This is a genomic window from Botrimarina colliarenosi (genome assembly GCF_007859955.1).
Classification (GTDB): Bacteria; Planctomycetota; Planctomycetia; order Pirellulales; family Lacipirellulaceae; genus Botrimarina; species Botrimarina colliarenosi.
In genome coordinates, this window is sequence record NZ_SJPR01000001.1 from 1,799,025 (window position 1) to 1,914,367 (window position 115,343).

Here is a 115,343-nt window from a genome sequence, read left to right on the forward strand (position 1 = left end):
GGAGCATGGCGCGGCGCGGGTCCGGATGGTTTTCCACAACGACCGCGACGAGCCCCGCCAGGTCGAGCAATCGATGCCGCTCACTTCGGACGGGACGTGGCGCGAAGTCGATCTGGGCGACTTCCGGCCGATCGACGAAGACATCGACCGGGTCTATCTCCACTTCGACTACGAACGGGGCGACCGGGGAGACCTTGAGGCAGAGATCGCGATCGCCGACCTGCGCCTCTACCGGCTGCCGAGCATCCGAATCCAGACCGACAGCCGTTACAACGTCTACACGAATGTGAAGGACGTGAAGGTGACCTGCAGCCTGTCGGGCATCTTGGAGCAGAACCCCGAGGTCCGCTTCGAGCTGCTCGACGCCACCAACAAATCGATCGGCGACGGCGGATCGCTCCAAATCGACGGCGAGATCATCGCCGAGTCGCGGACGCTGGCGTCCGACATCGTCGATGGATTTGGCAGCGACAAGTCGAGCTACGAAGGCCACACAACCTGGCATCCGCCGATCCCCACGTGGGGCTTCTACCGCGTCAAGGTGGGCATGTACCGGGCCGACACCGACGTGCCGATCGGCGAAGCGCGGTCGATCACCCTGGCGGTCGTGCGCGAGAAACTGGAAGAGAGCGAGCAGGGTGAGTTCGGCTGGTCGCTACCGCTAGCCGACGAGCCGCTGCCGTTCAATGTCTTGCAAGAGCTGTTGCCGCTGGCCGGCGTGCGGATGCTGAAAATCCCCGTCTGGTTCGAGCCCGGCGACGAACAACGGGGCGAGGCCATCATGCGGTTCGCCGAGCAATTGGCGGCGCGCGGCATCGAGACGATCGGCATTCTCGAGGACCCGTCCTTGCGGGCCATCGACCCCCGCAGCCACGAAGAGCCGCCGCCGATCGAGGGACTGTTGTCGTCGGACCCGTCGTACTGGACGCCGCTTATCGACCACATCATCACGCGGCTGTCGCTGCGGATCCGCTGGTGGCAGCTAGGGCACGACAACGACACGAGCTTCGTCGGCTACGACCGACTTGTCGAACAGATCGGCGCGATCCGCAACCAGATCTTCCGTTTCGGCCAGGACATCCGGATGGGGATCGGTTGGCGCTGGGACCACGCCCGCACCTGGGACGGGCCCTACACCTGGGACTTCGAGCAGATGTCCGGGCGCGAGGCGATGAACGCCGAGGGGCTCGAAGCGGCGTTCCAGGCGGCGCCCCCTTCGCCGGCGCAACGGTGGGTCGTCGTCGCCCCGCCGGAAGTCAACAACACGATCCCCGAGGGCGCCAATCCCGACGACCCCAACGACCCCTTGCTGCGCGCCGCCATGGTCAACCGTCACCTCGAACGCGTCCGCGATTTCGTTAAGCAGATCTTGGTGGCCAAGATGAACGGCGCCAACGGCATTTTTGTCAGCAATCCCTTCTCGGGCTCGGCCAAAGTGGCGGACGGCCAGACGGGCGTCATGAACGCCGACGGCACGCCCGGCGAACTCCTGCTGCCGTGGCGGACCTGCGCCCGGCTCTTGGGGGGCGCCAAGTACCTCGGCTCGATCCGGTTGCCGAACGCCAGCTCCAATTGGCTCTTCCGCCGCCCCGACGGGCGGGTGGTCATGGTCCTCTGGAACCTTGAATCGGAAATCGAGCACGCCAACGACGCACCGATCGAAGAGACGCTCTACCTCGGTGACAGCATCCAGACGATCGACGTCTGGGGAACGGCCGCGAAGCCGGAGTTGCGCGAGGGGCGACACGTCATCCGCGTCGGTCAGATGCCCCGCTTCGTGCTCGGCCTCGACGAGGGGATCGCCCGCTGGCGGATGGAGATGGAGTTTGCGTCGAACGCCGTGCCGAGCGTTTTCGGCCTGCGGCAAGACAACGCCCTGTTGCTCCACAACACCTTCAAGCAAGGCATCGGCGGATCGGTCCGCATCTTTATCCCGGCCCGCGGCGTCGGGAACGAAGCGCTTTCGACCACCCCGTCCGCCGAGTGGGATGTCTCCATGGACGAGGCCCAATTCAACCTGGGGGCGGACGAGTCGACCCGGGCGACCATGGGCATCAAGCTCGAGGAAGCCACCTTCGGCCCCCAGGTCGTGCGCTGCGACTTCGAAATCACCGCCGACCGGGACTATCGATTCAGCGTGTGGCGCGAGCTGACCGTCGGGTTGGAGAACATTTCTCTCGAGGTCACCTCGTTCATCACGCCCGAGGGCGCGCTGGTGATCGAGCAGCGGATGAGCAACAGCTCGGGCGTCCCCGCCGACTTCAAGTGCACCCTCCAAGCCGACAACCGCCGGCCGAAACGGACGCAGGTCTTCCAACTCGACAAAGAGGTCGATAAGAAGCGCTTCACTTACCTCAACTCGGAGGCGCTGATCGGGACCGTCATGCGGCTGAAGATCGTCGAGGCGGACGGCGAGCGCTCGCTGATCCACCGCTTCCGCGTCGAGCCCAAGGTGCTCGACGATTCGGACGAAGCGGCCCTCGCCGGGGCGCTGTGACGGGGGACAGCTCGCGGATTAGCGTCGGCGGGCGTGTCGGCTACCATAACGGGTCGCCCTCGCACCCACGGTGACGCCCCTATGCCGACCATCGCCGACGCCTGTCGTTTGCTCGAAGCGATCGCTCCCCTCGCTCTCGCCGAGGAGTGGGACAACGTTGGCTTGCTGGTCGGCGACCCCACCGCGCCGCTCCGCCGCGTGCTGACGTGCCTGACGCTGACGCCCGACGTCGTCGACGAGGCGATCGCCGCCGGGGCGAGCCTCGTCGTCACCCACCACCCGCTGCCCTTCCGGGGGGTGAAGACCCTCACCACATCGACGATCGATGGCGGCTCGTTGTGGCGGCTCGCCGCAGCGGGGGTCGCCGTCTACAGCCCCCACACGGCCTACGACTCCGCCGCCGGGGGGGTCAACCAGCAGTGGGCTGACCGGCTCGGGCTCACCGAGACCCGGCCGCTGGCGCCCCCGCCCGCCGCGAACGGTGGCGGCCTTGAGAACGCCGGCGTTGGCCGCGTCGGCCGCTGGCCGGAAGCGGGCCGGTTGGACGCGCTCGTCGCCGCGGTGAAGCGCCTCACGAACCAAGACGCCCTCCGCGTCGTAATGAGTCGCGATGGCCGGTGCGAACGGGTCGCCATCGCCTGCGGCAGCGGCGGATCGCTGCTCGAGTTGGCGCTGGGGGCGGATTGCGACGTCTTTCTCACCGGCGAGATGAGTTTCCACGACTGCCTGCGTTGCCGTTCGCTCGGCGTCGGCGTGGTCCTCACGGGCCACTACGCTAGCGAGCGGTTCGCCGTCGAAACGCTCGCCAGGCGTCTCGCAGCCAGCCTCGACGGCGTCCCGGTGGCCGCGAGCGAGGCGGAAACCGACCCGTTAACGCCGATTTGAAGCGACTCCAACGCCTGAAACCGGCCGTTTCAGCAAAACTTTGGCGTCCACCGGGTGGCTGCCTAAACTGCTCTGACCTTCCGGCCTCCCGCTGGACGATCAAGAACCCGCCGACTCACCCCGCCCTCCCGCCCCCCTCTCGCTTGCCGAGGCCTGACGTGCGTCCCTGCCGAATGCTGACCGCCCTGCCGGTCTACAACGAACAGGCCCACCTCGAGCGGGTGCTCGACCAGGTCGTCTCGCAGGCCGACGACGTGCTGGTGGTTGACGACGGTTCGACCGACGACACCGCCAAACTGCTGGCGCAGCGCGACGACATCCGGGTGATCACGCACTACCCGAACCGCGGCTACGGCGCCGCGTTGCGGACCGCGTTCTGCTACGCCAAGACGCACGACTACGACGTGCTCGTGACGATCGACTGCGACGGACAGCACGAGCCCCAGCGGATCCGCGAACTGGCGGCCCGCTGCGCCGGCGACATCGACATCGTCTCGGGCAGCCGCTATCTGAGCGCTTCGGAGTCGGGCGGGCTCGCCGCGCCCGAAGACCGCAAGGCGATCAACCAAACGATCACCGGCGAGATCAACCAGCGTCTCGGCCTGTCGCTGACCGACGCCTTCTGCGGCTTCAAGGCGTACCGCGTCGCGGCCCTCTCGCCGCTGCAGCTCCGGGAAGACGGGTACGCGATGCCGCTCGAGCTGTGGGTGCAGGCCGCGCACCATGGGCTCAAGATCGAAGAGGCGGCGGTGCCGCTGATCTACCTCGACGAGAAGCGCTCCTTCGGCGGCGAACTCGACGACGCCGAGCGCCGCCTGCGGCACTATCGCGACGTGATCGACCGCGCCCTGGCGCGGGTGAACGTCCGGCATCCGGCCGCCGATGTCGATCCGTGCGCCGGCTTGGTGGCGTCGGGCGTCGCGGTCCCGACGGCAGGCTGATATGCCGGGGGCCGACATGCCGGCGAAAGCGACCTACGCCCGGTACCGCGCCCCGGCCGACAACAACGCTGCGCTGGTCGATCCCGACTGGCGCGTTCTGCTGGCCCGGCTCCGCGAACCGGCGACCCGTGCCGACCTGACGATCGGCGGCGTCCCCCTCGCCCGGCTGGCGAGCGAAGCGCGTCGCGATCTGCTGGCGGCGGCTCACGGCGACGCCGCTGGCCCACTCATTCTGTCCGGTCACCAGCCCGAGCTGTTCCACCCAGGCGTTTGGTTCAAGAACTTCGCGCTGGCGTCGCTAGCGGGGGCGTCGGGCGGTGTCGGCGTCCATCTGGTGATCGACACCGACCTCTGCCGGGCGACCTCGATCCGCGTCCCCACTGGCTCGATCGCCGCGCCGCGTTGGGAGGCGGTTCCCTACGACCGGCCCGGCGCGCCGATGGCTTACGAAGAACGCCGCGTGCTCGATCGGTCGGTCTTCGACTCGTTCGCGACGCGCGTCGCGTCCACGATCGAACCTTTTGTCGGTAGGCCGCTTGTCACGTCGGTCTGGCCGCACGCCCGCGCGGCGATCGACGCGGGGGGCCTCCTCGCCGACGGCCTCTCCGCGGCGCGCCACGCGGCCGAGCCGTCTTTCGATTGTCCGACGCTCGAACTTCCGTTCAGCACCGTCTGTGACAGCGCTGGTTTCCGCCGGCTCCTCGCCGAGATCCTCCTCCACGCGGACAAAGTCGCCGACGCCTACAACGGCGCGCTGGCCGAGTACCGCGCCGCTCACGGCCTGAAGAACGCCGCCCAGCCGCTGCCCGACTTGGCGACCGACGATGCGTGGCGAGAGGCTCCGCTATGGGTCTGGTCGATCGATCATCCGGCTCGGCGTCCGCTGTTCGTCCGACGCGACGGCGAGCGCGTCGAACTCTCCGACCACGCCGGCTGGGTCACGGCGGGACCGGCCGACGCCGATGGTGTGGTCGCTTGGCTCGGTGAGCTCCGCGGGCAAGGAATCAAGATCCGCAGCCGGGCACTGGTGACGACGCTTTACTGCCGGCTGGTGCTGGCGGACCTCTTCCTCCACGGCATCGGCGGCGCTAAGTACGACCAGGTGACCGACCGCTTCGCCGAGCGCTGGTTGGGCGTCCGGCCGCCGGCGCACGCGACTCTCTCCGCGACGCTCCGTCTACCGATCGAGCACGACTCGCCCACCGAGGCGGACCGACGCGCGGCGCTCCGCCGGCTGCGCGACCTGCGGTATCACCCGGAGAAATTCGCCCCCAACAGCGACGCGGCGGCGGTCAAGCAACGCTGGGTCGCCACGGCCAAGACGCCCGCCAACGCCGCCGAGCGCCACGAAGCCATCACACAGGCGAACGAAGCGATGGCCGCGTCGCTCACCGACGAACGAGTCGCCAGCGAAGAGCGCCTCAAGCAGATCGAGCACGGGCTAAGGGCCGCGGCGGTGCTCGACTCGCGCGAGCACTCGTTTTGTCTCTTCCCCGCCGACGACATTAAAGAGCGTCTACAAAGGCTCACTGCAATCGAATGACCGGGCTCGCCTCTTCACCCCGCTTCGTAGTTACACCAGCGGCGGTGCGCTGCGCGGAGCAGCAACGCGGCGATCACTCCGTAGACCAACGCTGCCGCGAGCAGTGGTCCGACGCCGTACGACTCGTGGAGCGACCACAGCCAAACGCCGAGGCCGATCATCGCCATCATGGGGACGTAGAGGATCGTCATTCTCGCCATCGCGTTGAATTTGCTAGCCAGCAAAGCGCTGAAAGAACAGAGCAGTAGGTTACAAGCCGCGACGTACGAAACCAACATGACGAGGTTGGCGGGCGTCACGTACTTCGGCAGGTAAACCGAGTAAAGGACGATCACGAAGGTCGCGAGACCAGCAGCGAAGAACAACGCGTCACGCAGCCATTCGGTCAACAACGTGCTGTAGTACCGGCCGCGCGTCACGGGTCGCAGCAGTTCGGTCTCGATGAGCGGCTTCTTCGGTTCGATCAGCGTCGACATGAGAATGGTTGGCATGAAGCAAGCCATTAAAGGTGCCTGCCTTATCATCTGCGGGTCGATCCACTCGGCCATACCCACCCACATGACGCCGAACATCGCGCAACCCAGCAGAGCTCGAGTTTCAGTCGATTGAGGGCCGTTTCCTAGCCGCATCAGCTCGACGAACCGGAGAGGTCGCGGACGGGCGAGAGTTCGGTCGATGCGCGGGTCCAGAAGCCACGCGATCCAATAGGGGTGTTTCTGAATCGCCCTGGCAGCGATCTTGCGTTGCTCGGCACGCTCGCTGCGGCTTGGCCGATGGAACGCCGCGCCGATTGGGGGGATCAGGTAGTCGGATCGTTCTTCGTGCATTGCATGGACGTGACGCAACCATCGTGCAAAGCCCCACCAGCCCGCAATCAGGATTGCCAAACGGAGTGGCCAGCCGTTGACCGCCGGGTCGAACCAGAACCGGGCCACGAGCGGCTCCGGGAGTGAAAACAGGATCGCTACCGCCGGCAGGGCGGCGAGGCGGTGGTGATGGGCCCAGTAGGTTAACGTCGCAATACTGATTGCCAGCGTCATCGCTCCGAGCGGCGATAAACCGTAGCCGACTGCGGTCACGAGGGGGACGACGCCAAGGACTAACAACGTCAACATCACTACCACAGCAAGGTGCGGCGTACGGTACGTCGGCATGACGCGCGCCGCCGGCGTGACGAACTGCGACTTGATGTGCAAACCGAGCAGGGCGGCAAAGACGATCGGCGCGACGCTTAACCAGATCGGCACGAGCACTATTTCTTCCGGGTCAAATGGCTCGTCATTGCGAGGAGCTACCACCAAGGTCAGCAGCAAGACGAGGCCGGCTATCCCAAGAAACCACCACCACATCGGCCGCGTTGTGTAGGTCGACCACGCCGCGGCTAAGCGACGTGGCAAGGGCGTCACGCTCGGGCTATTCATCGTGCATCTCCACAAAGATCTCTTCGAGGTTGAGATCGACTACCGCCACATCGACGTTGTTTTCTGCGGCGAGCCGCGCCGGCAGGTCGGGCGTGAAGTCGGTGACGGTCGCCTCGGCAAGCACGCCTTCCACCGTGGTGTGAATCGCCCCGGGGATGTCGATTCCCGTAGGCAGCGCGCCGTTGCGGCTGGTGAGGCGGATCCGTTTGACCCGCTCCTTCAGGGCGTCGGACTCCCCCTCGAACGCGATCGCGCCGTCTTTCAACAACGCCAGCCGGCTGGCGATCCGCTCGAGGTCGCTGGTGATGTGCGTGCTAAAGAGCACCGTCCGGGGACGGGCGGATTCCCCAACACGGCCGCCAGCGTCATCACCATCGCCGGTGATCTCGATCAAAATCCGCAGGAACTCGCGGCGGGCCGACGGGTCGAGGCTCGCCACCGGCTCGTCGAGCACCAGCAGCTCGGGCTCGTGACCGAGGGCGAGCACCAAGCCGAGCGTCTGTAGTTGGCCCACCGACAGCACCCCCGCCCGCTGCTCCAGCGGCAGGTTCCAGCGTCGGCAGAGGTCGTCGGCGAGCCGTTGGTTCCACGTCGGGTAGAACGCCCCCGTGTAGGCGATCACTTGGCGGACCCGCATCCACGGGTAGGTCACCACCTCCTGAGGCACGTAGCCGAGCCGCCCCTTCGCCGCCGCCGACAGACTCCAAGCGTCCTCGCCAAAGACGAACGCCTCGCCGGCGGTTGGCTTCAGCAAACCCAATAGGCACTTGATGAGCGTGCTCTTGCCCGAGCCGTTCTTGCCCAGCAGGCCGAGCACCGTCCCCGGTTCGACCGTGAGGTCGACCCCCTTCAGCACAGCGTCGCCGTCGAACGCCTTGATGAGCGATCGGGCTTCCAGCGGAGTGGTCATGGTCGGTAGCCCTTGAGAAGACGTTCCACTACTTGGCGGACTTGGTCCGCCGACAAACCAAGCTGCGCCGCCCGGGCGAGGGCCGGTTCGAGCAGCGCTTCGAGTTGCGTCTTACGCTGCGTGACGGAGCCTTCGCCCTCGGTGAGCCGCCGGACCCGCATGCCGCGTCCACGGACGCGCTCGACAAGGCCCTCCGCCTCAAGCTTTGAATAAGCTTTGCTGACGGTCATCGGGTTCACTTCGGCCGAACGGGCGACTTCACGCACGCTCGGCAGCAGATCGCCCGGCGCGAGCCGCCCGCCGGCGATCAACGCACCGGCCTGGTCGACGATCTGCTGATAGATCGGCACACCGGACTGCGGCTGGATGTCGAAGTGGCGGGGCGAACTCATGTGTATCACTACAGCAATACACCAGGGGCGTGTCAAGGCTTTTCTTGCTGTCGCTTTTCGGTGTGGGCCTTCTGAGAGGCTGCCCGAGGCTAGCGCCTGCGGCTCAAGTACGCCCCCTACATGAGCCGCAGGCGCTAGCCTCGGGCAGCGTCACGAGAGAGTTGGCCAACCGACCGGCGCGACGTCACTCGGCGTCGCGGGTGCGGACCTCGATCACCTCGGCGTCGATCACCTGGTCCGCGCGGCGCTCGGGCGGCGGATTGCCTGCCGACCAGGTGTAGACCGCCCCGCCCGGTCCGCTGCGCCGTTGCAGGTTGCGGCGGAACGCGGCGCGGAGCAGCGGCTTCAGCACGCTCCGCAGCGGCGGTATCAAGAGCGCGAACCCAAAGGCGTCGGTCAGCACACCCGGCGTGACGAGCAACGCGCCGGCGAGCAAGATCATCGCGCCATCGACCAACGCGTCGGCCGGGGCCTTGCCCGCCGACATCTCTTGGGTGATGCGCGACAACGTCGCCAGCCCTTGGCTCCGCGCCAGCGAGGCGCCGATGACGCCGGTGCTGAGCGCGATCAGCAGCGTCGGAAACCAGCCGATCGTCTGGAAGAGCGTCACCAGCAGGTAGATCTCCGCCATCGGCAGGAGGGTGAACAGCAGGAGCAGCGTTAGGAGCACGGCGGATCGACCCGGCAAATCGGGTTAGAAAAAGGTTGACGAAGACGGTGTATGCGCGTACACATACCTTAAGTGGACGGTAGGCATCATCCTCCGCGGAGGCTCTCCCATGCTATCGACTTCGGCGAACGAGGGTTCAACACCACGTGGCGACCTGCCGTCGGCGCCGGCGCCAGCATCGTCCTTCGCGGGGCGTGGATCGGCGTTCCGCCCCGCGAATCCCCACACGCCGGTCGATCGCGAGGCCGACTGGGAGCACGTCGCCCACGACGCCGAATTCTTGGCGTCGCAGGGACTCGTCGATCCGAGCAGTTCGCCCCAAGCGGCCGCCCGCCTGCGGACGACGGTCGAGACCGACGCGTCCCGCTCGATCGTCAATCACAACGACAGCCCGGACCTCCCCTTTCGTTGGAGCTTGAATCCCTACCGCGGGTGCGAGCACGGCTGCAGCTACTGCTACGCCCGGCCGACGCACGAGTTCCTGGGGCTCGACGCGGGGCTCGGGTTCGAGTCGCGGATCATCGCCAAGACCGACGCCCCCGAGCTGCTGCGGAAGTGGCTCGCCCGGCCGTCGTGGCGACCCGAGCCGATCGTCTTCTCCGGCGTGACCGATTGCTACCAGCCGGTCGAGCGGCGTTTGGAGATCACCCGCCGATGCCTCGCGGTGGCGGCCGAGTGCCGGCAGCCGGTCGGCCTGGTCACGAAGAACGCGTTGGTGACGCGTGACCTCGACTTGCTCGGCGAGCTCGCCAAACACCGGGCGGCCGTGGTGGCGGTGTCGCTGACGACGCTCGACGAGAAGCTGGCCCGGCGCATGGAGCCGCGCACCAGCACGCCCACCGCTCGGCTTGAGGCGATCGCCGAGCTTGCGGCCGCCGGCGTACCGACGCACGCGATGATCGCCCCCGTTATCCCGGGGCTCAACGACCACGAGATCCCCGACCTGCTCGCGGCGGCGCGCGACGCGGGCGTGCACTCCGCCAGCTACACGCTGCTGCGGCTCGCGGGGTCGGTGCGCGACGTCTTTGTCGAGTGGCTGCGCCGTTGTGAGCCGAACCGCGCCCCCAAAGTCGAGGCCCTGATTGGCGGCGTCCGCGGCGGGCGTTGGAACGATCCTCGGTTCGGCGCGCGGATGACCGGCGTCGGGGCCTACGCGGGCCAGATCTCGCGGACGTTCCGTGTCTTCGCCCACCGCGAAGGGCTGCAGCTGGCGCCGGAACCGCTCAGCGGCGAGGCTTTTCGACCGCCGGCCGCCGAGCGACAGCTCGCTCTCTTCTGAGACGCGCCCACCATCGAAGGCGAGCCTTCCTTTTTGGACCTTACGTCGCCTCTACATTGAGTAGACCGGCCGCTTTGAAACGTCGGGACTCGTAATACGAGGAAACGTTTTCGGCTCGGGGATACTTGCCGGCGCGAGCTGGATCGCCACCCGCTGGCAAACGCGGTTCTGCTCGGCGAGGGTCTGCACCGTCGCCGCTAGCGCCGACAGCGGCACGGCGGAGTCGACCCCCATCTTCTCAAAGACGCGTCGCCGGCGTTGTTCAATGGTCCGGACGCTTACCTTCAGATCCGAGGCGATCTGTTTGTTCAGGCGGCCACTGCAAACCGCTGTGAACACCTGCGCTTCTTCGGGCGAGAACGCGGCGATCCGCTCGTAGTACAACGCCTCGACGCGCCGCTGTCGGGCCCGTCGGAAGGCCTCGTCTCGCGCCATCTCGACGACTGTCTCGGCCGCCCGAGACAACTCTTCCGGAGCGACGGCGTCCCATGCGAGTTGACGCCAAAGGGACGCTTCGATCGCATTGCCGCCTATGACGACGATCGGCAGCTGGTGGAGCCACCGGCACGCCCAGTTCATCGACGCCGCATCGGTGAACCAGCGGATCGGGGAGATGATGAACGTCACGCTGTCGCTTCGCAACAGCGAGTCAGCTTCCGAAGGCTCCGACACCGTCTGCAAAAAAACGCCCTGCGACTCGGCGGCGGTTCGCCACACCGAATAGGACGTGTCGTTCGCGCCAACGAGGATGGCTCGGCACGCCCCGCCAAGCCGCTCGCACTGCTGATCGATCGAGTTATAGAACGCTTGCATTTCCACTCCCACACGGATTCAGCCGCTCCAACGGAGCAACAAGAAACGAGTGGGCAGCAGCAAGCGGTCGGGCTACGGCCGCGCCAAGAAACTCATGAGATGTGAATCCGCCAATACACCCGACCAACATTGCCCTGCCCGCAATGGCTGGTCTCGGTAACTTGCGACAATGGGCTCCGTGGGGCGATGGCGCCTTGCCGCATGACTTGGGTTCGGCTCCAAGCCACCCGAGCTATGATCAAAAATCTTGAATGAAATCGTTTTTCCTCCGGGTAACTTCTCATCTGTATTTGCAGGACAAGACGCACCGGAATGACTTGCTTGCGCAATAGCGACACCGTTCAGTTCACGACGCTCTCCGTACCTTGCTGACGCCCTTGCTGGCGCCCCTGCCGACTCGACCGCCGCTGAAGCCGTCGCTGTAATCGTCGCCGCCGTCAATCTCCACCGCCGCGGTAGGCGACTTAGCGCGTTCTGCGCCGTCAAAGTTTGACAGCCGTGAGGGGCAATCTATGGTTTCCCAGCCCAAACATTTCCGCGGCGGGGCTCGGGGGGGTCCTAGAATGCAGCGGACCGCCGCTTTCGATTCCGTCGCGTCCTGTCTCCCGCCCCGATTCATCCCCCTGTTGAACGGAAACGTCCCTATGTCGAGCCGGATGCTGATCGCCGCAACGCTGGCGCTCGCCTTCGGCGTCGCGGAGACAGCGACCGCCCCCTCGGCGTTGGCGGAACCGACTGCCGGCGCGCCTTTGGCTTCGCGGACGGAATTAGTCGGCTCGCTCCAAAGCCGAGTCGACGCCCTCGCGCAGCAGATCCACCTGCGTTACCGCCACCACCAGCCCTCGCTGAGCGAGCGGCGTGAGGCTGCCGAGAAGGTGCTGGCCGACTGGAATGACGTCGCCAGCCAGGTCACGGGGATCGCCGCGGTCCGGAACCACGACCTGATGACCGCCTGGCTCGGCGCGGCGCTGAGAGCCGTCATGCCGGGCGGGTCGGGGAACATCCCGGCTGCGCCCGCGTTCGAGCGGACCGCTCCTCTCGACCCAGGCGCCGAGATCGCGCTCCCCGCGGTGACCGACGAGGTGGTCCCGACGCTCGATCCCCAACAACCGGGCCCGAGCGGCCGCGTGCAGGTGCGTGATTCGGCCACGACGATAGAAAACCCCTATGTAACGAGCACTCCGGAACCAACGGTCACTCCGGACGCAACAGTGACGGTCGACTCGTCGCCGACGGGCTCGAGAAACCCTCTCCGCTCGCGGCCGGCGCCGACGGTCGAACGCCCCAAGTCGAGCCAATTTGTCGGCCCACGGGCGACTCAGCGGTCGTCCGCCAAGCCGGTGCTTCCCGCCGACAGCCCCGCTCCACAAGACGCGGCCGACGAGTCGTCCGCGGCGCGTGAGTCACGCAGTAAATGGTCGCGTCACCCGTCGGCGGCGCCGCTTGAGTGGCGAGACCCTTTCAGCGACGACCCGTCGGTGAGCCCGAACCCACTCCGCTCCGGCGCCAGCCGGCGAGCACTCCGGCCGGATTATCGAGAGGCCCCGTCGTCCCGTGTCGATCTGCGGCGGCTCGCCGCCGAGGTGCGGGGCTACAACGCCGCGGTGCAGGCGTTGCAAGCTGCGGTCATGGCCCTTGGCGAAGGCGACGCCGCGGCCCTGGGCGCGGCCAACTCGGAGCTCGACCGGCTTGATGAGCGGCGCCAATTCATCGAACTGTACCGCGACGGGCTTACGGCCAGCGAGCGGATGGCGATCCCCGATTCGGCCTCGCCGGAACTGGTCCGCGAGCTCGTCAAGCGGAAGGCGGAGTCCCTCAGCAGCCAATCGCCTCAGAGTCGTGCCGAGGGGCGCCGGACCGAACACCCGATGCCGAGCCGAGTGGCCGGAAACGGCTTCTGAATCGGCCGCCTCTCCGCCACGTAGCAAGAAACCAAGCCAAAAAAAAGAGCCGCCGGTGATCCGGCGGCTCTTTGTGTTGTGTACTGAGCTTGATTCGTTTCTGATCGGGCTTGGACACCTTGTTGGGACGCCCGTCGCCCAGCAACGCGGCGGGAACCAACCACGCCGGGCTAAACTACCAGGCGGGAAAGCCGCGACCCGGCAGGCGAACCGCCGGGGAAGCCGACAATCACTTGTCGTCTTCTTCCTTCTTGGTCTTCTTTTTCTTCTTGAGCTGCAGCTTACGGACCCGCACCTTCGGCAGGCCGAACGGCGAGCTCTCTTCGCCCCACTTCTCCATCTCACGGAGTCGCGTGATCCGCTCGACGCGGGTGAGAACGCTACGGCTGGCGGTAACGCCGGCCTTCACTTTGAGAGATTTGTCGATCGCCATGGCGTCACGCCGGGGAGAGGGGGCTAGCTGTGTCGCCGGGGCGGTCTCCTGGTGAGCCGCTTGGCGAGCCCCACAATTTAGGCGCTGGGGCCGGCCGGCACAACCCGCTTCTTTTCGGCAGAAACCGGGGCGGGGCTTTCACCGGAGGGCCAAATTGCCCCCCTCCGCGCCGATTCAACCCGGCGGCTCGGCGTACTCGCTCCGCAGCCTCTTGAGCCGCTTGACGAGGGTCTCCATGCTCCGCGGGCGGCCTTCCGGCTCGGGGGCGAGGCAGTCGCGAATAACCGCCTCGATCTCGGGGTGAATGTTCTGGATGAAGCCCGCTAGCGCGGGAATCGCGATCTGACCGTGCGACATCGCCGCTTGGCCGTCCGCCCCGCGAGGCCAGGGAAGCTCGAAGGCGAACATCTCGAACATCGACGCCCCGTAGGCGAAGATGTCGACCCGTTGGTCCGTCGATTTCCGCCGCGCAATCTCCGGCGCCATGTAGTTGGGGGTCCCGGTGCGGTTGCCGGGCTGCATGTATTCTTTCTCGGCCGGAACCGTGAGGCCGAAATCGATCAGCTTGAGAGACGACGCGTCCTTCGCACAGACAAAGTTTCGGGGACAGACGTCGCGGTGGATAAAGCCCGCTTTGTGCACCACGTCGAGCGCCTCGGCCGCTTGGCGCATGAGGGTCAGCCGGTTGCCGTCGAGGCGCTTGTCGCGTCCGATGATCAACGAGTTGAGCCCCGGCCCGTCGAGGAACTCCATGACGATGAACTGTTCCCCCTTGGTCGTCATGCCATGGCGGAACGTTTTGACGATCGTCGGGTGGTCGAAGCGGGCGGCGATCTCCCCTTCGCTCGGTTTTTTCAGGCCACGGAACCGCGCCTCGAGTTGCTCCGTCTTAACCTTATCGAGCACCTTGAGGCCGACGATCTCGCCCGTCTCGCGGTCGCGGGCCATGTGAAAGTCGGACATCGTGCCCGAAACCGCCTCACGGAGGATCTCGTAGCGGCTGGTGACATCCACCTTGCCGCCATCGAGAATCGATCGAAAGAACGAGCCGAGTCCGGGCATCGACGCAGGCCGCTGGTTGGATGGAGTGAAGACAATCGCCGCCCGACGGCCCCGCCGGACCGTACCACTATAGCTGCGAATGCCGATTCCAACCTGCAAACCGAAAGGCGCCTCTCGGATGGGCCCTCCCCCCGCCTCGATCCAATGCCCCAACGCGGGCCAATGCCCCAACGCGGGCCGACCCAGCCCCGGACGCCCTAGCGCTGGCGGCGGCCGCGCCGGCCGCCCTGTCGCTCGATCCTTGGTCGCCCTGCTGCTAGCGACCCTCGGCGCCACGGCCGCTTGGGCCGGCGGGGGGCCGGAGAACGTCCTGCTGGTGGTCAACGCCAACAGCGCCGGCTCGAAGGAGGTTGCGAACCACTACGTCCGCCTGCGCAACCTGCCGGCGTCGAACGTCCTCGCCCTCGATTACACCGGCAGCCGCGAGTCAATCTCGGGCTGGTCGTTCCGCGAAGAGATTCTCGGCCCGCTCCTCAAGGCAATCGAAGAGCGCAAGCTCGGGATGCAGATCGACGTCATCGCCTACTCGACCGACCTGCCCTGGCGGATCACCCTGCAGGAAGACTACCCGGAAGACGTCAAACTTCCGTCGCAGCTGAGACCCTACGCCTCGATCAACGGGGCGACCTACCTCTACGGCTTTGTGCTGGCGAAGAGCCCCGGCTTGGTGAGCTTCGACTCGAATTGGTACTTCGCGACGCCGCCCGGACAACCCCGATCGCTCAACCTGCGGCAATGCAAAACGCTCGGGAATCTTCCTTCCCGCGAGTTCCGCAGCCGCTACGCCTGGAACGACAAGGGCGGGCGGGCCCCGAACCTCGAATCGGGGCGGCGCTACCTGCTCTCGACCGTGCTCGGCGTCACCACGGGGCGCGGCAACACCGTGGAAGAAGTCATCGCTTCGCTCGAGCGGGCCGTCGAAGCCGAGGCGTCGCCCCCCGACGGCGTCTTCTATTACTTGAAGAACAACGATGTTCGCTCGACGACCCGGCACGGCTGCTTCGATGAAGCAGTCGCCGCGTTGAAGCGTCTCGGCGCGCAGGCCAAGGTGCAGACCGGCACGCTGCCCGACGGGGCCCAGGACGTGGCTAGCCTCACCCTCGGCAGGGCGGACCTGCCGCTCGACAAGGCCGCCATGACGATCCAACCCGGCGCCATCTGCGAGCACCTCACCAGCGCCGGCGGGGTTCTCTTCGACATCGATTTCCAGACACCAATCAGCGCGCTGATCCGCGCCGGCGCCACGGCTTCGAGCGGCGCGGTCCATGAGCCCTACGCGATCCAGGCCAAGTTCCCCACGGCCGCCCTGCAGCTGCACTACCGCCGCGGGTGCTCGCTCGTCGAGGCGTTTTATCAGTCGGTCGCGTCGCCGTACCAGCTGCTGATCCTGGGCGACCCGCTCTGCCAGCCCTGGGCGAAGCGTCCCACCCTCGACATCGAAGGGTGGCCGGAGCAACCGGACGACGACCTGCTGAAGCCGGGCGTGACGAGCACCTTTGGCTTTGCCGAGTTGGGACTCACGCCGCCAGCGCCGGTGGGCACGCCCCCTGCCGAAGCTCCTTCCGAAGCCCCGGTTAGTACCGATCCGGAGGCGGGCGACGTCGCGCTGCGGATCAAGCCCCGGATCACGCCCAACGGCGCCGCGGGCGTCGCCTTCTGGGAACTGTTCGTCGACGGGCGGCTGAGGATGCGGCTCCCTTCGGGAACGGAGGCTTCGTTCACGAGCGAACAACTCGGCCCCGGTTGGCACGACTTGCGCTGCGTCGCGGGCAACCCCGACGCGATCGGCGCCCACCGCCAGCAGCTGGGCGAGATCGAGCTGCCGCTCGCGGAGAGCGACGACGACGACGCGCCCTCGGTGGTCCTCAAGATCGACGCCGCGACGACCCCGCTGGACGGCAAGGTCGCCGTTTCGGCCAAGTCACGCGGCGCCGAGCGGATCGTCATCCGACACAATCACCGCGAGGTGGGGGCGATCGACGGGGCGACGGGCGGCGCGCTGATCCCGGCTGAGATGCTGGGGCGCGGGCCGGTCCGGCTCCAGGCGATCGCCGAGCCAAGCGGCGCGGCGTCGTCGATCGTGTGGACCCGGGTTGAGTAGGCGCCGCCTGCGTAATCCCCCCAGCCCTCCCGATCGGCGCCCCGTGTTCGGTCGGTCGACGAAAGTCCCTAACTGGTAGGCGTTTGCGGCTTGGCTCCTTCGTTGACAGCCCCCCCGGGCCCGGTACCATGAACGGTTTCCCGGGTGTTCCGTGGCTTGCCACGGAACGCGCCGACACGTCGCCGCGTCTCAGTAGGCCCGGCGTTGTGCTGGACTCGTCACGGAACTAGCCGGCGCCCGCCGCGCGTGTCCCGTTCGCTCCCCCGCAGGAACCCCCAGGCAGGGTCTCCCCCATGCAGCGTTATCGCGTCAATCTCCCGGTCCTCATCGGGATCGTCGTCGGCTCTATCGCCCTCATCGGCGGGTCGTACGGCCTCTACAAGTTCCAGAAATCCCGGAACGCCAGTCGGCTGCTGGACCGCGCCGAGGTGGCGCTCGCCGACGGGGACCTGCATAAAAGCACCGACCTGCTGGGCAGCTATCTGATGATCCGCCCCGGGGACGAGGAGGTGATGTCCAAGCTCTCCCTCCAACTCGCCGACATCGCCGAGGACCCCAAGGCGGTGCCTAGCGACTTCTGGAAAGCGGCCGGCTTCATGGAAGCCACGGTCCGTGAGTTTCCTGAGCGCGACGACCTGCGGCGCCGTCTGGTGGAGCTCTATCGCTCTAAGCGACAGCTGAAGCCCGCCCTGGACCACGTCTCGCAGCTGCTCAATCGCACGCCAAACGATCCCGAACTCGAGGCGATGCGCTCGGAGTGCTACTTCGCAGCCGCCGACGCCAAAGCGGTTCCCCACGCGTTGAAACTGGTCGGCTACGACCAGACGACCGAAGAGTTCGATGAGTCGAAGGCCATCACGCCGCACAACGCGAGCGTCTACAGCCGCTTGGCGTACAACCTCAAGACAGAAAAGCTGGAAGACGAGCTGGCCCAAGCGGTCATCGACCGGATGATCGAGGTGAACCCGGAGAGTGGGGAGGCTTACCTCGCGAAGGGGCAGTGGCTGGAGTTGCAGGAGAAGCGCGACGAAGCCATCGAAGCGATCCGCAAGGCGTTGGAACTCGCCCCCGAAGAGCCGAGCATCGTGATCGCCAACGCGCGCCTGGCGATGCGGGACAAGGAATTCGACCAAGCGAAGTCGCTGATCGAAGCGTCGATCGAGGATCACCCCACGGAGATTGGCCTCTACCAGACGCTCTCCGAAATCGAGATCGGCAGCGGGGATTACGCGGCCGCCCTCGCGGCTTGTGACAGGGGCATCGCGGCGGCGCCAATCACGCAGTCGCAGGGTCTGCTGGTCCAGAAGGCGCGCCTGCAGTTGCAGCAGAACGCCCTCGACGACGCCCGCGAATCGATCGCCGTGATGCGGGAAGGCGAGATGATCCACTCCGCCTACCCCGACTACTTCGAGGCCCGCCTGATGATGGAGGACCAGAAGTGGCTTGAGGCGGCGACCGTCTTCGAGAAATACCAGCAGTACTTTGCCGGCAATCCGTCGATGGCGCTCGAGCTCAACGTGATGCTCGGGCTCTGCCGTGAGAAACTCGGCCAAGACGAGCTCGCGCTCGAGGCGTTCAACCAAGCCCTCTTATCCGACCGGGGCAACGTGATGGCCGACCAGGGCCGGCTCCGCACGATGCAGAAGATCGGCCGCGTCGGCAATTCGAACGAGGGCGTCTCGATCTACGCCGCCCTCGCTGAAGAGCTTGCCAAGCCCGAGTCGAAGCAAAACTGGAAGGCGTTCGACAAGGTGTGCGAGGAGTACATCGACCGGATGAAGCTCGGCAAGGGCATGCTGCTGGTGCTGAAGGGCGAGGTCCAAATGCGCCGCGGCAACTACGACGAAGCCCGCAAGCTCTTGGTGCAAGCCTACAAGGAAGAGCCGGACAATCTCGGGGTGCGTCGCGCGGCGGTGAAGCTCTTCGCCGCGGACCCCGAACAGGGCCCCGCGAAGGCCCTCGGCCTGCTCGACGGAGTCGTCAAGAAGTTCGGCGACTTGCCGATCCTCCGACTCGAGCGCGCCGACCTGCTGTCGGTCATCAATGACGAGAACCTCACCGAGCAGCTCTTCGCGCTCACCGAGGGGACCGAGGACTGGGAGACCCCTCAGAAGATCCAGCTCTGGAAAGGCCTCGCCGACAAGTTCGGCCGGCTCCGCGACGAGGAGTCCCGCGCCGAGTGCCTCCGCAAGGTGGTCGAGCTCTCACCGGGCGACCTGCCCACGCTGCTCGAGACATTCTCGGTGGCGCTCGCGTCGAACGACGTGGCCGGCGCCAAGGAGGCCCAGGACGCCGTTCTCGAAGTCGTCGGCTCCAAAGAAGACCCGACCTGGCTCTACATGGAAGCGAACCGACTGCTCGCCAATTGGCGCGCCGCCGGCGGCAAGGGCGACGGCGCGAAAGAGGCGGTCGAACTGGTCAACCAAGCCATCTCGCAACGCAGCGAGTGGCATGAGCTCTACAACTTGAAGGCCGACATCGCGGCGGCTCAAGGCGACTACAAGAGCGCCCTGGATAGCTACGACCGGGCGGCCAAGCTGGGCCGGCAAGACGGGCGATCCCTGTTCCAGTACATCAAGATCTTGCGTGCTCGCGGCCGCGCCGCCGACGCGCTGGAACAGATGGAGAAGATCAACCGCGAGAGCCGCGTCCGACTGCTCGGCGCGGACTACGCCGAGTCGCTGCTGCAAGTGGGCCGCGAGGCGGAGGCGGTGGAGGCCGCCAAGCTGTTCGCCGCCGAGGCGCCCAACAACGCCAGCATCCAGCTCTGGTTCGGCCGTTTCCTGACGCAGGCGTCGACCCTCAGCCCCGAGAAGTCGGAGCGCCGCAAGGACCTCCTCACCGAGGCGGGAGCGGCCTTCCTCAAGACAACCGAGTTGGCGCCCACCTCGGGCGACGGCTGGATGGCGCTCGTCGGCTACTACGCCGCGACCGGCGACGGCGTCAAAGCCGACGACACCGTCCGCCGCGCGCACCTCGCGCTCACCGAAGACCAGAACCTGCTGCTGTTCGCCCGCTGCTACGAACTCGTCGGGCGGGCGATCGACGCCGAGGGGCTTTATCGCTTGGCGCTCGAGGGGGCGGAAGACGCCGACCGGGCGCGGGTTTCGCGGCTGCTGGCTCAGTTCTACTTAGGGCCCGCGTACCGGCGGGACGACGCGGTCGACAAGGCGACCCCCCTCGTCAACGGGATCCTGAAGGACGCCGCCGAGGAGACCATCTCGCCGAATGACCAGAACGCGCAGTGGGCGCGGAGCACGGCCGCCCGCCTGCTAGCGCGGAGCGGCGCCTACCAAGACCTCCGCAACGCCGAGAAGTTGATCGCCTCGAACTCGGACGACGGCGCGCTGCCGGTCGACGACCGCCTGCTGATGGCCGAGATTTTGGCGCCCCGGCCCGAACCGGTGTCGCGATTGAAGGCGGCCAACCTCCTGGAAGAGGTCGGCAAGAACAGCCGGCTCTCGATGAAGTCGGAACTGGACCTCGCACGGCTCTACTTCGCGCTCGATCAGTGGCAGAAGTGCCGCGAGCAGATGCTCGACATCATTGGCCGTAACCCGGACAACCCCCAGGTGCGGTTGGCTTACCTCGAGATGCTGCTGCAACGCGGCGGGCAGAAAGAGATTGATCTAGCGGTGCGGCAGGTGCAGCGCCTGAACGAGATCGCCCCCAACGAGCTCGGGACGCGAGAGATGCTGGCGCGGGTCGCCTTCGAGAAGGGCAAGAAGCGTGAGGCCACCAAGGCCCTGCTCTCGATGCTCCCCTCCGACGCCAGCAAGATCACCGCCGAACAGCTGCCGCTCGTCAACCGCATCGCGATGCGGATGGTGCAGTTCGAGGACATCGAGACGGCGCGGAAGCTGTTCGAACTCTCTGCGAAGTTGGGAGGCGTCAACGACAAGTTCCGGTACGCCCAGTTTGTCGGCGAACGGATCGACGCCGAACAGGGCTTCAAGACACTGGAAGAACTGCGTGATGACATCCCGACCTCGCAGCTGGTGCAGGGAGGCCTCGCCATCCTCCGAGCCCTCGAGGCCAAGGACGCCGAGATCCCCGCCGCTCGGTTCGAGCGGGTCAAGGGCTGGCTCGACCGCGGGCTCCGCGAGGACCCGGACCTGATCGCGCTGCGGCTCCAGCAGGCCGAGCTTTTTGACGTCCAACGGAAAGACGACGAGGCCGCCGACGCGTACCGCAAGCTGCTGGAGCGGAAGGACCTGAAGGGCGCCAGCCGGGCCGTGGTGCTCAACAACCTCGCCTATCTGTTAGCGCTCGGCCAGAGCGGCGGATCGGCGATCAGCGAAGCCGACGGCTACGTCGCCGAGGCCGTCGATCTGCTCGGTCCGGGGACCGAAATCCTCGACACCCGGGCCGTGATCGCCATCGCCGACAAGCGTTACAAAGACGCGATCGAGGACCTGAAACTCGCGGTGATCGACAACCCGACCGCGTCCAAGTACTTCCACTTGGCGACCGCCTACTCGATGGCGGGCGACGTGGAAGGGGCGAACGACGCCTGGCAGGAAGCTCTCGATCGGGGCCTCACCCGCGAGTCGGTCAGCCGCCTCGAAAAGGAGCAGTTCGACCGCACCCAGCAGCGGATCGAGACCGGCAAGCTCACCAGCACCGCCGGTTGAGCCCCTCCGCGGGACGGCGATTTGTTGGAAGCGGCCCCGCCGTTTATCCTAAAGGCTTGCCATCGGGCCGGACGGACCGGCCCCAACGCGATGGCTCGAAGTGGAAAAGCGGCAGCAGGATTTCATGATGCGGCGACCCCTGTCCCGATTTGCCCGGACTTTGACGGCCCTCGCGGCGGCTTGCCCGGGCGTTGCGCTGGCGGTTTCGACCGACGGCCCCGCGACGGTAGCCGACGCGATCCAACCGTTGTCAGCCGAGACCGCCGAAGCCCCCGCGCCGAAGCGATTCGATCCCGGCGCGATGCCCGAGGCGGAAGGCCCCGGCACGCCGTTGGGCTACCGCTACGCCGAGCTGTCGTCGGCCGAATCCGGCGCGCTCCGCCGCCAATTCAAGCTGCCGCTCGACGCGTTGTCGGGCGCCAAGTCGCCCCGCGACCTAGCGAAGCGCGCGGTCGTCGCGCCGCTCCCCGACCCCAATCGCCCGCTGCTAGCGGTCGCCCCGACTGGGGCCTCGAGTTCGGACCCGTTCGCTGACGCCAAGCTCACCTCCTTCCGCGACGACCCGCTGAAGGCGTTGGGCGAAATGCTCGGCGCGGTTGAGGGCGAAGGCGTCGCGGCCGCCGAGACCGCTTCGGACGACCCGTTCGGCGGCGACGCCCTCGCGACTCCGGCCGCCGCGCCGGCGGCGACGCCCGCGGCAGAGGTCGATGAGGCGTCGGACGATCCGTTCGGCTCCGACGACGATCCCTTCGGCGGATTCTAACCGCGGCCCTTCGGCGGATTCTGACCGCGGCGTTTCAGTGGATTCTGAACAGGGTCTCTCAGGGGAGTCCACCGCAGGCCCCCCCCGGCGGACTTCTTCATCGCGAGGGTTGGATTACGCCGATTCTGCCGGCGCCGGGGCCTCCTCGACCCGATCGGGACGATCCGTCGGTCGCTGCCGAAATAGTCCCGACGGGCCTAGGATGCTATCCTCCCTCTAGGCCGGGCCGGCGTGGTCCGCTGTAAAAAACTGTGGACTGCGAACCGGGACGATCCATGACAGCTGCCAGGCGGAATAGCGCGACGATGCGCGCCCTCGCGTGCGGACTCCTGCTTGCAGCCCTCACGGTGGGGTGCGACGACTCGCAGGAGGATAAGACGCCGCCCCCGCCGCCGCCGACGCCTGAGGAACGCTTCGCGATGATCGTCGGCGCGTTGGAGGAGCAATTAGAGGATTCCTCCTTCGGCACGGCCGAAGCCATCGCCGACTACAACTCCCCTCCCGGAACGCCGATCACCGACGCAACGGTCAAGGTCGAGCACGAGCTGACGCCCCCCGAAGGGGACGACGGCGTCTACCGCGCGCAGCTCTGCATCATCACGGATGCGACCGTCACGATCACGCTGCCGACGCCGAGCCAAGAAGAGAAGGACGCCGCCAAAGACCAGCGGGCCGACGCCAACCATAGCAACCCCGACATCGCGGGCATGCCGTCGATCGACGCCCTCAAGGTCCCGTCGATCGAGGGCCTCAATGGCCGGGTAGGCTCCTCGTCGGTTCACGAGATCGACCCGGGCGTCACGCAAAGGTGCTTCGACCTGGAGTTCCGCGACAACCGCTGGGTGCTGCTCACCGAGCTCGACCGCGAGAACGAGCCCTTCAACGCGTTGGCGATTGAGTACGCGCTGAAGAAGCAGTGAGGGAGCTGGGGGTCAGTCGTCAGTGGCGATGTCTTTCGTGTTTGCTGTCGGACGACTAGGTCGTACTGGCATTCCCGTGGCGACTCCGGCGCCCGATCTCTCTCCCCTTGATGGGGAGGGGTGCGGAACCCGGGCGCCCGACGCGCCCCCACCCCCACTTATCCGGGGAAGAAGTAGCCTCCCCACCAAGGGGGAGGGGGATTAAGCGATTTCATCGCCATGGGCCGTCGCCATGGGAATGTAAACACGACTGAACTACGGATCTCTGCCTGCCCATCTCGTCAGGACGGCGACCCGTTATTCAGCGTCTCGAGCGTCCCCTTGCGGAAGGCCTCGGCCATGGCGCGGGGGACCTCGGCCTCGGCGGCGACGACCTGACCGCGCCGCAGGGCGACCTGGGCCTTCATCTCTTGCTCGCGAGCGATCGCGTCGGCGCGGCGCTTCTCGGCCATCGCCTGGGCCTTGCGGGTGTCGGCCTCGGCCTGGTCGGCCTGGAGCCGGGCGCCGATGTTCTCGCCGATGTCGATGTCGGCGATGTCGATCGAGACGATCTCAAACGCGGTGTGGGCGTCGAGGCCGCGCTCGAGCACCGCCTTGCTGATCCGGTCGGGGTTCTCCATCACGGCGAACTGGTCGTTCGACGAACCGATCGCCGTGATGATCCCCTCGCCGACGCGGGCGATGATCGTGTCCTCCGTGGCGCCGCCGATCAGCTGCTTGAGGTTCGTCCGGACGGTGACCCGCGCGCGGACCTTCACCTCGACGCCGTTCTTGGCGACCGCGCTGAGGGTGCTCCTCGGCGACTTCTCCGGGTCGGGGCAGTCGATCACCTTCGGGTAGACGCTCGTCTTCACGGCGTCGAGGACGTCGCGCCCGGCGAGGTCGATCGCGGCGGCGCGGTCGAAGTCGAGGTCGATGTCGGCCCGGTGGGCGGCGATGATTGCGCTGATGACGCGGGGCACGTTGCCGCCGGCCAGGTAGTGCGCCTCGAGCCGTTTGGTTGTGATGCCGGTCGTGGGGTCTTGCCCCACGCCCGCCTGCATCGCCTGGATCCGCGCGTCGACAATCGTCTTGGCGTTGACCTGGCGGAGGCTCATGAAGACGAGGTCGAACGGGTTCATCGGCACGTTCGACATGAACGCCTGCAGCCAGATCCGCCCGTAGGTGAGGACGAAAAACGCCATCAGCAGGACGACGGCGATGATGAACAGGCCGAGCAGCACGGCGACAAAGCCGTTGTTGGCGATCCCGGCGGCGAGCGGCAGAGAAGCGGCGTTTAGCGTAATCATCGAGCGACGGCTCCGGTCGGGGCGTTCAGCAACGGTGTGATTCTAACCGATTGGGGGCGGTTGTGCGGGCGCTCTCCGCTTACTTCGTGCGTGGCTCAAAAGGCTTCGTGCGCGGAGCCGGTCCCCACCCCCGAACAATCCAGCGACGCTAATCCAGCGGGGTTGGGCCGGGGAACTTTACCCGCCCGGGCCGGTCCTGGTAGTTCGCCAGCTCGCCGGCGATCTGGGCCGCCGCCCGGGCGCCGGCCGTGTCGGGGTCCGGGTCGGCCAGCTCGGGGGGCGCTTCGGGGCCTGCGTCCCGCTGCAGGTGCAGGGTCTGCGTCGGGAAGGCGAACGCCACGCCGACCGACTCCGCCAGCCGCAGGATGTCCGCCAGCAGACGGTGACGTTCGCGCAACTCGGTCGGCCAGTCCGGGACGTCGAAGAAGACGACCAGCAGCACATCGAGTGAGCTGGGGCCGAAGTCATTGAAGTAGGCCGCGTAGAAGTCTTTCCGCGTGTGGGGGTGGCGGCGGATCAGCTCACGGATCCCTTCGCAGAAGGCCTCGATCCGTTCGGGGGACGTGCCGTACTCCAGCCCGAGCTTGGAGAGGTAACGTCGGTACTTGCGGCGTCCCCAGTTGTCGACGCTCGACGAGGCCAGCTTGCTGTTGGGGAGCGTCACCTCCGAGTCGAGCGGCGTTCGGATCCGCGTGCTGCGGAACCCGAGGGACTCGACGGAGCCCTCCACGGTGTCGATCTTCACATAGTCGCCGACCTCGAAAGGCCGGTCGAAGAGCAGCGTGATCGATCCGACGAAGTTCGACAGCGTCTCCTGGCTCGCCAGGGCGATCGCGATGCCGCCGATCCCGAGGCCGCCGATCAGCGTCGCCGGGAGCTTGTCGTTGAACACCGCCACCGTGGCGACGACACCGGCGAGCCCAATGAGGATTTTGGCGGTTGAGGTCGCCAGCGGGATAAAGAGGTCGTCAAACCGGCGATTGCTCCGCTTGGCGCGGCGGGCGAAGTAGCCCGCCACCAGTTCGATCACCCGGAACAGCGCCAGCACCGCGGCGATGATCGTGACGATCACCAACACCGTGAGCAAAATGCTGGTGACGTCGGACGGGAGCTCGATCATCCGCGCCCCGAGGGCCCAGACCGCCGCATGCACCAGCCGCCCCACCGGGCGCCAGACCTTGACGGTGGAATCGTTGACGTCGTCGACGTCGGGGTCGATGCGGTGCAGCACCCGGTCACCGATCGTCGTCAGCACGGTGCGCGTCAGTAGCTCTGCAATGCGACCCAGCGGCAGGAGCAACAGCAGCAACAGCCACTGATAGCTCGGGAGCAAGAAGTGGGTCGTCCGCCAGCTCTGGGGGAACTGCTGCCGCAGCCAGTGGCCGGTGGTCGCCGTCGGTTCGCCGACGGCTTCCGCTTCACCCGGCGGGGCGGTCGCGGCGCGGCGGTCGGCGAGCTCCTCGATCTGCGGCTCGAGCTGCTCGTAGAGCGTGTCGATCTGGGCGACCGTCTCGGCGCTGAATCGCCAATGCTTCTGCTCGTCGCGGGCGATCGTGATCGCCTGGGCTTCGGGCTTGGGGTACTTGAGCCACTCCGACAGCGGCCACGGTTCGGGGTAATCGGGGTCGTCGGGCGCCTTACTGAAATCGAGCTCGGTCGAGGGCGATTCCCAAAAGGCGAGGTCCTCGCCATCTCCCTTGTTGGGGGGATCGCCGAGCACCGGGGCCAAGCGGTAGAGCTTGTAGGCGAGGTCGGCGCCCCGGCTCCCCGCGGCCACAGCGCTGAGGCCCGACAGGTTGAGCAGCTTGGCGGCGTCCGATTTTTCATCGGCACGCATCCGGGTGACGAACGTCTCGAGCACCTCCCGCGGGCTCCGCATCTCGGCGGGGACCTCGGGCGGGGGCGTTTCGGCCTCGGTCTTGGCGGGGTCGGCGGCGGGGGCGGCCGTCAGGTCGGCCCGCGCGGGGGCGAACGAGATCAGCACGAACGCCGCCAGCAAAGGGAGCGGCAAGAGGCAGCGGCACGGCGGAAAGGGTCGAAACATGGGGCTTCTGGCGGGCGTGACGGGGCGGCAAGCGGGGGCCGCGGCGAGTTTGCTGGCTTTTTTTGTGCAGTTCGGCGATACTTTATCGTGCCCGCCGGCAAGCGATCGGCAAAGGGCGGCGTCGCCCCACGGGGTTCCACAAGGGGCCCCGGTCGCGACGCAGTAGGGGCACACTCCTCCGCAAAAAGGGGCCCTCGGAACAGGGGTCGAGACGATTATGAAGACGCCATTTTCTCGGGGGACGGCCCGCCGTCGCCTCACTCCGCTCGGCTCGGCCCCCGCGACGGGCTTCACCCTCGTCGAACTGCTGGTCGTGATCACGATCATCGGCATGCTGATGGCGCTGCTGATCCCCGCGGTCGGCGCGGTGCGCGCAAACGCCCGCAAGGCGCAGTGCCTCAACAACATGAAGCAGACCGGCACGGCGATCGTCAACTACGCCGGCTCGAAGCAGCGGTATCCGGGCTACGTCCAGCCAATGCAGCGGAATGACAAGTCGTACCTGACGGTCGACGTCGGGGCGATCACGAACTCGCGGCTCAGCAATGCGAACGGCATCGCCCAGGCGTCACAGCCGCTGGCTTCGCTAATCAGCTGGGCGGCCGTCATCCAGCCGCAGATGGGCCGCAACGACCTCTACGACACGTTTGTCGATGGAAGCATCGTGGGGACCGGGAACGCCCGCGCCCAGATCCGCCCGCAAGAGATCCTCATCTGCCCGTCCGACACCGACCTGTCGTCGCTCCCCGACGCGGCGGGGCTGTCGTACGTGGTGAACTCGGGCGCGTGGGATTACAGCGGCACGTCCTCCCCCTCGCAGTTCCTGGGCCGTGACCCCTCGACCGGCAAGGCGGTCCCGAACCAGGGCGACACCAAAGAGAACGGCCTTTGCCATAACCAGACGCTCGGCAGCGTCCGCGTCCGCGACGGCAAGATCGACGACGGCGCCGACTACACCGTCATGCTCGCGGAAAACATCCACAAGGACACCGACGTCCCGAACTACACCTGGGTCGGCGTCGGCGGCGATCCGACGACCAACTCGCTCCACCTCGCCGAGCAAGTCTTCGGCATGGTGTGGGTGGTGAACACCGAGCCGGTCACGAGCTTCGTCCAGGCGCCGTTCAGCCGTGAGGACCTGCGGCTCGACGACCCGTCGCTGGGAACTCCGATCGTTGGCTATCCCTCCGAGAGCCCGTTCTACGCCCGCCCGTCGAGCGGTCACGCCGGCGGCGGCATCAACATCATTATGGCGAGCGGCTCCGGTCGATCGATCGATCCGGACATCGACTACGTCGTCTGGCAGCAGTTGATGACCACCAAGGGGAGCAAGTGCGTCGATCCGGTCGATCACACGATCACGACGGGAGCCATCAACGACTTCCGCACCGCGGCGCCGCTTTCGTCGACTGATTTCTGATTCTGAACGCCTGGTGAGGGTTCACCCGCGGCTAGCGCCGACGGCTCAAAAACGCATCACGGGCTTGAGCCGTCGGCGCTAGCCGCGGGTGGCGCCACCAACGGCGACGCCTCCAAGCCGCTCCCCCCCAACGAGACGCTTCTCAACTTGGCCAAGAACAAAAAGACGCCGGCCAAGGGGGACAACCCCAACGAGAAGACGATCGCCACCAACCGCAAGGCGCGGTTCGAGTACGAGGTGCTCGACCACCTCGAGTGTGGCGTCGTCCTCGTGGGGAGCGAGGTGAAAAGCCTCCGCGACGGCAAGATGTCGCTCGACGAGTCCTACGCCCGCATGGACAAGGGCGAGGTCTGGCTCGTCGGCTGCAACATCGAAGAGTACCGCAACGCCACGCACGTCCAGCACGAGCCCAAACGGCGTCGCAAGCTGTTGATGCACCGCCGCGAGATCAAGAAGTTCGCCGCCCGCGCGTATGAGAAGAACCTCACGCTGGTGCCGCTAAAGATGTACTTCAAAGGGGGCCGGGCCAAGCTGCTACTAGGCCTCTGCCGCGGCAAGAAGACGTACGACAAGCGCGAGTCGATGAAGCAGAAGACCGCCAAGCGCGACATGGACCGCGCCCTCCGCGGCCGCTGAGTCGCTCTCTCGATTTATCCGTGAGAGGGACCTCTAAGGTGCTGACTGTGGGAGGGGTCTCCAGACCCCGATGACGCGCTCGTTACCGTTGCGGCTGGCGAACCGCAATCGGGGTCGGGAGACCCCTCCCACAACAATCACCCTTCCTTTCCCACAACAATCGCCCTTCCTTGACGGGATTTACAGGATCAACGGGATGAAAAACAAATCCTGTGAATCCTGTTGATCCCGTCTACTGTGGGAGGGGTCTCCCGACCCCGATGACGCGCTCGTTACCGTTGCGGCTGGCGATCCGTAATCGGGGTCGGGAGACCCCTCCCACAACACTGGCCACGCCATCGGCGTCGCAATCTCTCCCAGAAAAATGGGGCGTTTACTCGGCTTCCGCCGCCGCTTCCGCCAGCTGTTGCTCGGCCGCGGAGAGCTCGGGGTTCGGAGTGGCGTCGCCCGGCTCGACGCCCAGCAGCCACTTCACGCCGCCGATGAGCGACTCCTGGTACGTCGGGTTGGTCCAGACGTCTTCGCGGTGCCCCAGGCTCATGTGCACGACGCGGCCCTTGCCGTAGTCCTTGACCCACAGGATGGGGACGTGCCGCGGCTTCTTGAGCCCGGTCCGCTCCATGTCGAGCGACATCAGCACCCGCACCTTTTCGGGCTGCCAGTTCTTGAACTGGTAGATCTCTTCCTTTAGAGCGATCCGCGTCCCGGCGGGTCCCCACGGCTTCACGGCCGGGTGGTCGTCGGCGTGGGTCTTGAGGACGACGTCGGTGTCGGCGGTCCACGGGTGGCCGTCGAAGGTGCCGCCGATCATGTCCCAGTACGGCTCGTAGTCGGCGTAGGTGTCGGCCCCGGCGTGGACGCCGAGGAAGCCGTGCCCCTGCTCCGCCAGCCAGGTATTGAGGAACCACTCGCGCGTCGCGACGGGGATCGGCAGTTCGCCCGTCGTGAAGAAGGCGACCACGTCGTAGTTCTTGAGCAACTCGGGCGTGAAATCGGCTTCGACGTCCTGCGTGCAGTCGACGCGGAACGCCCCGCTGCGGAGGCCCAGTTCCTGCATTACCTGTTCGCTGTGCGACAGCTCGTGCGGCTGGCGGGTTACGGTCGAGTGCTTGAAGCCGGCGCTCTGGGTGACGAACAGCATCCGCTTGGGCGAGTCGTTGGCTGAGACGGCGACGCCGAGCGGCTTGATCCGCAGGTTGCGGTACCAGACGCGCGAGCCGTGGTCCTGTAGCGCAATATGGCCCGAGGTGAGCGTCGCGAACTTCTTCCAGGCGGCGAACTTGCTGCCGGCGACCCGTTCGTTCCACTCGTCCGAGCCGATCGTGGCCGAGACGACCTTCTGGCCGTTGATCCAGTGCTCGACGGCGCCGTCACGCAAGACGATGCGGCCGGTGTTCCACTCGCCGGCCGGCTTCGACGCGTCGAGCGGCGCCGGGTAGAGGTCGTACAGCGCCGCCGGCCCGACCTTCGGCGTCACGCCCGAGTACTTGGGGTCGAGCACCTGGTACTCGGGACCGGTCTCGTAGGTGTTGGGCTCGGACTCGCCGGCCCGGTAGATGACGCCGCTGTTGCCCCCCGGGGCGATTTTGAACTCGAACTCCAACTCGAAGTCGGCGTACTTCTGGCGGGTGACGAGATCGCCCCCGGAGCCATCGAGCGTCAACACACCGTCGGTGAGACTCCAGGACGCAGGGGGCGTATCGCTCTGGTAGCCGCGCCAGAGGGTCGCCAAGTCGTCGCCGCCGGTGAGATCGGTCCAGCCGCCATCGGCGAAGGCGGTGGGGCCAAGCGCGATGAACGTGGCTGCGCAAAACAGTGCGAAGACTGCGCTTAATTTCCGACAGGGAGGAAGCGTCATGGCGGCGTTCACGTCAGAATGGAAAATGGAGAGGCATCGGCGGGGTCAGTATGACCTTGCCGCTGGGTCGGCGACAACTCGGGCCGCCCCCCTAGCTACGGAACAGGACGTGATGCGCTACGAGAAAGTTTTGACTTTGGCCTTGGCTTCCATGGGCCTGCTTGTCGGCGCCCGCGCCGAGGCGGGTCTCTTGGGGGTCGACGTCTCCAAGTGGCAGGGCTATGTCAATTGGAACGCCATGGAGAGCAGCGGGGTCGATTTCGCCTTCGCCCGGGCGACCAGGGGCAACGATTACGACGACGAGTACTTCGTTCGAAACATGAACGGCGCGCGGGCGGCCGGGATCCCGATCGGGCCCTACCACTACAGCCAACCCGCCACCTCGATGAACGCCTACTCGGACCCGGTGAAGCAGGACGCCATCAACGAGGCTAACGACTTCGTCGACGCCATCCAGCCGTTCTATGAGCAGTATCCGGGCTCCTATCTCCGGCCCGTGCTCGATGTCGAAGAACTCCCCACCAGCGCCGAGGTCGATACCGTCTCCGAACAGAAAACCTACCTGTCGGCTTGGGTCAAGGATTTCAATAGCGTCGTGCAGGAGCGGCTCGGGCTCGATGTGATCATCTATTGCAACAGCAACTACGCGAGGAACTACCTGACGTCGGACTTGTCGTCGTTCGACCTCTGGATCGCACGCTGGACCTACACGACTTCGAGCAGGCCGACCGCCGCCAACCTCGGCATCTGGGACAGCTGGGATTTCTGGCAGTTCAGCGACAGCGAGACGATCGGCGGCGAGTCGCCGGTCGACGGTGACTATTTCGACGGCACCGTCGATGACCTGCAAGCGTTCATCGTCGGGGCGGGTCCCCTTGAGGGGGACTACAACAACGATGGCTTCGTCGACGCCGCCGACTACACCATGTGGCGTGATTCGTACCTGGCGTTCGGCGACTGGCCCGCCGACGGCAACGGCAACAGCGTCGTCGAGCAGGGCGACTACGATCTGTGGTCCGCCAACTACGGCGAGGCGGCCCCCCCCTCGGCGACGGCTGTCCCCGAGCCGGTCTGCGTGTTGCTGCTGGCGGTTGGCCTCGCGTCGCTAGCCTCGCCACATCGTCAGGTCTCCGGCCACCATCGTTAGGTCTCCGACCACCAAGTCGCTTCGGAATATCCCCACCTCTACTGGAATAGGGAAGCATGCGCTGCTGGGCTTTTTTCTTCGTTGGCCTCGTCTCGGCCACGCTGATGGCGCCGGCGGCGTCGGCCGATTTGCTCGGCATCGACGTCTCGAAGTGGCAGGCTTCGGTCAATTGGAATGCGATGGCCAATGCGGGCGTCGACTTCGGATTCGCACGGGCGACTATCGGGACCAACGATAACGACGAGTACTTCGCGCAGAACATGAACGGCGCCCGAGCGGCCGGGATCCCAATTGGGCCCTACCACTACGCCCACCCCGAATCGTTCATGAACCCGCTCTCCGCCCCGGTGAAGCAGGACGCTGTCAACGAGGCGAATGACTTCGTCGATCGGATCAAGCCGTACTACGACAACTACCCGGGAAGCTATCTGCGGCCCGTCCTGGATGTCGAGGAGCTGCCGTCCAACACCGAAGTCAACACGACGGCGGAACAACGGACCTATCTCTCCGCCTGGATCAAGGACTTCAACAACGTGGTCCAAGACCGGCTGGGGGTCGATGTCATCCTCTACAGCAACGGCTACTACGCCAGCACGTTCTACACGCCCGACCTCGCGGCGTTCGACCTCTGGTTCGCCAAGCCGACCGGCAGCCCGAACTCGTCCCCCCCGACTTCCAGCAATATGGGCATCTGGAACGACTGGGTTTTCTGGCAGTACAGCTGGACGGGCAACGTCGGCGGGGAGAACCCCCTCGACCTCAACACTTTCCGCGGCACGGAGGCCGACCTCAACGCCTACCTAGTCGGCTACGAAGAGCCGGTGACCGGCGACTACAACGGCGACGGGGTCGTCAACGCGGCCGACTACACGGTGTGGCGGGACACCTACCTGGCTTTCGGCGCCTGGCCGGCCGATGGCAACAGCAACGGCGTCGTCGACCTGGGCGACTACGACCTGTGGGCCGCCGACTACGGCAAGCAGGTCGCCACGGCCGTCGGCGTGCCCGAGCCGCTCTCCCTTATGCTACTGACGGTGGGACTCGCCACCGCGGCGTCGCACCGCCGCTAGGCAGCACGCGGCGACGATCGCGGCGCCAGCCGGTTCGGGGACCGCGACGCTCATCGTCGTGGCGCCGTAGTTCGCCGCCCAGAGGTCGTAGTCCTCGGGCCCGACCGTGCCGTTACCGTCGCCATCGGCGGCGGTCTCGGTGGTCGACCCCTCGTTGTCACGCCAGACCGTGTAGTCGGCCGCGTTGACGACCCCGTCGCCGTTGTAGTCGCCATCGAGCGGGTCGCCCGTCGCGAACACGCTCAGCAGAACCTCATTGGCCGTGTAGTCGATCGCCCAGTCGAGCCCCGCCGGGAGTGTCGGCAGCGGCGCGCTGACGCCGGAGAACTCGCCGCCGACGCCCCCCCCGGCCAGCAGAATCGCGAACACGTCACCGTCGCTCGGCACGAAGCCGTCCGTCAGCGTGACGCCATACTGGCCGTCGAGCAGAGCGGCGCCAGTGACGATGAGCGAATCGACCGTGTTGACGCCGCCGATCGTAATCTCGAAAGCGCCCTCGGAGGTCTGCTCGTAGATTTCAAGGAAGGCGGCGCCATCAACGTGCAGCGTCCCCGCGTTGACGACCGGTACACTGACCGCGGCGCCGGTCTCGAGGGTCGTCACTCCGCCCGCGAGCAGCGTGACCGAGCCGTTCCCACCGAACTCGGCGCCCTGCCGGATGGCGACCACGCCGCCGAGGGCGAGCTGGGCGTCCTCGTCAGCGAGGTGCACCTCGGCGCTCGGGAAGAAAGTGGCGTCGCCGAGGATCTGCCCCTCGCCGGCGACGTTCACGGTCCCGCGGACGATGGTTTCGCCGTCGAAGAACGTCGCGCCGCTTTGGATGCCCGACGTGGCGAGCGTCGCGGGGGCGCCCGGCGCGCCGTTTAGGTTGAGCGTCGCCGGCCCTCCCAACGTCCAGCCAAAGCGGAAGTCGGCCTGGTGATTGGCGCCGATCGTCGCCTCGCCGCCGAAGTTGTCCGCCAGGCGGACGTCGATTCGCAGGTCGCCATCAAGGGCTTCCAGGCGCCCCGTTTCAGTCGAGCCATCGAGATCGAAGCTCGTTCCGGGCCCGCCCATGACGAGAGGTGAGGCGCCATTAGCTCGCACGAGGCCGTTGTTGACGAAGCCGACCGCGTCGACAAGCCCGGCGCCCTGGATAGTCCCGTCGTTGATCGCTTCGCCCGCGAAGGAAAGCACCGAACCGCTAGCGAGCGTGATGGGTCCCGTGAGTGGCGCCGATTTCACACCGATCGAAAGCGTCGTGTTCGCTTCGAGCTCAATGGCGCCGGTCCCGCCGTCACCCGTTAGGTTGACCACCGCGCCGGGATCGGTCGATTCGATCAGGAACGTAAAGACCTCCTCAACCGGGGCGCCCGCGGGCCGCGCGACGCGGAGTGTGCCGTTGTTGTTGAGCTGGGTCGCTTCGTTCCCCTCCAGGTCGTCATCGAAGCGGAAAACGCCGCCCCCCGTCGCTACGAGGGTCGTCCCTGCATCGAGCGTGACCACGCCGATGCTTCCCGTTCCCGGCGTGGCGGTGGCGAGCCGCGCGAGGGCGTTCTCTAACTCCAGAGTCGCGCCGGCGATGAGCGTGACGGAGGCCGCGTCGAGCGACGGCGCCAACTCCGGCGTTTCGAACCGGCGGAGGATTAGGCCCGACCCTTCGCCACTCGCCAGCACCCCCTCGCTGAGGATGAGCCGACCGGACCCGGTGTCGACCACCGCCCCCGCGGTGAGCTCGACGCCGGCGGCGGTCGTCTCGTCGGCGAGCGTGACCGTCGCCCCGACCCCTTCGGGCAGGTCGCCGATGGCGGCCGACTGATTGGCGGCGGGCAGGGCGTCGTCGGTCCAATTGTCGGCGTCTTGCCAGCTACCGCTGCCGGCCCCGCCGTCCCATGACACATCCGCGGCGGGCGCATGATTGGTGGCGAGGACCCCGACGAAAAAGAAAATCGCCTGAAGAATACGCATCGGACCGGCCGCCGTGATGACAAGGTTGTGAAACAAGTAGGAGAAGTGAAATTACCGCCTCGGTCCGATTAGGTCAAAGAAAAGAGCCGCTCGGCGGGCGGTCGTGCTGTCGAATACTTGCGTGAGGAGGGGACGCGACAACTACGCCCCCGCTGAATCGGGAATCGGTTCCTGGACGTGACCCGCCACGAAGCGGCGCCGCCCGATTCGCCTTGTGATTGCCGCGACGGGTATAGTACAGGCGGCCGTCATCGTCGCCTAAAACCCGGAGGGCGTTCCGTGCCCGACTCGCTTCGAACCATTCGCTGGATAGCAGTATTGCTTTCATCGCTGGCCGCCAACCCGTCGCCGACCGTGGCGCAACCCTTTGGGCTACCGAATCTTAACTTTGAAGCTGCCGTCGAAGTGGCCGTCGACGAACCAATGCAAAAACTGCTAGGCCGCATGCATGATGCGTGTAACGACGCCAAGACCCTCTCGGCTGACTTGGTGTACACGGTCAGTTCGGTGAAGCGTCAGCAGCTGGTGACGGCGAACGTGAAGCTGATGAAGCCGAACTTCGCCAAAGTCGAATACACCTACATCGCCGAGCCGGCGTTCCCGAGCTTGCTCGGTTGCGATGGGGACCGCGTCTGCTTGTTCACGCCGAGCAGTTTTCGAGCCGACCGGACCTTCGAGCCCGGCCCCTTCGATCCGTTGCTTGGAGCGCAGCAAGCGAGCGCTCTGGCGAAAGGGGGCGGGAGTTTTTCGTTCGCGCCCGCCGACGGCGAAGCCAGCAACGTGCGTCTCTGGGACGCGGCGCCACTCCAGGCGTTCTTCAACCCCGACTGGGCGGCTCGGCAGCTCTACGCGAGCGACTTCTCAGAATTCAATCTCGAGAGTCCCCAAACGATCGACGGCGTACGGTACGACGTGCTCTACCACCGCTTCCAGCAAGGCAATATCGCGGGGGGCGCCAGCTCGAACTTCAATCAACGACTCTACGTGGCGCCCGACGGCCTGATCCATCAGTACGTCCTGGAGTTCCAATCGGCCGACGCCAAAGGCGTCCAGGTGGCGCGACTTAAGAACGTGGAAACAAACGAGCCGATGGACGCGGAGGACTTCCGTCTGATAATTGACCAATCGGAAGATGTCGAGATCCCCGCGGAAGAGCCGGCGGACGAAGAAAAGTAAGGCGCCGACTCTCCACTTGAACGAGAAAAAGCCCCGGCCTTACGACCGGGGCTTTCTCATTTATCGCGAATTAACTGGGCCGGGGCTCAATCGATTTCTGGGCCGAGGGCTCAGTCGACTTCCTTTTCCTTGATCCAGCTCATCATCTTGCGGAGCTTTTTGCCGACCTCTTCGACGCCGTGCAGCCGCTCGCGGCGACGCGTCGCCTTGAAGCTCGGGGCGCCCGCCTTGTTCTCGAGCATCCAGTCGCGGGCGAAGCGGCCCGACTGGATGTCGTCGAGCACGCGCTTCATCTCGGCCTTGGTCTCGGCGGTGATGATCCGCGGGCCGGTCTTGTAGTCGCCGTACTCGGCCGTGTTGCTCACGCTGTAGCGCATGTAGCTGAGGCCGCCCTGGTAGAAGAGGTCGACGATCAGCTTCACCTCGTGCATGCACTCGAAGTAAGCCATCTCGGGCTGGTAGCCCGCCTCGACGAGGGTCTCGAAGCCGGCCTTGATCAGCTCGCTGAGGCCGCCGCAGAGGACGGCTTGCTCGCCGAACAGGTCGGTCTCGGTCTCTTCAGCAAACGTGGTGCGGATGACGCCGCCACGGGTGCCGCCGACGCCCTTGGCGTAGGCCATGCCGACCTTGAAGACGTCGGACGACTCGTCCGACATCTCGTCATCGGCGCCGGTCGTGCCCGCCTTGCGGGTGGCGATCAGGCAGGGGACGCCGCCGCCCGCCTCGAACTCGCTGCGGACCAGGTGGCCCGGGCCCTTGGGGGCGACGAGCAGCAGGTCGGTCCCCTTCGGCGGCTCGATCAGGCCGAAGTGGATGTTGAAGCCGTGCGAACACATCAGCACGGCGCCCTTCTTCAGGTTCGGGGCGATGTCGGCCTTGTAGACGTCGGCCTGGATCTCGTCCGGCAGCAACAGGTTGACGACATCGGCCTGCTTGGCGGCTTCGGCGGCCGAGACCGGCTCGAAGCCGTGCTCCTTGGCCAGGTCGTAGTTGGCGCCGCCGGGACGCTGGCCGACCACCACGTTAACGCCGCTGTCGCGGAGGTTCTGGGCGTGGGCGTGGCCCTGCGAGCCGTAGCCGATGATGGCGACCGTCTTACCCTTGAGGGCGGCGAGGTCGGCGTCGGCGTCGTAGTAGATTTTGGCGGCCATGAGGTGGCGTTTTGCTGCGGACGCCGCAACGAAGGCGGGGCGTCCTAGTGTTCAGAAGTGGGAAGTGGGAAGTCGGAAGTTGGAGAGGGGATTCGAGAACTTTCCCACTTCCGACTTCCCACTTCCGCCTTGGTGCTAGTTAGGCGTCACCGTCGGACCCGGGTTCGCCAACGATCGGCCTGTTCACGCTGCGGATCATCGCGATGCGGCCGGTGCGGCAGAGCTCGATGATGCCGAAGGGGCGCATCATGTCGATGAAGGCTTCGATCTTCTTCTCCTGGCCGGAGAGCTCGATCATCATCTCGTCGGGAGAGACGTCGACGATGCGACCGCGGAAGATGCGGCTCAGCTCGCGGATCTCGGGGCGGTCCGCCTTATCGGCCTGGACCTTGATGAGCATCAGGTCGCGTTCGACGTGGTCCTTGCTGCTGACATCGTCGACGCGGACCACCGTAACGATCTTTTCGAGCTGCTTGCGGACCTGCTCGAGGATGTTGTCGTCGCCGACCACGACGAAGGTCATCCGGGAGAGCTCGGGCGACTCGGTCTCGCCGACGGCGAGGCTGTGGATGTTGTAGGCCCGCGACGCCAGCATGCCGGCGACGTGCGCGAGCACACCGGGAACGTTCTGGACGAGAGCCGAGAGGACGTGACGCATTCGCCTGGCGGGGGTCGCTGAAGGGGGGCGGGGAGTCGCTCGGAGGCGCCGTGACGGCAGCCGCCGTCGGGCGACGCCGAGCCACGAATCGTAATCGGGGGGAGGGGCTATCGCAACCAGCCGCCCCCCTGCCGCATTGACCCGGGGGGGCCGGGCCGGTACGCTGGCCAGACTCGCGACCCTCGAACGGCCCGAAGGGTTCGCGCAGGTCCCCCTCAAGGGGCCTCACGCATCCGGCCGAAACGACCCAACGCAGGCCCGCGACGGCGTCCCGAAGACGTCCGCCCCGGCTCAGCGGGCAAAACCCGACCCTCAACAAGGTCGTCGCCCGCTGAGGACCCGCCCGTGTGCCCCCTGGAGAGAAATCCGTGTCGCTAGTTAACGAGTTGGTGGAAGCAGGCGTTCACTTCGGTCACCGCGCCAGCCGGTGGAACCCGAAAATGCGGCCGTATATTTACGCCCGCCGCAACCTGATCCACATCATCGACGTCCGCGAGACCATCCGTGGTCTGCTGCGGGCCAAGAAGTACCTGGCCGACGTCTCGGGCCGGGGAAGCCTCATCCTGTTTGTCGGCACCAAGCGCCAGGCGTCCGAGTCGATCGCCCGCGAGGCGGCCCGTTGCGGCATGCCGTGGGTCTCGGAGCGTTGGCTCGGCGGCACGCTGACCAACTTCCGCACGATCCGCGACCGGCTCGGCCGGCTCGAGGAGCTCGAAGCGATCCGCAACAGCGAAGCGATCCACTCGTACTCCAAGAAGATGCAGTCCACGCTCACCCGTGAGTACCGCAAGATCTACCGCAACCTCAACGGCATGCGGACGATGACGCGGCTGCCGGAGTGCTTGGTGGTCGTCGACCCCAAGAAAGAGAAGAACGCCGTCAAGGAAGCCCGCGCCTTGGGCATCGCTGTGGTGTCGCTGATCGACACCGACTGCGACCCCGACACGGTCGACCTGCCGATCCCCGGCAACGACGACAGCATGCGCTCGATCGAGGTGATCACCCGTCTGATCGCCGACGCGGTCGCCGCCGGCAAGTCGCAGGCCGCGATCCAGCAGCAGATGACCAACGAGGGCGCCGCCAAGCAGGCCGCCCAGAAGGCCGAGGCCGCCGCGATTGAAGCCAAGGCCGCGGCCGACGAGCCCGCCACGGCGAGCTGAAGGCCGAGTGAATTGCGGATTGTCGAGTCGGGATAGCGGATTCCTACTTAGGGACCGTCCCCCCACTCGCAATCCGCTATCCCAAATCCGCAATAGCTTTGCCGCATCGCATCCGTTGCCGAGCGCGGCACAACCCACCAAGAGACCCATGGCCGAAATCACAGCCGCGATGGTGAAGGAGCTGCGCGACGAGACGCAGCTCCCGATGATGGACTGCAAGAAGGCGCTCGCCGAGGCGGGCGGCGACAAGGAAGCCGCGAAGCAAGCCCTCCGTGAGAAGGGCATCAAGCTCATGGGCGCCCGCGCCGACCGGGCGACCGAGGAAGGCCGCGTCGCGGTGTTCTCGGGCGTCGATCAGCCGGCCGGCGCCATCATTGAGCTCCAGGTCGAGTCGGCGCCCGTCGCCGGCAACGAAGAGGTCATCGCCCTGGCGAACGACCTCGCGAAGCAGCTCGCCCTCGGACCCGGCGCCAAGACGCCCGACGAACTGTGGGACCAGACCTCCCCCAGCCAATCTGGCAAGACGCTCCGCGCCATCAAGGACGATCTTGAGAACCGCATCCGCGAGGTCTTCAAGCTGGCCCGCATCGAGCGGATCGAAGGCCCGACCGGCGGCTACGTCCACTTCGACGGCAAGACCGGCGTCCTGCTGGCGGTCACCGGCGGCAACGACGGCCTCGCCAAGGACGTCAGCATGCACGTCGCCGCGATGCAGCCCTCGGCCACGACGATCGACGACCTCGACCCGGTGGAGGTCTCCAAGGAGCGCGACATCCTGATCGAGGCCGCCAAGCAAGAGGGCAAGCCCGAGAACATCATCGAAAAGATGGTCGAAGGCCGCATGCGGAACTTCTACGCCGAGAAGGTCCTCGCCGAGCAGCCCTTCGTGAAGGACGACAAGCAGACCGTCGGCAAGGTCGCCAAGGCGGGCGGCATGGAACTCCGCGGCTTCTCGCTGTGGAAGGTCGGCCAGACCAGCGGCGCCACCGCCGCCTAATCGGCGCGGTGAATAGCGAACGACTCGAACGCCCCGGAGCAGCCGCTCCGGGGCGTTTTCTCATTTCTGTAGGAGGCGTCTCCGACGCCGATTTCGGCATCTAAACCGATGCGGCCGTGAGCACGTCATCGGCGTCGGCGACGCCTCCTACATCAGCGGACATCATCGGCGGCTTGGCGGCGCCTTTCTGAGCGGGCTAGACTTCTAGCATCCCGCCGCCCCTCGGATCGCCCCGATATGCCTAGCTCTTCGTCGACGTCGCCCTACAGCCGGATCATCCTCAAGCTATCGGGCGAGAGCTTTGCGCCCACCGGCGAGCGGGGCATCAGCATGCCCGAGGTCGTGCACATCGCGAAGCAGACGGTCCGGGCCGCCCAGCAGGGGGTCGAGATCGGCATCGTCATCGGCGGCGGCAACATCCTCCGCGGCGCCCAATTCACCGCCGGCGCCAGCAGCATCCAAGAGGCCACCGGCCACTACATGGGGATGCTCGCCACTGTGATCAACGGCCTCGCCCTGCAAGACGCGCTCGAGTCGCTCGGCGCCCAGACGCGGCTGATGAGCGCCATCAAGATGGACGGCGTCGCCGAGCCCTTCATCCGCCGCCGGGCGAAGCGCCACCTCGAGAAGGGCCGCATCGTGATCTTCGCGGCCGGCACCGGGGCGCCGTTCGTCACCACCGACACCGCCGCCGCGCAGAAGGCCCTCGAGCTCGAGTGCGACATCCTCATGAAGGCGACCCGCGTCGATGGCGTCTACAACGACGACCCCGAGAAGAACCCCCACGCGGTGCTGTACGACCACCTCACCTACAACCAGGTGCGCGAAAAGAACCTCCGGGTGATGGACTCCACCGCGATCGCCCACTGCATGGAGCACAACCTGCCGATCCTGGTCTTTAATTACCGCAACGATGGCAACATCGAGCGCGCCGTCCGCGGCGAGACAATTGGCACCCGCGTCACCAGCGCCGCGCCGGCGCCTGCGTAGTGGTGAGGTTAGGAAAGGAGATAAGGGGATGTTGGTGATAGGGGGGATCGTGGCCGCCGCGGGCAATGCCTCTCGTAGGAAATCTGGTCTGCAATTCGAGTCGGTCTCGATCTGACAATTTTTGATTTGTTGATGGAACCATCCCGAGTTGCTCGGCCCCGTTAGAAAGCCATCCCCATTATCCCCCCACATCCCCCTATCTCCTTTTCTAAAGCCGACCGCGAGCTAAGGCCCCCTCAGCCCCTAGCCCCTAATCCCTAGCCCCTTTCCGAAGCCATGTCCGTTGAAGAGATCTTGCTCGACGCCGAAGAGCGCATGGACAAAGCCGTTGACAAGCTCAAGGGCGACCTTACCGGCATCCGCACCGGCCGCGCCAACCCCGGCATGGTCGACTCGCTGCGGGTCGACGCCTACGGGTCGCCGACGCCGCTCAAGCAGCTCGGCAGCGTCAGCGCGCCCGAGCCACAGCAGCTGGTGATCCGGCCGTTCGACCCGTCGGTCATCAAGGACATCGAGAAGGCGATCATCGCGTCGGACCTCGGCCTCGCGCCGCAGTCGGACGGCAAGGTCGTGCGGCTCAACATCCCGGCCCTGTCGGGCGACGTCCGCAAGAAGATGGTCGCCCGCACGAAGGACCTCACCGAAGAGACCAAGGTCGCGATCCGCAACGTCCGCCGCGACGCGAACAAGAGTCTCGACCAAATGGAGAAGGACAAGGAGCTCAGCGAGGACGAGCTGAAGACCTACAAAAACGACGTCCAGGAGCTGACCGACAAGCACGAGAAAGCCGCCGACGAGCTGGCGAAGTCAAAGACGGCTGAGGTGATGGAGCAGTAAGATCATCGAACCAAACCAGCACGCCTGAGCCGTGGGCGCCAGCCCTCGGTGGGAACTAGGTACCCGCTTCACTCCGAGGGCTAGCGCCCACGGCTCAGGCGTAAACTGTTGGCCAGCGTGTACTAACGCAAATTAATAGCGAAAGGATTGCTCGTGGGTGAGCTGACTTGGCACGAAGCGATCCAGCACGTGCTCGCCGAGAATGGCGAGCCGATGCACTACCAAGATATAACGGATCGCATTATCGATCTCGACTTGCGTAGCAATTACGGCGCTACGCCAAGACGAACGGTAAACTCCCACCTGAGCATGGCCATAAAGCGAGACCCGGCCACCTCGCCTTACGAAAAAGTTTCGAAAGCAACCTTTGCACTCCGTACCTTACCCTCTCCCTCAACAAGTCTTGAGCAGCCATCCAGTCGGCTTTCAATCGATGGAGAAGTAGATAGCGGCGTCGAAGATACGGATCTCGAGGAGGTCGGCCTCATCCAAGCCTTCGGCATGTACTGGCAACGCGACGCGGTTCATTGGCGGAATAATCCGCCGATCCTCGGGCGGCAGCAGATCGGCGCCGAGACGGTCGATTTCTCCAAGCAGCTCGGCGTTTACCTCCTGCACGACGGCCGCGAAGTGACCTATGTCGGTCGCTCGATCGACCGGCCGATGGGACAGCGGCTGTACGAGCACACCAAGGACCGACTCCAAGCCCGTTGGAATCGTTTTTCGTGGTTCGGCCTGCTCCGCGTTACGGAAGACGGTCAACTGCTGGAGACGCAAGCGACGCTTTCGATTGAACTCGTTGCCGTGACGCTCGAAGCGGTGCTGATCGAAGGCCTCGAGCCGCGGCAAAACCGCCGTCGTGGGGATGGCTTCAACGCCACGGAATACCTCCAAGCCGAGGACCCCGAGATTCAACGACGGCAAACCCACCAACTCCTTGATTCACTGAAATCGAAGCTCTAGGTCGTGTCGATCCAATTCCATCGTGGCCACATCCCGTCAGGATCGCGTCGGCCTTTCGGGAGTCGGCTGCTTGCCAAACCCCTCGACGGCGATGTTACGCAATGCCCTGCTAACGGTTGCCCTGTTGATGATCGCCGCGCCGGCGCTAGCCGGGCAGGTCTATGTCCTTGAGCTGGAAGGGGGCGAGCCCCGTCAGCTGACGACCGACGAGGGCCTCGATTGCGGGTCGCCGGTTTGGTCGCGTGACGGCAAGCGGATCGCCTTTGACGCGTGGCCCGCCGATCAGCAGCTCACCGAGTCGGCTGTTCACGTCATCTCGGCCGAAGGGGGCCCCGTCACGCGGCTCGGGCCTGGGGCGGTGGCGAGCTGGTCGCCCGATGACTCGCTTCTCTTGTGCCACAGCTTTGTCCCCGACCAATGGATCGTGGTGATGGCGGCCGACGGTTCGGGCGCCGAGGTTCTGCTAGAGAACGCGTTCAGCCCGCGGTGGCTGTCGGACGGAGATTCGTTCGCCGCCATGATGATGTCCGGCCTGGTGCGATTCGACCTCGCGACCGGCGAGACCACGTTGCTCGCCAAAATCCCTTGGTCTCAACCCGGCTTTAGTTACTCGGCGACCACCGACCGGTTTCTCGTTGTCGAACGCCGGAACTGGACGCTCTCGGTCGTTGAGCGGCAAGGGGACTCGGATCGTTGGGGAGTCCGCCGACGGTGGCCCAAGACCCCCGTTGCTGCCGCTGGGTGGCTGGGCCGCCAAGCCGGGCGTATCGGCCAGACGAGTTGGGCGCCCGATGGTAAACGCGCCGTGGTCGCAATCGGCGAGGTCGACAGCGACTGCAGTCTCTTCCTGATCGACGCGGACACCCAAGAAGCGCCGAAGCCTGTGCCGGGCGTTCCCGAGGACTGGATCAGCTGCAACCCCAACTGGTCTCCCGACGGCAAGCGGATCGCGTTTGTGCGACTCATGCCCAAACGACAGCGTCTCAACGACAGGAGCAAGCCGTGAGGCGTTGGCTGTTGCCGCGGTTCCGTCTCCGCTCGCTGCTGGTGCTGACGGCTGTCATCAGTGTCGTGCTCGCCGGCTGGGAAGCGCTGGTCCGCCCCTATCGCGATCAGGCTGCGGCGGTGGCCCAACTACGGAAGGAGGGCGCGACCGTCGGGCTCGAGCGGGCCACGCTGTCGGGTTGGCGGCGGGACGTGGTGCGTTGGGTTGTCGGCCCCGAAGCGCTCGTCGAGGCGATCTCGGTTGAACTGTGCGACGTCGCTCTTCCCGAGGATTTCTCCGAACGGATTTCGTCGCTGCCGTTCTTGGTGGACGTGAAGCTCGACCGCACCGACCTCGACGACAGCGACGCGAAAGCGCTCGCAAAAAAGTCTCGCCTAAGACGGCTGTCGATTCGCTACACGCGGGTGACCGACGCAGGTATCGCCGGCTCGGTGTCTCAGCTACCGGCGCTGGAGGAGCTTCGGCTGACGGGGCTGAGTGGCGTTACCGACGCGGGGCTCGCCACGATCGCGGAGCTGCCCGCCTTGCGGGAGGTCTACCTCCGCTGGACCGGCGCCACGACCGACGGGATTGAGGCGTTCCGAGCAAGCGTCCCCGGTCGGGTGGTGCACACCCAGCTGGGCGGCTAGCGGTGCCGGCGCCGCGTCGCGGATTTCTCTTCTCCTGTTTGGCGGGTCCTGTTAATCTCCCGGCCCCGCAAACCCGCGGCCCGCGCCCAACGAGCGCCGGCGCCGCAACCCTTCCAGTCAGGACGACGGAGAAACGCTATGGCCCGCAAGGACGCGGCTCGCCCGAACGCTCGCAAAACCCCGACGCCTCAACCCGCCCAGCGCCGCTGGGCGCTCGCCGTGGCGGTGGCCATCGTGATTGGCGCCAGCCTGTTGGCGCGTGGCGTCATGGGCCCCGGCGCCGCCGAGGCCCGCTCGCCCCGCGCCGAAGCGACCCAAGCCAGCCATCAGGCGCCCACCGTGGCCGCCAACCTGCCCGCCGGCGGCCCGCCCCACGACGTGATGGCGATCGTTAACGGCAAGGACATCAGCCGCCAGGCGCTCGTCCAGGCGTGCGTCGAACGGCACGGCGAAGACGTGCTGGAGAGCCTCGTCAACAAGCGTCTGATCGAGCACCACTGCCACAAACGGGGCGTCTCGGTCACGACGGCCGAGGTCGACGCCGAGGTCGAGCGGATGGCCAAGCGATTCAAGCTGGGCCGCGAGCAGTGGCTCGAGCTCTTGCAGAACCAGCGCGGCGTCGACGAGGCCGAGTACAAGCGCGACATCCTCTGGCCGACGCTGGCGCTGCGGAAGCTCGCCGCCGACCAGGTGCAGCCCACCGACAAGGAATTGAAGGAGGCTTACGAGACGCAGTTTGGCCCGGCGGTCCGCGTCCGGCTGATCGTCGTCACCGACGCCGAGGTCGCCGCCAAGGTCCAGCGCGAGGCGGCCGCCCGCCCGGCCGAATTCGCCCGACTGGCGATGGCCCACTCGCAAGACATCAACTCCGCGAGCATCGGCGGCTTGATCCAGCCGATCCGCCCGCACGCCGGCGACCCGGTGGTCGAGCGCGCCGCGTTCACCCTCGAGCCGGGCCAGGTCTCGTCCGTCATCAAGGCGGGTGAGCAGTTCGTCATTCTCAAGTGCGAAGGCCGCTTGGACCCCCGTCCGGTCCCGATGGCCGACGTGAAGGCCGAGCTGACCGAGACCATCGTCGAGCAAAAACTCCGCGGCGTCGCGAACGATTTGTTCGCCAAGCTGCAGAGCGCGGCGGTCATTCAGAACGTCTACAACGACCCCAAGCTGCGCGACACCATGCCGGGCGTCGTCGCCACGGTGAACGGCGACGCCGTCACGATGGCCGACCTCGGCCGCGAGTGCCTGGTCCGTCACGGCGAAGAGGTCCTTGAGGTCGAGATCTCGCACCTCTTGCTCCGTCAGGCGCTCGAAGGGTCGCAAGTGACCGTTTCGCAGAGCGACCTCGAGAACGAGATGCGCCACGCCGCCGAGTTGGCGGGAGTCGTCGAAGCCAATGGGCAGGTCGACCTGAACCGCTGGGTGAAGATGGCGACCAAGGAACAGGACCTCAGCTATGAGCAGTACGTCCGCGACTCGGTCTGGCCGTCGGCCGCGCTGAAGAAGCTGACCAGCGGCCGGGTCGAGGTGACCACCGAGGACCTGGAGAAAGGCTTCGAGGCCAACTACGGCGAGAAGGTCCGCTGCCGGGCGATCGTCCTGGGCAACCTCCGCCGCGCCCAAGAGGTCTGGGACAAGTCACGCTCGAACCCGACGATGGAGTTCTTCGGCGACCTGGCCGAGGAGTACTCGATCGAGCCCTCCAGCCGCACCCTTCGCGGCGAGGTCCCGCCGGTCCGCAAGTACAGCGGCCAGCCCCAGCTCGAAGAGGCGGCGTTCGCCCTGGCGGACGGCCAACTCTCGGGCATCGTGCAGGTGGCCGACAAGTTCCTGATCCTCAAGTGCGAAGGCCGCGAGCCGGCGATGAACGTCACGATGGACGTCGTCCGCACCGAGCTGGAGAAGGACATCTACGAGAAGAAGCTCCGCCTGACGATGAGCGAGGAGTTCGAGCGTGTCCGCACCGCGGCGCGGATCGACAACTACCTCGCCGGCACGAGCCAGGCGCCCGCCAAGCGGTCGGGCGTCAAGCAGGCCGGGCGGGTGCAGGACAGCAAGGTCCAACCGACCTCGGCGACCCGCTGAGCCAGCATCGCGGCGTCAACCTAATGCAGAGGCCCGTCCGGACCGGGGTGGTCGGGCGGGCCTTTTGCGTTTGTGCGATCTTGCACGGCAAGATGCCAGGTGCGATCAGTCATTGGCACGTTGCGGCATGCGGAGAATCAGACTTCTAAGGGTGAAGCCGACCCAACTCCGACAGCTCCGCCCATGGCCGAGGTGAGCCGAGCCGACGCAAGTTGCGACCGCGGCGAAGCGGCTGAAGGTGGCCCACCCGCTGGCGCGAAGGCTAGGTCGTATTGAGATTTCCCTGGCGACGGAGTCGCGATAGGAACGTCAACACGACCTGATCGAAAAAAACAGCCGGTGGCTACGACAGCCAGTCGTGTACGACCCGGCCGTGGACGTCGGTGAGTCGGAAGTCACGGCCCTGGAACTTGTAAGTCAGGCGGGTGTGATCGACGCCCAGCAGGTGCATGATCGTCGCGTTGAGATCGTGCACCTCGGTCGGCTTCTCGGTGATGTTGTAGGAGAACTCGTCGGTCGCGCCGTAGGTTTGGCCGCCGCGAATTCCGCCGCCCGCCATCCAGAGACTGAAACAACGGGGGTGATGGTCGCGACCGTAGTTCGTTTCGGATAACTCGCCCTGGCAGTACACCGTCCGACCGAACTCTCCGCCCCAAACGATCAACGTGTCGTCCAACAAGCCGCGTTGCTTGAGGTCCAGCACCAACGCGGCGGAGGCCTGGTCGGTGTCCTTGCACTGTTTGCCCATGTGATCGGGCAGGTCGTTGTGTTGGTCCCAGCCCATGTGATAGAGCTGGATGAATCGCACGTCGCGTTCCGCCATCCTTCGCGCGAGGAGGCAGTTGCGGGCGTAGGTGCCCGGTCTGTGGACATCGGGGCCGTAGAGGTCGAGTACGTGCTCCGGCTCATCGGAGATGTCGGTCATGTCCGGGACCGACGTCTGCATCCGGAAGGCCATCTCATACTGCGAGACACGTGTCAGGATCTCTGGGTCACCGGCCTGTTGGTGCTTGACCCGGTTGAGCTGGCCCAGGTCATCTAACAGTTCGCGTCGCTCTGGCCGGCTGCAGCCGGCCGGGTTCGCCAGGTAGAGAACCGGGTCGGCGCCCGAGCGGAACTTCACGCCTTGGTGGGCGGAAGGCAAGAAGCCGCTCCCCCACAGCCGGTCGTACAGCGGCTGGCCCGCCGAGCGGCCGGTGCCTCGGGAGACCAACACCATGTACGACGGCAGGTCGTTGTTCAGGCTTCCCAGGCCGTACGCGACCCAAGCGCCCATACTCGGGCGGCCGGCGATCTGGGAACCGGTCTGGCAGAAGGTGATCGCCGGGTCGTGGTTGATCGCCTCGGTTTTCATCGACCGCACGATCAGCAATTCGTCCGCGACGCCGGCGGTGTGGGGGAACAATTCGCTGATCTCGGCTCCGCTGTCGCCGTGCCTGCCGAACTTGAAGACCGATGGCGCCATCGGGAAGCTGGCCTGACCGCTGGTCATGCCGGTCAGTCGCTGCCCATCGCGGACCGACTCAGGCAGCTCCTCGCCGGCCCTCTCCGCCAGCGCCGGCTTGTAGTCAAAACTCTCAAACTGCGACGGCGCTCCGGACTGGAATAGGTAGATCACACGCTTCGCGCGCGGCGGGTGATGCGGCAGCCCGGCCGGCGACGCCGAGGCCCGCGCCGACCCGGCTATCGACGCCAGCGCGGCCGACCCCAGCCCACCGATCGCGTTCTGGAGGAAGTGCCGGCGGTTCCAGCCCTGGGCTGCGCTGAGAGGCGTCTCGTGTGGCATCGAGGTCACTCCACCGTGATGGTTTCGTCGAGGTTCAGCAACAGGCTGCCGAGCGACATGTACGCGGCCAGTTCCGTCGGCGGCAGAGACGTCTCGGTCGGAGCCGCGCCGATCGCAAGTCTTTGCGTAGCCGCTGCGGGGTCGGCCTCGGCCCGCTGGCGGTACTTATCGAGAGCGGTGGTGAGGAGTTGGATCTCCTCTGCCGAAGGCGCCCGTGAGGTGGCCAAGCGGAATCCAAAGTGAAGCCGCGACGTGTCGGCGTCGCCGCCCTCACGGAGCATCCGTTCGCCCAGCTTGCGGGCCGCCTCGACGTAAGTAACGTCGTTGAGCAACGCCAGCGCCTGCAACGGCGTGTTGGTCGTCGAACGTTTGACAGTGCAGATCTCGAAGCTGGGCGCGTCGAAGGTCGCCATGGTCGGGTGGGGGACCGTCCGCTTGCGGTAGGTGTAGAGTGATCGGCGATAAAGGTCTTCGCCCACCGACGCCGGGTAAGCCCCCTGGCTGGCGCCGCCCGCCAGCTCTTCCCAGAGGCCCTCGGGCTGGTACGGGAAGACCGATGGACCGCCGATCCGCGGACTCAGGAGGTTGCTGACGGCCAGCGCGTTGTCGCGGACGAACTCGGCCGGCAGACGGCGACGCGGACCGCGGGCGAGCAATCGGTTCTCCGGGTCGTTGGCGTACGCTTCGGGGGCCGCCGCCGAAGCCTGCCGGTAAGTCTCGCTCGTGAGGATTAGCCGGATCACGTGCTGAAGGTCCCAGCCGGAGTCCATGAATTCCACCGCCAGCCAGTCCAAGAGGTCGGGGTGCGTCGGCGTATCACTCTGGACCCCAAAGTTCTCCTCGGACTTAACGATTCCGATCCCGAAGAAGCGGCCCCACATCCGGTTCACGATCACCCGCGCCGTGAGCGGGTTGTCACGCGAAACGATCCACTCGGCCAACGCCAGACGGTCACGCCGACGGGTCGGCAGCGAGTGAAGGAAGCGAGGCGTTGCCGGTGACACCGGCTGGTCCTTGTCGGGCTTGTCGTACTCGCCCCGCTTGAGGACGAAGGTAGGCCGTGGTTCCGGCAGTTCCTGCATCACCATGCAGGTCGGCACGCCGTCGCGGAAGGCTTGCATCTCACGCCGCGCGGCCTCGAGCTCCTGGTTCGCCGCGGCGTAGTGGCACGCCGGTCCATCTGGCGCGAGCGCCACGTACTGGGCCAATTGCTCCGGACCGACGCCGCCTCTGGAAGTATCAGGGCGGCCCGAGACCTGGCCGCCGGCGTACGGTGAGGTCAGCAGGTCGCGTGAAATCCGGGCACGGATTTCTTCGTCGGACAAAGCGCGATGGAAGATCCGCAAACGGGCCACGCTCCCCTGGAAGCCTCCGCCGCTCGATCGGCGTCCGACGCGAAAAGGCTGATCGGTTTGCAGAGATCCAGTCAGGCAGTCCTTGTCGATATCGAACTCCTGCTTGTCCAATCCAAAGCAGATCGTCACGCCGGCCGCCTTGCCTGACCCGTCGTACGAGACCGTGACAGGGGTCCATCGCCCGGCGGGCAGGGACTCCTTGGTGACGACTTTCACGGCGTCGTCGGGCCACCGCCCGATCAAGTGAACCATGAGCTTGCCGTCCTCTCCGAAGAGCCAATCGATCCCTCGGTAGTCGTTGGCGTCGTGCATCTTCGAGAGGACCGCCCCCCCGCCGCGGCGCTGGACCCACGCCAGGACGGTCATCGGCCGGTCGCGCTCGGGCTCGAAAAGGCCCTCGTATTCCAACCACTGCGAGCCGTCGAACGACGCGGTCGCGCCGAGGAACGAGTCATCGAGCTTCGGCGGCTTGCTCTGGGGGCCGGGCTCGACCACCCACTCGCCGTTCGCGACCCCCGCGTAAGTATCGCGATCGAGCCGCACCGCTGAGACCGCGGGCGGCGTCTCGGGGGGCGTGGTGTTCGCGTACCAGGCGGCCGCGTCGGACTCGACCTGGGAACGCATCTCCTCCAGTCGGCCGGAGAGATCGTCGATCCATGCGTCCAAGCGTTTGAACTCGGTCCGTTCGGATTCGCTAGGGCACTCAATCGAGGGGCCGACATTGCCACGGGTTTCGTTGTAGACCCCCATTTCATCGACGCTGCTGAAGAAGGCGAAGAACTCAAAGAACTCCTTCTGCGTGATGGGGTCGAACTTATGGTCGTGGCACCGGGCGCAGCCCATCGTGAGGCCGAGGAAAACGGCGGACGTGGTCTCGACCCGGTCCACGACGTTCTCGACCAGCCACTCTTCCGGGATCGATCCCGCCTCGGTGACGGTCCGGTTGTTGCGATTGAAGGCAGTCGCCAGCCGCTGTTCGTGGGTCGGGTCCGGCAGCAGGTCGCCGGCCAGCTGCTCGATCGCAAACTGGTCGAAGCGTTGGTTGGCGTTGAACGCGTCGATTACCCAATCACGCCAAGGCCACATCGTCCGCTTAAAATCGTTCTGGTAGCCGTTGGTGTCTGCATAGCGGGCGCCGTCGAGCCAAGCGACCGCCATCCGCTCGCCGTAGCGGGGCGAGGCGAGCAGGCGATCGATCACCCGGTTCCACGCGCCGGGGGCGTCATCGGCGAGGAACGCGTCGAGCTCTTCTAGCGTCGGCGGCAGGCCATGAAGGTCAAGCGTGACCCGGCGGAGGAGGTTCTCCTTGGACGCCCGTGGGGCCGGCGTAAGGCCCGCTCGGGCCAAGCGGTGGCGGACGAAAGCATCGATCGCGTTCATGCCCGCCTCGGCCGGCGGGGTCACCTTCACGGGCCGTGCGAAGGCCCAGTGGGGCGACCAGTCGGCGCCGGCCTCGGCCCAAGCACGGATCGTTTCACGCTCGGCGTCGCTGAATGGCTTGTGCGCTTCCGGCGGGGGCATGACCTCGTATGGGTCGTCCGACAGGATCCGCCGCCACGCCTCGCTGGCCTGGAGATCGCCGCCGGCGAACGCGTCGCGGACGCCCTCCTCGGTGTCCAGCCGCAGCTCCGTCGGCCGGATCGCCTCGTCCGGCCCGTGGCAGTGGAAGCACTTGTTCGACAGGATCGGCTGGACTTTGTGGGCAAAGTCACGGACCGAGTCGGCGGCAGCCGCTTCCACCGCGATGGCGATAAACGCAAGCCGTACCACGGAGCGAATCCCTTCGCCTAGACGACTCCCGCTACGAGGCGTCCTCGTCAAACCGGTATGCAGACGTTTCATCGATCGCTGAAACTCGATAAGCAGGAGGATGGACACGGAGTGGATAATCCGAATTCAACGGCCAAAGCGATACTGGTCGGCAATTCAGCCGTCAATTGCTGCCGAATCCCTTGATCGCCAGCATAACGTCCCAGCCATCCGGCACATAATCCGCACCAGGATAACCCGCGTCATCCTGGCGTGTGGCACTGAAGAGCGGTGCTTGTCACTATCCTTACGCAGCACGGCGTGCCGAAGACCCGCGGCGGTTGCACCCACTTCGCTGAGTTAGAGCTCCGGCTAAGTCACGACGGTCGACATTGCCTCGGCGAGATCCGCGAGGGCGATGCGAACCGATACGCTCATCCGAACGATTGTCGGGGGGTGCAGCACAAGAGGCAGTCGGCCCGCTTGACCTCTTGTTGCTTTGATGCTTGGCTCGACCCGCACTGGGCTAGGAGCCGTAAGCGTCAGCGCCCGGAGCTGATGCGGGTACACGGCGCCACTCCGGGCGCTGACGCTTACGGCTCCCAATCACTTGCGTTGGTCGCTCTATACATCAGACGACGCGACTCAGCGGATCTCGCTCTGGGGACCGAGGTCCCCCTCCACCTGCCGGCGACGGGCGCGGCCTTGCATCTCGATCGCGATGTCGCGTTGGTCGGTCGTCAGCAAACGGTGGTCGAGCGCGGCGAGCGTGTCGATCGCCAGTTGGGGCTGGTCCACTTTCTTGACCGCGACCTGGGCGAGCGTCAGCCGGAGGTTGTTGACGCGTTGCTGGAGCTGCTCGACAAGGTCCACCAGGAGGGGCGTCGCCTCGGTGTAGCGCTTCTCAGCGCGGAGGTAGTCGACGATCGGCTGCAGCCGCGGCGGGTCGAGCCGCCAGCCCTCGCCGACGGCGGTCATCTGGCGGTGCAGCGTCAGAGCCGGGTCGATGGCGCCCAGTTCGAGGTAGCGATCCAGCTGCCGCCGCGCCTCGGTGATCCGCCGACGGCGGCCCTCGGCAAGCGATTCGGCCGGTGGGGACGGGGAGCCGTTCGCGGCGGCCGGAGGGCCGGCTGCGGCCGGTGGGGGCGGGGTCGGATCGTTCACGGTTATCGGTCGCGTGCTGGAACAGGAAGATTCGGGGCGTAGGAGCCGCGCCGCACGGTTCACCAGCCTCCATCGTCTAATTCGACCACACCCTCCGCTTGCATTGCACGGGCACGGGCCAAAATCCGCCGGGCGGCCGCCCGCTGCTTGTCCGTGAGGGCCTTGGCGTTGACGGCGGAGAGCAATTCGAGGGCCCGGCCGGGTCGGTCGAGCTTCGCCACACAGACGTGGGCCAGCTTAACGCGGAGCCCGTCCGCCGCCTGTGGCGCCAAGTCGATCAGGTCGGCTAGGAGCGGGGCGACGTCGCTCCAGCGCTCTTCGGCCTGGAGGCCGTTGACCAATTGCTGCAACACCGTGGTCTCTAGCTGTAAGCCTCCCCCCACGCCACGCATCTTGCCGTAGAGCGTTGCCGCGGCGCCCGGATTGCCGGCCTGGAGATAGGCGGTGACCTGCTCCGCAGCGCCGGTGAGCGTTTGCGCTTCGCGCTCGGCGAGCCGCGTCGCCTGCCGGGTTTCGGCCTGGAGATTGGCGGCGGGCTTCTTCTTAGGCTTCTTATTGCCGCAGTAGCGGGTGAAGAGGTCCCAGCCCTCGCAGTCGACCACCTTGCGTTTGAGCAGCAGGATGCCGATCGGGGCCCCAATCGCGGCCCCAAGCAGGTGGAGCACCCCGCTGGTGAGCCCGAGGCCGAAGACGCCGCCCCAGACAATCGCCAGGGCTAGGTCGAGGGCGACATACAAAACGGCGACGACGAGGATCGGGATCTCGACCGTCATCGGCGTAAAGGCGAGCCAGATAAAGAAGCTGATCGAGTTCTCCGGCGCCCAAATCGCGGCCATCGCCATCAGACCGTAAATGGCCGACGAGGCGCCGAGCGAGCCGCCATCGCTGACGCCGAGCATCAGGACCTGTTCGACCGCTGACTCGCCGGTGGCGATCGCCAGATAGACCGCCAAAAACCGGGCCGGGCCGAGCTTGCCTTCGACCACGAGCCCGAAAACCCACAGGAAAATCATGTTCCCCAGCAGGTGCCCGAAGCCGGCGTGGAGGAACGGCGAGAGGATCCACTCCTCGGGGTGCAGGCCCTGGCCGTACTGCAGGACCCAGGGGGAGCCGGTCAGGGGGTCCATCGGCAGGACGCCACTCCCCACGCCGACCAGCGCCAGCGTGTTGACAACGATCAGGCCGACCGTCGCCACGGGCCAGTGGTAGACGGGGGCGTCGGTCGCGTAGGGGAGGAACAAGACGGGCTCCCAAGGGTTTTTGGCCTTCGGCCAGGCTCGCCGCCGGCTGGGCTCAGCCCCGGCCGCCCGACCGAGTATATTCTGGGAAGCCGCCCGCCGCGCGAACCGCCCCGGGCCGGCCCGACTCCCTTTCGGGAAGCTCCCTTTTTTCTCCCCCTCGCCCGCCGCTCCGCGATGCCCAGCGACGATACCAACAACCCGCCGTTCGAGATCCGTGTCGCCGACCGGGTGACCCGGCTGCCGCCGTACCTGTTCGGCCGCATCAACAAGATGATCTACGACAAGCGCGTCGGCGGCGACGACGTGATCGAGCTCGGGATGGGCAACCCGAGCGACCCGCCTGAGAAGGAAGTGATCGAGAAGCTGGTCGAGGCCGCCCGCGACGAGCGTAACCACCGCTACAGCAAGAACATCGGCATCGCCAACCTGCGCCGCGAGGTCGCCAGCAAGTACTTCAAGCGGTTCGGCGTCCGGCTCGACCCCGATGACGAGGTGATCACCTGCTTGGGGTCCAAAGAGGGCTTTAGCCACATGTGCCTGGCCATGATGGGCCCCGGCGACACGGCCCTCGTGCCAACGCCCTACTTCCCGGTGCACGTGTACGCGGTGGCCCTCGCCAGCGGCAACGTGATCCAGCTGCCGGTGACCGACTCCGACAAGTTCCTCGCCGCGATCGCCCACACCTGCGAGACGCTCTACCCGCGGCCCAAGCTGTTGCTGCTCTGCTACCCGCACAACCCGTCGAGCGTGACGGTTGAGCAGCCGTTCTTCGACGAGGTGGTGAAGCTCGCCAAGAAATACAACCTGATGGTGATCAGCGACTTCGCCTACGCGGATGTCGCCTACGACGGCTACAAGCCGCCGAGCTTCCTGGCGTCGCCCGGCGCCATCGACGTGGGGGTCGAGTTCACCACCATGTCGAAGGGCTACAACATGGCGGGCTGGCGGGTTGGGTTCTGCGCCGGCAACCGCGAGATGATCAACGCCCTGGCGACCATCAAGGGCTACTACGACTACGGCATGTTCCAGGCGATCCAGATCGCCGCGATCGTCGCGCTCCGCGACACGCAGGCGGCGGTCGAGAAGCAGTCGCTCATCTACCAAGGCCGGCGCGACGCGCTGTGTGACGGCCTCGTGCGGCTCGGCTGGGCCGACGCGCGGCCCAAAGCGGGCATGTTCGTCTGGCAGCCGATCCCCGAGCCGTGGCGGAGCCGGATGAGCACGATGGACTTCGCCATGCTGCTCTTGGACAAGGGGAACGTCGCGGTGAGCCCCGGCAGCGGCTTCGGCCCGGCCGGCGAAGGCTACCTACGGATGAGCCTCGTCGAGAACGAGGAACGCCTCCGCCAAGCGGTCCGCCAGATCAAGGCGTGTCTCAAAGAGGCCGAGGCGGAGTATAGTGGAAAACAGCCGGAGACGGCCGCAGCGACTTGACTCCCAGGCGTCGCGCCGTCGCCTGGCTGCCCGAAGATCACACCCCAGGAAACCCGCATGGCCCGCATTGTTGAGGTAAAGCCCGTCGGCGGGACTCGGCTCGGGCTGCGTTTTGCGGATGGTGTTGTTGGCGAAGTCGATCTTCACCGGCTCGTCGGGAAAGGGGTCTTCGCTCCGATGGCGGACCCGTCACGATTCGCCGAAGTTAAGATTGGTGAAGACGGCGAGCTCCGTTGGGACGACACGATCGACCTCTGCCCCGACGCGCTCTATATGGAAGTCACCGGCAAGTCGATGCAAGAAGCATTCGCCGACACCGCTTCGAAAAACGCCGATGCCTGTCATTAGCCGCTTCTACGGCATCGCCGTGAAGATGTACTACAACGACCACGCGCCACCGCACTTTCACGCGACCTATTCAGGCAATGAGGCGGTGATCGAAATCGAAACCTCCGCGTTACTCCGAGGAGGCTTACCGAACCGTGCGTTAGACCTCATTGTTGAATGGGTCGAATTACACCGGGACGAGCTTCGCGCGAACTGGGACCGGGCGCGTCACGCCGAGTCGCTCGATGCAATTGACCCGCTGCCGTAACGGAGAGGCGATGCTCGAACCCATTTCCCTCGAACGGATGGTCCGCGCCGTGGAAAAAGTCCGGGACCGGCTCAAGCGGGCCGTCGCCGCCCTCGAAGCGGCGGGGGTCCCCTACGCCGTCGCCGGCGGCAACGCGGTCGCGGCATGGGTTTCGCGCGTCGATGAGGCGGCGGTCCGGAATACGCAGGACGTCGATATCCTCTTGCGGCGTGAGGACCTCGACGCCGCCAAGGCGGCGCTCGGCGCTGCGGGGTTCGTCTATCGGCACGTCAAAAGCATCGACATGTTCCTCGACGGCCCCGACGCCAAGGCTCGCGACGCCGTCCATGTCGTCTTCGCGGGCGAGCCCGTGAAAGCGGACAGCGTCGCCCCGTCACCCCGCGTTGACGAACACGACGCGACGGGCGATTTCCGAGTCGTCGGCCTCGAGCCGCTCGTGCGGATGAAGCTCACATCGTATCGGCGCAAGGACCAAGTTCACTTGCTCGACATGATTGAGGTTGGACTCATCGACGCGACCTGGCCCGGGCGATTCGAGCACCCGCTTGGCGAGCGCCTGCAATCGCTGTTGGACGACCCGGAGGGCTAAGCTCAGCGTCACCGGCAAGCCGACGGTGACGTGGCGGCAAGCCGATGGTGATGTGGCCGGCTACTTTGTCGGTTCGAGCCAGATCACGAATCCCGGCGCGGCCGCATTGGGATCGAAGTTCGGGATGTCGACATAGCGATCGTACGCTTTCCCCGTCGGGTTTGGCGGGACCGACGCGACGCGCCAACGCTGCAAGACAACGCGCTCGCCGGCGGGTAGAGAGTGATCGCTGTCCACGGTATGGCGTCCCCTGCTGACCCCTTCGTCAGGCAGTTCTAATGGCCAGCGATTCGAGAGGTTCCGCTCTTGAAACAACGACGGCCAAGGGTCCGACCCAAAAAAATGGCTGCACTCGGCGTGGCGAGTTGACGAAGCCTGCCAGTCTTCCACAACGACCGTCACCCCCCAACGGCCCGAATCGTCCCTCGCCGTATCGTACTGGTAGATCAGCTGGATTCGGCTGTCGCCGGGCTCGATTTTCTCACTGAAGATCGGTGTCGGCAGCCCCTTGCCCCGGGCGGGGATGACGCCGTCGGCAAAGTTCAGCAAGTAGGCGGACCCCTCAGGGACCCACACCCGCCACGCCCAGTAGCGGTTTTGCATCGCGGACGTTACGTCCGGGCGGACTTGGTCGGCATACAAGCGGGCCGAGTCGGTCACGGTGAACTCGCCCGCTTCGTCGCGTAGACGACGGTTCTCAAGGTGCGCTTGGCTCATCTCACGTCGGAATCTCTCGGCACGCCGGTGCGTATCCCAGAGGCCGAAACCCATCGCGACACACGTCGTGATAAGCAACAAGCTCAACAAGGTGATGCGGAATCGGCGTAGCCGAGCGAGAGGGGCCATCCGCCGAGTATAGCGACAACCGTTTGTCCCAAAGGCCGTCGTGATAAAACTTACCGTAGATGCCTCGTCAAGAATTCCGCAACCAGCTCCTTCCGCTCCGGCGTGTAGAACGCGTCGCCGCCGTGACCGGCGCCGGGGAGGACCACCAACTCAGCGTCGCGGCCCGCGTCGTGGTACGCCGCGAGCATCCGCTGCGATTGGTCGAGCAGGACGGTTCGGTCGTCCTCGCCGTGCAGCATCAGCAGGGGCGGGGCTTCGCCGGTGATATGGAAGGCGGGGCTCGCGCGGCGGGCGAGCTCGGGGTTCTCCTTCACCGCGGCGCCGAGCATCAGCCGCACCGAGCCCTTCGGGTGGTCGGTCTTGCCAGGTTGGTTTTCGGATCGCTGCAGGAAGTCGGACGCGCCGAAGTAGTCGACGACCGCTTGGACGGCCGAGCTCTCCTTCGGACAGTCGCCGACCTCGCCCTCGTAATCGGCGTTGTTCGAGGTGACCCCCATCATCAGCACCAGATAACCGCCCGCCGATGAACCGACGGCGCCGATCCGGGTGGCGTCGTACCCGTAGTCGTCGGCGTGCGCCCGCAGCCACCGAACCGCCGCCTTGCAGTCGTGGACCTGAGCGGGGAACGTCGCGATGTCCGACAGCCGGTAGCCGATGCTCGCCACAGCGAAGCCCTCATCGACGAGCCACTTCACCGCGCAGTTCTTGTAGCTTCCGACCTGCCAGCTCCCGCCGTGGACGAAGACCACCAGTGGCGGAGGCTCGACCGAGTCGGGAAGAAACAGGTTGAGCTTCAGGTCGTGTGAGTCGACGGTCGCGAAGGTGACGTCGCGGAGCGGCGCCTCGGCCGACAGTTCGCGCGGCTGAAGGGAAACCAAGGAAAAGCACAGAAGTAAGGCGGCGTTTTTCATGGACTCTATCGTAAGCCGCCCTTCCCCGCGAAAAGCGGCCGACCCGCGTCGGAGCGTCACGGGTTCGCGCAAAGCCGCGAGCCACTCGCCCAACCATCGCCGTCCGGCGACGTTCGCACAATTAGGCTCGGCTACACCTCCGCATTGGCACGGTGGTTGCACTCTCTCAAAGACAGAACCGCCCCGACGTCAAGCTCTGTCGGCGTCGCGCCTCACCAGGAGGGCATCGGGGTGGCGGAATGGAAAGGTTGCTCGCAATCGGTCGGCAGGTTAAGGATCCTGCCGTTGCTTGGAACCCCTTACCAACCAGCCACAAACCCTCGCACCGCCAAGGAAGGTCCCATGATCCAACTGCCCATCGTCGTCGCCTTCGTCTCGCTCGCCGCCTACGTCCTGCTTGGTAACTTTGTCACCGGTCGGTTGTAAGATTTGCCGCTCAGCGCAGCGTCACCCCCAAGCGGTCCGGCTCCTCCAAGCCGGGCCGCTTTTTTTATTGGGTCCACCGCCCAGCAATCGACGACGCGCCTTTCCACAATCGGCGCGGATTCGCTCACGAACACGCGACTCGATTCAAGGCGGTGTTGACGCCCGCGGAGTCGAAGTCGGTAGCCGGCAGCGCGCCTCAGCTCGCCAGGCTCATGCCTGACGGCGGCGCCCACTTCGTCTCGGCGAAGGCCTGCTCGACCGTCGCGGCGTCGATCCGAGTCGCTTGCGCGCCGGCCCCCGCCAAGAGGGCGAAGTCGGCCAGCCGCGCGACGTGCCGCGGCACGCCACGCGTTAGCTCGTGCAACTGCTCGAGCGCCCGCTCGGTGAAGATCGGCTCGTAGCGGCCGGCGTCCACCAGGGCCGTCTGCACGTACCCCACGGTGTCGTTCGCTGACCAGCGCGGTAGATCGATCCGCAGGTCGATCAGGTGGAGCAGCGACGGGTTGAGCCGCTCGAGCGACTCGGCGCCGGTCGCTAGCAGAATCGTCCATCTGGCGGCGGGGTCGGCTTCGAGCCGCGCGAGCCGCACCAGCTGCTGCTGCGAGTCGGGCCCGAGCTCTTCGGCGTCGTCGACCGCTAGCAGCGTCGCGAGCCCCTGCCAGCGGTTCTCGGCCAGGGCGTCCTCGACCCGGCGCCACAGCCGCATCTGGCAGTCGGCCGAGTCGGGCGAGGCGTCGAGCCCCTCCGCAACGCGGAACAACAGCTCGCGGGCCGTGAGGCCCACGGCGTCGAGCAGGACGGTCTGAACCGCGGCCCGCCGCTGCTCGGCGACAATCGCCGCCAGGGCCGTCGTCTTACCCCAACCCCGGCCCCCCACCAGCACGCCGACGCGGCGCTGCTGGCTGACGAGGTAGTCGGCCCGAGCGGTCGCCTCGGCGAGCGGACGCGTCGGGTACGGCTCGCGGCCGTCGGCGCTCGCCCCATGACCGAACGCGATCGTGGCGAAGGGCGACCGGTCGAGGCCCCAGTGCTGAAGGTACATACGCTTGGAGGGGGCGACGGACGACGACGGGCGGTGCGTCGGCGCCGCCTCACTGTCATAATCGGCGAGACCCGCCGCCCGCCTTAGCCCGTCCCCGGGTGAGCGGATGCTGGCGCCGCTTGCAGCCCTTCATCTCACCGCCATGTCACGCCGGTACTTCTGCCCCCACCCGATCGAATTCACGGCCGAATCGCCGTGCGTCGTGTCTCTTGAGGGCCCCGAGTCGCACCACCTCTCGACCGTCATGCGGGTAGGTGCGGGCGACCGGCTGACGCTGTTCGACGGTTCGGGCGCCGAGTTCGACGCCGAGGTCCTCGAGATCCAACGCCGCGGACCGGCGCGTCTGCTTGTCCGCACCCGAGATGAGGTCAGCCGCGAACCGCCGGTCACGCTAACGCTGGGCGTCGCATTGCCGAAGGGGGACCGCCAGAAGGTGCTTGTCGATATGCTCACACAGATCGGCGTGGCGAAGCTCGTCCCGCTCGTGACCGAGCACAGCGTCGCGGCGCCAAAAGCGTCGGGCATCGACAAGCTGCGGCGCGCCGTCATCGAGGCGTCCAAGCAGTGCGGCCGCAACCGCTTGATGACGATCGACGAGCCGGCGCCGCTGGCGAAGTTCTTCGGCGCCGTCCAGGCCGACTGCAAGGTGATCGCTCACCCGGGCGACGAAGAGCCATCGCGGGCGCCGGCGTCCGGTTCGGTCGCCATCGCCATCGGCCCCGAAGGGGGTTTTAGCGACGAAGAAGTCGCGGCCGCGACGGCCGCCGGCTGGGGGACGCTCCGCTTGGGGAAAAGTATTCTGCGGATCGAAACCGCCGCCATTGCGGCCGCGGCGGCGTATGCCGTTTCGACCTGATCAGGCGAAGAGACGCGAGACCCCTAACCTGCCAAAAGAAATGCTGTGCCGGGTGCATTCGGCTGAGCGTTGTTAGATGAACAGCAGCTGACCCACGTGTTGGCGTTCGTGGTCGAGCAGCCAGCGCTTCGCGTCGAGCCCGCCGGCGTAGCCGCCTAGCGCGCCGCCGGTGCGGATGACGCGATGGCACGGCACGATGATCGCGATCGGGTTGGCGCCGTTGGCGGTCCCGACGGCGCGGGTCGCTTTGGGATCGCCCAGGGCGTTCGCAATGGCGGCGTAGGATCGGGTCTCGCCGCAGGGGATTTGCTGCAACTCTCGCCAGACTCGCAGCTGGAACGGCGTCCCCTCGGGGGCGACCGGCGTTTCGAAATCGGTTAGCTCGCCGGCGAAGTAGGCCGCTAGTTCCGCCTCGATCTGGGAGAGGACTTTGCCCGCGCACGCCGCGGTCGCTTCGGGCGTGGCGCCGAACTGCAACGACTTCAGCGCCGACTCATCCGCGACGGCCGTCATCGGGCCGAGCGGCGTCGCGATTACGATGGTTCGGTGCGGGGTCATTCGGCAATCTCACGGATCTGGATATTCCGCCAGCGGATCTGCTTGCCGGCGTTGCCCGCGTCGGGGATGGCGTGCACCTGCAGAGCAATAAAACCGCTCGGCGTCACGCTGTCGTGGAAGTGGGCGACCGGAACGCCATTGATGCTGGTGCTGATGTGGTCGCCATGCGCCTCGACGCGGTAATGGTTCCAATCGTCGACCTTGAACGCCCCGCGCGCCTTGGCGCGGGCGTCGCCCTCGAGGTTGTAGAGCCAGCCGCGCCGCGCTTCGTCATAGACACCGCCCGACCAGGCGCGGTCCGAGGGGTCGATCTCGACCTGGTAGCCGTGGACGCGTCCGGCGGGGATTTTGTAGGTCTGCTCTTTACCGTTCCAGTTGAGGGTGACCGACTTCGCTTCGTCGAAGCACTGGCTGCGGAACTGCACGCCCGAGTTGAGCGACGGGTCGACCTTGACGTCGAACTCGAGCACGAAGTCGTCGTAGTCGCGGTCGGTGCAAAGGAACGAGTTGGGCGTCTTCGCGACGCTCGTGCCGATGATCTGCGCGCCGCCGTCGGCGTCGGCGTCGACCTCGTAAGTCGCCTCGCCGCCCCGCTGGACCCAACCGTCGAGATTCTTGCCGTTGAATAGCGGCGTGAAGTCGTCATCGGCGACCGAAACGGCGGCGGCGGCGCAGAACAATAGCGAGAGAACGAGACGGATCGGGGTCATGGTGTAGGCGCGGGAAAAGACTTCGGGACCAAGCAAGCCGGGCGGCAGTATAACCCACGAACTGTCGGTTTGGGCCCCTCTGACGACGGGGGCGCGTTGGGTGTCGTTGGTATTCCCGTAGCGCTGCCCGAGGCTAGCGCCAACGGCTCAAGTTGGTGATCGTTCGCGACCATTGAGCCGTCGGCGCTAGCCTCGGGCGGCGCCACGAAAGACGCAAGCCGTCCGAGAACGGTCCGCACAGCGGGCCCTACAGCTTCCAGATTAGCAGCGCCGAGTAGTTCAGGTTGTGCGGTGACACGCCCTGGGGGTCGGCGTCGTAGCGGTCGGTCGCCGAAATTTTGAGGCTCATGTTCGAGGGCTGATTGAGCTCGAACTCCATGCCGACATCCGCCAGCACACGGTACTGATTGAAGTTCTCCCACTCGGGGAACCAGTCCGCCTTGGCGTAGAACTTCTGGTTGCCGCCGATTTGGAGCTCGTAGTTGAAGCCGAACTGCGCCTCGGGGACCCACTCACTGTCGGGGCCGCCGAATTCGCGCGAGCCACCCGTACCGATGCTGGTCGTGAGCTTGGTCCATTCTTCGTCGATCCACTCGTAGCCGAAACCGGCGTTGGCGTTCACGTTGACGTCGAACGCCTGGAACTCGTCGTAGAAGGTCTGGTTCATCACGAAGATGGTCCAGGGCGAGTCGCCAAACAGCCAGTCGTAACGGACGTCGAGCAAAGCGTTGCTCTGCACCTCGATCCCGTTGGACTGGTTCTTGTTGTAGTAGAGCGAGCTGCTGAGCTTGTAATCGTCCGCCTTGCGTTTCATGAAGCCGCCGGCGCGGAAGCTGAGCGATTCGCTCGTTCCACTGGCGCCGTTGAGGCCGAACTCGATGCCCGAGTCCCACGGCGCGGGGCCGAGCCAGTAGGCCGGTTGGTACCAGGCGTAGGTCGGCTCGATCGGCGGGCCGAGCGCGGCGCCGATCTCTGGGAGCGGGGCCGCCAGTTCCTCGGCCGTGTCGTCCGACACCGGGCCTTCGGCGACCGTCCCTGCGGTCACCGTAGTGTCGGTGGCGGATTCCGGCGTCACCTCTTCGGGAGGGCTACTGGCCTCCGGCGTCTCGGCGGCCGGCTTCGGATTCGGCGGCAAGAGCTCGCCGTAGCTTGTCGGAATCGGCGCGCGTGTGGGGACCGGGGTGATCAGCTGTGGCGCGGACGACTGGGCGGACGACGGGGCCGCAGCCATCGACGCGGTCACCGACGCAAGCAGCGCCAGCAGGACGACGCGGACTAAGTTTTGAACAACCTGATGCATTGCGAGCCTAGTAGCGGGCGGACCGGTAGCCGGTGTCCGAGGCGACGTTTAGCGGGTCGCCTGGGAGCGTGGCAAGGCGGATCGCCGCCGCTAGCTAGAGCTGGATGCCCAGCAATCGCGAGATATCGAGCGTGAAGACGAACAGCATCAGGCCCAAGAGCAGGATCAATCCGACCGACTGCAGGGCGATCATGACGTTCTCTTTCGGCGGCCGGCCGGTGATCCCCTCGTAGAGGAGGAAGACCATGTGCCCGCCGTCGAGCACCGGGATCGGCAGGAAGTTGAGCACCGCTAGGTTTGCGCTGAGCATCACCAGCGACATCAGGAGGGCGCCGATCCCCTCGAAGGCGGCCTCGCCGGCGACCTGGGCGATCGTGATCGGACCGCCGAGGGCCGTCACCGAAACCTGCCCGCCGATCTTCTGCAAGAACCGCACCACACTCGTCAGAGCGTTGCCGGTCTCTTGGAAGGCGAGCTGCGTGCGCTCGCCGAGCGACTTGGCGACGTGCAGCCGCTTCAACGGCGACAGGACGAGGCCGCGGTCGCCGTCGGAGTAGGCGTCGCTGACGCTCACCGGCTTGAGCTTCACGGTGTGGGTCGGCGTCTTGCCGTCCGGGGTCGAGGCGCCAGGCTGCGGGCGCTCGACGGTCAACTCGACCTCCAGCGAAGGCGGCGGGTTCTGCAAGCCGAGCAGCAACGCGGGCCAGTTGTCTTGCGACTCGCCCAGGGGGATGGTGTTGTCGCCCGGCTTACCCTTCGAGTCGGTCCAGCTCATTCTCGCCTCGACGAGGCGATCACCCGGCCGGAGATCGACCGCCGCCGCCGGGCTGCCGCCGACGATCGCAGCGATATCACTCTGCAGTTCGCAGGCCACGCCGAGCGAGTCAATCGTCAGCGGAGCGTTCTCCGTCACGGCGAGCGACTGCCAAGTCACGACGCGCGGCGCGACGTCGATTTCGAGCGTTTCATCGCCCCGCTCGACGGTGAGCGTCACGTCCTCGCCGCCCGTAGCGTTCGATTCAAGGCGTTCGTCGAGCGTCACGGGGTCGAGGGCGGGCTCCCCCTCGGGGGCGGCGCCAATCGCTGCGCCGTCGATCGCAATGAGTCGATCGCCGACCTTGAGGCCGGCCGCCTCGGCGGGCGAACCGGTTTCGATCCCTACGATGGGTCCGAGCGTGGGGACAATCCCGAGCCGTTCCATCGGGTCGGCCGGCAGCGTCACCTCGACGCGCTCGCCCCCTTCCAGCGGGCCGAAGGGGTCGGTCGCTGGCGCCTCGCCGCCGCGCAGGACGGTGAGCTGGAGCGGCTCGTCACGTTTGGTCACCAGCGCCGCGGCGAGTCCGTCGTACGACTCCACCGCCTGACCGTCGATGGCGACAATCTGGTCACCGGTCTGAAAACCTTTGTCGCCTAGCGACGCGGCCGGCGAGTTCGGCGCCACGGCCTCTTTGAGCGAAAGTCGCAGGCGGTTCATCATCAGCACGCCGACCTGCGGCGCCGGCCCCGACACCTCGGGGCGGAGCGTGATCGTTTCGGTCGTCCCGTCGGCCCGTAAGACGTCGCAATCGAGGCCCTTCTGGAGGTCGCCGAGAATCACTGACTCGCGCAGCTGCTTGTAGGTCGGGTCCTTGATGTCATTAATCCGCACGAGGCGGTCGCCCGTCTTCAGGCCGGCCTTCCAGGCGGGGCTGCCGGCGATGGTGGCGCCAACCGTCGCCGGCTGCTCGGGAACCCCAAAGCCATACGCAAACCACGCCATGATGAACGCGAAGATGACGTTCATGATGACGCCGGCGGAGATGATCGCCATGCGCTGCGGCACGCTCTTGGCGAGGTAGCTCCGCTTGTGGATCCAAACGGTGCTGCCGTCGGGCGCGGTGATCGGCTTAGCGTCGGGCGACCCTTCGAGGGCCTTGGAGGCCTCGATCTCTTCGGCGATCGCGCCCGCGTTGTCCTCTTGGCCAAACATCTTCACGTAGCCCCCCAGCGGCAGGACGCCAACGCCGTAGTACGTCTCGCCCCACTGCCGACCGATCTTGAGGCCGCCGATGTCGAAGCCGATCATGAACTTGTCGCACCGCACGCCGCACGCCTTGGCGACGAGGAAGTGCCCCAGCTCGTGAACAAAGATCACGAAGCCGAGCCCGGCGGCGACTTGAAGAATAGCGACGAGGGTTTGCATAGGTAGGGATTAGGGACGGGGGATGGGGGACGAGGGGATACGTTGCAAGCGACGGCGACGATTCCCTCGTCCCCCGTCCCTAATCCCCCGTCCCTTCTTAAGCACACACCCAGCTGTGGATTTCTTCTCGCGCCCAGAGGTCGAGTTCTTCGAGCCGCTCGAGCGTTGGGTTGGCGTCAAAGTCGTGGGCTTCAAGAATGCTGCGGCAGGCGGGGACGATCTCGGTGAAGTGGAGGTCGCCTTCGAGGAACGACTGGACCGCCGCCTCGTTGGCCGCGTTGAGCACCGCGCCGCTGGTGCCCCCCTGCTCGGCGCACTCGAAGCCGAGCGAAAGCGCTGGGAAGCGGTCGAAGTCGGCCGGCTCGAACCGCAGCTCGTGGTTCCGCGTCCAGTCGAGGCGTTCGGCGGGGCCGGGCAACCGCCGAGGATACTCCAGCGCGTGCTGGATCGGCAGTTTCATGTCGGGCGGTCCCAGTTGGGCGACCACCGACCCGTCGACGAACTCGACCATCGAGTGGATCACCGATTGGGGGTGGATCATCACCTTGATCCGGTCGGGCGGGATGTCGAACAGCCAGCGGGCTTCGATCACCTCCAGCGCCTTATTCATCATCGTCGCGGAGTCGATCGTGATCTTCGGGCCCATCTCCCAGGTGGGGTGGGCCAGCGCCTCGTCGACGGTGACCTGGGCCAGCTGCTCGCGCGCCCAGGTGCGGAAAGGCCCGCCGCTGGCCGTGAGGACGATCCGCTCGACCTCGTCGCGGCGCCCGCAGGCGAGCGACTGGAACACGGCGCTGTGCTCGCTATCGACCGGCAGCAGGCGCTCGGGGGCGGCGGGGTTCTTCTTCCGCTGGTCGTCGAGCAGCTTGCGGACAATCGGACCGGCCGTGACGAGCGTCTCTTTGTTGGCCAAGGCGACCGTCTTGCCCGTCTTGAGGGCGGCGAGCGTGCTGCGGACGCCGGCGGAGCCGACGATCGCTGCTAGCACCACGTCCACGTCGTCGCAGCCGGCGGCTTGCTCCAGCGCTTTGCGGCCGACTAGCAACTCGGTCTCCTTCGGCAGCCCCTTCCACGATTGCTCGGCGGCGGTCTGCTCGTCAGAGGCGACCAGGTAGCGGGGCTTCAACTCCCGGGCCTGCTCGATGAGCAGATCGAGCCGCGAGTGGGCCGACAGAACGGTCGCCCGCAACCGGCCCTTGCTCGCGCGGATCACCTCGATGGTGTTGCGCCCGATGCTGCCGGTGGACCCGAGCACCGCGATCCTTCGCGACGTGTCGGCTACGGCCGGGGCGGGTTTCACGCGTTTAGCCATGACGGGCGCCGGAGGGGTGGGAACAGGAGGGGGCGGGGGCTCGCGACGCGTTTTTTCGGCCGGAACGATCCGGCCTGGCGCCGGGCTTGGCGCCTGGCAGGGGTTCCGATTGTGGGGGCCAGCCCCGAAAGTCTGGGTTACGCAGGCGCTCTCCCTACTGGTTCGAGGCGAGGAGAGGCCGTTTGCTTGCGCCCGGGCGCCCCGCGCTTCGCTAATATGTTGGTAGGCTTGCCTTTGCAGCGAGTCCGGCGATTCTATCGGCGACCGCTATCATGCGACAAGGCGAGCCGCCGGGCCGAACTTTCTTTCGCTCCGTTACGTTTGCTCAATAGAGCGCCCGAGCCCCCCAACCCCGCACCCGTTGCAGCCGTTATGGAAAAACAGCCCAACCCCTCCAATAGCGACAAACGGGGCGGCGACGGGAAGAAACCGGGTTCGCAACCGGTCAGCTTCGTCTGGTACCTGCTGGCGGTCTTTGTGCTGCTGATGCTCGGCGTCACGCTGTTTGGCAGCTCGACGACCGTCACGCTCCCGTGGAGCGAGTTTGTCCGCCTCGCCGAAGCCTCCTACCGCCCCCCCGCAGCGGGCGACGCAACGGCCGACGACGCGACCCCCGCCAAGCCGGCGGGCCCCGGCTCGATCGTCTATGTCGATCGCACCCTCGACCCCGAGCGGATGGTCCGGCTCTCCAACCTCGGCAAGTTGGTCGTCGGCTACGACGGCGTCAGCGGCCGGGTCACGCGGCAGGTCTTCCCCGCCGGCGCGACCGTTCCGGCCACCACGACCACGGGCGACGACGCCACCGGCGACGCTCCCGCCGAGACGGCTGAGAACGACGTGCGGTTCCGGGTGAATTGGAACCCGAACCTTCCCCGCGTCGGCGAACTGCTCGAATCGAACGGCCTCACTTACACCGCTGCGCAGCCCGACAGCCCGCTGCTCGCGTGGCTGCCGACGCTGCTGATGATGGCCCTCTTGGTCGGGCTGATGGTTTACATGCTCCGCCGGCTCGGCGGCGCCGGCTCGCCGATGGCCTTCGGCCGCAGCCGCGGCAAGCTCTACGCCCAAGAAGACCTGGAGGTCACCTTCGACGACGTCGCCGGCATCGACGAAGCGGTCGAAGAGCTCCGCGAGGTGGTCGACTTCCTCAAGAACCCCGAGCGCTACCAGCGCCTCGGCGGCCGCATCCCGAAGGGCGTCCTGCTGGTCGGCCCCCCGGGAACGGGCAAGACGCTGCTCTCCAAGGCCGTGGCCGGCGAGGCGGGCGTGCCGTTCTTCTCGCTGAGCGGCTCGGACTTCGTCGAAATGTTTGTCGGCGTCGGCGCCGCGCGCGTCCGCGACATGTTCCAACAAGCGGAGCAGCGCGCCCCGTGTATCGTCTTCATCGACGAGCTCGACGCGCTCGGCAAGACCCGCGGCAACGGCCAGATGGGGAGCCACGACGAACGCGAGCAGACGCTCAACGCCCTGCTGGTGGAGATGGACGGCTTCGGCTCCAACAGCGGCATCATCATCATGGGCGCCACCAACCGCCCCGAGACGCTCGACCCCGCCCTGCTCCGCCCCGGCCGCTTCGACCGCAATGTGCTGGTCGATCGCCCCGACGTCGCCGGTCGCAAGCAGATCCTTGAGGTCCACTTGGCGAACGTCAAAGTCTCGGACGAGGTCGATGTCGACGCGATCGCCGCGATCACCAGTGGGTTTGTCGGCGCCGACCTTGCGAACACCGTCAACGAAGCCGCCCTGCTCGCCGCCCGCAACGGCAAGGAAATGGTCGGCAAAGAAGAGTTCTACGAAGCGGTCGAGCGCGCCTCGATCGGCCTCGAGAAGAAGAGCCGCATCATGCTCGACGAGGAGAAGCACCGCCTCGCCGTCCACGAAGGGGGCCACGCCCTGGTCGCCTACTCGCTGCCGAACACCGACCCCGTCCACAAGGTCTCGATCATCCCCCGCGGGCTCTCGGCCCTCGGCTACATGCAGCAGCGCCCCGAGGCGGACCGCTACATGGTCACCAAGACCCAACTCGAAAGCCAACTGCAGGTGATGCTCGCCGGCACGCTCGCCGAGGAGTTGATCTTCGACGACGTCGGCACCGGCGCCAGCAACGACCTCGACCGCGCCACCGAAGTCGCCCGCAGCATGGTGATGGACTACGGCATGAGCCGCTTGGGACGCGTCACGTACCGCGAACGGACGACCGGCTTCCTCGGCCACGACGCCGGCTACTCGAAGCACCACAGCGAGCAGACCGCGCGAGAGATCGACCAGGAAGTGAAGCGGATTATCGACGAGGGGCTGGAGCAGACGCGACGCATCCTCGCCACGCGGCGGCCTGCGCTCGAAGCGATCACCGCCGAGCTGCTCGAGAAAGAAGTGATCGACGCCGAGAAACTCGGGGCGATCATAGAACAGGCGAGCCCCGGCCCGAAGATCGTCCCCGGCACCGGCAACGAGCGGAAAGCGGCGACCCCGCCCACCAAGCCGGCGACCGACGACGAAGCCGCCGAGGGTTGAGCCCTCTCCCTCGATCTTCTTCTCGCCACGGAACGTGTTTAGCACGACCCGGGGCGGTCGCCCGCGAACATCTGGCCGCCGTCACCACGCCCCTGGCCGCTCTTCACCGTTGAGTCGCCGATAAGGACAAGCTTGCGCGGCGCGGCGTCGGCTCCATTCGACGTCATGGTGAGGAGGAAGGCAAGCAGCGTCATCACGACGCGGAACATGGAGGGCCCTCATGATCGAATGAAACAACAAACCCCGCGGCGTCGCGAGGGACGCCGCGGGGTTAGTCTAGTCTCAGAGTCGCCGCGTATCAGAACGCCGGACTGTTCGTTTCACCGGCCGCACGGCTAGCCATCGCGCGAAGCAAGTCCGACTCGACATCCTTTTGAACAAACTGCGCCGAACCATCGCACATGCCGAGGTGCGTCCCGCCGGGATGGTTGCTGCCGAGGCTGGCGTCGGTGCCGGGAGTGAGGGGACGCTTGTCGACGGGATCGACGAGTGCTCTCTCCTCAATCCCGTAGCGAACGTTTTTGGCGTTCTCGATGTACCCGTAAGCAGAATTAGGATCGGAGAGACCCCCCAAAGTCGTGCTCCCTACCATCCAACTCTCGAAGGGCGGCGGCGTCAGGTTCTCATCGGGCGATTGGCGAACATCGACATTCGCCCAAGACAATTCGCCGTACATAATGGTCTTACTCGACCCGTCGGTGATGTCGCCGAAATCAATCTTGCTGCGTGGGTAGATGGCACCATTGCGAGCCGTTCCACCTGATTGCCCGTCACCATGCGAGGAACTTGGCGCCGAGTCGATGCAGCCAATGTCTTTTGCCATGTAGGTCGCGTAGGGGTCTGTTGTCCACGCCCCGCCGCCGCCTCGCCCTCCACCGCCTTGCGTGCATTTCGCCGGCCTAGCGCCCATGTTGCCAACGTAGTGTGGCGTCAGCTCGGCGACTCGAATATCTCCGCGGGACCCACCTGACAGGCCAAAGTCGCGGCCGTTGATCGCGGTCAGTTGAGGAACACCACTTGGGCATCGTAAGAATGGGAGAGGAAGTTCGAGAAGCGCGGTTTGCTCACGCCAGTGCTTGTCTTGATCAACCAAGTCGATGAGGTTTTGTTCTTCCATGTAGGGAAGAAGTTTGGCGTGACTGCTCAAGTGACTGGGAACATCGCCGTGGGAGGGCAAGGTTCCTTGAGCGCTCAAATAGTTGTGGGCTGCCAACACCAGTTGCCTGAGTTGGTTATTGCACTGGGTCCTGCGGGCCGCTTCGCGGGCCGCCTGCACGGCAGGCAGCAGCAGGGCCACCAGGATGCCGATGATGGCGATCACCACGAGCAATTCGACCAACGTAAACGCGGGGCGACTTCGCGGCGATTGAACAGCAATCGGCACGTTACGGCGAACCTCGTCGCATTCCATCGAAGACTCTCCGGCAGAAGAACAGACGCAAGCGATCCTGGCGGGGCGCTGCCGTGCTTGCTGATTAGCGTGGGGATAAGGCGAAGGCGGGTTTAGGCCACAATCGCGAATCCTCATACTACCACGTCGCCCGGTTATTCCGGAAAGCCGTGACCGCCTCGGGCGGTCGGATTGCGGCAATTGGGGCCTCCGTTGCGTTCAATCGCCCCCTCGGACTATGGCTTGCGGATAAGATGGAGGTGCCCTGGGCTGGGGCCGTCTCTCCGGAGGGGGGGACCGGCCTCCTCGGGAGCTCGTCATCACGCCGCCACATGGTCTCGCGGATCGCTGTCTAGCGCCGTTTTTTGGGTGTCCGCCGGACGCACTTCGACCATCGAGGCCGGCTCTTTCGGAACACGAAATTAGGCGCTGCATGGACAGGTCAGGATCACGGCGTGGGCGCCCGCGCCACCTCAAGGTCGAGACGCTCGAATCTCGCCAGTTGCTAGCGGTCACGGCCGTGGTTGCCGAGGCCGACACGTACACCCTCGCCGGGGTCGGCGCGGGGTCCGCCCCTGTTCTCGACGCCCTCGACGTCAACGGCCCAGGCGACCGCGCCGTGTACGTCCGCTTCGACCTTTCGACGGTCGACCTTGCCGGCGCAACTTCCGCGTCGTTCAGCCTGTTCAAGACCGGCGGGACCCGCAACGACACCATCATCACTGAACGGTTCGATGTTTACGGCTTGCTTCCGCTGGCCGGCAACACGCCGCAGAACTGGAACGAAGCGACCCTGGCCGAAGGGGGTCTCGGCGCCGAGTACACCAACACCGGGGGCGACGGCCCCGACGTCACGCGGCTGTTCAACCTCAACGCCGAAGACGGAGCTGCGGTCACCGAGTCGGTGAACAATGTGAACGACACGCCGCAGTCGGTCAGCGGCCCCGACCTGCTCGCCTTCTTGCAGGCGCGGAAAGCGGACGGCGGGCTGGCGACGTTCGTCACCTATGTCGACGCCGGCGCCTTCCGCGGCTGGGGGTACTCGTCGCGCGAGGCGGCCGATCCCGCACTGCGGCCGGTGCTCGAGATCGACGGCGGCGTCACCGTCGACCCGGTCGACCCCTACCCCGAGAACCCCGTCGTCTTGCCGCGACAGGTCGAGAAGCTCAACCGCGGCGTGGTGGCCGTGCGGCCGACATCGAACTCCGCTTACATCGGCTGGCGTCTGCTGGGCGACGACCCCGCGGATGTCGCGTTCAACGTCTACCGCTCCGGGCGGGGCGGAGCGATCAAACTGAACGCGGAGCCGCTCACCCAGACAACCGACTTCGTCGACACGGGCGCGTCGACGGGGGTCACGTCGGTCTACTACGTCCGCGCCGTCGTCGACGGGGTTGAGCAGGAGCCGAGCGAGTCCTACACGCTCGACGCCTCCACGCCGGTGCAGCAGCACCTCGACATCCCGCTAGTGATCCCCCCGGGCGGCGTGACGCCCACCGGCGAGTCGTACACCTACAGCGCGAATGACGCCACCGTCGGCGACCTCGACGGCGATGGCCAGTACGAGGTGATCCTCAAGTGGGACCCCTCGAACTCAAAAGACAACTCGCAGTCGGGCTACACGGGCAACGTCTACATCGACGCCTACACGCTTGAGGGCGAACTGCTCTGGCGGATCGACTTGGGACAGAACATCCGCGCCGGCGCCCACTACACGCAGATGCTCGTCTACGACTTCGACGGCGACGGCCGTTCCGAGGTTGTCTTGAAGACGGCGCCGGGGACGGTGGACGGCCAGGGCTCCGACGTCCTCTTGCCCGGTGACGACTCGGAAGCCGACTACCGCAATTCCAGCGGCTACATCCTCACGGGCCCCGAGTACTTGACCGTCTTCGACGGATTGACCGGCGCCAATCTGCAAACGATCCCGTTCCCGATTGAGCGGATCAGCGCCTCGACGTGGGGCGACTCGTACGGCAACCGTGTCGACCGCTACCTGTCGGCAGTCGCCTACCTCGACGGCTCGCGTCCCAGCATCGTCTGGGCGCGGGGTTACTACGGCCCACAGAACGGGTTCAACGCCCGCAACGAGGTCGTGGCGCTCGATTGGAGCGATGGCCAACTCAACGAGCGATGGCTGTTCCAGGCCGCGACGAACGGGGCCAATCCCGAGTACATCGCGCAGGGCTCCAACGCGTTGGTGGTGGCCGATGTCGACGGCGACGGACGCGACGAGATCATCCACGGCGCGTCGGCGCTCGACGACGACGGGACCGGCCTCTACTCCACCGGCCTGGGTCACGGCGACGCGATCCATGTCTCGGACCTCGACCCCTCCAACCCGGGTCTGGAGGTGTTCATGACCCACGAGTCGCCGGGCGCTTACGAGAGCGGAGGCCGCGACGCCGGCGGCGAGTTGCGTGACGCGCAGACTGGCGAGTTGCTCTTCCAGATCCCTTCGAACAACGACGTCGGACGCGGCGTCGCCGCCGACATCGACCCCAACCACGTCGGCTACGAGTTTTGGGCGACAACCAACGAGGGGACGCGGTACATCTACAACGTCTCAGGGGAAGCGTTGTACGAGACCCCGGGCAACATGATGTACAATTTCGCCGTCTGGTGGGACGCCGATCTATCGCGCGAGTTGCTCGACGGCACGACGATTTCTGACTGGAACAACCCGGGCCGCTCGAATCTCGTGTCGTCTGGCAACGGCGGCATCAACAGCACGGCCGGCCTCTCGGGGAACAACGGCTCGAAGAACACCCCTGCGCTGACCGCCGACCTGTTCGGCGACTGGCGCGAAGAGGTCATCTGGCGCCGCAGCGACAACACCGCGCTGGAGATTTGGACGACGACGATCGGGTCGACCTCGCGGCTGCCGACGCTGATGCACGATACCCAGTACCGCTCGGCGATCGCTGGTGAGAACGTCGCCTACAACCAGCCGCCCCACCCGAGTTACTGGATCGGCGAGGGCATGGCCGACGCGCCGCGGCCGCCGCTCTACTTCGGCGGTGAACTGGAAGGCGACTACAACCTCGACGGCGTCGTCAACGCCGCCGACTACACCGTCTGGCGCGACTCGCTCGGCAGCGAGATGAACCTCGTCGCCGACGGCAACCACAACGGCGTTGTCGACGCCGCCGACCACGCCGTCTGGGCCGCAAACTACGGCGCCACCACAACGGCCCCTTCGACCTTCGCTCCGACCGCGTCGGTGGCGTTGGCCAAGGCGTCGCCTGGCGCCTCCAAAGAGGTCCAACCGGCGTTTTCGCCGGCATTCGCGCTGGCGACCGCACAACCTGCCGACAACGTCGCGTCGTCGGACGCCGCGGGCGTCGAACCGATCGCCTCCTCAGTGGACCAACAGCTGCTGCTCTATCGCGCTGAAACACCGCTGACAGACGCCGACGACCAGGACGCGTGGGAAGAGGCCGAGCGTGTCGAGAGTCCGAATGACGAGGCGTTTGCCCAGCTCGACGAGCAAGCGGATTGGAACCGCCTCGGGAGACTTCTGTGACTAAGCGTCCGTTCTCCCTACGCCACGGCCGGCTCCGATTCGAGACGCTCGAAGACCGTCGTGTCTTGAGCACCACCACGCTCTTTCCCGAAGCCGACACCTACACACGGGCCGGGGTCGGCGCCGGTTCGGCGACGGTGCTCGACGTGCTCGACAACAACGGGGGGGCGGGCGACCAGACGGCGTACATCCGGTTCGACCTCGCTGGCTTATCCCTCGACACCCTCACCAGCGCTGCCTTCGTCCTCCACAAGACGGACGGCACACGGAACGACACGATCATTACCGAACGGTTTGACGTGTATGGGTTGCTCCCCCTAGCGGGCAACACGCCGCAGGACTGGAACGAGAACACCCTGGCCGAGGGGAATGTCGGCGCCGAGTACACGGACGTTGGCGGCGACGGGCTCGACACGTCGCGGCTGTGGAACCTCGACCAGGAGAGCGGCGCCGATGTCTTCGAGTCCGTACTCAACGCCAACGGCGGCGCGCAAGAAGTGACCGGGAGCGACCTCGTCGCGTTCCTCCAATCACGCGCGGGCGACGACGGGCTGGCGACGTTCGTCACACAGGTTGACGCCGGCGCGGTGCGGGGCTGGGACTACGGTTCGCGCGAGAGCGCCGACCCGGCCTTGCGACCGCAACTCGTACTCGAGTTCGAGAGCGAGCCTGTCCCCGACCCCTACCCGGAGAACCCGGTCGTCTTCCCCCGACAGGTCGAGAAACTCGACCGCGGATTGATCGCGATGCGACGGTCGGCCTCGGAGGTCTACCTGGGCTGGCGACTGCTCGGCGACGATCCGGCCGACGTCGCTTTCAATGTGTATCGAAGCAACGGACGTGGCGGGTCGACGGTCCAACTCAACACAACACCCCTCACACAAACCACTGACTTTGTCGACTCGACCGCCGACCTCGGCGTGGCGAATCTCTACTCGGTGCGTCCCGTGATTGACGGCGTCGAACAAGCCGTGACCGAGACCTACCTCCTGCCGGCGAACGCCGAGATCGAACAGCACTTGACGATCCCGCTGCAGATCCCCGCGCCGGTAACAACGTCCGACGGCGTCACGCACTACTACTCGGCGAACGACGCGTCCGTCGGCGACCTCGATGGCGACGGCGACTACGAGGTCATCCTCAAGTGGGCCGCGGACCCGGCTGATCTCTACGAGCTGTCGGCCAACATGTACGTCGATGCGTACGACATGGACGGCACGCTGCTGTGGCGGATCGACGTTGGTCCGAACCTCAAGACGATCGCCAGCTCGCTACAGTTCATCGTCTACGACTTCGACGGCGACGGCCGCGCCGAGGTGGCGATGAACACGTCGGACGGGACCGTCTCGGGGACCGGCCAGGTGATTGGCGACCCCAACGCCGACTGGCGCGACGCCGAGGGATGGATCAAGACCGGTCCCGAGTATCTAACCCTCTTCGACGGCCTGACTGGCGGCATCCTCGTCAATACGCCGCTCGAGCCCGACCGCGGCAATGTCGCCGATTGGGGGGACAGCTACGGCCATCGTTCGACGACGCACAAGTACACAATCGCTTATATCGATGGGCGGCATCCCAGCCTGATAACGGGCCGCGGCATCTACCACGGCCAAGCCGCGATCGGACGCTCGAAGACCGAGCTCGTCGCGTGGAACTGGCGTGATGGCCAACTCACCGAAGAGTGGAAGTTCACCGCGACCGAAGGGACGGGCCGAGACGTCAATCCCGCGTACGTCGGCCAAGGCAACCAGGCCATCAGTGTCGCCGACGTCGATGGCGACGGCTACGATGAAGTCGTCTGGGGCGCGATGGTGATCGATCAAGACGGCACAGGGCTCTACTCGACCGGCCGAGGCCACGGCGACGCCCTGCATGTCGCCGATATGGACCCCGATAACCCGGGGCTCGAGATTTTCGAGCCGCACGAGAACCCGGCCGAGTACGGCGCCGCCGGCGGCGACTACCGCGACGCACAGAACGGCCAACTTTTAACGGCGATCCCCGCCACGAACGACGTCGGGCGCGGCGTCGCGTTCGACATCGACCCCAATTACCCCGGCTTCGAGTTCTGGGCGACGACGAACGACCCCGACGGGGGCCAGCGGATGATTTACAATGTCCAGGCCGGGCCGATCTACGCCACGCCCGCCAACATGCAGTACAACTTTGGCGTCTGGTGGGACGCCGACCCGCTCCGCGAGTTGCTCGACGGCACGACAATCTCGAAGTGGCGCTACGAATGGGCGACACCGGGCCGACAAAACCTCGTGTCGTTTAGCAACTCAGGGATCAACAGCACCGCGGGTCTGTCGAGCAACAACGGAACCAAGGCGACCCCCGCCCTGTCGGCCGACCTCTTTGGGGATTGGCGTGAAGAGGTCATCTGGCGCCGCAGCGATAACTCAGCACTGGAGATCTGGTCGACGACGATCCCCTCTTCGATGCAAGTGCCGACGTTAATGCACGACTCGCAGTATCGGCAGCAGGTCGCATCGCAAAACGTCTACTACAACCAGCCGCCGCATCCGAGCTACTTCCTCGGCGCCGGCATGAGCGCCCCACCGACGCCGCCCCTCTTCTTCGGCGGCGAGCTGAAGGGGGACTACAACCGCGATGGAGCCGTCAACGCGGCCGACTACAGCGTCTGGCGCGACTCGCTCGGTAGCGAGATGAACCTCGCCGCCGACGGCAACCACAACGGCGTGGTCGACGCCGCCGACCACGCCGTCTGGGCGGCGAACTACGGCGCGACGTCACCGCCGAGCGTCGCGTTGGTTACGTCACTATCGAATACGAGCGACTTGACTCCGGTTGAGCCCGCCGCCCAGGAGCCGCAGGGCCTCCCGTCAATCGCGTTCGCTCAGAACTTGAGTTCAATCGAAGCGACTTCGCTGCAGCGGACGAGGTCCTATCGCCCGAGCGTCCGGCAGGCCGACTCGACCGACACGCGCCACGCCGCTCTGCTACTCTACGCTTCGGCCTCCACGACGGCCCCGGCCGACGACATCGAGCTCTCGACGTTACCGCGTCGTGACGCATCGCCAATCGAAGCGGCGACACGAGACGCCGCCTTCGAGGGGCTCGGCCGGCTCCCCCTGTAACGAGCCCCTTCGAGAGAATTTCTATTGACCTCAGTACTCGCCACGTCCGCGAGGGCGATCTGCCTCGCCCTGCTCGCGGCGACTTGCACGGCGGAGACCGTCGAATGGCCCGAGCCGACGCAGACGTCGCGTCCGTGGACGCGTTGGTGGTGGCACGGCTCCGCGGTTGACGAAGCGAACCTGACGCGTCTGCTCGAAGCTTACCACGACGCCGGACTCGGCGGCGTCGAGATCACCTGCATCTACGGTGTGCAGGGGGAACCCCACCCGAACCGGCGCTACCGTTCGGCCGAGTGGCGCGACGCGATCCGCTTCGCCACGCAAGAAGCGAAACGCCTCGGGATGGGAGTCGACCTGCCGGCCGGGTCGGGCTGGCGGATGGGCGACCCCGAGCTGCCGATGTCGCTCGCGAATAGCCGGCTGGTGCTCCATCACGAGGACGTCGTTGGTCCGACCGAGCACACGATCGAGTTCGACCGACGCGAGACGCCCCTGGCGGTGACGGCTCAGTCGACAGACGGCGAGTCGCTCGACCTGACCAAGCAACTCGACGGCCATCGTGTCGTCTGGCAGGCGCCGGCCGGAAGCTGGCGAATCGATACGGCGGCCTATCGCTGGGCGGGCGACCGGGTGAAACGCCCCGGCCCGGGCGGCGAGGGGCTCAACATCAATCCGTTCTGGAAGGAATCGGTCAGCGACTTTCTAACGCGCTTCGGCGAATCGTTTGATGGGATCGAAGGAGTCCGCGCGCAGTTCCACGACTCGTTCGAGTACGACGGCGACTGGCAGCCCGAGTTCTTCGACGAGTTCGCCCAGCGGCGCGGCTACCGGCTCGAAGAGCATCTCGCCGAACTCGCGGGCGATGGCGACGCGGACCAGGTCGGCCGGATCAAAGCCGATTATCGACAGACGCTCGACGATTTGGTGCGAGAGCACCTCATCGGCACGTGGAACGACTGGTCGCACGACCGCGGAATGCTGACACGGAACCAGTCGCACGGCTCGCCGGCGAATTGGCTCGACCTGTACGCGGCGGTCGATATCCCCGAGATCGAGAGCTTCGGCCGGCTCGTCGGCGGGGACGCCGACCTGCTGGTGCTCAAGTTCGCTTCGTCGGCGGCGAACGTGGCCGGCAAGCGCCTCGTCTCGTCGGAGACCGCGACATGGCTCGACGAGCACTTCAATGTGACGCTTGCCCAGATCAAGCTGATCGTCGATCGGCAGGTGCTCGCCGGTGTGAACCACGTCGTCTATCACGGCACGGCCTACTCTCCGGCCGACGCGGCGTGGCCCGGTTGGTTGTTCTACGCGTCGACGCAGCTCAATCCCCAGAACCCGATCTGGCGCGACTTCCCGGCGCTGAACCAGTACGTCACGCGCGTGCAGTCGGTGCTACAAGCGTCGCGGCCCGACAGCGACGTGCTTCTCTACTGGCCTTTGGCCGACTTCCGGCACGACCCGGAGGGGCTTCGCCAAAGCCTACGGGTTCATAACAGCCACGACTGGTTCACCGATCAGCCGATGGGCGCCGCCGCCCGGCAGATGCGCGACCGGGGCGTCACCTTCGACTATGTCTCGGATCGCCTCCTCGCGTCGTGCGTCGTCGGCGAGAGCGGGACCCTCCGGGCGCCCGGCGGCGACTACCAAGCGATTGTCGTACCGCGGGCGGAACGCGTGCCCCTCGAGACGATCGAGAAACTCGCCGAGTTTGCCGAGGCGGGAGGCCAAGTCGTCTTCTGGGGCGGGCTGCCCACGAGCTTGCCGGGCCTGCAGGGCGCCGCCGACCAAGACAGTTGGCGCGACCTCCGCAGCCGCTTCGACACCGCGTCGCAGAAGCTGACGGCGAAGGCGCACCGGGGGGACGATCTCGACGCCCTGCTCTCGCAAGCCGGTGTTCGTCGCGAGCCTTGGTCCATTGAGAACGGCATCGGGTTCGTCCGCCGCCAACACGAAGACGGCGTCGTCTACTTCTTGTGTAACGAGCAAGACGAACCGCTCGACGACTGGATCACTACTGAAGTAATGGCCGGGGGCGCCGTCTTCATGGACCCAGAGACGGGGCGGATTGGCTCGGCCCGATCCCGACCAGCGAAAGAAGGACGCCGCTCGGTACGGGTGCAGCTCGCGCCAAAGGAGTCGGTGCTGCTCGTCATGACCACCGGCGCCGCCGATGCGCCGAGCTGGCGCTACGCCGACCCAGCGAGCGAACCGACTCCCCTCCACGGTTGGTCGGTGACGTTCGTCGAAGGCGGACCGACGAAGCCCGCCTCCTACACCTCTGAGGCGCCCCGGCCTTGGACCGAATCGGACGACCCGGCTGCCGAGTCGTTTGCTGGCACGGCGCTCTACGCGTGCGAGTTCGACGCCCCCGCCGCGTCCGAACGCTGGCGTCTCGACCTGGGTGAAGTGCTCGGCAGCGCCGCAGTTCGCCTGAATGACGTGGAGATCGCCACCCTGATTGGGCCGACCTTCGCGATTGAGCTCGAGGGTTTGAAGCCGACCGGCAACCGCCTTGAAGTCGAGGTGACGGGCGTCGCCGCCAACCGTCTGCGTGACCTCGACCGCCGGGGCGTGGAATGGCGGATCTTCGAAGACATCAACATCGTCGGAATCGACTACCGCCCACTCGACGCGGCGGCTTGGCCGGTTCGTCCCATGGGACTGCGAGGCCCCGTCACGATCACGCCGCTGGGAGAGACGCCATGAAGGCCGACGCGCTATTACGACGGTTCGCTGCTGCTTTACTCGCCATCGCGTTCGCAAGCGGCGATGGCTTGGCGGAAGAGCCGCGGATGAATGTCCTCTTCCTCATCTCGGACGACTTACGGAACGAGCTGGGCTGCTACGGCAGCGACCTAGCGAAGACGCCCCACCTCGACGCGCTGGCCACCCGTAGCGTCCGCTTCGACAGGGCCTACTGCCAGTTCCCGCTCTGCAATCCATCGCGCAGTTCGATGCTGACCGGGCGTCGCCCAACCACCGTCGGGGTGCTCGGCAATCGCACTTGGTTCGGGGTCTCGTGCCCCGAGGCGGTGAGCCTCCCACGCCACTTCAAAGAGCAAGGCTACCAAACGCTCCGGGCAGGCAAGATCTTTCATGGGGGGATCGACGACGTCGAAGCCTGGACGGCGGGCGCCCAGCAGCGGTACTTCGGCGAAGGCGCCACGGCGCGGCCCCCGGTGCACCGAGAGCGTGGCCCCGACAACCGCTTGCTCAGCAAGACCGAATTGTCCGACCGGTGGATCGTCCTCCCGAACGACGGCGAAGGAAGCGGCGACGAGCGGATCGCGAGTCGCGCCATCGAGTACCTCCGGCAAGCGGATCCGGATGAGCCCTTCTTTCTCGCCTGTGGCTTTCACAAACCGCACAGTCCACTCGAGGCGCCGCAGCGGTTCTACGACCTATTTGACGCCGACTCGATCCCATTGCCGCCCGACTACGCACCGCGTCCCACCGTTCCGGAAGGATTCCCGGCGGGATCAATCCGTCCATCGAACGCCGACTTGTTCGTCGGGCGCGACTCGACGCCGCAAACAGCCCGCGAAATGATCCGCGCCTACCTCGCGTCGACCGCTTGGATGGACCACAACTCGGGCCGAGTACTCGACGAGTTGGAACGCCTCGGCCTCGACGATCGGACGATCGTTGTCTTCTGGGGAGACCACGGCTATCAGCTCGGCGAGAAGGGCAAGTGGTCGAAGGCCGGGTCGCTGTGGGAGCAGGGGGTCCGTGTACCCCTCTTCATCCGGGACCCGCGAGTCGCCGGCAACGGGCAGACGTGCCCGCGTGTCGTCGAGACGCTCGACCTGTATCCGACGCTCTGCGAACTGTGCGGCCTGCCGACGCCCGAGGGACTCGAAGGCCGTAGTCTGGCGACCTTTCTGAAAGACCCCGAGACACCCTCCGACCGCCCCGCCTACGCGGTCTGGAGCGAGGATGGCGAGCATGTCACCGGTGTCGCGATCCGGACCGAACGGTGGCGGTACGCCGAGTTCTTTGGGCGTGGCGCAGGACCGATGCTCACCGATCCGAAAACCGACCCTGCGGAAATGGTCAACCTAGCCAACGACCCTCGCTACGCCGAAACGGTCGAGCGATTGTCGAAACTCGCCAATGATTACGCCAAGGGCTGGACGCCTGAAAGCTCTGCGTCCGCCCAATAGCCGAACTCTAGCTACCGAGTCGTTATGCGCACGTTGCTTTTCTTGCTTACGCTGAGCGCGGTCGCCCTTCCGGTGTCGGCGCAGCGGCAGATGGAGAACCTGTCGCGTGGCGTCGTTGCGATCCCGAACCCCGGCGGCGGCGTGTTCGTCGGCTGGCGATTGTTCGGGACCGACCCCGAGGGGATCGCCTTCAACGTCTATCGCTCGGCCGACGACGGCCCGGCGGTGAAGGTCAATGACGAACCGCTCACCGGCGCCACGAGTCTGGTCGACGCCAAAGCGGATGTCACCGCCTCGCTGAGTTACCAAATCCGCCCCGTGGTCGAAGCGGGGGAAGTGGCCCCGGGCCAGGCGGTCCGTGCGTGGGAAGGGGACTACCTCGAGATCCCGATCGAGACCATTGAGGGTTACCGGCCGGGCGACACCTCGGTTGCCGACCTCGATGGCGACGGCGAACTCGAGATCGTGCTCCACCAGGTCTCTCGCCCCCGCGACAACGGCTCCGCGGGCGTCACCGGCGAGCCGATCCTCGACGCCTACAAGCTCAACGGCGCGCACCTGTGGCGGATCAACCTCGGCAAGAACATCCGTGAGGGGGAGCATTACACCCAGTTCATGGTCTACGACCTCGACGGTGACGGCCGCGCCGAAGTCGCTTGCAAGACGGCCGACGGGACGGTGGACGGCGTCGGCGAGGTGATTGGCGATGCCGACAAGGACTGGCGAACGCTCCAAGAGGGGTCGCCTCGCGACGGCCGCATTCTCAATGGCCCCGAGTACTTCACCATCTTCGCGGGCGACACCGGCGCCGCGCTCAAGACGATCGACTACGTCCCCGGACGCGGGGCGATCGACGGCTGGGGCGGGATCGGCGGCAACGCGGGCAACGACTCATACGGCAATCGCTGCGACCGCTTCCTAGCGTGCGTCGCTTACCTCGACGGCGAGCGACCGAGCGTCGTGATGTGCCGCGGCGTCTACGGCCGGATCGTCATGGCGGCGTGGGACTGGCGCGACGGCGAGCTGTCGCAGCGCTGGGTCTTCGACTCTGGGTCGAGCAGGCCTCCCTACTCGGACGCCTCGCCCTACTCGGGCATGGGGGGGCATTCCCTTTCGGTCGGCGACGTTGATTCTGATGGACGTGACGAGATCGTCTATCAGGCGATGGTCGTCGACGACGACGGCAAGGGGCTCTACTCGACCGGCCTGCGTCACGGCGACGTGATGCACCTGACCGACATGTACCCCGATCGCCCCGGCATGGAGGTCTTCACCGTCCAGGAGAACGAAGACGACGCCGAGTTGTTCCAGACCCCGGGGGCCGCAATGCGCGACGCCCGCACCGGCGAAATCCTCTGGAGCCATAGCCCGACGGTCGATGTCCCTTCCGGGATGGCGGCCGACATCGATCCGACCCACCGCGGCTACGAGGCATGGGGCGGCCCCGGGGGCCTCCGCAATTCGCACGGCGAATCGATGGGCCCCGCGCCCCGGGAGAACGCCTGGTGCATCTGGTGGGACGGCGACCCGCTCCGCGAGCTGGTCTCGCCCGGCGTCGACTGGGGGCGCTGGTACCGGTGGCGACTGGCGCAGGCGAGCCCCGGCGGCGAACCGACCGCCCGCAAAGAAGCCGACGGCGCGATCGAGCGGGCGCTTGGCTCGCGCGAAGACCGCGACGAGCGCGACACGCAACGGCGCCGGCCCGATTCGCAGCGTTCGCGGATGCCGCGTCGCCCCACGCCGACACGCGTCGTCAAATGGGACTGGGTCGGCAAGAAGTCCGATACGGTCTTCGAGTGCGACGCGATGGGCGTCAGCCGCGGCCCGGCACTGGTCGGCGACCTGCTCGGCGACTGGCGTGAAGAGATGGTGCTCGTGGCCCCGGACGGGAAGTCGCTGCGGCTCTACACGACAACGATTGAGACCGAGGTCCGTCTCCCCACCTTGCTCCACGACCCGCAGTACCGCTTGGGGCTGGCGTGGCAGAACGTCGTCTACAACAAACCGTGCCACCCGAGTTTCTACTTGGGCGACGGCATGAGCGCCCCGACGCGTCCCAAAATACGACTAGTGGGCGCCGGCGAAGCCATCGCGATCGAGTAGCCCGCCCCGCCAGGCGGGCGATTGGTCGCCAGGCGAGTTTGATTAATCAGCAAGACGGAATTACCTCGTGACACGCTGCCTGACCCTTCTACTATTCGGCTGCCTGAGCGCAGCGGTCACCGACGCGGCGGAATGGTACGTCTCGCCGACGGGGAGCGACTCGAATCCGGGCACGCTGACGGAGCCCTTCGGATCGATCAGCCGCGGCCAGCAAGTCGCGTCGGCTGGCGATACCGTCTGGCTCCGCGGCGGCGAGTACGCCTACAGCGGGACGACCGGCAGCCAGTACGCCGTGCTGTTCAACAAGAGCGGCGCCTCCGGCGCGCCGATCCGCTATTGGGCCTACCAAGACGAGACGCCCGTCTTCGACTTCTTCGACTACCAGCCGCTCGAGCGCATCCGCGGGTTCAGTGTCCAGGCCGACTGGCTACACTTCCGGGGGCTCGAGCTGCGCGGCGTTCAGCAGACCATCACCAACGTCAACGAATCGTGGGGCATCCGTGTCGAGAACCGCGCCGACAACAATGTCTTCGAGCGACTCGATCTGCACCATAACGAGGGGCCCGGCCTCTTCATCGTCGATGGCGGCAACAACTTGGTCCTGAACTCGGACTCGCACGACAACTACGACCCCGACCGAGGAGGCGAAAACGCCGACGGGTTTGGCAGCCACAGCAACGACCCCGGCAATCGCTTCGTCGGCAACCGCGCGTGGAACAACAGCGACGACGGGTTCGACTTCATCAATTCGGACGCGGCTGTTACGGTCGAGAACTCGTGGGCATGGGCCAACGGCTACATCCCCGGGACGACAACCGCCGCCGGCAATGGCGCCGGTTTCAAGGCGGGCGGCTACGGCCTGAACTCGGGCACGTTCCCGGACCCCGGGAGCGTGCCCCGCAACGCGGTCATCGGCAACCTCGCGTTCGACAATCGGGTGCAAGGGTTCTACGCGAATCACCACCCGGGAGGCATCGATTGGATCAACAACACTTCTATCGGCAACGCCCGCGGCTTTGACCTCCTCAACGACGTCGACCCCTCGATCTGGCCGGCCGATCACTACCTCCGTAACAACCTCGCCTACGGCAACAACTCCGACCTGGCGAACGCGAATCAATCGCTGATCGACGACGAGTTCAACAGCTGGAACCTGCGGGGCGCCAGTGGTCGCGACTTCGCCAGTCTCAGCCGCGATGGCGTGGCGGGGCCGCGGATGCCGGACGGCGGCCTCCCCCGGATCGACTTCGCGCGGCTCGCCTTGGGCAGCTCGCTGATCGACGGCGGCGTAGATGTCGGACTTCCGTTCCAGGGGGGAGCCCCCGACCTCGGCGCGTTTGAAGTCAGCCTGCCAGGCGATTACAACAGCGATGGCGTCGTCGACGCGGCCGACTACACGGTTTGGCGTGACTACTTCGGGTCGCCCGCCGGGTCGCTGCCCAACGACGTCGATGGCGGGGTCATCGGCGCGGCTCAGTACGCGACCTGGGTCGCTAACTACGGCGTTGGCGGCGCGGTGGCGAACTCCGTCCCCGAGCCGGCGACCAGTATCCTTATCTCACTTGTCCCCCTGACGATGATCGCCCTGCTCCGCGATTAGACGATCTCGGTCTCGACCCCTCGGAATACCATCATGCGGCGTAACTGTCTGCTGGCGTTGGCTTGTGCTTTGGCGGCGCTCCCTTTGTCGGCGCACGCCGGTGAAGCGACCGCAACGCTTCACGGCGATCGCGATGGCGGCGTGATCAGCCGGCACCTCTACGGGCATTTCGCCGAGCACCTGGGACGCTGCATCTACGACGGCATTTGGGTTGGCGAGGAGAGCGACATCCCCAACACGAGCGGCGTTCGGAACGATGTCATCGAGGCGCTCAAGGCGATCCAGATCCCGAATCTCCGCTGGCCCGGCGGCTGCTACGCCGATGACTACCATTGGCGCGACGGCGTCGGCCCGCGCGACGAGCGGCCCGTGCGCGTCAATATCCACTGGGGCCAGGTTCTCGACACCAACGCCTTCGGGACGCACGAGTTCCTGAACCTTTGCGAGCTGCTCGGCGCCGAGCCTTACCTAGCCGGCAACGTCGGCAGCGGCACGCCCCAAGAGCTACGCGACTGGGTCGAGTACATCACCTACGACGGCGACAGCGAGCTCGCCGAACTCCGCCGCGAGCACGGCCGCGAAGAGCCCTGGAAGCTCAAGTACCTCGGCGTCGGCAACGAGAACTGGGGCTGCGGCGGCGAGATGCGGCCCGAGTACTACGCCGATCTCTTCCGCCGCTACGCCACGTTCTGCCGCGACCTCAGCGGCAACCGGTTGGTACGGGTCGCGTGTGGCCCCAATGGCGGAGACCGCAAGTGGAACGCCGCGGTGCTTTCGAGGGCGTCGCGGCAGATGCAGGCCTATTCGCTGCACCAGTACACGCTCGCCGCCCCCTGGAACGACAAGCTCCCCGCCACCGGGTTCGACGAAGCGAAGTGGTTTAGCATCCTTCATGACTCGCGCAATATCGAGAACGCGATCCAAGTCGCCGAGGAAGAGATGGACAAAGTCGATCCCAACAAACGGATCGGGCTGTTCGTCGACGAATGGGGGACCTGGTACCGCGAAGAACCCAACACGCCGGGCTACGGCCTCTATCAGCAGAATTCGCTCCGCGACGCCCTGGTCGCCGGGATCTCGCTGCACCTGTTCCACGAGCACAACGACCGTGTCCGGATGGCCAACATCGCCCAAGTCGTGAACGTGCTGCAGGCGATGATCCTCACCGAGGGGCCCGACATGGTCCTGACGCCGACCTACCACGTCTTCGAGATGTTCAAAGTCCACCACGACGCCACCCGCTTGCCGGTGGACCTCAAGGGGCCTGATTACGAGTTCGACGGCAAGAAGACGCCGGCACTGAGCGTCTCGGCCTCGCGCGACGGGGACGGTGCGGTCCACGTCTCGATCGTCAACACCCACGCCCACGACGCGATGACGATCACGTGCGGCCTGGAGGGGGTTTCGTCCTCGGCGGTTGCGGGACGCGTGCTGACGGCTTCCGAGTTGGACGCCCACAACACGTTCGCCAAGCCCCACAACCTCGAGCCAGAGGACTTCGACGGCGCCAAGGTCGAGGACGGCGAGTTGACGGTTGAGGTCCCGCCCCGTTCGGTCGTTGTGCTCAGCCTGACGGAGTGACTTTGACTAACGACGGCGACTAACGACGGCGTCCAGGTCGGGTCACAACGATCGCTAAAGTCGCCAGCATGCACGCGGCGGTCGGCTCCGGCACGGCGACGTTGGCGACCGACGCGTTGCTGGCGGGCACGGTGGCGCCGAAGTTCGTCCGCCACAGATCGTACTGGGCCGCGCCGATCACGCCGCCAGCGGTGTCGTTGGCTAACGTCCCTGCCGGGGCGCCTTCGCTGTCACGCCACACGGTGTAGTCCGCTGCGTCGACGACGCCGTCGTTCGTGAAGTCGCCCGGCAGGTTGCTGACCGCCATCAGGACGACCTCGTTCGGGGCGCCATCGACCAGGGCGAACTTGGCTCCGTCCGGCCCGCCCAACGAGAGATTGTTTTCCAGTTCCCCGGCGGTGAGCACCGTGAAGGTCTCGTTCCAGGCGGGCGAGTAGCCCGGTTCGAGGGTGATCTCGAGAACGCCATCCAGCGAAGCGGCGCCCGAGACAGCAAGCAAGTCGTGGGCCCCGTCGCCCAGGTCGAGTCGCAACGCGGCGCCGGCGTCCAAGCTGAAGTCTCCCTCGACCGACAGCGTCTCTCCCATGAGCATCGCGACATCGTTCAGCGGGTTGCTCAGGTCGACGCCCGACGCGTAGTTCAAGTCGTCGATCTGCACCGCGTTGTCTTCGCTCGACGCGCCCGCCAGCGCGAGCACCTCTCGCAACGCCCCCGTCGTTCCGTTTCTGAAACTCAAGGGAGACGTATTGATGCGGTTGGCGGCCGTGGCGTCGGCGCCATCGGAAGTGAGATAAAGGTCATAAACATCGTTCGCCTGGTCGACCACCATCCAAACGTTGTGCCAAGCGTTGGCCGCCAACCGGTTGGAAGATGTTGCGATGAACCCGTCGCCGTCGCGGGCTTCGAGCGCGAAGCCGCGGGCGCTAACCCCCGCCGACAGTCTGACTTGCGCCTCGTAGTCGTCGTAATTGACGTCGCCGGTGCTTGCTTGATCTCCCAGCCCAATGCTGTGGTCGGGCGTGACCGTGGCGGAGTTGAAACGGAAGAAGAACGTGGCGGTCTCCCCTTCGGCGATCACGGCGTCGGCGGCGAGTTCGCGGGAAACGCCCCGGCTCCCCCCCGCCCAGCCGTAGCCGAGCGTCTGGTTGTCGCCGTCGCTCTCGATGGCGGCGAAGGTGGTGTCCTGGTGGGCGGTCCAGGGGGGGCTCGCCACGTCGCGGACGTCGCCGGTCGAGTAGCCTTCGAAGTCGTCGATCAAGAGATGCGGCGTGACGAGCGGCAGCCCCGCAGCGCCGACTCGGACCACGGTCCCAGAAGCCGCCATCAAGCCGCCGCGGACGACGCCGTGACCGCCGAGCAGGCCGTCGCCCGTGAGCGTGGTCCCGCCCGAGCCGGTGGCGCCATCGACGATCAGCGACCCAGCCGACACGGTGGTGGCTCCGCTGTAAGTGTTTTGCCCCCGCAAGGCCCACTCACCGGCGCCACTCTTTATGATGCCGACGAGCCCCTGCCCATCTTCAATCGTCCCTTGGACCACGCCATCGCCGGCGCCCTCCAGGGTCAGAGTCCGCCGGCCGCGGGAGCCGCCGCGCAGCGCGACCCCACCGGCCGACTCCGAGTCGCCCGAAAGAAGGAGGCTCCCGGCGTCGGATCGGATGCGGTACTCCGTCCCGCCCGCTTCGAGGTTGATCGTCCCCGTGACCGTGTTGTTCCCGCTGTTGTTGACGAGCGCCGCGGTCAGGCTCGTCCGCCCGTTGATGTTGATGTTGTTGGAGATCAAGGTGGAGTTCTCCAGCTCGACCCGGGCGGTCGTGCTGTTCCCGCCCGACCCGATCACCACCACGCCGCCAAGTCCGAAGGCGTTGCTGCCCCGAGCCCGAGCGACCGCCGGGCCTTGAGCCCCCGAGTCGATAATCGTATCGCCACGGTAGCTATTGTCGCCGTCGAAGCTGATGATCCCGGGCCCATTGATCTCGACCGCTCCGGCCCCCATCGCGTTGCCGGAGAGCACCAAGGGGTGCGCGGACTCGTTCGTTAGGTTGAGGCCCCCCGCGAACTCGAGGTCGGCCTGCACTTCGTGCGAAACCGAACTCGACGCCGCAACGTTGATAGCGGGGTGTAAGCCACCGTTATTGCCGTACCCAAGAACGAGACGATCGCCTGCGCCACCGAACTGGTACCGCGTGTCGCCGTCGAGATTCATCACGCTCAGTGTGCGCCGGCCGGACCAGTCGATGTTTTGCTCGGTCGCGCCAACGGTGTCGAACGAGGAGGTCACGCCGCCGAGGTTAGGAGAGCCGTTCGTCCAATTATTTCCGTCACTCCACGAAACGTTGGTGGCTCGGCCGGTATAGCCCCAATCGGAAGTCTTGCCGCTGGCCTGCTTCCACACCCGCACGAAATCGACCTTCATCTCGTCGGTATGCCCGACCGGCCATTCGGAGGTGTTCGGCGTGCCGGGCCAGCCCCCCACCGCGTAATTGAGGATCAGGTACATCGACTCCATCTGGGCGATCGCGGCGTCCTGGCCGAACTCGCTGACACGGGCGCCGTCGAAATAGAAGCCCACCCAGTCGTCTTCGCGCCACTCCATCCCGAAGGTGTGGTAAGTGCCGCCGAGATCACCGGTGCTGCCCGGGTTGACCTTCCCGGCGCCGGCAGAGTTGCCGCCGCTCGTGTTCCTGTAATGGAAGGCGGTGTGGTACTCGTCTTGCGCGTAGCCGCTGCCGGCGGCGGTGTCGATCGGATACTCCATGATGTCCGCCTCGGGCGGCCAGCCGTTGTAGAGTCCCCAGAAGGCGGGCCAAGAACCGGGCGTGTCAGGCAGCCGGATGCTGGCCTCGATGTAGCCGCTCGAGAAGGTCTGCTTCGTGTATCCGGTTGAGACCGTGCCGGAGGTGAAGTCCGCGCCCGAGCCGGTGCGGCGGGCCGTGAGTGTCATCGTGCCGTCGCCGAGGCCGACGTTGTCGGGGCTCATGACGGCGTCGTGATTGTGGGTCGTACCCCACGGATAGTTGTAGCTCCACTTGGTGGTGTCGAGCGCGTTGCCGGAAAAGTCGTCGCCCCAATGGTACTGCCAGTTCCCACTGGGCAGCTGCGCCGTCGCCGGCGCGGGAAGAAGCGAGGGGGCCAGGAGCGCGCTCACAACGAGGCAAGCTCGGGATCGGTACAAAATATTTGTCACGAGGGGCGTCGCCTTGATAAGTCTTCTCTGCTCCAAGCCGCACCCCACCGAACGGGGACTGCCGCGGACCTCCCAGTATAAGCAAAGCGGACGGGCGCCGTAGAGCGATGGGGAGAACGTTTTCCGTGTAAGTCCTGGCTTTCGTGGGGGGGGTTTTTGCACACCGGCGACGGCCGCTTCGTCGTCTGCGGCGTTTCTGCCGACCCGCCCTGGGCCGGGCCCACAGGCAAGGCGACTCGATCGCCTAGTAAACCGTTACAAACGGCGCCATAGAGCGGCCGTCCGATCCCCTCCCGGATTCGGAATAAGGCGATCTTCTCCGATCGAACCAAGCAGCATCCAACACCGGCCGCCGCACAACTCGTCCCCCGCGCGCAAGACCGCGCAGCGGGTCAGGCGGTCGTTTTCTCATTTGGCAAGGAGAACGCCATGCGTCGGGAACGTTGCGGCTTTACTCTCGTCGAGTTGCTAGTTGTGATTGCAATCATCGGAGTCCTGGTTTCGCTGTTGCTACCGGCGATCCAGTCCGCACGCGAGTCGGGGCGCCGCACCGCTTGCATGAACAACATGCGACAGCTCGGATTGGGCGTGATTTCGTACGAGGGTCTGTTCGGCCGCTTCCCGGGGCTGTTCGACGAGCTCGACACCACGCGGCTGTCGGAAAACTCGGGAGAGCTCTACATGACGTGGGCGGTCGAGATGATGCCGTTCTGCGAGCGGCAGAAGCTGTACGATCGCTACGCCGAGGGGCTGACGCCCGACAAGTACGTCGAGCTGATGACGTGCCCCAGCGACGACGGCAAGCATGGCGCTCCGGCGGAGAACTCGTACGTGGCGAACGGCGGAAGGCTCGGTTCGGTCGAGGTCCAGAAGACCGCCAATGGCCCCTTCCTCAATCGTGCGGCGACGCCCAGCCTGGCGATGCGTGAAGGGCACTGGGTCGATGGCCGCGAGTACACACTGGCCTTCAGCGAGAATACGGACGCCCTCCGCTTCGACGTGGCCGCGTGGAGTGGCTTTGGAAAGTCCGGCGGGATCGACCCCGAAAAGTACCCGATTCACCGCAAGTACTTCCCCGATGATCGAACTTGGAGCCCGGTCTTCTTCTGGGTCGACTCAGAGCCAGTCGAGCAGCAGATCATTAATGGCGCAACGGAGGAATGCCGGACACCGAAGTGTTTCTGCGACTTTGCCAGCCGCTTACGACTGAGCAGCGATTGCGACACCGACCACGAGTGGGAGCGCTCGCGTAGCTGGCGGGCCCGGCCCAAGAGTCGCCATCCTAACGGCGTGAACATCGTCTTCGGCGGGGGCCGGGCGTCGTTCGTCTCCGAGGCGATCGACTACAAGCTCTGGCGCGCGCTGATGACGCCTTCGGACGAGCAATCGGATTCGCCGTACCGCGACATCCTGCTCGACGACAACGACCTGCCGTAGGGCGTCACGCGCTCTCTAGCAGCGGCGAGCAGCAGAGCCGGCGGAACATGTCGCAGCGGCCCTCGAGCTCATCGGCCGTGCCGACGTCGAGAATCCGGCCGTGTTCCATCACCACGATGCGGTCGGCCAGCGTCAGCGTGCTGGGGCGGTGCGTGATGAGCAACGTCGTCCGGTCGCGGGCGAACTCGGCCAGCGTGCGCTGGATGAGTTGCTCGCTCTCCATATCGATCTGGCTAGTCGCCTCGTCGAGAATCAGGATCTCGGGATCACGGAGGATCGCCCGCGCCAGAGCGATGCGCTGACGCTGCCCTCCCGATAGACGTCCACCGCCAGGCCCGACGGGAGTCTCGTAGCCGTCGGTTAGCCGCTCGGTGATAAACGTATGGGCGTGCGCCCGACGTGCCGCCTCGACAATCTCTTCGCGCGACGCGCCCGGACGTCCGAACGCGATGTTCTCAGCGACGGTGTCCGAGAGCAGCAGCGCCTGCTGCGACACGATGCCGATCCGTTTGCGAATGTCTCGCAGGCGGGCGTCGCGGAGGTCGAGGTCGTCGAAGAAGACGGCGCCCTCGCAGGGGTCGTAAAGCCGTGACGGGAGCGATAGCAGCGTGCTCTTGCCGCAGCCGTTGGGCCCGACGAACGCGATCGTCTCACCACGGTGGATTGTCAGATTGATCCCTTCGAGGCTCAACCGATCGCTGGTGTACTGGAACGAAACGTTCTCGAACCGCATGGTCCGCCAAGTCGTGGGGATCGCCCGCGGGGTCTCGGGGTCGGTAATCGAGGGCTGCCGATCGAGCACCTCATAAACGCGCTCGCTCGAAGCGACGGCGCTCTGGATGACGTTGAAGACGCCCGACAGTCGGCGCGCCGGGTCGCCCATGCCGGCGAGCATGGCGAAGAACGCGGTCATCTGCCCGTGCGTCAGCGGCGTATCGCTGATCGGGACGCCCAGCAGGTGCGTCTGCTGATTGAGCACCAAGTAGCCGCCCGAGACGGCGCCGACAATGACCATCGCGACGCCGACGTTCTCCGTCAGCGGGCTTGAGAGCGAGTCGTAGAACGCGATCCGCATCTGCCGCGCATAAAGCTGCTTGAGGCCTTTGTGAAACCGCGAGCGTTCGGCCGATTCACGCCCGAACGAGCGGATCAGCCGCACGGCGCCGAGCGTTTCGGTCAGGGACTCGTAGACCCCCGACAGTTCCTCCATCGCCCGGCGGTTGGCCCGCTTCAGGGCCTTGCCGAGCCAGTTGATCAGGATCACCGCCCCGGGCGCGACAATCAGCACCAGCAGCAAGAGCCGCCAGCTGAACCACGCGGCGCCGATGGTGCAAGCGAGCATCTTCAGCGGCTCACGCACCGCTTGGCCGAAGACGGTCTGTACGCCGTTGCCGACGCTATAGATGTCGGTGGTGCAGCGCGCCATGAGGTCGCCACGGCCACGGTCGGTGAACTCGTTCAGATCGAGCCGCAGCAGATGGCGGAAGTAGTCCTTCCGGATGTCAAAAGCGACCAAGTTTCCTAGCCGCGACACGGCCAGTTGGTTGACGATGCGGAAGGCGTTCTTGATCAGCGTCCCGAAGAAGACGAACGCGCAGACGACGCCGAGGGTCCCGAATGGCGTGTCGGGGAGCCAGCGCGTCGCCACCGGAATGAAGTCGGCGATGCGGTCGTTCTTCGCCTTCATGAGGCGTTCACGTTGCCGCAGGTCGGTCATCTCTTGCGCGAGGCGGAGCGACGTCTCGGGGCCGGAGATCGACATCCGGCGGGCCGCGACGAGCCTCTGCGAGCGTAGGTCGTCGAGCGATTGCTGACCGGTCTCGACCTCGCGAGCCAGCCAAGTCGGGATGGATTCTCCGTGCATGACCGCGTCGACAACGGGCCAGACGGCGGCGAGATTCGTCGCCCAAAGCACGGCGACCAGCACCGAGGTGATCCAAACGGCGGTCACTGTGCCCGGGTACCGGGCCGCCAGATGCAGCGCGCGGCCAAATTGTTTCATGGGTCGTCCGTGACGGGGCATGACGCCGTTGCTAGCGGGGCGATCCTTTGCCTCCGCTTGAGGGCCTCGCTTTGTACCAGACCCTCGCGGCTCGACCAACGGCATCGGCCGAACGCGGCTTGCTAGCACGAACGCCGCCCGCCAACGCCCGGTCACGCCGATGGCGCCGAAAGAGTGGATTGTTGCGGTCGCGCCGCCGATACCTTCCCCACAGGCGCCCCGCGGCGCGCGGAGGTCGATCGGTCGACCCTTCCGAGATCAAGCGGCGCGGCGACTAGCGGGGGCCTTTCCGGGGGGGAATCCAATGAAGATGCGCTTTGCCGCGTTGGCGGTCGCGCTCGTCGTTTCGAGCGTCGGTTGCACGGCGATCAATTCGTGTGGTCCAGGCTGCGGCGACGTTCCGTGCCATATCGCCACGTCCCAGCGGGCGCCTCGCGCCACCCTGCTCCAGGGCCGTTGCCCCTCGAGCCACGGGTTCTTCGACAAGCTTGGCTGGACCCAGAAGGGTTGCGCCGAGTGTGTCGGCGACGGCTGCGGCGGCGGCTGCGGGATGTTCGGCGCCGGTGATTGCGGACCCGGCGGCCAGTGTGGTTGCGGGCCCAATGGCTGTGGTCCCGACGGCTGCCTGCAGCACGGTCTGCACGCCCTGTTGGACTGCAATGGCTGCAACAGCTGCGGTGACCAAAACTACAACTTCAACCCGGGCCCTCCCGGTGGCCAAGTCGCTTACCCGTATTACACGACACGGGGCCCGCGCGACTTCTTGATGTGCAACCCGCCGTCGATCGGCCCTCGCTGATCGTAGGCGCGACTTGAGGCCGAGGGGCTTGAGGGTTTCGGCACGGACGCCGCTCCCTGAAGCCGACAACCTCACGCCTCGAGTTGGACACCAACGCCAGCCACGTGAGACGCACGGAAGCGTCGAGCGCGGCTGGCGTTTTTTATTTGAGTTGCTGGCGAGGGAACTAAACCCGGTCGCGCAAGATCTCGGTCGCGGCGTTCTTGCCGCAGGCGCCCATCACGCCGCCGCCCGGGTGGCTCGCGGCGCCGCACAGGTAGAGCCCCTTGAGCGGCGTGCGGTGGTCGGCCCAGCCCGCGACGGGGCGGAAGCAGAACAGCTGGTTGGCGTTCATCGCCCCCTGCATGATGTTGCCGCCGGTCAGGCCGTACGTGCGCTCGATGTCGAGGGGCGAGAGGACCTGGCGGTGCTCAATCGCGCCGGGGACGTTTGGCGCGTACTCGCCGATTTTCGCGACGACGCGATCGGCGAAGCTCTCCTTGATGTCGTCCCAGTTGGCGTCGCGCAACTCGTACGGCGCGTACTGGACGAAGCAGCTCAGTAGGTGCTTCCCCGGCGGGGCGATCGTGTCATCGACGCAGGTCGCCATCGTCGCCTCGACGATGGGTTCCGCCGACGGCCGGCCGAGGCGGGCGTCGTGGTACGCCTGCTCCAGGTAATCGAGCGTCGGCGAGATGTGCATCGTCCCGTGGTGGTGCGGGGCGACTTCGCCAGGCGCCGTTGGCCGGGCCGTGAAGTTGGGCGGTTCGCTCAGCGCGAGGTTCACCTTCATCGACGCCGACGCGTAGTCGATGTTCGCCACCGCCGTGCGAAATTCCTCTGGCAGACTCGACGGCTGGAGGAACTTCTGGAACGTGAGGTTGGCGTCGACGCCCGACGCGACGATCGGCGCCGACACCGTCGACCCATCGACGAGCGTCACGCCGGTCACCTTGCCGTTGGCTTCGTTGATCGCGGCGACCGGCGCCTCGCGACGGATCTCGACGCCGAGCTGCTCGCCGACCTTTGCCAGGGCGGTCGCGAGCCCGCCCATCCCGCCGCGGACATAACCCCACACGCCCCGCGCGCCGCCCGCCTCGCCCATCACGTGGTGGAGCAGGACGTAAGCGCTGCCGGGCGAGCTGATCGACGTGAAGGCGCCGATGATCGCGTCGGTCGCGAGCGTCGCCTTGAGCGCCTCGGACTCGAACCAGCGGTCGAGGATCGGCCGCGCCGCGCCGGTCAGCAGTTCGACCGCCGCCGGCTGATCCTTGCCGAGCGCCTTGAGCGTGCGGTGGATCTTCCACAGCTTGGCGCCGTCGCGGACGCGCTTGCCGAGGCCGATCTTCCGCCAGCTGGCGGGCAGCGGCAGCGGGTCGGGCGCCGACTGGCTGAGCGTCGGCTCCAGCACCGCGGCGACACGCTCGAGCAACTTCTCGTAGTTCGGGTACGCCTCAGCGTCCTTCGTGCTGAACTTGCCGATCTCCCGCCGGCAAAGGTCGGCGTCGGGCCCCATCAACAGGCTGCGGCCATCCGGCAGCGGCGTGAAGCTCGACGGCGTCCGCGGCAGCACCGCAAAGCCGTTCTCCTTCAACCGCAGGTCGCGGATGATGTCGGGCAGGAAGAGGCTGATGACGTACGCGGCGGTCGACACCTTGTAGCCGGGCCACAGCTCTTCGGTCGTGGCGGCGCCCCCAAGGACGTGGCGGCGTTCCAGCACGACGACCCGCTTCCCGGCCCGGGCCAAGTAGCAAGCGCAGACGAGCCCGTTGTGGCCGCCACCAATGACAATCGCGTCGTAGGAACTCATCAGCGGGGGACCACGGAGCCACGGTGAATCGAGCAGGCCACAGCCTTTGACTGATCGGCAAACTCGACGGCCCTCGTTCCGAATCGGTCGCCGTGGTTCAATTGGGCGGCTTACAACAGTCGCCCTGCCCTGCCCCGCGCCGCCCATGCTCCGCCGCCATCTCGCCCTCGCCCTGCTGACCGCTATGTCCGCCGCCGCCCGCGCTGTTGAGTACCCCGTCACCGACCGCGAAGAGGTCGTCGACACCTATCAGGGGCCCGGCGGCAAAGAGATCGAGGTCACCGACCCCTACCGCTGGCTCGAGGCCGATGTCCGGGAGTCGGACCGCGTCGCCGCCTGGGTCGCCCAGCAACAGGCCGTCACCGAGGCCTACCTCGCCGACCTTCCGGAACGGCAGTCGTTTGTCGACGAGCTCACCAAGCTCTGGAACTACGAGCGCCGTTCGGCCCCCAGCCGGTTCGGCAAGCCGGGGGCGAGCCCCGAGCGCTACGCTTACTCGAAGAACGACGGCCTGCAGAACCAGAGCGTGCTCTACCTCGGCGACTCCCCCCAGTCGGAGGGTCGCGTCCTCATCGACCCGAATCAATGGAGCGAAGACGGCACCATCGCCCTCGCCGGCACCTCGACAAGCTACGACGGCAAGCTGCTCGCCTACCAGCGCAGCGAAGCGGGCAGCGACTGGCGTGTCATCCGCGTCCTCGATGTCGAGACCGGCAACGACCTCGACGACGAGCTCCGCTGGGTGAAGTTTGGCGGCGTGCAGTGGACCCCCGATGGCAAGGGCTTTTATTACAGTCGCTACCCCGAGCCGGAGGAGGGCGCCGCCTACCAAGCGTCGGCCCTCAACCGGAAGCTCTGCTATCACCAGCTGGGCGACCCCCAGGAGAAGGATGTCGTCGTCTACGAGGACCCTGAGCACCCCGACTGGTCGGCCGGGCTCTGGCTCAGCGAGGACGGCGCCTGGCTCGTCGTCGCTGTCAGTAAGGGGACCGACAACCAGAACCGCCTTTACGTCCGTAAGGCCGACGGGGGAGCCAATGACGGGGGCGCCGACTGGATCCCGCTCGTCGAAGACTTCGAGAACGAATTCAACCCGATCGCCAGCGAAGGGGACCGGCTCTACCTGCTCACCGACCAAGACGCCCCGCAACGCCGGGTCGTGACGTTCGACTTGGCCCGCGCCGGCGAAGTCGAGTTCCGTGACACGCTCGTCGAGGTCGTGCCCGAGAGCGCCGCGACGCTCGAGTCGGCGTCGCTCGTCGGGGGCGTCGTTTTCGTCCAGTACCTCGAGGACGTCGCCGCGGTCGTGCGTCGCTACTCGCCGCGCGGCGCGCCGCTCGGCGAAGTCGAGCTGCCCGGCGTCGGCAGCGTCTACGGCTTCGGCGGCTGGCAAGACGCGACCGAGACTTTCTACACCTACACCAGCTACGACGCCCCGCCGACGACCTACCGCTACGACATCGCTTCGGGCGAGTCGACGCTGTTGTTCCAGCCCGACGTGGGCGTCGACTTCTCCAAGTTCACCGTCCGGCGTGAGTTCTACGAGTCGAAGGACGGCACACGAGTGCCGATCTTCTTGACGCACCGCAAGGACCTCGAACTCAACGGCAACAACCCCACCCTGCTCTACGCCTACGGCGGGTTCACGATCTCTATCACCCCCGGTTACTCGGCCAGCCGGATGGCGTGGGTCGAGCATGGCGGCGTCCTGGCGGTCGCCAACCTCCGCGGCGGCGGCGAGTACGGCGAGCCGTGGCACGAGGCGGGCAAGCTGCGGAACAAGCAGAACGTCTTCGACGACTTCATCGCGGCGGCCGAGTGGCTCGTCGCCGAGAAGATCACCAGCCCCGAGCATCTGGCGATCCAGGGCGGCAGCAACGGCGGCCTGCTCGTCGGCGCGGTGATGACGCAGCGGCCCGACCTGTTCGGCGCCTGCCTGCCGGCGGTCGGCGTGATGGACATGCTCCGTTTCCACACGTTCACAGCGGGCCAGTTCTGGCGTGACGAGTACGGCTCGTCCGACGACCCGGCGATGATCGAGTACCTGCTCGGCTACTCCCCCTTCCATAACGTGAAGCCCGGCGTCGCCTACCCGCCAACGCTGGTCACCACGGCCGACACCGATGACCGCGTCGTCCCGATGCACAGCTTCAAGTTCGCCGCAGCGCTACAGCACGCCCAGCAAACGAGCGAAGCGGGCGACAACCCGCTCCTGATCCGCATCGAAAGCCGAGCCGGCCACGGCGCCGGTACACCGACCAAGAAGCTCATCGAGCAAGCGGCCGACCTGTGGGCGTTCTTGTGGGAGCATGTTGGGCCGTAGAGCAACAAAAATCAGCCGCAGGGCGCTAGCCCCGGTTCATTCCTGGGTTTCCGTCCCCCCCAAATAGAACCGGGGCTAGCGCCTGCGGCTGATCTGGGGCGGACGGTTTGCATTTACTCGCAACCTTTCCGTTCTTGCGATTCGCCGGCGTACGTGACGACTTGGTGCAGGTCGTCTTCATCGTTGACGCACTGCCAATCGCCGCCAACCGTCCAGACCGGTCGATCGACGAACGCATCGAACCGTTGCCGCAGTTCGCGAGTGCAGTTTGCCTTCAACTGATCGCGTACCCGCTTTCCATTGAAACCAGGGGCTGTGACGACAACATGCACGTGATTACTCCGTGCATTTGCTGCCCACAGGCGCCACCCGCGGTGATCGGCGTGCCTAGCGATGGCGATCTCCACGGTCTCCCGCTGCGCGGAGTTTAGTAGAACGACGTCGTGTCGTAACCGGTCACGATGCCAATTCTCTAGCCGCGGTTGCGGCGGGCGGTCGCCCAGTGTTCGTTGGCGCCACCAACGAGAATCTCCCTGCAAAAAAGTCCCGTATACCGACCAGGTGATGAAGAACGCGATCGGTTCGTCATGCAATTTCATTGCCGACGCCCACCGGGGTTCAGGAAGCGATCAGCCGCACGGCGCTAGCCGCGGTTCCGGCGAGCGAGGTGGGTTGGAACCCAGGAATAAACCGGGGCTAGCGCCCTGCGGCTAATTGTTAGCGTCGTCAGCGGACCCTACGGGAACAGCACGCAGATTGGCGCCGGGGCGTAAACCGAGTGCAGCGTCCATTGCAGTTCGCCGGTCTCTTGGTCGATCGCGAACACCGCCAGAGTGTTCGAGTCGCGGCCGGCGGCGATCAGCCATTTGCCCGACGGGTCGATCGCGAAGTTGCGCGGGTGCGAGCCGCGGACCGGCTCTTGGTCCACCAGCGTGAGGCTCGCTCGGTCATCGCTTACCCGGTAGGCCGAGATCGAGTCGTGGCCACGGTTGCCGACGTAGGCGAACTTGCCCGAGGGATGGACGCGCACTTCCGACCCGCTGTTGAAGACCTCGCCCTCGATCTGGTCGGTGCGAAGGGTCTCGAACGTGCCGAGCAGCGTCAGCTCGCCCTTGTCGCCGTCCCAGCCGAGCGCCGAGACCGACATCGCGAGCTCGTTGACGACATACCCCTCGGTCCCCGATGGGTGGAAGGCGAAGTGCCGCGCGCCGCCACCAGGCGGGGTCTTCACCGAGCCGTGGGGCGTGAGGACGCCGTTGGCCGCGTCGAGCGCGTGGACATAAACCCGGTCGGCGCCGAGGTCAGGCGATAGAACGTAGCGGTTGTTGGGAGACACGCCCGCCCAGTGGGCGTGGCAAGCGGCTTGACGATCGGGCACGACACCCGACGGATCGTCGTGCTCGAGCAGCGACACGCGCTCGGCGATCGACCCGTCTTCCTTTAGCAAGTACGACGCCACGGAGCCGCCGCCGTACTGGGCGCTGAGCAGCACGCGCCCGGTGTAGTCGACCGACACGTAGCAAGGCCCGCCGTCGCCGGTGGGAACCGATCCCATCGGCTGAAGCCGTTTGCCGTCGTTGCCTTCAACGATCCGCCAGGCGGCAACCGCGCCGCCATCGGCGTCGACCGTCGCGTAGAGAACCGGCAACGTCGGGTGCTTGGCTAGGAAGCCGGGCTGCGAAGCTTCGGCCGCTAGCTTGGCGGGCGAGAGCGTCCCCTTCTCGTCGTCGAACGTGAGGTGATAGATCCCTTGGCTCATCCGCTCGGGACCGGTGTCGGTGCCGATCCACAGGTCGTGGGTGGCGGCAGAGGCGGTGGTGGCCGCTAGGAGGAGCGTCACGGTGCTAGTCAGGTGCATTCTTGAGGAGGGCGGGTTGATATTCAGAGGAAGTGGAAAACCAGCCGCTGAGACGGCGTCCGCTCCCCCAAGGTTCTTTTCCAGCGGCCATCTTTTGTACGACTTGGATTGGCCGCGTGTCGCGTCAACTTGCGGGGATCTGCCAAGAGAAGTGTCATCCTATCGACATCTGCGATGCTTAATCGACTTCTCTCTAGCTGGACTCCCCCGCTCAACAATTTGACGTAAGCATTTATTGGAAAAGGACTTACGAACGTCAATCGAGGTTGGCCCGATAGGTGCAACCCAAAAGGTCGTAGTCGTCGCCATCCCGCCGACGACGCCCCCCTTCTAGGAGAGACCCGAATGACGAAGCACCTTATGGCAGCGGCCGCCGCGGTCGCGCTGTGCTTCGTGGCCGGCGCTGACAAGGCCGAGGCACGAGGCTTCCACATCCGAGCCGGCGGCGTTCACGTCGATGTCGGCAACCCCCACGGGCACGGCCGCGGTTACGCCGTTGGCTATCCCGCCGCCTACGGCTATGGCGGCTTCGGTGGGCATGGCGGCGGCTACGGCGGCGTGCATCGCTCGTTCTATGGCGGCGGCCACGGCGGTCACCACGGTGGCGCCGTGTGGCACGACACGACGCACTACGACTGGCACGGCCCAAGCCTCCGGCGCCACGGCAACCACTACGACTACACGCCGGGCCACTACGACCTGCACCGCGACGGGCATTGGGACCGTCACTGAGCGACGTAGGCTTTGCGATCCGATTGAGCCGCCGGGGAGCGCCATCCCCGGCGGCTCTGTATGTTCAGAGCAATCTAAGAACCGTAGAGGTCGATCTGGCCGTACTCACTCTTGATGGCTTCGATGTCGCGAGGCTCTTCGGAGACGATGTTGTCCTTCACCGTTAGCATCCCAGCCTGTTCAAAGTCGTCGATGTACCACGGGACCTCGCCGTTGAGCTTGTAGCCCCAAGGCTCGATGAATCGCTCGATCAGGTACTCGAGCCACTCCTTGCCATGGTAAAACTTCTCGTTCTTGTCCCACTCAAGGCCGGCGCGATCTTCGGTAGGGATCCACTGGCAGTAGTACGTGGGCGGCTTGCCGTCGCCGCCCGGCTCCCCGTTCTCATCTTCGTGCTCGGTATCGCTAAACTCAAACAACACCTCCGCGTGCTCGGTGTCGATCACTCGATCGAAACGAAACGGTTTCAGGTAAATCGTCGAAAAACCCACGGCGACCTCGCTCGGATACTGGAGAGGGGGTGTTCGCTTCGCCTCCGTTTCGTACCCCGAATGCCGCCAAACGGTCAACTAACTTAGCGCGACGGTCACGGTCTTCGTTTCGAGGTACGCGTCGAGGCCCGCGGCGCCTTTCTCGCGGCCGACGCCCGATTGCTTGAAGCCGCCGAATGGCGCCGCCGTGTCGAACACGTCGTAGCAGTTGACCCACACGGTGCCGGCCCGCAACTCGGCGGCCAAGCGATGCGCCTTGCTGACGTCCTTCGTCCAGACCGCCGCGGCGAGACCGAACGGCGTGTCATTGGCGCGCTTGGCGACCTCTTCGGCGTCGCTGAATTTGAGCACGCTCATAACCGGCCCGAAGATCTCTTCGCGGGCGATCCGCATGTCGTCCTTCACGCCGGTGAAGAGCGTCGGCTCGACGAAGTATCCCGAGTCGCCAAAGCGCTTGCCGCCGGTGACACACTCGGCGCCATCCTGCTTGCCGATCTCGACGTACGACAGCACCTTGTCGAACTGGGCCTGATCGACCTGCGGGCCTTGCTGGGTCGCGGGGTCGAACGGGTCACCGAGCCGGTAGTCGTTGTTCATCGCGGCGAGCCGGTCGACAAACTCGTCGTGGATCGCGTCCTCGACATAGAGCCGGCTGCCGGCGACGCAGCACTGCCCCTGGTTGAAGTATAGGGCGAAGTGGGCCCCCTTCACGGCCGCGTCGAGGTCGGCGTCGGCGAAGACGACGTTGGGGCTCTTGCCACCGAGTTCGAACGTGACCCGCTTAAAGGTCTCGACCGCGCTGCGCTGGATGATCTTGGCCGTGGTTCCCTCGCCCGTGAAGGCGATCTTATCGACGCCCGGGTGGGCGACCAGCGCCGCGCCGGCCGTGGGTCCAAAGCCCGGCACCACGTTGATGACGCCAGCGGGGAAGCCCGCTTCCTTCGCCAGCTGCGCCATGCGCAGGCAGGTGAGCGGCGTCTGCTCGGCCGGCTTCATCACGATCGTGCAGCCCGCCGCCAGCGCAGGGCCCCACTTCCACGCGGCCATCAGGGCCGGGAAGTTCCACGGGATGATCTGCCCCACGACGCCGACCGGCTCGCGCCGCGTGTAGCAAAAGTAGTCGCCGCGGATCGGGATCGTGTCGCCCTGGATCTTGTCGCACCAGCCGGCGTAGTAACGCAGGCAGTCGACCACCAGCGGGATGTCGGCCGCCCGGGAGTCGCTGATCGGCTTGCCGTTGTCGAGCGTCTCGAGCGCCGCGAGGTAATCGAGCTCTTCCTCGATCAGGTCCGCCAAGCGGTGCATGAGCTGCCCGCGGTCGCGGGCGTCCATCGTCCGCCACGGGCCCCCCTTTCCAGAAACACCATCGAACGCCCGGCGGGCCGCCTTGACGGCGCGGTCGATGTCCTCGGCGTCCCCCTCGGCGACGTTGGCGATCACCTCCTCCGTGGCGGGGTGGATCGTCTCGAACGTCTTGCCGCTCGCGGCATCAACCCACTGGTTGTCGATAAAGCATTGCGTCTGCTTGACTTGCGGACGCGCGACCGGACCACTTTGTGGATTGACGGGGGTGGCGGTAGCCATCGAGAGAGACCTCCGGAGTAGGGACGATGCGACGAGACAGGTAATTGTAGAGATCGCGGGGCGGTTTTGCACGCCAAACGAGTCGCCCCCCGTCAAGCGGCGCCAAGCGAGCCGGGAGACGCCAGTCGCCGGAGGAAAGCCAGTCGCCGGAGAGAAGCGGGTACCAAGGTTCCTCTGGGGACTCAGGCCTCCCGGCTCGCTGGTGGGGTCTCCCGGCTCGCTGGCAATGCTCTGGGTCGATGAAAACTTGTTGCTTGTCGGCCGCGTAGAACGGTAGAACCCACAGAGGTGATTTTGTGTCACGCCCTCGCCTGGATCAGTGATCATGTTCCGCCGCGCCGTCCTTGCCTTGGCCCTCCTGATGGTCTTCGGCGTCGCCCTCGAGGCGGCCGCCCAAAACACCGCCTACTACGGCACCCGTCGCGGCACGAGCGCCCGCTACTACAGCGGCCAGTACCAGGCGCAGTTCCCCAACGTCGTGCCGACGTTCAGCCTGCCCGTCTACGGCGGCGGCCGCTACCGCTCGTACTACCGGGGCGGATACGGCGGCTACTACGGGGGCGGTTACCCGGTCTACCAACAGCCGGTGATCATTTACCCGCCGGCCGTGTACTACGGGTACTGATCCTACGGGTACTGGTCCTTGGCGCAGCGTATCGCCCCTCGGCTCAGGAGCGTTGCGTCGCGGTGGCTCTGCTTGACGGCTCCGCTGTGGTAGCTTGGGCGAATCGCTTCACCCTCCCCACCACCAAGTGACCGAGTTATGTCCCTCTCGCGCACGCTCCTCCTCGCTGCCGCTTGCTTCACGCTGGTCGGCTGCCAGAAGAAAGAAACAGTCGTTGACGTGAAGTCCCCGCTCGGCGACGTCGAGGTTGTGAAGGACACCGCGACCGGCGATGTTTCGGTCGACGTCGACGCGGAAAACGAGTGACCGGAAGGCGAGATGGCTTGCCTGACAGTAACCGAGTCGATTGACGCCCCACCCGAGCGGGTGTTCGCACTGGCGACCGACTTCGCCGGCGCGCCCGAACGGGTCCGGGGCGTCAAGCGGCTCGAGCTGCTAACCGACGGCCCCATTGGCGTCGGAACTAGGTGGCGCGAGACCCGGCAGATCTTCGGCAAGGAGTCAACCGAAGAACTCGAGATCACCCGCTTCGACCCGCCGCGGTCGTACACGGCCGAGTGCGAGACGTGCGGCTGCCGCTTCGAATCGACGATCACCTGTGAGCCCGAGGGCGCTGGGACGCTCGTCACTTTTCAGAACCAGACGCAAGCGCTCACGCTTTCCGCCAAGCTCATGGCGCCGCTGGGCGTGCTGATGGCGGGCGGCATGAAGAAACTCTTTGCCGCCGACCTCGCCGACCTACGCCGCGCGGCGGAAGCCTGACGTAGCAAGAGCGAGAGCGACTAGCCCGATGGCCGCCGTCGTCGGCTCCGGGATCGGCTCCGGGATCGGCTGCGAGCCTAACGCAAGCATCCGGCCGTAGTTGGTGCGCCAGACCATCAGGTCTAGCTGCTGGGCGTCGCTCGACACGTTATCACGGATGAGCGTGTAATCGGCCGCGTCGACAAGGCCGTCGCTGTTGCAATCGCCCGGCAGCGTGACCGCTGTGTCGATGACGAGCAGCGACAACTCGGTCTCGGTCATCTGGGGCAAGAACTCGAGCGTGCCGGGGAGGTCGGGGAGATCGTACTCGAATAATCCGACGTTCAAGGAATCGGCTTCGAACAGGTGATACACCTGCCCGGCGGCGACTTCGCTCGCTGCCGAGGCGTCGACTGCAAGGACGCCGCTAACGGTCAACTGCTCGGCGCCGACGACGGATGACGCGGTGAGATTGTTGTCGCCGAGAGCTAGCGACAGGCCGTCACCAATCGAAGCCGGTTCACCAAAGTAGACCGAGCTGTTCGCCCCGAGCGAGACTTCCGAGCGGATGTCTGCCGACGTGAACTCGACCGAGGCGCCATCAGCAACGCGCAGCAAGCCACGGGGTGAGGTAGTAATTCTGACATCGACCGTATTGTTCTGCCCTCGTATTTCAAGAAGGCCATCCACGGAGAGATCCACATTGCCGGCAGCGCCGGACTCGCGGCGGATCATCGATCCTTCGAGCAGCAACGAGGAAGGTTCCGACGTGCTACCTTCGATGCCGAGACTGCTGGAAATCAACAGTTCGGTATCGATCAGTTTAAAGTGCCCCCGGCTGATGAAAGTTGGCCCTGCTTCTAAACGGATGGTCGATCCCTCCGCAAACAGCTCTCCAGCCAACGGAAGGTAACCATTGCCGACGCCGCTAATGATGGTGAACGTGCTGTCCTTTAAGCGGATCACGCCCTCGCCGGTGCCGTTGTCGCCTTGGTTCTTGCGTAAGGTGAAATCGCCCCGCTCGATGTCGACCGAGCCGAACGAATTGCCTTGGTTTCTAAGGAGGAGGCCTCCGACATCGAGTGCTCCGCCGACCACCCGCACCTTGCCGGCGAGATCGACGGGCCCATCGATCTGCAGAGCCTCGCCCTAACCAACTTCGATCTTCCCGGCGAAATTGACATTAACGGAGCCTACAACCTCCCCCGATCCGGACAGTCGCCCTTCTAGACTGAGTTGCGATATCGCGAAGACGCCCCCATCGAGTTCGAGACTGCCGCTGTAACCGACATAGGCGCGGCTGTTGCCACGTCCCTCCATCGAGCGGACGATGGCCCCCTCGTCGATGCGAAGCGTCCCGAAGTTGGCGTAAGGAATCGACGGATCGCGATAGCCAATCGTCAGTCCATTCGTCTGCAACTCCGTCCGAGCGCCGGCAAGCTCGACCTCCCCATGAATCAGCACCGTGTCTTCCAAAACGTTGGATAACGAGCCGACGCGGACAACGGCCCCATCGCGCACGCTTAGCGACGAAGGACCATCACCAACAAACAGTTGCCTGCCGATAGTCACCAACGACGAATCTCCGACAACTTCGGCCGATCGGATGCCGGCAGAATCATCTCCGCCTCCAATCGATAGGACACCGTACGGACCGCTGCCGACCTGAAGCCAAGCCCCATCATCGACGCGGAGATAACCCGACCCATTGGCTCCCACAAAGAGCGATGGCGAGTTGACCGAACCGCCCGGTCCAATGGTCGCTTTGGTTTGATCGCCGGTCACGACCATCTTCGCCAGGGCGGCCGCGCTATCGCCAACCAGCACCCGGCCGGCGACGAACTGCGATCCTCCGTTCACCTCGACGCCGCCGCGCGGATCGGCGTCCGGCAGAAAGTCGTCAGCGGCGCCAATCGTCACCGTCGTTGAGGAATCGACAGCGGCCGGGTCGCCGGGGGCGACGGTCCCCGTGAAAAGGACCTCCGCCGAGACGGTCGCTACGGTGAACAGGAGGCCTGCGACGGGGGCGATTCGCAAAAGGGTGATTGGCATCGTCGGCCCCGGACAAGGAAGAATTCGTCCCGTGACGCTACACTAACCGCGACGGCCCGCGTGGGCCAGTTTCTTCCGCCGAACCCTCCCTTCTTTCGTCTTCGTTGTCGTCGCTCGCCCCTACTGACGTGGTTATTCTCGGCGCTGGCGCCGCCGGGATGCTCTGCGCCACCAAGGCCGCCGAGCGCGGCAAGCGGGTGCTGCTGCTCGAAAAAGGCCCCAAGGCGGGGGTCAAAATTCTCATGTCGGGTGGCACCCGTTGCAACCTCACGCACGACGCCTCGGCCAGCGACATCGCCGACGCCTACGCCCGACTCGCCGGCGGCAAGGAAGGGAAAACCAAGGCCCGCTTCCTGCGGCCCGCCCTCTCTCGACTGTCGCCCGATGGGGTCATTGCCCTGTTCGAGGCCGAGGGGCTGCGCACCAAGATCGAACCGACCGGCAAGGTCTTCCCCGCCAGCGACCGTGCGCTCGACGTGCAGCGGGCGATGCTCGCGATGCTCGACCGCGCCGGCGCAACGCTCTGTCTCAACGAGGGTGTCGAGTCGGTCGAGCGGACCGCCGATGGCTATACCGTTCGGACCACCAAGCGAACCATTGTGACGCCAAAGATCGTCATCGCCGTCGGCGGGCAGTCGTACCCCGGCTGCGGCACCACGGGCGACGGCTACGCCTGGGCCAAGGCGCTGGGCCACCGCATCGCGCCGCCGCGGCCGGCGCTGGTGCCGCTCACCTCGACCGAGCGCTGGAGCGCCGAGCTGCAGGGCGTGACGCTCCCCGACGTGCGGGTCCGTGTCAACGAAGCGGCCGCCAAGCCGGTCGCCGACCGCCGTGGGTCGTTCTTGTTCACCCACTTCGGCCTCTCGGGCCCCGCGGTGATGGACGCCAGCCGCTTTGTCACCGAGCGCCCCACCAGCGGCTGGCAAGCGGTCTGCGACTTCTTGCCGGGCGTCGATGACGAACAGCTGCTGAACGAACTCCAGAACGGCCGCAACCGCGGGCTTGTGAACACCGTCGCCGAGTGGGCGCCACGACGGCTGGCCGAGGCGCTCGTCGCCCGCAGCGGCGCGCCGCCCGACCGGATGCTCGCCGAGCTCACCAAGAGCGAACGCCGCGGCGTCGTCGACGGCCTGAAGCGCTCGGCGATCCCGCTGGTCGGTTCGCTCGGTTTCAAGAAAGCCGAAGTCACCGCCGGCGGCGTCGACCTGAGTGAAGTCGACCCGCGGACGATGGAGAGCCGCCTCGCGCCGGGCGCCTACTTCATCGGCGAGGTGCTCGACCTCGACGGCCCGATCGGCGGCTACAACTTTCAGGCGGCGTTCAGCACCGGCGCCCTGGCGGGCGACTCGTTGTGAAACGGAGTAAGGGCATTGCGTGGTTGGTAAGTACGCGCTGCGCTTCGAGCGACTTCGAGCGATATAGCCGCCCTGCTGTCGAGCATCCGAAACGACGGAAGAGAGCCGCACCGAGGCGAGTTGCGGCAGAGGGGAATCCGCTGGTGGTCCAACTGCTCGCAGCTACACGCCCCTCCAAGACCCACCCGGCTCCCCAGTTCTTTGGCGGCGAAGCGACCTAGACGGTGGCACACCGCACTCGCACTTCCATCAGATACTGGCTCCAAGCTGTTTGAATGCGGTTGCTTCTCACGCGACCAGTAGGAAAAATATTGGACCGCTGCGGCGGCTCGGTGGCCGGGTCGAAAGCCAGTTCTACTATCGATGAGGCGTACTCCAATGATCCGAAGACGATCCTACGCTCGCATTCTATCTCTCGTCGGCCTAGCGGCGCTACCGGGCGCATGGCTTGAAACGACCACCAGCCCTGCCTCGGCAGCTGACCTGGAGTGGACCAACCCCGCCACCACCGGCCTGCTGGTCTTCAACACCCCCGGCAACTGGACGCCCGCCCAGACGCCAACGCTCGACGACAACCTGCTGTTCCAGATCGACAACGCCGCGGCGCCGATCCTCCTCAACGCCGGCTCGCTGAGTAACGACTTCACCGTCGCGGACTTCCGCTGGGTGTTCAGCGGACTGACCTCGGGCGACCTGACCACCGACAACGTCGCGCTGATCGACGACCCCCTGGCCACCTCGCTGCTGGACGGCGCCCGGGTCGATTTCGTCCAGGACGCCGTCTGGAACATCGGCGACGGCATCGGCACGACCTTCGGCGAGCCGGGTCTGCTGCGCGTCGGCGACACGGGATTCGGTGTCGTGCGTATCGACACGGGTTCGGAAGTCTCCGCCGAAGTCCTGATCGTCGGCGCCCAGAACGGCGGCGTCGGCGAGGTGACCGTCGATGGCGCCGGCGCAACGCTCACCGCGACGCGCATCCAGAACGCCGGCAACCATGTCATCGGCGACAACGGCGGCACGGGCGTTCTCAACGTCAACAACGGTGCGCAGCTGCTCACCACCAGTACCGATGCCAATGACATCCACGTCGGACGCGGCGTCTTCGACGACGGCGTCAACCCGGTCGTCCGCTCGGTCGGCACGCTCAACATCGACGGTGTCGGCTCGTTCGCCGAAACCGAAGACTTCTACGTCGGCTACCTCGGCGGCGACGGCCGGCTCAACATCACGGGCGGCGGGCAAGTCGTGCTCACCGACGGCAACAGCTCGGACTTCAGCCTCGGGCGGAACGTCGGCTCGATCGGCGCCGCGGTCATCGACGGCGACGGCTCGCTGCTCAGCGCCCGGCACATCGACCTGGGCGAACAAGGCGGCGCCGCGACCCTGGCGATCCGAAACGGCGGTCGTGTCGAAACCCGCAGCGACGCAAGCGACACCGACGCGGACGAGGTCCGCGGCGACATGTTCATCGCTACCGACGCCGGCAGCCAAGCGACCGTCGCGGTCTACGGCAGCGGCGCCAACCCCTCGACGCTCCAGGCCGACCTCCTGTACGTCGGCAACGTCGGCCTGGGCGAGCTGCGCGTCGGACGCGACCTGAGCGGCACGTTCCTGGACGGCGGGCGGGTCATCGCGACCTCGATCATCGTCGGCGACGTGGACGGCAACGACGCGGACAACCGCTTAGTGGTGGACGGGCCCAATGCCCAAGTGACAACCTCGGGCGCGATCGTGGTCGGCGACGCGGGCCGGGGCGTCTGGGAATCGCTCAACGGCAGCACCACCACCGCGGGCACGTCGTTCAACGTGGGCGTACGAGACGGCTCGGTTAGCACCGCGCTCTTCGACGGGGCCGGCACCACGCTCACCGCTGCCAACCTCTTCGTCGGCAACGGCACCGGCGTCGGCTCGACCGGCGCCGCCACGTTCCGCAATGGTGCGACCGCGACGCTCATCGGCAGCTTCGCCACCAACGACGCCGGCGGCGGCGTCACGCTTGGCGACGACGATGAAGGCATCGGCACGCTCAACATCGAAGGCATTGGCTCCCGCGTCGAAACGACCAACAGCACTTGGTTCATCGGCGGTTCGGAGAACGAAAACGGCGGCACTGGCATCGCCCACATCACCGCGGGCGGCGTGGGCATCTCCTCCGGCCGGGTGTGGATGGGCTACCGCGCCGGCGCCAACGGCACGCTCAACGTCACCGGCCCCGGCTCGCGCTTCGACGCCAACGGCGACTTCATTCTGGTCGGCTTCCAGGGAAACGGCTTCCTCAACATTGAAGACGGCGGCGTGGTCAACGCCAACAGCCTGGTCCTCGGCGACGAGCCCGGGTCGGCCGGCAGCGCCATCACCGTCGACGGCGCCGGCTCGCAGCTCAACCTCACGCGGCGGCTCACCGTCGGCGACCAGGACGACACCACCATGGTCGTCAGCGGCGGCGCGGTGGTGAACGTCGCGACCAACCCCGGCGCCGCCGTGGACAACCAACGCCTGATCATCGGCCGAGCAGCCTCCGGCAACGACTCGTCGCTCACGGTCACCGGGGCCGGCTCGACCGTCAACTACTTCGGCGGCGAGCGCATCAGCGTCGGTTTCCAGGCCGGCGCCGTCGCCGACCGCAACGAGCTCCGCGTGCTCGACGGCGGCGTCGTCCGCGCCTTCCGCACCGACGCCGCCAACCCGGCCACGCAGGGCTTTATGGTCCTCGGCGACGAGGCCAACGGGCACGGCGAACTGCTCGTCGATGGCCCCGGCTCGCTCGTGGACGTGCGCCACCTCAACATCGGCGAGCAGACCAGCGCCAGCGGCGTTGTGAACGTCCGCAACGGCGGCGTCGTGCAGGTTGCCGACTTCTCCGAAGTCGGCGCGGCCGGCGACGGCGACAACTTCCTAACCGTCGAAGGCGTCGGCTCGCGCTACGAGACCGGCGGCGACCTGTCCGTAGCGGCGGGGTCTTCCACGCTCCGCGTCGATGGCGAGATGCGCATCCGCGACGGCGGCGTCGTGGAGACCGGGCGGTTCGGCTTCATCGGCCGCGCCTCGACAAACGTCGGCCGCGCCGATATCGGCGGCCCCGGCGCGTTGGCCACCTGGAACGTGGCCGACACCTTCTACATGGCCGGCAACACTGACGTTGCGAACCCTGGCGGCAGCCAGTCGTCCGGTTCGGCGACGCTCAACCTGCTAGAGAACGGCCGGATCAACGTCGGCGGCAACTTTTATCTCAAAGACCGCGGCACGATCTCGCTCACTGGCGGCGAACTCATCGCCAACGACCTGATCTTCCTCGACTTCGGCGGCAGCAACTACACGCCCGTGCCGACGGTCAACTGGGGCACCGGCCTGATACGCTACACCACCGGCGCCGTAAAGACACTCTCGAACTTCGACCTCGACATCCTCTTCGACGGCGGGCCGTATGAGCTCGATGCGGGCAAGCACCTGGCCATCGACGGCCTGCTGGTTCCCGGCGCGGAGATCCGCATCGACGGCGGCGAGCTGAGCATCGGCTCGATGTCGCAAGCCAACTTCCAGAACTTCATCGACTTCGACGCCGGCACGCTCAACCTCACCAACGCGGGCCTGGTGGTGGCGGCCAACGGCCTGCTCGGCGCGGTGGCCGTGATCGATGGCGACGAAACGCTGAACGTCACCAGCTCGGTCATCGTGCAGAACGGCGGCCTGCTCAACGTCGCAGGGGGCACGTTCTCGATGGGCGGCGGAGTCATCGACCCGGGCGGCACGCTCGTCGTGGCCAGCGGCGCCGCCGACTTCGACGCCGACAGCGGCGGCTCGGCCCTGACCAACAACGGCGACCTGGTGCTCATCGACGCCGTCACCACCGGCACGATCACCAACAATGCTGACCTCACGCTGGTCAACACCGTGCTGGGCGGCAGCCTGATCAACAACGCCGCTGGCGCCGTCTCGCTCGAGATCGGCGAAGGGGGTGGCGCTGACGCGTTGGACCTCACGGGCTCCGCCAGCCTCGCCGGAACGCTCGAAGTCTCCCTCGCAGACGCCGCAGGCCTCTCTCTTGGTGACGAGATCGATCTCATCCTGGCCGACCTGGGCGTGTCCGGCACGTTCGACACCGAGCTGCTGCCCACCCTCGGCGGCGGGCTCTCATTCGACTTGCTGTACGATGCGAACCGCGTCGCCCTGTTGGTCGTCGCTGACTTGGATGGCGATTACAACGGCGACGGCGTCGTCGATGCGGCCGACTACACGGTGTGGCGAGACGGTGGTTCACCCGACAGCAGCCAAGCCGGCTACGAGCTGTGGGCCGCGAACTACGGCGCCACGTCCGCCGATTCCCCGGCCAACGCCGTGCCCGAGCCGGCGGCCGGGCTGATGCTCCTCGCAGCTTTGGCCTTGGTGGTGGGTAGGCGGCGTTTGCTGTGAGTCGCGATGAAGCCGCTCTCCCAGTGATGTTCGGTCAATCGACCTAGAGCGAGTGGAGCCAACCACCCGGTTGAGAAGGGATGCCGCGAACTCGCTGAGGCTGCCTCATTCCTGAAAGAGTTTGTCAAGAGGAAGCGGCTTCTATCGGGTGCGGGGCGCACGGGTAGCGTTCGGCGTTGGGGTCCGTTTTCGGGCACCGGCGCCCTGGCGGGCGACTCGTTGTGAAGTGGGTTGAGTGGCAGAGGGGCCGGTAAGCTCCTAACGCAAAGAGGGCCACCCGATGGGGTGGCCCTCTTCGTTGATGGAATGCATTGTCGCGTATCGCTCGCCGAGGTTACGAACGCTGACGAACGCCCAAGCAGGTCGAAATGCCGGCAAGGACGATCAGCACTGAGGTGGGCTCAGGGACCATCATGACCAGCTGCGTATAGCCGATGTCCTTAAGGATGCCCAACTCGATCATCGTGTACTGGCGAATGTCGAGGCCTTCGAAGACAGAGGCCTCGTGATTCATCATGTTTTCGATTTGACCGAGACCTGTCTGATAGAAGTCTGTGTCGAGGTGCGAACCGGAGCTACCGCCTAACCACGTGGTGGGAGAGTAGAGATAGACCGGACCACCCGCCGCCGCTACGGCATTTGGCCCATTGAATTGCAAACCGGCCGGGCCTGCACCGCCGATGGACGCGGCGCTCCACTTGGCCCCGTCGAGGACGCCGCCAGCGTCGATGATCGAGCTCCCGTCGGTAAAGGCGACAAACTCATCGAAAGGGCTCCACGCCGATGCGTTGCCCGGCGTGTCACCAAATCCACTGTTGCCGTTCTGCAAAATGTCGCTGGCAAACCCGAGGGCATGGGTGAACTCGTGGGTCGCGGTGGAGATCAAGTCGAGCTCGCCCGGCTGAAAGTCGCTGAGGGGCTCCCAACTGAAGTCCTCAAAATTCCAATCGACCACTCCATCGGCGACACCTGGGGCCGGGTCGGCGGCATCGCCACCAAGAATCTTAAGCATGACGTCGCCTGCCGAGCCGAAGCCGTTGCCCGGAAACGGAAGATTGAAGTTGGAGGACGCCGACGCCAAAGTGGTGTCGTTAGTTTGGTTGCCAACCACGTCGAGAGTAATCGTCGCCGTGTACGCGGGGCCCAAGACACCAGAGATGTAACTGGCGGCCTGACTCAGGCCTGCCCGACGGTCGGCGCCTTGGGTGAAGTCGTTGAAGCCGACCCCGGGCGCATCGAGGTAGTTGAATTCGAAGACGACAATAGCGTTAACGGGCGACGCCAGGGCACTGGCAAGCACCAATGCGGCGAGGATGCGAGAGGCATCCGAGATGACCTTCATGAGCCAATTCCGATCGAGTTGAGAGGCAAGGTGACTAGGCAGGAATAGCAGGCGCCTAGATTGGGGCGATGATGATGATAGCCGGCAGCCAAGTCGGGCGCCCCGCGGAAACCGCCAGAATTGCGGTACCGCGCTTCTCGCGGGCGCGGACAGGAGCCGCGAGCAGTAGAGGCTCTGCGACGAACTCGCGCGAGCTGTTGTCGGGGCCACCCGCGTGTACCCGCCGCCCCCCACACCGGCTCTCGCCCTCAGGGGGAGGGAGTTTTTTAAGCGGCTCGGGCGCGGGTTGGCTCACCGACCAACCTTGTGAACAGCGCCAGGTAGTCGCGCGTCATCCGCTCGATCGTGAAGTGCCGGTCGGCCCACGCCTTGGCGTTCGCGACGCGCTCGGCGTTGGCAGTGGTTGGTTCGAGGGCCGCGGCGATTGCGGCCGCCATGGCGTCGGGATCGTTCGGCGCGACGGCGCGGGCGACGAGCGATTCGCCGGGGATGTCGATCTGCAGCGCCTCGCCGTTGCCGCCGACGGGCGTGGCGACCACCGGCGCGCCCGCCATCATCGCTTCGACAAGCACCAGCGAGAGCCCTTCGCGGTGCGACGCCGACGCGAACACATCGGCCGCCGTCAGCAGCGCCCCGATGTCACGGCGGAAACCGAGCAGCGTGACACGGTCTTGCAGGCCGAGCCGGTCGATCTGTGATTCGAGGGCCGGGCGCTCGGGCCCTTCGCCGGCGATCCAGAGGCGCCAGCCGGTCGAGCGGGCGGCCGCTTCGACGAGCGTGTCAAAGCCTTTCACCGGCAGCAGGCTGCCAATCGCCAGGACGTGCTTCGACGCGGGCGACTTGGCAGCGAAGAGTTGTTCGGCGTCGGCGGTTTCTTGGGGCGTCGGTACCATGCGGTCGAGGCCGGCGTGGATCACGTGGAGTTGCGATTCTTCGACCCCCGCTAGCAGGCACTCCCGCCGGGCCGCCTTGGCGACGCAGACGACCTGTTCCACCAAGCGGTTGTGCTTCCAAGCCGAGCGGACCGGGAAACAGGTGTGCTTCACGCCGACACGTGGCACGCCGAGGCCCGCCAGCGCCGCGCCGCCGTAGGTGATGGCGTGGGGGTCGTTCAGCAGCACCACGTCGGCGCCGGTCGTCGCGATCCAGCGACGCAGCCGCCACATCGATTGGGGGCCACGGCCGCGGCCGGGCAGGTCGAGCCGCTCAATGCTCGGGTCCTTGGCGGACCATTTGGCCACCGCGCTGCCGGCTGGCGCCGCGACGCCGACCGTGTGGCCGGCCCGTTGGCAGCCGAGCGCTAGCTGCGCCAGCACGTTCTCGCCGCCGCCCCAGGTGCGTTGCGTGCTGACGAGGACGAGACGCATGAGAAGAGGACGGGGGCGAGGGACAGGGGGCGTTTCGGGTGCGCTTTGTAGTGGCCCCCCGCCAACTGCCGCAACACGGCTTATTTCTCTCAACACCCGGGGCCAACGCAAAAAGCCCCAGGGGATCTCCCCCGGGGCTCGAAGCGTTGGATCGCTATCGGTTTCGCAGGCCGGCTCACGGCTGGGTCGTGCCATTGCCACGGGCCGAGGGGGCGACGCTCCGGAGGACGTGGGTCTCGCTGGTACCGCCGGTGTTGTTAATCTGCCGGACCTTCAGGTCGGCGTGCTCTTGGCCGGTGAGGCTGTTGTTCCAGACCCAACCCTCCTCGTAGCCCGTGATATTGCCGAAGCGGTCGGTGACGGGCCGACGGACGTAGCGGCGGGTCCCGTTGTATTGGCTCGCATCACGGCCGTAATCGAAGGCGGTGTCGTTGATCTGCGTGTTCTTGGTGTCGATCTGACCGGTCCAAGGGTTGTACCGCGTGATTTCGTGGTCGGTGACGATGACGGGGCGGCTGGGACGGGGGTAAACCGTGGGGCGGTAGGGGTTCGGGCGGTAGCCGGGACGGAAACCGCTGCCGCCACCGATCGAAATCGAGCCGCCGTTGCGGCCGCCGAACGAGATGTTGACCTGGGCGTCGGCCACGGCCGCGGCGGCCAGAACTGCCAATGTCAGACCAGCGATTGAAGTGCGGCGTCCCATGATCGTTTCCCCTTAATTTTTGGCGTTGGGTGGTTGGCCGGGTCGTCTCGGCTCTACCTAACAAACGCCCGACTACCGCGGCGCGCACACGGGTCTGAGAGAAACTTTCAGAAAGTTCTCGGCGCCGTGTGCGCCCCTTGTTGCCGAGCCTCGCCGTCACGTCCCGCCAAGAGGGCGCGTCGGCTCACCGGCCCACCGACTCTTTTGACGGCGACGCCTCCTCGGCGATCAGCTCGAAGCCCACGCGGAACGCCTGGTAGCCCGCGGCGAGGCGCTCGCCATAGATG

Annotated in this window: 86 protein-coding genes and 1 pseudogene (2 of these 87 cut by a window edge); 47 read left to right on the top strand and 40 right to left on the bottom strand. The window is 66.1% G+C overall.

The genetic code is table 11. The annotated features are described in order from the left end of the window. The 4 genes from Pla108_RS07175 to Pla108_RS07190 all read left to right on the top strand — a co-directional run. Nucleotides 1-2,497, top strand: partial view of a hypothetical protein gene (locus tag Pla108_RS07175; protein WP_146444179.1) — the 3' portion only. 461 nt of this gene lie to the left of the window's left edge; the window shows 2,497 of its 2,958 coding nt (coding positions 462-2,958); its start codon lies off the left edge, out of view; it ends in the stop codon at nucleotides 2,495-2,497. 81 nt (nucleotides 2,498-2,578) lie between these two features. Further along, nucleotides 2,579-3,382 carry a Nif3-like dinuclear metal center hexameric protein gene (locus Pla108_RS07180; protein WP_146444180.1) on the top strand — a complete coding sequence of 268 codons (804 nt, stop codon included), beginning with the start codon at nucleotides 2,579-2,581 and terminating at the stop codon, nucleotides 3,380-3,382. A gap of 158 nt (nucleotides 3,383-3,540) precedes the next feature. Continuing rightward, nucleotides 3,541-4,323, top strand: coding sequence for a glycosyltransferase family 2 protein (locus tag Pla108_RS07185; RefSeq protein WP_197526317.1), 783 nt, complete (start codon nucleotides 3,541-3,543; stop codon nucleotides 4,321-4,323). A 1-nt stretch (nucleotide 4,324) separates the two neighbouring features. Then, the gene (locus Pla108_RS07190) at nucleotides 4,325-5,866 is read left to right on the top strand and encodes a hypothetical protein (RefSeq protein WP_146444181.1); all 1,542 of its coding nucleotides are present in this window, start codon (nucleotides 4,325-4,327) and stop codon (nucleotides 5,864-5,866) included. Between the two features lie 14 nt (nucleotides 5,867-5,880). On the opposite strand, the gene Pla108_RS07195 is transcribed toward Pla108_RS07190, so the two are convergent. The 4 genes from Pla108_RS07195 to Pla108_RS07210 all read right to left on the bottom strand — a co-directional run bounded on the left by Pla108_RS07195 (nucleotide 5,881) and on the right by Pla108_RS07210 (nucleotide 9,259). Beyond that, nucleotides 5,881-7,287 carry a hypothetical protein gene (locus Pla108_RS07195; protein WP_146444182.1) on the bottom strand — a complete coding sequence of 469 codons (1,407 nt, stop codon included), beginning with the start codon at nucleotides 7,285-7,287 and terminating at the stop codon, nucleotides 5,881-5,883. After that, nucleotides 7,280-8,197: an ABC transporter ATP-binding protein gene (locus tag Pla108_RS07200; protein WP_146444183.1), complete on the bottom strand. Its 918-nt coding sequence runs from the start codon at nucleotides 8,195-8,197 to the stop codon at nucleotides 7,280-7,282. Before Pla108_RS07200 ends, Pla108_RS07195 begins: the two co-directional genes overlap by 8 nt. Further along, the gene (locus Pla108_RS07205; RefSeq protein WP_146444184.1) at nucleotides 8,194-8,589 is read right to left on the bottom strand and encodes a GntR family transcriptional regulator; all 396 of its coding nucleotides are present in this window, start codon (nucleotides 8,587-8,589) and stop codon (nucleotides 8,194-8,196) included. The genes Pla108_RS07200 and Pla108_RS07205 overlap by 4 nt, the downstream gene beginning before the upstream one ends. A 184-nt stretch (nucleotides 8,590-8,773) precedes the next feature. Further along, a complete protein-coding gene (locus Pla108_RS07210) occupies nucleotides 8,774-9,259 on the bottom strand; it encodes an FxsA family protein (RefSeq protein WP_197526318.1) in 486 nt (161 codons plus the stop codon). Nucleotides 9,260-9,368: 109 nt separating this feature from the next. Between Pla108_RS07210 and Pla108_RS07215 the strand changes: the two genes are divergently transcribed. Further along, the gene (locus Pla108_RS07215; RefSeq protein ID WP_146444186.1) at nucleotides 9,369-10,538 is read left to right on the top strand and encodes a PA0069 family radical SAM protein; all 1,170 of its coding nucleotides are present in this window, start codon (nucleotides 9,369-9,371) and stop codon (nucleotides 10,536-10,538) included. A 51-nt stretch (nucleotides 10,539-10,589) separates the two neighbouring features. Here Pla108_RS07215 and Pla108_RS07220 read toward each other — a convergent pair whose 3' ends face one another. Beyond that, nucleotides 10,590-11,351 (bottom strand): LuxR C-terminal-related transcriptional regulator, encoded by a 762-nt coding sequence (locus tag Pla108_RS07220; protein WP_146444187.1) that lies wholly within the window; start codon nucleotides 11,349-11,351, stop codon nucleotides 10,590-10,592. Nucleotides 11,352-11,995: 644 nt separating this feature from the next. Here Pla108_RS07220 and Pla108_RS07225 point away from each other — a divergent pair. After that, nucleotides 11,996-13,252 (top strand): hypothetical protein, encoded by a 1,257-nt coding sequence (locus Pla108_RS07225; protein ID WP_146444188.1) that lies wholly within the window; start codon nucleotides 11,996-11,998, stop codon nucleotides 13,250-13,252. 229 nt (nucleotides 13,253-13,481) lie between these two features. On the opposite strand, the gene Pla108_RS07230 is transcribed toward Pla108_RS07225, so the two are convergent. Further along, a complete protein-coding gene (locus tag Pla108_RS07230; RefSeq protein ID WP_146444189.1) occupies nucleotides 13,482-13,685 on the bottom strand; it encodes a small basic protein in 204 nt (67 codons plus the stop codon). 174 nt (nucleotides 13,686-13,859) lie between these two features. After that, nucleotides 13,860-14,747: a serine/threonine protein kinase gene (locus tag Pla108_RS07235; protein WP_146444190.1), complete on the bottom strand. Its 888-nt coding sequence runs from the start codon at nucleotides 14,745-14,747 to the stop codon at nucleotides 13,860-13,862. A gap of 118 nt (nucleotides 14,748-14,865) precedes the next feature. Between Pla108_RS07235 and Pla108_RS07240 the strand changes: the two genes are divergently transcribed. The 4 genes from Pla108_RS07240 (at nucleotide 14,866) to Pla108_RS07255 (ending at nucleotide 23,165) form a co-directional block, all read left to right on the top strand. Next, nucleotides 14,866-16,848 (top strand): hypothetical protein, encoded by a 1,983-nt coding sequence (locus Pla108_RS07240; RefSeq protein ID WP_146444191.1) that lies wholly within the window; start codon nucleotides 14,866-14,868, stop codon nucleotides 16,846-16,848. Nucleotides 16,849-17,141: 293 nt separating this feature from the next. Then, nucleotides 17,142-21,482 carry a tetratricopeptide repeat protein gene (locus Pla108_RS07245; RefSeq protein ID WP_146444192.1) on the top strand — a complete coding sequence of 1,447 codons (4,341 nt, stop codon included), beginning with the start codon at nucleotides 17,142-17,144 and terminating at the stop codon, nucleotides 21,480-21,482. A 127-nt stretch (nucleotides 21,483-21,609) separates the two neighbouring features. Then, nucleotides 21,610-22,245 carry a hypothetical protein gene (locus Pla108_RS07250; RefSeq protein ID WP_197526319.1) on the top strand — a complete coding sequence of 212 codons (636 nt, stop codon included), beginning with the start codon at nucleotides 21,610-21,612 and terminating at the stop codon, nucleotides 22,243-22,245. Between the two features lie 305 nt (nucleotides 22,246-22,550). Further along, the gene (locus Pla108_RS07255; RefSeq protein ID WP_146444194.1) at nucleotides 22,551-23,165 is read left to right on the top strand and encodes a hypothetical protein; all 615 of its coding nucleotides are present in this window, start codon (nucleotides 22,551-22,553) and stop codon (nucleotides 23,163-23,165) included. A gap of 281 nt (nucleotides 23,166-23,446) precedes the next feature. Here Pla108_RS07255 and floA read toward each other — a convergent pair whose 3' ends face one another. Next, nucleotides 23,447-24,454 carry a flotillin-like protein FloA gene (gene floA / locus Pla108_RS07260; RefSeq protein WP_146444195.1) on the bottom strand — a complete coding sequence of 336 codons (1,008 nt, stop codon included), beginning with the start codon at nucleotides 24,452-24,454 and terminating at the stop codon, nucleotides 23,447-23,449. 148 nt (nucleotides 24,455-24,602) lie between these two features. After that, nucleotides 24,603-26,498 (bottom strand): mechanosensitive ion channel domain-containing protein, encoded by a 1,896-nt coding sequence (locus Pla108_RS07265; RefSeq protein ID WP_146444196.1) that lies wholly within the window; start codon nucleotides 26,496-26,498, stop codon nucleotides 24,603-24,605. Between the two features lie 217 nt (nucleotides 26,499-26,715). Between Pla108_RS07265 and Pla108_RS07270 the strand changes: the two genes are divergently transcribed. Both Pla108_RS07270 and smpB read left to right on the top strand, forming a co-directional pair. Further along, nucleotides 26,716-27,918, top strand: coding sequence for a DUF1559 family PulG-like putative transporter (locus Pla108_RS07270; RefSeq protein WP_146444197.1), 1,203 nt, complete (start codon nucleotides 26,716-26,718; stop codon nucleotides 27,916-27,918). A gap of 147 nt (nucleotides 27,919-28,065) precedes the next feature. After that, nucleotides 28,066-28,554, top strand: a complete 489-nt coding sequence (smpB, locus tag Pla108_RS07275; protein WP_146444198.1) for an SsrA-binding protein SmpB — start codon at nucleotides 28,066-28,068, stop codon at nucleotides 28,552-28,554. 373 nt (nucleotides 28,555-28,927) lie between these two features. Here the strand turns inward: smpB and Pla108_RS07280 are convergent, their stop codons facing one another. Further along, nucleotides 28,928-30,412, bottom strand: coding sequence for a family 16 glycoside hydrolase (locus Pla108_RS07280; protein WP_146444199.1), 1,485 nt, complete (start codon nucleotides 30,410-30,412; stop codon nucleotides 28,928-28,930). A gap of 130 nt (nucleotides 30,413-30,542) precedes the next feature. On the opposite strand from Pla108_RS07280, the gene Pla108_RS07285 reads away from it, so the two are divergent. Further along, entirely contained in the window at nucleotides 30,543-31,559 is a 1,017-nt protein-coding gene (locus Pla108_RS07285; RefSeq protein WP_197526320.1) for a glycoside hydrolase family 25 protein, read from the top strand. 56 nt (nucleotides 31,560-31,615) lie between these two features. After that, complete coding sequence (locus Pla108_RS07290; RefSeq protein WP_146444201.1) at nucleotides 31,616-32,629, top strand: GH25 family lysozyme; 1,014 nt, start codon at nucleotides 31,616-31,618, stop codon at nucleotides 32,627-32,629. Here the strand turns inward: Pla108_RS07290 and Pla108_RS07295 are convergent. Next, the gene (locus Pla108_RS07295; RefSeq protein WP_146444202.1) at nucleotides 32,585-34,576 is read right to left on the bottom strand and encodes a hypothetical protein; all 1,992 of its coding nucleotides are present in this window, start codon (nucleotides 34,574-34,576) and stop codon (nucleotides 32,585-32,587) included. The genes Pla108_RS07290 and Pla108_RS07295 overlap by 45 nt on opposite strands. A gap of 423 nt (nucleotides 34,577-34,999) precedes the next feature. Here Pla108_RS07295 and Pla108_RS07300 point away from each other — a divergent pair, with 423 nt between their 5' ends. After that, nucleotides 35,000-35,752, top strand: a complete 753-nt coding sequence (locus Pla108_RS07300) for a LolA family protein (RefSeq protein ID WP_146444203.1) — start codon at nucleotides 35,000-35,002, stop codon at nucleotides 35,750-35,752. Between the two features lie 110 nt (nucleotides 35,753-35,862). Here Pla108_RS07300 and ilvC read toward each other — a convergent pair whose 3' ends face one another. Both ilvC and ilvN read right to left on the bottom strand, forming a co-directional pair. Then, a complete protein-coding gene (gene ilvC, locus Pla108_RS07305; protein ID WP_146444204.1) occupies nucleotides 35,863-36,903 on the bottom strand; it encodes a ketol-acid reductoisomerase in 1,041 nt (346 codons plus the stop codon). 139 nt (nucleotides 36,904-37,042) lie between these two features. Beyond that, a complete protein-coding gene (gene ilvN / locus Pla108_RS07310) occupies nucleotides 37,043-37,561 on the bottom strand; it encodes an acetolactate synthase small subunit (protein WP_146444205.1) in 519 nt (172 codons plus the stop codon). 368 nt (nucleotides 37,562-37,929) lie between these two features. On the opposite strand from ilvN, the gene rpsB reads away from it, so the two are divergent. The 9 genes and pseudogenes from rpsB to Pla108_RS07350 all read left to right on the top strand — a co-directional run bounded on the left by rpsB (nucleotide 37,930) and on the right by Pla108_RS07350 (nucleotide 46,225). Then, a complete protein-coding gene (gene rpsB, locus Pla108_RS07315) occupies nucleotides 37,930-38,721 on the top strand; it encodes a 30S ribosomal protein S2 (protein ID WP_231934324.1) in 792 nt (263 codons plus the stop codon). Nucleotides 38,722-38,869: 148 nt separating this feature from the next. Further along, nucleotides 38,870-39,718: a translation elongation factor Ts gene (tsf, locus tag Pla108_RS07320; RefSeq protein ID WP_146444206.1), complete on the top strand. Its 849-nt coding sequence runs from the start codon at nucleotides 38,870-38,872 to the stop codon at nucleotides 39,716-39,718. A gap of 237 nt (nucleotides 39,719-39,955) precedes the next feature. Continuing rightward, nucleotides 39,956-40,708 (top strand): UMP kinase, encoded by a 753-nt coding sequence (gene pyrH / locus Pla108_RS07325; RefSeq protein WP_146444207.1) that lies wholly within the window; start codon nucleotides 39,956-39,958, stop codon nucleotides 40,706-40,708. Between the two features lie 276 nt (nucleotides 40,709-40,984). Next, nucleotides 40,985-41,545, top strand: coding sequence for a ribosome recycling factor (gene frr / locus Pla108_RS07330; RefSeq protein WP_146444208.1), 561 nt, complete (start codon nucleotides 40,985-40,987; stop codon nucleotides 41,543-41,545). Nucleotides 41,546-41,698: 153 nt separating this feature from the next. Beyond that, nucleotides 41,699-41,917, top strand: a pseudogene (locus tag Pla108_RS21605) (winged helix-turn-helix domain-containing protein); the annotation flags it as partial. A gap of 129 nt (nucleotides 41,918-42,046) precedes the next feature. Continuing rightward, nucleotides 42,047-42,508: a hypothetical protein gene (locus Pla108_RS21250; RefSeq protein ID WP_231934325.1), complete on the top strand. Its 462-nt coding sequence runs from the start codon at nucleotides 42,047-42,049 to the stop codon at nucleotides 42,506-42,508. A gap of 91 nt (nucleotides 42,509-42,599) precedes the next feature. Further along, nucleotides 42,600-43,514, top strand: a complete 915-nt coding sequence (locus Pla108_RS07340) for a PD40 domain-containing protein (RefSeq protein WP_146444209.1) — start codon at nucleotides 42,600-42,602, stop codon at nucleotides 43,512-43,514. Then, a complete protein-coding gene (locus Pla108_RS07345; protein WP_146444210.1) occupies nucleotides 43,511-44,143 on the top strand; it encodes a hypothetical protein in 633 nt (210 codons plus the stop codon). The genes Pla108_RS07340 and Pla108_RS07345 overlap by 4 nt, the downstream gene beginning before the upstream one ends. 138 nt (nucleotides 44,144-44,281) lie before the next feature. Continuing rightward, entirely contained in the window at nucleotides 44,282-46,225 is a 1,944-nt protein-coding gene (locus Pla108_RS07350; RefSeq protein WP_146444211.1) for a peptidylprolyl isomerase, read from the top strand. A gap of 343 nt (nucleotides 46,226-46,568) precedes the next feature. Here Pla108_RS07350 and Pla108_RS07355 read toward each other — a convergent pair whose 3' ends face one another. From Pla108_RS07355 to Pla108_RS07370, 4 genes are all read right to left on the bottom strand, one after another. After that, nucleotides 46,569-48,011 (bottom strand): DUF1501 domain-containing protein, encoded by a 1,443-nt coding sequence (locus Pla108_RS07355; protein WP_146444212.1) that lies wholly within the window; start codon nucleotides 48,009-48,011, stop codon nucleotides 46,569-46,571. Nucleotides 48,012-48,016: 5 nt separating this feature from the next. Next, nucleotides 48,017-51,136, bottom strand: a complete 3,120-nt coding sequence (locus Pla108_RS07360; RefSeq protein ID WP_197526322.1) for a DUF1553 domain-containing protein — start codon at nucleotides 51,134-51,136, stop codon at nucleotides 48,017-48,019. 624 nt (nucleotides 51,137-51,760) lie between these two features. Further along, nucleotides 51,761-52,279 (bottom strand): hypothetical protein, encoded by a 519-nt coding sequence (locus Pla108_RS07365; protein WP_146444214.1) that lies wholly within the window; start codon nucleotides 52,277-52,279, stop codon nucleotides 51,761-51,763. Between the two features lie 59 nt (nucleotides 52,280-52,338). Next, nucleotides 52,339-53,520, bottom strand: a complete 1,182-nt coding sequence (locus Pla108_RS07370) for a rhomboid family intramembrane serine protease (protein WP_146444215.1) — start codon at nucleotides 53,518-53,520, stop codon at nucleotides 52,339-52,341. A gap of 174 nt (nucleotides 53,521-53,694) precedes the next feature. Here Pla108_RS07370 and Pla108_RS07375 point away from each other — a divergent pair, with 174 nt between their 5' ends. Genes Pla108_RS07375 through Pla108_RS07390 form a run of 4 tightly spaced genes read left to right on the top strand, consistent with a single transcriptional unit; the run spans nucleotide 53,695 to nucleotide 56,138 of the window. Further along, nucleotides 53,695-54,954 carry an aminotransferase class I/II-fold pyridoxal phosphate-dependent enzyme gene (locus tag Pla108_RS07375; RefSeq protein WP_146444216.1) on the top strand — a complete coding sequence of 420 codons (1,260 nt, stop codon included), beginning with the start codon at nucleotides 53,695-53,697 and terminating at the stop codon, nucleotides 54,952-54,954. A 57-nt stretch (nucleotides 54,955-55,011) separates the two neighbouring features. Further along, complete coding sequence (locus Pla108_RS07380; protein ID WP_146444217.1) at nucleotides 55,012-55,302, top strand: DUF2442 domain-containing protein; 291 nt, start codon at nucleotides 55,012-55,014, stop codon at nucleotides 55,300-55,302. After that, the gene (locus Pla108_RS07385; RefSeq protein ID WP_146444218.1) at nucleotides 55,289-55,549 is read left to right on the top strand and encodes a DUF4160 domain-containing protein; all 261 of its coding nucleotides are present in this window, start codon (nucleotides 55,289-55,291) and stop codon (nucleotides 55,547-55,549) included. The genes Pla108_RS07380 and Pla108_RS07385 overlap by 14 nt, the downstream gene beginning before the upstream one ends. Nucleotides 55,550-55,559: 10 nt before the next feature. Continuing rightward, complete coding sequence (locus tag Pla108_RS07390) at nucleotides 55,560-56,138, top strand: nucleotidyltransferase family protein (RefSeq protein ID WP_146444219.1); 579 nt, start codon at nucleotides 55,560-55,562, stop codon at nucleotides 56,136-56,138. A gap of 60 nt (nucleotides 56,139-56,198) precedes the next feature. Here the strand turns inward: Pla108_RS07390 and Pla108_RS07395 are convergent, their stop codons facing one another. Continuing rightward, a complete protein-coding gene (locus tag Pla108_RS07395) occupies nucleotides 56,199-56,855 on the bottom strand; it encodes a hypothetical protein (protein ID WP_146444220.1) in 657 nt (218 codons plus the stop codon). Between the two features lie 179 nt (nucleotides 56,856-57,034). Continuing rightward, nucleotides 57,035-57,895 carry an alpha/beta hydrolase gene (locus Pla108_RS07400; RefSeq protein ID WP_146444221.1) on the bottom strand — a complete coding sequence of 287 codons (861 nt, stop codon included), beginning with the start codon at nucleotides 57,893-57,895 and terminating at the stop codon, nucleotides 57,035-57,037. A gap of 285 nt (nucleotides 57,896-58,180) precedes the next feature. Between Pla108_RS07400 and Pla108_RS20905 the strand changes: the two genes are divergently transcribed. After that, the gene (locus tag Pla108_RS20905; protein WP_197526323.1) at nucleotides 58,181-58,321 is read left to right on the top strand and encodes a hypothetical protein; all 141 of its coding nucleotides are present in this window, start codon (nucleotides 58,181-58,183) and stop codon (nucleotides 58,319-58,321) included. 196 nt (nucleotides 58,322-58,517) lie between these two features. On the opposite strand, the gene Pla108_RS07405 is transcribed toward Pla108_RS20905, so the two are convergent. Then, nucleotides 58,518-59,363: an ExeA family protein gene (locus tag Pla108_RS07405; protein WP_146444222.1), complete on the bottom strand. Its 846-nt coding sequence runs from the start codon at nucleotides 59,361-59,363 to the stop codon at nucleotides 58,518-58,520. Nucleotides 59,364-59,469: 106 nt separating this feature from the next. Between Pla108_RS07405 and Pla108_RS07410 the strand changes: the two genes are divergently transcribed. After that, the gene (locus Pla108_RS07410) at nucleotides 59,470-60,219 is read left to right on the top strand and encodes an RsmE family RNA methyltransferase (RefSeq protein ID WP_146444223.1); all 750 of its coding nucleotides are present in this window, start codon (nucleotides 59,470-59,472) and stop codon (nucleotides 60,217-60,219) included. A gap of 72 nt (nucleotides 60,220-60,291) precedes the next feature. Here Pla108_RS07410 and Pla108_RS07415 read toward each other — a convergent pair whose 3' ends face one another. From Pla108_RS07415 to dxr, 5 genes are all read right to left on the bottom strand, one after another. Continuing rightward, a complete protein-coding gene (locus Pla108_RS07415; protein ID WP_197526324.1) occupies nucleotides 60,292-60,777 on the bottom strand; it encodes a methylated-DNA--[protein]-cysteine S-methyltransferase in 486 nt (161 codons plus the stop codon). Next, complete coding sequence (locus tag Pla108_RS07420; RefSeq protein WP_146444224.1) at nucleotides 60,774-61,487, bottom strand: 3-keto-disaccharide hydrolase; 714 nt, start codon at nucleotides 61,485-61,487, stop codon at nucleotides 60,774-60,776. The genes Pla108_RS07415 and Pla108_RS07420 overlap by 4 nt, the downstream gene beginning before the upstream one ends. 247 nt (nucleotides 61,488-61,734) lie before the next feature. Further along, on the bottom strand, nucleotides 61,735-62,787 hold the full coding sequence (locus Pla108_RS07425; RefSeq protein WP_146444225.1) for a DUF481 domain-containing protein: 1,053 nt from the start codon (nucleotides 62,785-62,787) through the stop codon (nucleotides 61,735-61,737). A 94-nt stretch (nucleotides 62,788-62,881) separates the two neighbouring features. Beyond that, nucleotides 62,882-64,969, bottom strand: a complete 2,088-nt coding sequence (locus Pla108_RS07430) for a M50 family metallopeptidase (protein WP_146444226.1) — start codon at nucleotides 64,967-64,969, stop codon at nucleotides 62,882-62,884. A gap of 97 nt (nucleotides 64,970-65,066) precedes the next feature. Next, entirely contained in the window at nucleotides 65,067-66,281 is a 1,215-nt protein-coding gene (gene dxr, locus Pla108_RS07435) for a 1-deoxy-D-xylulose-5-phosphate reductoisomerase (protein WP_146444227.1), read from the bottom strand. 372 nt (nucleotides 66,282-66,653) lie between these two features. On the opposite strand from dxr, the gene ftsH reads away from it, so the two are divergent. Beyond that, a complete protein-coding gene (gene ftsH, locus Pla108_RS07440) occupies nucleotides 66,654-68,795 on the top strand; it encodes an ATP-dependent zinc metalloprotease FtsH (RefSeq protein WP_146444228.1) in 2,142 nt (713 codons plus the stop codon). Nucleotides 68,796-68,833: 38 nt separating this feature from the next. Here ftsH and Pla108_RS20910 read toward each other — a convergent pair whose 3' ends face one another. Together Pla108_RS20910 and Pla108_RS07445 are read right to left on the bottom strand one after the other, a co-directional pair. Beyond that, entirely contained in the window at nucleotides 68,834-69,004 is a 171-nt protein-coding gene (locus Pla108_RS20910; protein WP_197526325.1) for a hypothetical protein, read from the bottom strand. Nucleotides 69,005-69,093: 89 nt separating this feature from the next. Beyond that, a complete protein-coding gene (locus Pla108_RS07445; RefSeq protein WP_197526326.1) occupies nucleotides 69,094-70,206 on the bottom strand; it encodes a DUF1559 domain-containing protein in 1,113 nt (370 codons plus the stop codon). A gap of 412 nt (nucleotides 70,207-70,618) precedes the next feature. Here Pla108_RS07445 and Pla108_RS07450 point away from each other — a divergent pair, with 412 nt between their 5' ends. The 7 genes from Pla108_RS07450 to Pla108_RS07480 all read left to right on the top strand — a co-directional run bounded on the left by Pla108_RS07450 (nucleotide 70,619) and on the right by Pla108_RS07480 (nucleotide 86,259). Then, on the top strand, nucleotides 70,619-73,711 hold the full coding sequence (locus tag Pla108_RS07450; RefSeq protein ID WP_146444230.1) for a rhamnogalacturonan lyase family protein: 3,093 nt from the start codon (nucleotides 70,619-70,621) through the stop codon (nucleotides 73,709-73,711). Next, complete coding sequence (locus Pla108_RS07455; protein WP_197526327.1) at nucleotides 73,708-76,812, top strand: rhamnogalacturonan lyase family protein; 3,105 nt, start codon at nucleotides 73,708-73,710, stop codon at nucleotides 76,810-76,812. Before Pla108_RS07450 ends, Pla108_RS07455 begins: the two co-directional genes overlap by 4 nt. Nucleotides 76,813-76,836: 24 nt before the next feature. Then, nucleotides 76,837-79,518, top strand: coding sequence for a glycosyl hydrolase (locus Pla108_RS07460; protein ID WP_146444231.1), 2,682 nt, complete (start codon nucleotides 76,837-76,839; stop codon nucleotides 79,516-79,518). Further along, complete coding sequence (locus tag Pla108_RS07465) at nucleotides 79,515-80,975, top strand: sulfatase (RefSeq protein WP_197526328.1); 1,461 nt, start codon at nucleotides 79,515-79,517, stop codon at nucleotides 80,973-80,975. Before Pla108_RS07460 ends, Pla108_RS07465 begins: the two co-directional genes overlap by 4 nt. 24 nt (nucleotides 80,976-80,999) lie before the next feature. Next, on the top strand, nucleotides 81,000-83,078 hold the full coding sequence (locus Pla108_RS21510) for a rhamnogalacturonan lyase (RefSeq protein WP_146444233.1): 2,079 nt from the start codon (nucleotides 81,000-81,002) through the stop codon (nucleotides 83,076-83,078). A gap of 67 nt (nucleotides 83,079-83,145) precedes the next feature. Then, a complete protein-coding gene (locus Pla108_RS07475) occupies nucleotides 83,146-84,678 on the top strand; it encodes a right-handed parallel beta-helix repeat-containing protein (RefSeq protein ID WP_197526329.1) in 1,533 nt (510 codons plus the stop codon). Between the two features lie 33 nt (nucleotides 84,679-84,711). Beyond that, the gene (locus Pla108_RS07480; protein ID WP_146444234.1) at nucleotides 84,712-86,259 is read left to right on the top strand and encodes an alpha-N-arabinofuranosidase; all 1,548 of its coding nucleotides are present in this window, start codon (nucleotides 84,712-84,714) and stop codon (nucleotides 86,257-86,259) included. 19 nt (nucleotides 86,260-86,278) lie between these two features. Here the strand turns inward: Pla108_RS07480 and Pla108_RS07485 are convergent, their stop codons facing one another. Further along, the gene (locus Pla108_RS07485) at nucleotides 86,279-89,404 is read right to left on the bottom strand and encodes a glycoside hydrolase family 16 protein (RefSeq protein WP_146444235.1); all 3,126 of its coding nucleotides are present in this window, start codon (nucleotides 89,402-89,404) and stop codon (nucleotides 86,279-86,281) included. Nucleotides 89,405-89,872: 468 nt separating this feature from the next. Here Pla108_RS07485 and Pla108_RS07490 point away from each other — a divergent pair, with 468 nt between their 5' ends. Next, complete coding sequence (locus Pla108_RS07490) at nucleotides 89,873-90,880, top strand: DUF1559 family PulG-like putative transporter (RefSeq protein ID WP_146444236.1); 1,008 nt, start codon at nucleotides 89,873-89,875, stop codon at nucleotides 90,878-90,880. A gap of 4 nt (nucleotides 90,881-90,884) precedes the next feature. On the opposite strand, the gene Pla108_RS07495 is transcribed toward Pla108_RS07490, so the two are convergent. After that, entirely contained in the window at nucleotides 90,885-92,882 is a 1,998-nt protein-coding gene (locus Pla108_RS07495; protein ID WP_197526330.1) for an ABC transporter ATP-binding protein, read from the bottom strand. Between the two features lie 304 nt (nucleotides 92,883-93,186). Between Pla108_RS07495 and Pla108_RS07500 the strand changes: the two genes are divergently transcribed. Beyond that, the gene (locus Pla108_RS07500) at nucleotides 93,187-93,681 is read left to right on the top strand and encodes a hypothetical protein (protein WP_146444238.1); all 495 of its coding nucleotides are present in this window, start codon (nucleotides 93,187-93,189) and stop codon (nucleotides 93,679-93,681) included. Nucleotides 93,682-93,847: 166 nt separating this feature from the next. Here the strand turns inward: Pla108_RS07500 and Pla108_RS07505 are convergent, their stop codons facing one another. Next, nucleotides 93,848-95,470: a phytoene desaturase family protein gene (locus Pla108_RS07505; RefSeq protein WP_146444239.1), complete on the bottom strand. Its 1,623-nt coding sequence runs from the start codon at nucleotides 95,468-95,470 to the stop codon at nucleotides 93,848-93,850. A 145-nt stretch (nucleotides 95,471-95,615) separates the two neighbouring features. Here Pla108_RS07505 and Pla108_RS07510 point away from each other — a divergent pair, with 145 nt between their 5' ends. Further along, on the top strand, nucleotides 95,616-97,793 hold the full coding sequence (locus Pla108_RS07510; RefSeq protein WP_146444240.1) for a prolyl oligopeptidase family serine peptidase: 2,178 nt from the start codon (nucleotides 95,616-95,618) through the stop codon (nucleotides 97,791-97,793). Nucleotides 97,794-97,906: 113 nt separating this feature from the next. Here the strand turns inward: Pla108_RS07510 and Pla108_RS21515 are convergent, their stop codons facing one another. Both Pla108_RS21515 and Pla108_RS07520 read right to left on the bottom strand, forming a co-directional pair. Next, complete coding sequence (locus tag Pla108_RS21515) at nucleotides 97,907-98,392, bottom strand: transposase (protein ID WP_315851603.1); 486 nt, start codon at nucleotides 98,390-98,392, stop codon at nucleotides 97,907-97,909. A gap of 137 nt (nucleotides 98,393-98,529) precedes the next feature. Next, a complete protein-coding gene (locus Pla108_RS07520) occupies nucleotides 98,530-99,633 on the bottom strand; it encodes a lactonase family protein (RefSeq protein WP_231934327.1) in 1,104 nt (367 codons plus the stop codon). Nucleotides 99,634-99,996: 363 nt separating this feature from the next. On the opposite strand from Pla108_RS07520, the gene Pla108_RS07525 reads away from it, so the two are divergent. Next, nucleotides 99,997-100,383: a hypothetical protein gene (locus tag Pla108_RS07525; RefSeq protein ID WP_146444242.1), complete on the top strand. Its 387-nt coding sequence runs from the start codon at nucleotides 99,997-99,999 to the stop codon at nucleotides 100,381-100,383. A gap of 74 nt (nucleotides 100,384-100,457) precedes the next feature. Here Pla108_RS07525 and Pla108_RS07530 read toward each other — a convergent pair whose 3' ends face one another. Both Pla108_RS07530 and Pla108_RS07535 read right to left on the bottom strand, forming a co-directional pair. After that, a complete protein-coding gene (locus tag Pla108_RS07530) occupies nucleotides 100,458-100,874 on the bottom strand; it encodes a hypothetical protein (protein ID WP_146444243.1) in 417 nt (138 codons plus the stop codon). Nucleotides 100,875-100,952: 78 nt separating this feature from the next. Continuing rightward, the gene (locus Pla108_RS07535) at nucleotides 100,953-102,458 is read right to left on the bottom strand and encodes an aldehyde dehydrogenase family protein (RefSeq protein WP_146444244.1); all 1,506 of its coding nucleotides are present in this window, start codon (nucleotides 102,456-102,458) and stop codon (nucleotides 100,953-100,955) included. Nucleotides 102,459-102,783: 325 nt separating this feature from the next. On the opposite strand from Pla108_RS07535, the gene Pla108_RS07540 reads away from it, so the two are divergent. The 3 genes from Pla108_RS07540 to Pla108_RS07545 all read left to right on the top strand — a co-directional run bounded on the left by Pla108_RS07540 (nucleotide 102,784) and on the right by Pla108_RS07545 (nucleotide 103,845). Further along, nucleotides 102,784-103,083 (top strand): hypothetical protein, encoded by a 300-nt coding sequence (locus tag Pla108_RS07540; protein ID WP_146444245.1) that lies wholly within the window; start codon nucleotides 102,784-102,786, stop codon nucleotides 103,081-103,083. A 138-nt stretch (nucleotides 103,084-103,221) separates the two neighbouring features. Further along, complete coding sequence (locus Pla108_RS20915) at nucleotides 103,222-103,389, top strand: hypothetical protein (RefSeq protein WP_197526331.1); 168 nt, start codon at nucleotides 103,222-103,224, stop codon at nucleotides 103,387-103,389. Nucleotides 103,390-103,401: 12 nt separating this feature from the next. Next, nucleotides 103,402-103,845: an SRPBCC family protein gene (locus Pla108_RS07545; protein ID WP_146444246.1), complete on the top strand. Its 444-nt coding sequence runs from the start codon at nucleotides 103,402-103,404 to the stop codon at nucleotides 103,843-103,845. Here the strand turns inward: Pla108_RS07545 and Pla108_RS07550 are convergent. Together Pla108_RS07550 and Pla108_RS07555 are read right to left on the bottom strand one after the other, a co-directional pair. After that, the gene (locus tag Pla108_RS07550; protein WP_197526332.1) at nucleotides 103,822-104,922 is read right to left on the bottom strand and encodes a hypothetical protein; all 1,101 of its coding nucleotides are present in this window, start codon (nucleotides 104,920-104,922) and stop codon (nucleotides 103,822-103,824) included. The two genes, Pla108_RS07545 and Pla108_RS07550, sit on opposite strands and share 24 nt — an antisense overlap. 51 nt (nucleotides 104,923-104,973) lie before the next feature. Then, complete coding sequence (locus tag Pla108_RS07555; protein ID WP_146444248.1) at nucleotides 104,974-105,876, bottom strand: hypothetical protein; 903 nt, start codon at nucleotides 105,874-105,876, stop codon at nucleotides 104,974-104,976. 128 nt (nucleotides 105,877-106,004) lie between these two features. Here Pla108_RS07555 and Pla108_RS07560 point away from each other — a divergent pair, with 128 nt between their 5' ends. Both Pla108_RS07560 and Pla108_RS07565 read left to right on the top strand, forming a co-directional pair. Further along, nucleotides 106,005-107,231 (top strand): BaiN/RdsA family NAD(P)/FAD-dependent oxidoreductase, encoded by a 1,227-nt coding sequence (locus Pla108_RS07560; protein WP_261342512.1) that lies wholly within the window; start codon nucleotides 106,005-106,007, stop codon nucleotides 107,229-107,231. A gap of 378 nt (nucleotides 107,232-107,609) precedes the next feature. Then, nucleotides 107,610-111,644, top strand: a complete 4,035-nt coding sequence (locus tag Pla108_RS07565) for a beta strand repeat-containing protein (RefSeq protein WP_197526334.1) — start codon at nucleotides 107,610-107,612, stop codon at nucleotides 111,642-111,644. Between the two features lie 334 nt (nucleotides 111,645-111,978). On the opposite strand, the gene Pla108_RS07570 is transcribed toward Pla108_RS07565, so the two are convergent. From Pla108_RS07570 to Pla108_RS07585, 4 genes are all read right to left on the bottom strand, one after another. Further along, nucleotides 111,979-112,986 carry a hypothetical protein gene (locus Pla108_RS07570; RefSeq protein ID WP_146444251.1) on the bottom strand — a complete coding sequence of 336 codons (1,008 nt, stop codon included), beginning with the start codon at nucleotides 112,984-112,986 and terminating at the stop codon, nucleotides 111,979-111,981. A gap of 266 nt (nucleotides 112,987-113,252) precedes the next feature. After that, complete coding sequence (locus tag Pla108_RS07575; RefSeq protein ID WP_197526335.1) at nucleotides 113,253-114,353, bottom strand: glycosyltransferase; 1,101 nt, start codon at nucleotides 114,351-114,353, stop codon at nucleotides 113,253-113,255. 175 nt (nucleotides 114,354-114,528) lie between these two features. Next, entirely contained in the window at nucleotides 114,529-115,056 is a 528-nt protein-coding gene (locus Pla108_RS07580) for a hypothetical protein (RefSeq protein WP_146444253.1), read from the bottom strand. A gap of 184 nt (nucleotides 115,057-115,240) precedes the next feature. Further along, nucleotides 115,241-115,343, bottom strand: partial view of an ASCH domain-containing protein gene (locus tag Pla108_RS07585; RefSeq protein ID WP_197526336.1) — the end only. Its footprint extends 233 nt past the window's final position; 103 of the gene's 336 nt are visible here — the last part of the coding sequence; the start codon falls outside the window, past its right edge; it ends in the stop codon at nucleotides 115,241-115,243.

Bases quoted from the DNA above. Each gene is read 5' to 3' on its own strand.
- Pla108_RS07340 (WP_146444209.1), top strand. From the start codon at position 42,600: ATGTTACGCAATGCCCTGCTAACGGTTGCCCTGTTGATGATCGCCGCG.
- Pla108_RS07245 (WP_146444192.1), top strand. From the start codon at position 17,142: ATGCAGCGTTATCGCGTCAATCTCCCGGTCCTCATCGGGATCGTCGTC.
- pyrH (WP_146444207.1), top strand. From the start codon at position 39,956: ATGCCTAGCTCTTCGTCGACGTCGCCCTACAGCCGGATCATCCTCAAG.
- Pla108_RS07235 (WP_146444190.1), bottom strand. From the start codon at position 14,747: ATGCCCGGACTCGGCTCGTTCTTTCGATCGATTCTCGATGGCGGCAAG.
- Pla108_RS07545 (WP_146444246.1), top strand. From the start codon at position 103,402: ATGGCTTGCCTGACAGTAACCGAGTCGATTGACGCCCCACCCGAGCGG.
- Pla108_RS07480 (WP_146444234.1), top strand. From the start codon at position 84,712: ATGCGGCGTAACTGTCTGCTGGCGTTGGCTTGTGCTTTGGCGGCGCTC.
- Pla108_RS21510 (WP_146444233.1), top strand. From the start codon at position 81,000: ATGCGCACGTTGCTTTTCTTGCTTACGCTGAGCGCGGTCGCCCTTCCG.
- Pla108_RS07425 (WP_146444225.1), bottom strand. From the start codon at position 62,787: ATGCATCAGGTTGTTCAAAACTTAGTCCGCGTCGTCCTGCTGGCGCTG.
- Pla108_RS07390 (WP_146444219.1), top strand. From the start codon at position 55,560: ATGCTCGAACCCATTTCCCTCGAACGGATGGTCCGCGCCGTGGAAAAA.
- Pla108_RS07350 (WP_146444211.1), top strand. From the start codon at position 44,282: ATGGCCCGCAAGGACGCGGCTCGCCCGAACGCTCGCAAAACCCCGACG.
- Pla108_RS07200 (WP_146444183.1), bottom strand. From the start codon at position 8,197: ATGACCACTCCGCTGGAAGCCCGATCGCTCATCAAGGCGTTCGACGGC.
- Pla108_RS07540 (WP_146444245.1), top strand. From the start codon at position 102,784: ATGTTCCGCCGCGCCGTCCTTGCCTTGGCCCTCCTGATGGTCTTCGGC.
- Pla108_RS07265 (WP_146444196.1), bottom strand. From the start codon at position 26,498: ATGTTTCGACCCTTTCCGCCGTGCCGCTGCCTCTTGCCGCTCCCTTTG.
- Pla108_RS07355 (WP_146444212.1), bottom strand. From the start codon at position 48,011: ATGCCACACGAGACGCCTCTCAGCGCAGCCCAGGGCTGGAACCGCCGG.
- Pla108_RS20910 (WP_197526325.1), bottom strand. From the start codon at position 69,004: ATGTTCCGCGTCGTGATGACGCTGCTTGCCTTCCTCCTCACCATGACG.
- ilvN (WP_146444205.1), bottom strand. From the start codon at position 37,561: ATGCGTCACGTCCTCTCGGCTCTCGTCCAGAACGTTCCCGGTGTGCTC.
- Pla108_RS07375 (WP_146444216.1), top strand. From the start codon at position 53,695: ATGCCCAGCGACGATACCAACAACCCGCCGTTCGAGATCCGTGTCGCC.
- Pla108_RS07525 (WP_146444242.1), top strand. From the start codon at position 99,997: ATGACGAAGCACCTTATGGCAGCGGCCGCCGCGGTCGCGCTGTGCTTC.
- Pla108_RS21515 (WP_315851603.1), bottom strand. From the start codon at position 98,392: ATGAAATTGCATGACGAACCGATCGCGTTCTTCATCACCTGGTCGGTA.
- Pla108_RS07205 (WP_146444184.1), bottom strand. From the start codon at position 8,589: ATGAGTTCGCCCCGCCACTTCGACATCCAGCCGCAGTCCGGTGTGCCG.
- Pla108_RS07575 (WP_197526335.1), bottom strand. From the start codon at position 114,353: ATGCGTCTCGTCCTCGTCAGCACGCAACGCACCTGGGGCGGCGGCGAG.
- ftsH (WP_146444228.1), top strand. From the start codon at position 66,654: ATGGAAAAACAGCCCAACCCCTCCAATAGCGACAAACGGGGCGGCGAC.
- Pla108_RS07465 (WP_197526328.1), top strand. From the start codon at position 79,515: ATGAAGGCCGACGCGCTATTACGACGGTTCGCTGCTGCTTTACTCGCC.
- Pla108_RS07535 (WP_146444244.1), bottom strand. From the start codon at position 102,458: ATGGCTACCGCCACCCCCGTCAATCCACAAAGTGGTCCGGTCGCGCGT.
- Pla108_RS07490 (WP_146444236.1), top strand. From the start codon at position 89,873: ATGCGTCGGGAACGTTGCGGCTTTACTCTCGTCGAGTTGCTAGTTGTG.
- Pla108_RS07190 (WP_146444181.1), top strand. From the start codon at position 4,325: ATGCCGGGGGCCGACATGCCGGCGAAAGCGACCTACGCCCGGTACCGC.
- Pla108_RS21250 (WP_231934325.1), top strand. From the start codon at position 42,047: ATGTACTGGCAACGCGACGCGGTTCATTGGCGGAATAATCCGCCGATC.
- Pla108_RS07240 (WP_146444191.1), top strand. From the start codon at position 14,866: ATGGGCCCTCCCCCCGCCTCGATCCAATGCCCCAACGCGGGCCAATGC.
- tsf (WP_146444206.1), top strand. From the start codon at position 38,870: ATGGCCGAAATCACAGCCGCGATGGTGAAGGAGCTGCGCGACGAGACG.
- Pla108_RS07395 (WP_146444220.1), bottom strand. From the start codon at position 56,855: ATGAGCCAAGCGCACCTTGAGAACCGTCGTCTACGCGACGAAGCGGGC.
- Pla108_RS07505 (WP_146444239.1), bottom strand. From the start codon at position 95,470: ATGAGTTCCTACGACGCGATTGTCATTGGTGGCGGCCACAACGGGCTC.
- dxr (WP_146444227.1), bottom strand. From the start codon at position 66,281: ATGGCTAAACGCGTGAAACCCGCCCCGGCCGTAGCCGACACGTCGCGA.
- Pla108_RS07270 (WP_146444197.1), top strand. From the start codon at position 26,716: ATGAAGACGCCATTTTCTCGGGGGACGGCCCGCCGTCGCCTCACTCCG.
- Pla108_RS07555 (WP_146444248.1), bottom strand. From the start codon at position 105,876: ATGCCAATCACCCTTTTGCGAATCGCCCCCGTCGCAGGCCTCCTGTTC.
- Pla108_RS07430 (WP_146444226.1), bottom strand. From the start codon at position 64,969: ATGCAAACCCTCGTCGCTATTCTTCAAGTCGCCGCCGGGCTCGGCTTC.
- Pla108_RS07420 (WP_146444224.1), bottom strand. From the start codon at position 61,487: ATGACCCCGATCCGTCTCGTTCTCTCGCTATTGTTCTGCGCCGCCGCC.
- Pla108_RS07220 (WP_146444187.1), bottom strand. From the start codon at position 11,351: ATGCAAGCGTTCTATAACTCGATCGATCAGCAGTGCGAGCGGCTTGGC.
- Pla108_RS07280 (WP_146444199.1), bottom strand. From the start codon at position 30,412: ATGACGCTTCCTCCCTGTCGGAAATTAAGCGCAGTCTTCGCACTGTTT.
- Pla108_RS07415 (WP_197526324.1), bottom strand. From the start codon at position 60,777: ATGACCCCGCACCGAACCATCGTAATCGCGACGCCGCTCGGCCCGATG.
- Pla108_RS07400 (WP_146444221.1), bottom strand. From the start codon at position 57,895: ATGAAAAACGCCGCCTTACTTCTGTGCTTTTCCTTGGTTTCCCTTCAG.
- Pla108_RS07255 (WP_146444194.1), top strand. From the start codon at position 22,551: ATGCGCGCCCTCGCGTGCGGACTCCTGCTTGCAGCCCTCACGGTGGGG.
- Pla108_RS07445 (WP_197526326.1), bottom strand. From the start codon at position 70,206: ATGGAATGCGACGAGGTTCGCCGTAACGTGCCGATTGCTGTTCAATCG.
- Pla108_RS07385 (WP_146444218.1), top strand. From the start codon at position 55,289: ATGCCTGTCATTAGCCGCTTCTACGGCATCGCCGTGAAGATGTACTAC.
- frr (WP_146444208.1), top strand. From the start codon at position 40,985: ATGTCCGTTGAAGAGATCTTGCTCGACGCCGAAGAGCGCATGGACAAA.
- Pla108_RS07495 (WP_197526330.1), bottom strand. From the start codon at position 92,882: ATGAAACAATTTGGCCGCGCGCTGCATCTGGCGGCCCGGTACCCGGGC.
- Pla108_RS07410 (WP_146444223.1), top strand. From the start codon at position 59,470: ATGCTGGCGCCGCTTGCAGCCCTTCATCTCACCGCCATGTCACGCCGG.
- ilvC (WP_146444204.1), bottom strand. From the start codon at position 36,903: ATGGCCGCCAAAATCTACTACGACGCCGACGCCGACCTCGCCGCCCTC.
- Pla108_RS07295 (WP_146444202.1), bottom strand. From the start codon at position 34,576: ATGCGTATTCTTCAGGCGATTTTCTTTTTCGTCGGGGTCCTCGCCACC.
- Pla108_RS07225 (WP_146444188.1), top strand. From the start codon at position 11,996: ATGTCGAGCCGGATGCTGATCGCCGCAACGCTGGCGCTCGCCTTCGGC.
- Pla108_RS07565 (WP_197526334.1), top strand. From the start codon at position 107,610: ATGATCCGAAGACGATCCTACGCTCGCATTCTATCTCTCGTCGGCCTA.
- Pla108_RS07380 (WP_146444217.1), top strand. From the start codon at position 55,012: ATGGCCCGCATTGTTGAGGTAAAGCCCGTCGGCGGGACTCGGCTCGGG.
- Pla108_RS07510 (WP_146444240.1), top strand. From the start codon at position 95,616: ATGCTCCGCCGCCATCTCGCCCTCGCCCTGCTGACCGCTATGTCCGCC.
- Pla108_RS07450 (WP_146444230.1), top strand. From the start codon at position 70,619: ATGGACAGGTCAGGATCACGGCGTGGGCGCCCGCGCCACCTCAAGGTC.
- Pla108_RS07180 (WP_146444180.1), top strand. From the start codon at position 2,579: ATGCCGACCATCGCCGACGCCTGTCGTTTGCTCGAAGCGATCGCTCCC.
- Pla108_RS07290 (WP_146444201.1), top strand. From the start codon at position 31,616: ATGCGCTGCTGGGCTTTTTTCTTCGTTGGCCTCGTCTCGGCCACGCTG.
- Pla108_RS07195 (WP_146444182.1), bottom strand. From the start codon at position 7,287: ATGAATAGCCCGAGCGTGACGCCCTTGCCACGTCGCTTAGCCGCGGCG.
- Pla108_RS07500 (WP_146444238.1), top strand. From the start codon at position 93,187: ATGAAGATGCGCTTTGCCGCGTTGGCGGTCGCGCTCGTCGTTTCGAGC.
- Pla108_RS20915 (WP_197526331.1), top strand. From the start codon at position 103,222: ATGTCCCTCTCGCGCACGCTCCTCCTCGCTGCCGCTTGCTTCACGCTG.
- Pla108_RS07300 (WP_146444203.1), top strand. From the start codon at position 35,000: ATGCAAAAACTGCTAGGCCGCATGCATGATGCGTGTAACGACGCCAAG.
- Pla108_RS07405 (WP_146444222.1), bottom strand. From the start codon at position 59,363: ATGTACCTTCAGCACTGGGGCCTCGACCGGTCGCCCTTCGCCACGATC.
- Pla108_RS07250 (WP_197526319.1), top strand. From the start codon at position 21,610: ATGCGGCGACCCCTGTCCCGATTTGCCCGGACTTTGACGGCCCTCGCG.
- floA (WP_146444195.1), bottom strand. From the start codon at position 24,454: ATGATTACGCTAAACGCCGCTTCTCTGCCGCTCGCCGCCGGGATCGCC.
- Pla108_RS07580 (WP_146444253.1), bottom strand. From the start codon at position 115,056: ATGGGACGCCGCACTTCAATCGCTGGTCTGACATTGGCAGTTCTGGCC.
- Pla108_RS07215 (WP_146444186.1), top strand. From the start codon at position 9,369: ATGCTATCGACTTCGGCGAACGAGGGTTCAACACCACGTGGCGACCTG.
- Pla108_RS07570 (WP_146444251.1), bottom strand. From the start codon at position 112,986: ATGAAGGTCATCTCGGATGCCTCTCGCATCCTCGCCGCATTGGTGCTT.
- Pla108_RS07230 (WP_146444189.1), bottom strand. From the start codon at position 13,685: ATGGCGATCGACAAATCTCTCAAAGTGAAGGCCGGCGTTACCGCCAGC.